This is a genomic window from Ideonella sp., from assembly GCF_041287625.1.
Lineage (GTDB): Bacteria > Pseudomonadota > Gammaproteobacteria > Burkholderiales > Burkholderiaceae_C > Ideonella.
Genome location: NZ_JBGGNH010000015.1, coordinates 56763 through 169482 on the forward strand (window position 1 = coordinate 56763; position 112720 = coordinate 169482).

Below are 112720 nucleotides of genomic sequence, written 5' to 3' on the forward strand. Positions count from 1 at the left end.
AGCCTGGCGCAGCTACCTGGCCGCGCTGCGCGGCCTGGGCTTCACGGTGGTGGAAAACGCCGGGCTGCTGAAGGTGGTGCCGGAGGCCGAAGCCAAGCTGCAGGCCGGCACCGTCTCGGTGGGCGCGCCCACGGTGCGTGGCGACCAGATCCTGACGCAGATCTTCCGCCTCAACCACGAGAACCCGAACAACCTGGTGGCCGTGCTGCGGCCCTTGATCAGTGCCAACAACACGATCAACGCGAACCCCGGCAATGGCTCGCTGATCATCACCGACTACGCCGACAACCTGCAGCGCCTGGCCAAGATCATTGCCGCGCTGGACCAGCCGGCCGCCTCCGAGATCGAGGTGATCCCGGTCAAGTACGCGCTGGCCGCGGACCTGGCGCCGCTGGTGCAGAAGCTGAGCGAAACCGCGACGGCCGGCGTGCCCGGCGCCGCCGCGGTGTCCGGCTCGGCGACCTCGGTGATGGTCGAGCCGCGCAGCAACTCGCTGATCGTGCGCGCCGCCAACCCGACGCGGATGAACAACGCGCGCTCGCTGATCGAGAAGCTGGACCGGCCCATTCCCGGCGGTGGCCCGGCCGGCAACATCTGGGTCGTCTACCTGAAGAACGCCGACGCGGTGAAGCTGGCCGAAGTGCTGCGCGCGGCGATGGCCAGCGGCGCGGCCTCGGCCAGCAGTTCGGGCAGCACCAGCAGCAGCGGCCTCACCGGCCTGTCCGGCGCCAGCCGCCCCACGCCGGCCCAGAACCAGCCCACCGGCATCCAGACCAGCGGCGCCAGCAGCGGCCAGAGCAGCGTGGCGACCACGCCGGTCTCGGCCTCGGCCGGCCCGTCCACCGGTGGCCAGATCCAGGCCGACCCGTCGACCAACTCGCTGATCATCTCGGCCCCGGAGGCCGTCTACCGGCAGATGCGCCAGGTGATCGACCAGCTCGACACGCGCCGCGCGCAGATCTACGTCGAGACCATGATCGTCAAGGTCGATGCCAACAAGGCGGCCGAGTTCGGCATCCAGTGGCAAGGCATCATCGGCAGCACCAAGAACAACACCATCGGCTACGCCGGCACCAACTACGGCAGCGGCAACAACAACATTGCCAACCTGACCCTGTCCCAGTTCGCTGGCACCTCCACCAGCACCGACGCCAGCTCCGCCTCGATCGGCCAGGGGCTGAACATCGGCATCCTGAACAGGATCAACGGTGCCTTCACGCTGGGCGCGCTGGCGCGTTTTCTCGAAACCAACACCGGCGCCAACGTGCTGTCCACGCCCAACCTGGTGGCGCTGGACAACGAGGAAGCCAAGATCGTGATCGGCTCGAACGTGCCGTTCACCACCGGCAGCTTCACCAACACCGGCACCGGCAACGGCGCGGTCAACCCGTTCCAGACCATCGAGCGCAAGGACGTCGGCATCACGCTGAAGATCAAGAGCCAGATCGGTGAGAACGGCACGGTGCGCATGACGATCTACCAGGAGAGCAGCTCGCTGCGCCAGGACAACTCGCAGATCACCGACAAGAGCTCGATCGAGAGCACCGTGGTGGTGGACGACGGCCAGACCATGGTGCTGGGCGGCCTGCTGAAGGACGAGTACGGCGACTCCGAAGGCCGTGTGCCCGGCCTGGCCAGCCTGCCCATCGTCGGCAACCTGTTCCGCAACGAGACGCGCAACCGCACCAAGAGCAACCTGATGCTGTTCCTGCGCCCTGTCGTGCTGCGCACGCCGGGCGCTGCCGACGCCGTCACCGTGGACCGCTACGACGCGATCCGCGCACTGCAGCAGAACAGCCAGCCCAGCCCGGACTTCATCGCGCCGATCACCGACTCGCCCATCATCCCGCAGCGCATGCCGGGCAGCGGCGCGCCGGCTTCGCCGATCACCACGCCGCCGAATCCGCCCGAAGGCCCGAACGCGCCCGCCGCGCCGGCCCCTTCCAGCAACTGAGCGCAGACCAGGCACCCGACATGGCCCAACGCCACCCCCTGCCCTACGGCTTTGCCAAGGCCAACACGCTGCTGCTGGAAGACGATGGCGGCCAGTTGCTGCTGCGTTTTGCCGACAGCACGCCGCGCAGCGCCTTGACCGAGGTGCTGCGCCTGTATTCGGTCGATCAGCTCGAACATGAAGACAGCGCCGCCCTGGCCCAGCGCCTGGCCGAGGCCTACTCGGGCGGCGAAGGCAGCGCCGCTTCCGTGATCGGCGAAGTCGAAAGCGCCGTGGACCTCTCGCGCATGATGCAGGAGCTGCCGGCGGTCGAGGACTTGCTGGAGGCCGCCAACGACGCGCCCATCATCCGCATGCTCAACGCGCTGCTGACGCAGGCCGCGAAGGACGGCGCCAGCGACATCCACATCGAGCCCTACGAGCGCAGCAGCTCGGTGCGCTTCCGCGTGGACGGCACGCTGCGCGAAGTGGTGCAGCCCAACAAGGCGCTGCACGCCGCGCTGATCTCGCGCCTGAAGATCATGGCCGAGCTGGACATTGCCGAGAAGCGCCTGCCGCAGGACGGCCGCATCTCGCTGCGCATCGGCGGCCGGGCGATCGACGTGCGGGTTTCAACCCTGCCTTCGGCCCACGGCGAACGTGCGGTGCTGCGCCTGTTGGACAAGAGCGAATCCAAGTTCACGCTGGAAGGCCTGGGCATGGACGGTGACGTGCTCGCCGCCTTCGACCGCCAGGTGCACCAGCCGCACGGCATCGTGCTGGTCACCGGCCCGACCGGCTCGGGCAAGACGACCACGCTGTACGCCTCGCTCGGCCGGCTCGAAACTGCCACCACCAACATCCTGACGGTGGAAGACCCGGTCGAATACGAGCTGGCCGGCATCGGCCAGACGCAGGTCAACGCCAAGATCGACCTGACCTTCGCCAAGGCCTTGCGCGCCATCCTGCGGCAGGACCCGGACGTCATCATGATCGGTGAAATCCGCGATTTCGAAACGGCGCAGATCGCCATCCAGGCCTCGCTGACCGGCCACTTGGTGCTGGCCACGCTGCACACCAACGACGCGCCTTCAGCCGTCACCCGCCTGATCGACATGGGTGTCGAGCCCTTCCTGCTCAGCTCCTCGCTGCTGGCGGTGCAGGCCCAGCGCCTGGTGCGCAAGCTCTGCCCCGTCTGCCGCAAGCAGGACGGCGAGGGCCATTGGCACCCTGTGGGCTGCCCGGCCTGCAGCATGAGCGGCTACAAGGGCCGCACCGGCGTCTACGAGCTGATGGTGGTGGACGAAAAGGTGCAGGCGCTGATCCACAACCAGGCGGCCGAAAGCGAGATCATCGCCGCAGCCCGCCTCAACGGCCTGCGCTCGATGCGCGAGGACGGCGAGCGGCTTGTGTCCCAGGGCATCACCTCGCTGGAAGAAGTGCTTCGCGTCACCAGGGAATGAGCTAAGCGATGCCCGCCTTCAAGTACGAAGCCCTCAACGCCGCCGGCAAGCAGGTCAACGGCCTGGTCGAGGCCGACCATGCCAAGTCCGCGCGGGCGGCCGTGCGCGGCCAGGGCCTGGTGCCGTTGTCTGTCACGCTGGTGGCCATGGTCGAGGCCTCGACCGGCAACAGCGTCAAGTTCAACCGCCGGGCTTTCAGCAAGAGCGGGCTGACGGTCTGGACCCGGCAGCTGGCCGGCCTGGTGTCGTCCGGCCTGCCGCTGGAACGCGCGCTGACCGCGCTGGCCGACGAATCCGAAGAGCCGCGCCAGCGCGAACTGATCGCCCACCTGAAGAGCGAAGTCAACGGTGGCAGCCCGTTCGCCCGCGCACTGGCTTCGGCACCGCGCGAGTTCGACGACGTGTACCGCGCGGTGGTCGCCGCCGGCGAGCAAAGCGGTGCGCTGGGTGGCGTGCTGGAGCGCCTGGCAGACGACCTGGAAGAGCGCCAGGCGCTGCGCAGCAAGCTGATCGGCGCGATGCTGTACCCGGCCATCGTCTCGCTGATCGCGGTCGTCATCGTCACCTTCCTGGTCACCTACGTGGTGCCGCAGGTGGCCTCGGTGTTTGTCAACGGCAAGCACGCGCTGCCCATCCTGACGGTGGTAATGCTGGCCGTCAGCGCCTTCGTGCGCAACTACGGGCTGTACTTCGTCGCGGTGATGACGGTGGCCGTGGTGCTGCTGCTGCGCGCGCTGCGCAACGAAGCCTTCCGCCAGCGCTTTGACGCCGGCATGCTGAACGTGCCCTTGATCGGCCGGCTCACGCGCGGCTACAACGCCGCCCGCTTCGCCGGCACGCTGGCGATGCTGGCAGGCGCTGGCGTGCCCATCCTGAAGGCCCTGCAGGCGGCCGCCGAAACCCTGGGCAACCGCGCGATGCGGGCCGACGCGATGGATGCGTTGGTTCAAGTGCGCGAAGGCGCGCCGCTGGCCTCGGCCATGGCCGCCAAAAAGCGCTTTCCCGGCTTGCTGGCGATGTTTGCCCGCCTCGGCGAGCAGACCGGCCAGCTGCCGCGCATGCTGGACCGCGCCGCCAAGCAGCTCGGCGGGGAAGTGCAGCGCCGCGCCCTGGCCGTGGCCACCATCCTGGAGCCGCTGCTGATCGTGGCAATGGGCGGCGTCGTCATGCTGATCGTCTTGGCCGTGATGCTCCCCATCATCCAATTGAACGACTGGGTCAAGTAGGTCCCGCGCCGGGCTTCAACGCCCGGCCGCATGCCGCGTGGCGGCCACCTTCAGCTCGCGCTGCAGCCAGCGCCCGAATGCCAGCGTGACCGACTCTGGCGGTGCCGACTGGCACAGCCGCTCGGCCAGCAGGTCGGCGCGCAGCTGGACCTGGCCCAGGTGCATGCGCAGCGCTTCCGGTGGCAGCAGCGCTGGGGCCGGCAGCTTCACGCCGAACTTGCGCACTGCCTCGGCCTCGAACCACAGCTGGTCCTCGCCGTCCCGGTCCAGGCACAGCTCGTGGCCGCGGAAGGCGCAGAGCCGGCGCCCCGGTCGTTCCAGGTCACGCATGGCCATGCGTTGGGTGCCGCGGAAAGCGGCCGAGATGCCGTCGATCAGCGGCACGGTCCACAGGGCACCAAACAGCGGCGAGACGATCAGCAGCGTGATCGGATTGCCCGTGTACCACCAGAGCGACAGCGCGCCCAGCGTGAGCAGGATGCGGCTGGTGAGGTAGGTGGGCATGGCAGCCGCGATCTGACCACAGGCGCGGCGCAAAAGAAAAGGCGCCCGAAGGCGCCTGGGTGCGGGGCGAAAACGACGCTCAGGCGGCCGTCAGCCGGAAGGTGCCGACCACGCTGCTCAGGCGGCCGGCCTGGTCCTTCAGGCTTTCGGCGGCGGCCGTGGACTCTTCGACCAGCGCGGCATTCTGCTGCGTCATCTGGTCCAGCTCGGTGACCGCCAGGTTGACCTGGCCGATGCCCTGGCTTTGCTCGGTGGCGGCGGTGCTGATCTCGCCAATGATGTCGGTGACGCGCTGCACGCTGGCGACGATCTCGTTCATCGTGTTGCCGGCATCGCCGACCAGGCGGGCGCCGGATTCGACCCGGTCCACGCTGGCGCCGATCAGGCTCTTGATCTCGCGCGCGGCTTCGGCGCTGCGCTGGGCCAGGCTGCGCACCTCGCCGGCCACGACCGCAAAGCCGCGGCCCTGCTCGCCCGCCCGCGCCGCTTCCACGGCGGCGTTCAGCGCCAGGATGTTGGTCTGGAAGGCAATGCCGTCGATCACGCCGATGATGTCGGCGATCTTCTTGCTGGATTGGTGGATCTCGCCCATCGTGCTGACGACTTCGGCCACCGCCGCACCGCCACGCTGGGCCACCTGGGCGGCCGAGCTGGCGAGCTGGTTGGCCTGGGAGGCGGCGTCGGCGCTGCTGCGCACGGTGCTGGTCAGCTGCTCCATCGCGCTGGCGGTTTCCTGCAGATTGGAGGCGGTCTGCTCGGTGCGGGCGCTCAGGTCGTGGTTGCCGGTGGCGATCTGGGTGCTGGCGGTGGAGATGCTGTCGACCACGCCGCGCACTTCGTGCAGCGCCGTGCGCAACGCATCGCGCATCTTGTCGATGGCGTGCAGCAGCTGGCCGGTTTCATCGCTGCGGTAGCTGGACTGGGCGGCACCGCTGAGGTCCATGTTGGCAATCGCGCGGGCCGCGCGCTCGGCGTCGCGCAGCGGCACGGTGATGCTGCGGATCAGCATCCAGCCCAGCGCCGAGCCGGCCAGCAGCGCCAGCGCGGTGCAGGCCAGCAGCAGCGAGACGGTGCGCGAGCGCAGCGCCTCGACCCGCTGGGCCGAGGCATCCAGCTGCTCGCGCTGGCTCTTCACCAGGTCGCCCACGGCTGTCAGGTACAGCTTGGAGGACGGCTCGAAGCGCTCGTTGAAGATGCGCGAGGCAGCATCCGCGTCACCAGCCTTCTTGGCCTTGCTGACTTCCTCGCGGGCAGCCAGGTAGTTCTTGCGGATTTCACCGATTTTCGCGAACGCGGCCTTTTCATCGGGAGAGTCCAGCGCACCTTCGATGAGCTTCTGCACATCGTTTGTGGCACTGACGGCTGCCGCCGTGGCAGGCGCAAAGTACTCCACCAGCGAGGTGTCGCTGCTCTTGGCAATGGCCGAGGCGCGCTGGATGCCGGCAGTGGTGTAGCGCAGCCAGTCGGAGCCGGCGCGCTCGACCTTGAGGTTGCTGCCGAGCATCAGCTCGACTTCCTGGCCCAGCTGGCGCAACTGCACCACGGCGATCACGCTGCTCAGCAGCGAGAGGCCCAGGATGGCACACAGTACCAGCACCAGCCGGCGGCCGATGGAGCCCTTGCGGGCAAAGGAAGGTTGCGGCATGAAAATTCTTCTCCGGCGAAAAGGAGCGTGATGGAGGGAGACGCAAAGACTTGTCCACATGTGAGGCGACCGAACCGCGGCCGAAACCGTGGCGCCCGTGTGCCAGGCTGTGGGATCACGTGAATTCTTCGGGGTTTGGGCTCGTCACAAGCGCCGATAAGCTGCCTGGAACCTGCCAATTCGGGGAACTGTCACAAGACCTTTCAGGCGCTTTTCGGCCAGGCTCGCGATTTGCTTGAGCGAAATCAACCCTGGTTTTGCGCCGCTGATCCGGCGCTGGCCCGGGCAGGTCATTTGCTGCAATGCAGTTGCCGGCCGACATGTTTCAAGCCGGTGATTGCCTGGATGGAGGTCTGATGTCCACATCGCACGAGCTCATGTCTGTCAGCAACGGCGCAATTCCGATTGCCCGCATGCGCAGTCTTTACCGGGTGGCCGAAGTGCAGCAGCGGCTGCACAAGCTGCCCGACCGGGAGCACGAGACGCTGCGCTCCACCTACGAGCGCATGCTCGAAAAAGGGCCCGAGCGTTTCCAGGTCAAGCCTTCCGGCCTGCCGGCCATGGGCCACCTCTACGACGAACTGCCGAACTTCCACGAAGTGCTGGACGCCGTGCGCCGCCAGCTGGCGCTGTGCGAAGACAGCCGCGACGCGCTGGAGATCACCCCCATGCTGCTGCTGGGCCCGCCCGGCGTCGGCAAGACCCATTTCGCCCGCGAGATCGCCCAGCTGCTGGGCACTGGCATGGGCTTCCTGTCGATGAGCTCGCTGACCGCCGGCTGGGTGCTCTCGGGCGCCTCCAGCCAGTGGAAAGGCGCGCGGCCCGGCAAGGTCTTCGAGACGCTGGTGGATGGCAACTATGCCAACCCGGTGATGGTGGTCGACGAGATCGACAAGGCCCGCGGCGAACACGCCTACGATCCGCTGGGCGCGCTCTACGGCCTGCTGGAGCACGACACCGCGCACAGCTTCACCGACGAATTCGCCGAGGTGCCCATCGATGCCAGCCAGGTCATCTGGGTCGCCACCGCCAACGACGAACGCTGCATCCCCGAGCCCATCCTGAACCGCATGAACGTGTTCGAGGTGCAGACGCCGGACCCGGCCGCTGCGCGGGCCATCGCCAGCCGGCTGTATGCGTCCATCCGCGGCGCCCATGCCTGGGGCCAGCGCTTTGACGAGACACCGTCCACCGCGGTGCTGGACTGCCTGGCCGAGATGGCGCCACGCGAGATGCGCCGCGCCTGGATGACCGCTTTCGGCAATGCCCGACTGGACGGCCGCGGCACGCTGCTGGAAAAAGACCTGCCTAGCGCTTCAGGCAACAAGAACCGCATGGGCTTCGTGCACTGAGAAGCAGGACCGCGCGACCACCAAAGCCGCACCGCCCACCCACATAATGCGGGCCTCATGGCCTGCTGCCTGCGCTCGCATCGCCTCCACCGTGCCACCTGGTGCTGGTGGCTGGCGGCGCTGTGCCTGCTGAAGCTGGCGGTGCCGCTGATCGCCGTTGCCGCGGCCCACCACCGCGGCGTCGAGTTGGTCGAGGTCTGCTCGGTGTACGGCATGCGCACCATCGCATTGACACCGCCAGGCGCTGACAGTCCGGCCGACCTGGTGGGTCTGGCGGACGGTGACCTCGGCTCCGGCCCGGCGCAGCACACCAGCGACACCGCGCACGATCACTGTGCACTCGGCGGCATGCTGGGCAGCGCCGTGGTGCTGCTGGCCGTGCTGGGCTGGCTGCTGCCAGGCCGTGCGCGGCCTGACCCCGCCCCGCCCGCCCCCCGGCCCACGCGCCGGCCGGACCCGCTGCTGCGCTGGCTGAGCGCACGCCTGCACGCCCCGCCGCTGCCGGCCTGACGCGCCCCGGCGCGTCCTCCCCATCTTCTTGCTGACCCGGGTCAGGCCGCCGCGCCGCGACCCGGCGGCGTCCTGCCATCCGCAGCCTCACCCGCGCAGACGCTGTGCCCGTGCTGGCATGCCCGATCCGATTTCAACCATGCCACTCCTCCCCTTGCCGGCCCAACTGCCGGTCCAGCTGCAGGCCACGCCCGGCGTCGCCCTGCACCTGCTGGCCTGGGCCGCCGCGTGCGCGGCCCTCTCGCCCCCAGCCCTGGCCCAGGGTGTTGCCAGCGATGCCGAGCTCACGCCGGTGATCGTGGTCACCGGCACTGCCACGCGCACCGGCCTGCCCAGCGCCACCGCCAGCAAGACGGCCGAACAACTGCGCGAACAGAACCTGTTCAACCCCGAAGACGCGCTGCAGTACATGCCCAACACGACGGTGCGCAAGCGCTACCTGGGCGACCGCAACGCGCTGCTCGCCGGCCGCAGCTTCGGCACACTGCAGCCGTCCCGCGCGCTGGTCTACCTGGACGGCTACCTCATCAGCAACTTCCTCGGCCGCTTCGATGCGCCGCGCTGGAACATGGTCTCGCCCGAGGCCATCGAGCGGGTGGACATGCTCTACGGCCCCTACTCGGCGCTGCTGCCGGGCAACTCGATCGGCAGCACCGTCAGCGTCACCCAGCGGGTGCCCAGGGGCTTCGAGGCTTCGGGCCGGCTGATCGGCAGCCAGCAGCGCTTCAGCCAGTATGGCCACGCGGACAACTTCGGCAGCGGCCAGCTCTCGCTGCACCTGGGCCAGGCGCTGGGCAACGGCCTGTGGCTCAGCGCCCACCTGAACCACCAGGACGCCACCTCGCAACCGATGCAATACGCCACAGTGACCGCCGCCGCCAACGGCAGCTTCCCGGCCACCAGCGGCACGGCCACGCCGGTCACCGGCATCGTCTACGACACGGACCCCAAAGGCTTGCGGCGCGCGGTGTTCGGCGCCAACGCTGGCGCCATCGACCACACCGTGCAGGACACGCTGAACCTGCGCGCCGGCCAGAAGCTGAGCGCCACGCTGGAGGCCAGCGCCATGGCCAGTTGGTGGCACAACGACACCCACACCCGCAACCAGAGCTTTCTGCGCGACGCCAGCGGCGCCAGCGTCTGGTCCGGCGTCGTGAGCGACAGTGGCGACGGCAGCAACAGCTTCACCATCCCGCTCGCCAGCTTCGCCCCCGCCAACCGTACCGAGCTGCACCAGCAACTGGGCGCGAGCCTGAAAACCCGGCGCGGGCCGGGCTGGAATGCTTCGCTGGTGCTGTCCAGCTACCGCATCCTGGACGACGCTGCGCGCCAGGCCAACAATCCCGACCCGGTCGCTGCGCAAGGCGGCGCCGGCAGCGTCACCCGGCGCGACGGCACCGGCTGGCACACGGCCGAAGCCCAGGCCACCTGGACCCCCAGCGCCGACGACTGGGCCGGTGGCCGCCACAACCTCGCCTTCGGCCTGCACCGCAACGGCTACCAGCTGGACAACACCGTCGCCAACGTCGCGGCGGACGGCGACTGGCGCGGCGACGAAGGCCTGCTGGCCCAGTACTACCGCGGCCGCACTGCCGTCACCGCGCTGTATGCGCAGGACGGCTGGCGCCTGGCCGACGACTGGAAGCTCACGCTGGGCTGGCGCGAGGAGTGGTTCAAGGCCTTCGACGGCAGCCAGCTCGCCAGCGGCGTGAGCGTGCCCTATGACGACCGCCGCCTGCGCGGCCATTCGCCCAAGGCGGCCCTGGCCTTCCAGGCCAGCGACAGCCTGCTGCTCAAGCTCAGCCTGGGCCGGGGCGTGCGCTTCCCGAACGTGGAGGAGCTCTACAACGGCACCGTCACCGCCACCAGCCAGACCCTGTCGGACCCGAACCTGCAGGCCGAGACCTCGGACGCAGCGGAACTCAGCGCCGAGCAGGAATGGGATCACCAGCGCCTGCGCATCTCGCTGTTCCGCGACGATGTGAAAAATGCCATCCTGCGCCAGAGCACCAGCGACGCGGCCGTCTGCAAGACCACCGCCACCGGCGCCAGCAGCTACACCTGCGTGCAGAACGTTGACCGGGTGAAGACCCAGGGCGTGGAGCTGGCCTGGTCAGCCCAGGACCTCTGGCTCAGCGGCCTGGGGCTGGACGCCAGCTTCGCCCACAACTTCCAGAGCAAGGTGACCGCCAACCGCAACGACCCGGCCATGGTCGGCAAGAGCTGGCTGCGCGTGCCGCGCCAGCGCGCCACGCTGCAGGCCAGCTGGCGGCCCGAGGCGCATTGGCTGTTCGCGGCCAGCTGGCGCTACGAAGGCCGGGCTTACAACGACGCCTACAACCTGGATGTGAACCCCAACGTGTACGGCGGCGTGTCGCGGGTCCGCCAGCTGGACCTGCGCAGCGCCTACCGCTTCAGCCCGCAGCTGGAACTGGCGCTTGGTGTCAACAACGTCGCCGACCAGCCGGCCTACCAATCCCACCCCTACCCCGGCCGCACGCTCTTTGCCGAGCTGCGCTTCAGCTTATGAGCGCCCCCACCATGAACAACGCCGCGCTGCAGCGCATCTTCTGGCGGCTGCACTTCTGGGCCGGCCTGCTGTGCGCACCCATCGTGCTGTTCGCCGCGCTCACCGGGCTGCTCTACGTGCTGTCGCCGCAGATCGAAGCCTGGCGCTACGCCGCGCTGGACCATGTGGCCCCGGCTGCGCAGCCACTGCCGCTGGACGCCCAGGTGCAGGCCGCGCTCGCCAGCCAGCCCGGCAGCACGCTGCGCCAGGTGGTGCCGCCGCACGCGGCGGACGACAGCACCCAGGTCGTGCTGAACTCGCCCCGCCAGCCGCACGACCATCGCGCCATGGCGCACGGCCCAGACCATCACGGACTGCCGGATGGCGTGCTGGTCTATGTGAACCCCGCCACCGGCCAGGTGCTGGGCAGCCTGCCCGAACTGGCCCGCTTCAAGACCTGGAGCAAGAAGCTGCATTCGAGCGCGTTGCAGGGCGAGGGCTGGCGCTGGGCGATGGAGTTGGGCGCCAGCTGGATGCTGGTGCTGATGGCGACCGGCACCGTCATGTGGTGGCCGCGTTCGCAGGCCCGCGGTGGCCCGGGCTGGCGCGCGCTCAGGCCGCGCTGGGGCCGGGGCCGCGCGACCTGGCGCGACCTGCATGCCGTGGTGGCGTTGGCCATGGGCGGCGTGCTGGCCGTGGTGCTGGTGACGGGCCTGACCTGGTCTCGCCACAGCGGCGCGAGGTTCAGTGCCTTGCAGCAGCAGCTGGGACAAGAAAGCCCGCGCCCGCCCAAGGCCCTGCAGTCCGCCCCTGGCAACGGGCCACCGCTGAGCTGGCAGGCCGCCTGGGACTTGGCCCGCGCGCTGGCGCCGGACGTTCGGTTGCAGATCAGCCCGCCGCTGGGCGACACCGGCACCTGGCGCATCGAGAACCAGGACCGCAGCCAGCCCACCGCACGTTTCAACCTGGTGCTGGACGCACGCAGCGGCGCGCCGCTGTTCCAGAGCGGCTGGGACCAGCTGCCGCTGCTCTCGCGCGCCACCGCGGTGGGCATTCCGTTCCACCGCGGCGAGTTCGGCCTGTGGAACCAGGCCTTGCTGGTGCTGACGGCGCTGGCCGCCGTGTTCTCGGTGGTCTCCGGCCTGGCCATGTGGTGGCTGCGCCGCCCGCGCGGCCAGCTGGCCGCGCCCACGCTGCAGCGCCAGCAGGTGCGCCAGGCGCCGCTGTGGCTGTGGCCACTGATGGCGGCGCTGGCCTGGGCCCTGCCGGTGTTCGGCTGGAGCCTGCTGGTCATGCTGCTGGTCGAGGGCTTGCGGCTTTCATGGGGCCCTGGCCGCGCTGCCCGCGGGCACCCGCCACCGCCCTAGCAGCACGGCCTTGGCGCAGGCCTACACTGGGCTTCGCCGGCCAAGCGCCGGCAGAGGACGCATGACATGGATCTCTCTGTTTCGACCTGGTGGTGGGTGGCCGCCGGGGCCCTGGTGGCCCTGGAACTGGCCACCGGCACCTTCTACCTGCTGATGCTGGCGCTGGGCGCGGCGGGCGGCGCGCTGGCGGCGTTGGCCGGGCTGGCCGTCGGCCTGCAGTGGCTGGCCGCGACCCTGCTTGGGCTGGGCGCCACCGGCCTGTGGCATCGCCACCGCGGCCGCCAGCGCCAGGCCCCGGCACCGTCCCAGAACCCCGACGTGAACCTCGACATCGGCAACCCGGTGCAGGTCGACGCCTGGGGCCCCGACCGCAGTGCCCGCGTGAACTACCGCGGCACCCAGTGGCAGGCCCGGCTGGCCGAAGGGGCGCATGCGGCCCCCGGCCCGCACCGCATCAGCGCCGTCGAAGCCAACTGGCTGGTGCTCAGCCCGCTGCCCGCAGCGGCAACCCAAACCCTCTGAAAGCGCCCATGGAAATCGCCCTCGTGCTGGCCGTCGTGGCCATCATCTTCATCATCAAGACCATCAAGATCGTGCCGCAGCAGAACGCCTGGGTGGTCGAGAAACTCGGCAAGTACGACCGCACACTGACGCCCGGCCTGGCCTTCGTCACGCCCTTCATCGAAAAGGTCGCCTACAAGCATTCTCTCAAAGAGGTGCCTCTTGACGTGCCCAGCCAAGTCTGCATCACCAAGGACAACACCCAGCTGCAGGTCGACGGCATCATCTACTTCCAGGTGACCGACCCAATGCGCGCCAGCTACGGTTCCAGCAACTACATCTTCGCCATCACCCAGCTGGCGCAAACGCTGCTGCGCTCGGTGATCGGCAAGATGGAGCTGGACAAGACCTTCGAGGAACGCGACCACATCAACCTCGCGGTCGTCGCGTCGCTGGACGAGGCCGCCGCCAACTGGGGCGTGAAGGTGCTGCGCTACGAGATCAAGGACCTGACGCCGCCGGCCGCGATCCTGCATTCGATGCAGGCGCAGATCACCGCCGAGCGCGAGAAGCGCGCGCTGATCGCCGCCTCCGAAGGCCGCAAGCAGGAGCAGATCAACATCGCCACCGGCGAGCGCGAAGCCTTCATCGCGCGCTCCGAAGGCCAGCGCCAGGCCGAGATCAACAAGGCCCAGGGCGAGGCCGCCGCCATCGTCGCGGTGGCCGAGGCCACCGCCAAGGCGATCCGCCAGGTGGCAGACGCCATCCAGTCGCCCGGCGGCGACCAGGCGGTGCAGCTCAAGGTCGCCGAAAAGGCCGTCGAAGCCTTTGCCCAGCTGGCGCAGAAGAACAACACCATGATCGTGCCCGGCAACATGAGCGAAGTGGCCGGCCTGATCGGCACCGCGATGGCGCTGATGAAGCAGCCGCCAAAAGACACGACACCCCGCCCGCCGTCCACCGTGACCGGGTTGCGCTGAGCCGATGCCAGCCTCCCTCGACAACCGCCTCGTCGTCGCGATCTCGTCGCGTGCGCTGTTCGACTTCGAGCAGGAAAACCAGGTCTTTGAGGACAGCGACGACCGCGCCTACATGGCCCTGCAAATGAAGCTGCTGGACCAGCCGGCCGCACATGGCGTGGCCTTTTCGCTGGTGCGAAAGCTGCTGGACTTCAACCGCGGCGCGTTGCCGCTGGTCGAGGTGGTGATCCTCTCGCGCAACGACCCGGCCTCCGGCCTGCGCGTGTTCCGCTCGGCGCAGCACTACGGCCTGGGCATCGAGCGCGGCGCGTTCACCCGCGGCGCCAGCCCCTGGCGCTACCTGCGCCCGCTCGGCGCCCACCTGTTCCTGTCCGCCAACGAGGCCGACGTGCGCCAGGCCCTGGCCGCGGGCGTGCCGGCCGCCCGTGTACTGCCGCAGGCCGCACGGGCCTCGGCCGCACATCCCACCGAACTGCGCATCGCGTTCGACGGCGACGCCGTGCTGTTCTCCGACGAATCCGAACAGGTCTTCCAGCGCGGCGGACTGCAGGCTTTCCAGGACCACGAGGTGCTGCAAGCCCAAACCCCGCTGGCCGCCGGCCCGTTCAAGCCGCTGCTGGACGCCCTGCACCGCCTGCGCGCCAGCGCCGAAGACACCGGCATGACGCTGCGCACCGCACTCGTCACCGCCCGCGGCTCCCCGGCCCACGAACGCGCCATCCGCACGCTGATGGCCTGGGGCGTCGAGATCGACGAAGCCTTTTTCCTCGGCGGCCTCACCAAAGGTCCGTTCCTGCGCGAATTCGAGCCCGACTTCTTCTTCGACGACCAGACCGGCCACGTGGAAGGCGCCGCGCCGCACGTGCCGTCCGGCCACGTGGCGGCAGGCATTGCCAACCCCGCAGTGCGTCAGGCCGCGGGGACGACAGCCGCCTGATACGCCGCGACGAACTCCGGCGGCATGCGCCTCGGTTTGCCGCTGCTGATCTCGATGCAGATCAAATCCCAGCGACCGCGCATCAGCGTTTGCCCGTCGCGGGCGCGGCGCAGCTGGAAGCGGCGTTCCATCGCCAGCTTGCCGTCGCTGGCGGTCAGCCAGGTGGCGATCTGCAGCGCTTCGCCCTCCGAAGACGGCAGCAGGTAGTCGTAGTGGCCGTGGCGGATGGCCATCGCGCGGTCCAGCCGACGGTAGTCGGCCAGGCTCAGGCCCAAGTGCTCGGAATGCGCCCAGCCGACACGCTCGCACCACTGTTGGTGTGGTCCAGGCCGTCGATGTCCTGCGGCTGCGGGACGACTTCCAGGGTGAACGGATGGTGCAGGTCCCAGCTCATCGGCGCGGCGTTTCGTGCAAAAAAATGACAGGCGATGATAAGGATGCCACCGCGCAGCGGCACGCCTGGGGCGCTCAAGAAACGGCAATGGGGTCGTGATCCGCGCCTGCTGAAACAGGTTCCTTCATATGAACCCCTTCAGCCGGCCTCTTTCGCCGGAGCGCCGGGCAGTCTGACACTCCCGGCCGATGTCTGTGGGTTGGCCCCAGCTACCGGATGCAGATGCCGGGGCACCTGGCCCAGGTGATAGCCCTGCAACTCCCGCTCAAAGCCCGCGCGTGCCGCCACCGCCCGCGCATACGCCTCTGCTTCGCCGAATTTCAGTATCGAAAACGAAGCCGAACGCGCCGGCTTCACCCCATCGGGCGTGCGCGCCAGCCAGAAGCTGTAGGTCGCCACCCGGCCGTCTTCCCGCACCCTGCGTTGGTGCATCAGGTACACCCCGGCGCGACCCGAGGTGTTGTGCGCCCGCTTGAGCTGGCTGATCTCGGCCTTGGTGTAGGCCTGCGACTGCAGCGCCTGCTCATCGCGCCAGGCCTGAGCCGCCGCCAGCGCCGCATCGCCGCTGCCGTAGCGGAACAGCGTGAAGCAGCGCTGCAACAGCTTGCCCCGGCGCACCAGGCTCACACTCCAGCCAGCATCCCGGTCCATGGAATTGATGGCATACATGGCGTCGGTCGGCACCCTTCGCGGCATGGTTCATTTCCTCCTTGAGAATGCTTGCTTTGTGCCTGATGGCTGTTACACGCCGGTCAATGAGACACCTCAATCCTGACAGTCATCCCACTGCCAGATGGTGGTGCCGTAGTCAGTCCCGGCCTCCGGCATCACCTGCCCCTGCTCGAACCGCTGGCGGCTGCTCTCGCGGGCGGGGGTGAACCAGAAGCCCGTGCGTGGGCAGGACTGGCCGGCTTCGCAGCGCAGGCCTGCCGCGGCGGTGGCAGACGATGCACCAAGTCTCACCTTGTCCGCGACCTGATTCGCACGCGCCCAGTCGGCCAGATCCTTGGGATACACCAGATGATCGCGGAAGCTGCTGTCGTCTATGCCATGCAGCACACAGACGGCCGCCGCCTCGAAGGCCCAGTAGCCCTCGTAGTTCGAGTATTCGTCGGTGACTTGAAGGTGGCCGTTGTGCCAGGGCACGCCCTCGAACGCTTTGTACCAATTGTCGAGATAGGCCTTCATGAAGGCAACGGTCTCGTCGGGTGTGTTGGCGGTGTAAATGGCGTCGAGCAGCAAGCCGTAAGGGCGCTCGTGGAAGAACTCCTCGACGTCGCGAGGATCGGGCACCACCCGTTCGACCAAGGCTTCGAACATCATGTCGGTGCCGCGATAGCGTGTGAGCCAACTGGCGGCCTGTCGCACCGCATCGCCCTCGCCCAGCAGGATGCCAAGGCTTACGACATCAAGCACCAACTGGAAGTGAAACAAGTCTTCGAAGTAGGCGGGTGACCCATCGGTTCGAAGCTCTTCAGCCGAAGACTCGGCTAAGCACTTGATGTGCTGGCGATAAGCAATGTGCCATTGCTCGAACCATCTCACGACCTCAGAGAACAGCGGCAGGAGCGAGCTGATCGGATCACCTGCGGTGTAGTGCAGGCGTAGCAGTTTGAGCGTGTTCTTAAATGTCGAGCCTTGGCTTGACGCCTCGCGCCCGCCGATAGCTCGTTGCTCTTCAATCGCCTGCAGGTTGTTGCGTACTGAATGCGCCAAATCGATAGCATTCAAACTGAAGTATTTCTCCGTCAAAAACCTTTGCCGGCGTTTGACGCGGAACTCTGCTTCGCTCATGGTGCCTTCTTCTTAGTGCGAGTGGGCTTGGCAACAGTCTCTTCGGGCTTGGGCTGCTTCTTCTGCTCGTGCGCATTGAGTCGCGCAGCATCCACCGCGTCAATTGCCACCGCTTCCCACTCACGAGTCGCGCCATGCTCCATGTGAGGATGAATTTCGCTGCCAGTCTTGGCCAAATGCACGTCGGCTAAAGCTGTTACGTGATCGAGAGATCCTGAGGACTCAAGGGTAACAAGAACAGTACGGCGATGGCAGCGCTTCAATTCAATTGCATCTCGAGCCACCCGAGGAATGTTTTCACGCTTAGCCCTATCCTCAACCCAAGCAAGCCCCATCTGCATCAACGGCGTCTGCGTCCCCCGCTTGTCCGAACTGTCGCTCAGCAGGTAGTGCAGAAGTTGCTGGTCGGGGTTGAGCCCTGAAACCACTGGGATGAGACCCTTCTTCTCTTTGTATTTGCCAAGCCCGTAGACCGCGCCGATGCTCTCGCTGGCCTTGGCCTCCGTCACGGTGTACTGGCCGGCATGCTCCCAGACAGCGTCGATGCCGGGATGGTTGACCTTGGGCAGGTCCTCCAGGCTCAGGTTCACGGGTCGCTTGTCCACGTTGAGCTTGCTCACGGTCGCCGGCGACCACGCGGCCTTGCGTTCATCGTGCGGCCAGCTGCCGCCCAGGCGCTTGAGTTCGTAATAGTCGACCACGTGCTCGCCGATCAGCCCCTTTTCCTGCGCTGCCAGGTCCTTCAGCGCCTTGCGCGTGACCTGAACCGCGGTGCTCACTGGCCCGCCGGACTTGAGTGCGACAGCCTCGTCCTTTTCCTGAACCTTGCGCTGGGACTGCCGGGCCGGCACGCTGCCGTGGGGATGCACCTCGGCAGCATTGTGTCCCGCGCGCGTTCGCGTGCCCGGCACCGCGCTGGCGGCCACGGCCTTGCTGCCAACAGCCATCACCACCGCCGCCGCCTGCTCGCCCAACAGGTCTTCCAGAAACTCCCGGATCTCATTGCTGGCTCGCTGCAGGGCCGCATTGACCTTGCCTTGCAAGGCCTTGATCTGAGGCAGCAGTTCCTTGGCCAGTGCCTGTATGGAACTGGGAATCAACCAGCTTTTCCAGCCGCCGGCAGTGGACAGGAACTCGGTCAAGTCCACGCAGGCAGCCAACCCGGCATTGACCGCGTCAATGGCTTGCTGGGTGCGCGGCGCCCATTTGCCCAGCAACTCTTTGCGGATCCAGCCAATCGCGCCGCCCTTGGTCATGCCCAGCAGTTGCTCGACCGCGTCCAGCCCGCTGTGCAAGGCGCCCTTGGCGGCCCGGCGCTCCTTCCACAATGGTTTGAAGACAGTCTTGAAGGCGCTCCCTACTTCAGGGATGGCGCCGAAGCCGGCGAAGCCCAGGTTGACAAGTTGATCGGCCGTGGCGTTCTGGAAGCCGCCCTTGGTGCTGATGTTGAACACCGAGCCGGTGATGTCTCGCGCGTCCATGACCTGGTCGAGCACCGGCACCATGGAGATAAGCCCGCCCACCAGTTGGGCCGCGGTGTTCTGGTTCTCCTCGAAGTCCCCCAGCAGGAGCGTTTTGAAAAAGCTTTCGATGTCGGTGCGGTTCATTCTGCTGCCTCCGCCGCTGGCTCGCTGGTGTCGCCGATGGGCGGCTCCTTGGCGAGCAACGCCTCGATGGCGGCCTGCCCCTGCGACTGCACTTCGGGCTTGGCGAATTCAGCTTCGTCCGGCGCTGGCGGGGGCGCCACCCAATCGCGGCTGTCCTCGCCAAATTCCACGGTATAGGCGCCCGCTGGCACACCACTCAGAAGCTTGTAGCCCGCATCGTCGAGCGCACCTTGCAGCACCGTGCCATCTCCGAAAGTCACTTTGTAAGGCGCACCTGGCACCGGGGACAGGTCGTCATAGTGGAAATGCAACTCGATTTCCAGCGGCGCTGTACCGATCTTGCCCACAGGCAAGGCCGGCAACTCTGCCGCCTGGCTGCCGCGCCCCAACATCGCATGCGTCGCACTCTTCACCGTGAACGCCCCCGGCGTGGTGAACGTGATGTCGCCGCCTTCGAGCGTGATGCCGCTCTGCCCGGCGATCAGCTCGATCTTGCTGTTGGCGCTGATGCGGATCTCGTCGTTGACGCTGACGATGGTCACGCTCTGGTCGGCCAGCAGCTTGAGCTCGTCGGTGTGGGCCCTGAGTGACACCGGGCCGTTGGCAGCCTTGAGCTGCAGCCCGCCCTGGTGGGCGTAGAGGCTGCCGGTCTGGCCGCTGACCTGGGCCCAGGTGTGGGCCGCGCTGGCTTGCAGGTCGCCTTGGGCAACCATGGCCAGGCGTTGGCCGGCGAAGTGCTGGATGCTGGCCGGTGTGGCCTGCAGGTGGGCGCTGGGGGTGTCGAGCAGCATGGCCGGCTGGGCGAAGGCGGGCACCGGTTCGCCCTCACCGCTGCGGCCGTCTGACGGGACGCTGGCGGGCTGGCCGTTGACGCTCTCCGGGTGCTTGCCGTCTTGCTGCGGGTCCAGCGCCTGGATGAGTTTGGCCAGGTCCTGGCCTTCGTCGTGCGCCTGCAGGCCCTGGGCGCCGATGGCCTGCGCGGCCTGGCCCAGGCGCTGGCCGAGGTCTTGTGCGGCCTTGAGTTGGGCCAGGGCCTCCTGGTTGTCCATCTGGCTGCCTTGGGCGCTGCCGTAGGTGCCGGCGCGGGCGCTGGTGCTGATGAGCAGCCCTTGGGCGGCGCGCACGCTGGCCCAGCCTTGCGTGTTGGCTTCGAAGCCGCTGCCACGCCAGGCGCCGCGCTGGGCACTGCTGGCGCTCTGGCCGATCAGGTGGCCCAGGCCGAGTTCGCTGCCCGCGTAGCTGGTGGTCAGCCGAGTGCGCAGCTGGCCGGGTGCGTCGTCCACGACCCATTGGTTGTGACCGCCGCCGTCCAGGCCCTGGCTGTGCAGGCCGGAGAGCACGCCGGGGTGGTTCACGCCCGAGTCCTGGCCGGCGGAGAACGGCGGCGTCTGCGGGCCGTTGTAGACGCCGCCGGTGATCAGGGGCCGGTCGATGTCGCCTTCGATGAACTGCACGGCCACTTCGGCGCCGATGCGCGGGGTGAACACGCTGCCCCAGTTGGCGCCGGCTGCGGGCGTGGCCACGCGCACCCAGGTGCCGCTTTGTTCGTTGCCGGGCGCGTTGCCTTCGGTGTCTGCGCTGCAGGCATGCGCGAGGCCGCCGGCATTGGGCTGCTGGCCTCGCTGGAAGTGGAACTGGACTTTCACGCGGTGGTCGCGCTCGGTGGTGATGGCTTCGTCCGCCAGTCCGACGACTCGGGCGGTGAGCACGCTGGGGGCCGTGGGGCCCGCACGCCAGCGCGGCAGCAGCGGGGCCGCTGCCGGCACGGCGTGGAAGTGGTTGCGGTAGCTGCCGCGGGCGATTGCCGTGCTGCCCAGCAGCTCGGCGGCTTCGCTGCCCAGGTTGTTGGCGATGTGGTGCTCCACCGCCAGCACGGTGAAGGCGTTGTCCGGGCGCTGGCGGCTGGCGAGCTCGGCGCCGGCATAACTGAGGCTGCTGGTGTTGGCGCCGTACAGCGAATGGTCGATCAGGCTGAAGTTCGCCCCTGCACGCAAGGCCCGTGCGCCGCCCTGGCCTTCGAAGCGCTTGGCCTGCAGTTCCAGCGCGCCCAGGGCCAGCCGGGCGGCGCGCTCGGCGCCGTCGCTGTCCTGGTAGCGGTACGCACCCGCGCCGTCATAGACCTCCAGCGTGGGCACGTCGCCCAGTTCGAGCTGGCTGGGCTGGCTGGCGCTGCTGCCGGCCAGGCTCTTGTGGTTCCAGCTGCCCAGCGTGACGGCGTTGGCGGTGAGCTGGCGCTGGGCCATGAAGGCGGTGATGGGGTCTTCCAGGCCGGCCAGCACGGCGGTGGGATGCAGCTGGGCAAAGCGGATGTCGCCCAGGTCGTCGCGCTCGCTGCCGGCGTCGGTGATGACCAGGCAGTGGCGGGCCTGGCCGGCAGTGTCGGCCGCCGCGGCGGCGTCACCGCCCAGGTGCTCGAAGTGGTAGCTCAGGCCGTCTTGCGTGAGCAACCGCTGGACAAAGGCGAGGTCACTCTCGCGGTACTGGGTGCACAGGGAGCGTTTGCGCAAAGAGGCGCTTTGCACTGCGGCAATGCGCCAGTTCGCTGCCGGGTAGTCGGCGAAGATGTCTTCGACGATCTCCAGGCTGGTCTTGTCCTGATAAACGTAGCTGTCCAGGCGCAAGGCCAGAACGCTCAGCCAGGGTTGCATGACCAGGCGGTAGCGGGCCAGGCCGCCGTCCGAGCCAAGTTGGGCAGCCTCGACGACGAAGCCGTGCCAGGGGCGGTAGCCGCTATCCGCCTGCCTGAGGCTGAGCGTCATTTGCTCACCAATGAGCGTCTTGAGCTCGAAGTGGGCGGAGGTGGACAGGCAGTCGACGACCAGCTCGAACGGTTGATTCACCGCTTCGCGCATCACCGCGCGCTCGGCTACCAGCGACAAGGCCGGCAGCGCAGTTTGCAGCTTCAGCAGGCGCTCGGTTTCTTCCAGCCAGGCAGAGAAGTCCAGGCGCGAGGACAGGCCGGCGCTGAGCTGGCCCAGGGTGGCGTTGGTCGCCATTGTTTTGTTCTCCCTCTTGTGCGCCGCCGGGGGACTGACGGGCCGGTGGGGAGTATCCAAAACGGCTGGGGTCACGGGCAAGACGGCTTACAAAGCGATACCGCCACCGGCTCGTTTACGGCGCCACCCCCTTGAGCTCGAGCCGCACCAAGCCGATGCGCGTGCCCTTGCCGTCCGGCCCGGGTTCCAGGCTGACCTGGAACTGGTGGCTAGACAGGCCGGCCTTCAGCAGGCGGCCGCCGGGCTTGGGCTTGTCGGTCTTGCAGCGCAGCACGTCGTCGCTGCCGCTGGCCTTGGGCAGGGGCGTGTCGACCTGGCCGGGCTGGCCGCAGTCCAGCACCGTGCCCTTCTTTGCCAGGGCTTCGCGGTAGAAGGCGGCCACGCGATCCAGCGGGTCGCTGCTGAGGAACTGGCCGGCGGCAAGCGTGAAGCCGAAGCTGCCGCCCCACAGGCGGATCTGCGCCGAGTCCTTTTCGTCGTTTTTCTCGGTCCAGGGCTTGGCGCCGGGGTAGAGCGGCAGGCCGATGTCGGCCGGCGTGGCCGCTTCGTCGAACGACAGCCCGGCCTTGAAGCCTTCGGCCCAGGCCAGCGTGGTGCCCACCAGGGCCAAGCTCAAGATCGATGCGCCCACGACGGCCAGCAGGCGCAACGGGCGAAATGCAGAAATGCGGGAGGAGCGGAACGGGTTGGAGCGGGTCATGGCGGTGGCACCTGCAACTGGATTCGATGGCTGCATGTTCGGCCGCCAGCCCCTGGCACTACAGCTGCTTGCGACGAACCGCCGCCTGCGCGGCACAGGCCGCGCAGTGGCCGGCCAGGGCGACAATGCGCCCGCGCCAAAACCGCACGTCCCATCCTCGTTCAGCCCACCCGCACCTTGAACACCACCTTGCCCGCCAGCGCCGAACCCGTGCGCCACCCTTCCGGTTTGAAGGTCATCTTCCTGACCGAGATGTGGGAGCGCTACAGCTACTACGGCATGCGGCTGCTGCTGGTGCTCTACCTCACCAAGGCACTGGGCTATCCGCGCGCCGAGGCGCTGAGCCTGTACGGGCTCTACACCGGGCTGGTCTACCTGACGCCGCTGCTGGGTGGCTACATCGCCGACCGCTGGCTGGGCGCACGGCTGACCGCGGTGATCGGCGCCGTGGTGATGATGCTGGGCCATTTCGCGATGGCTTTCGAGCCGTTGCTGTTCATCGCGCTGGGGCTGCTGGTGGTGGGCAACGGCCTGTTCAAGGCCAATAATTCGTCGATGGTCGGCCTGCTGTACGACAGCCCGGACGATCCGCGCCGCGCCGGCGGCTACACGATTTTCTACATGTCGGTGAACATCGGCTCGCTGCTGGCACCGCTGGGCGCCGGCACGCTGGGCGAGGTCTACGGCTGGCACTGGGGCTTTGCCAGCGCCGGCGTGGGCATGGCGCTGGGCCTGGGCGCCATGCTGTGGCTGCAGCCGCTGCTGGGCCGCGCGGGACTGCGGGACGACCAGACCGGCGTGACGCGCCAGCACCTGCCGCTGGTGCTGGCCTTCTGCGTCGGCAGCCTGCTGCTGGTGCTGGCGGTGATGCAGGTGTCAAGGCTTCTGAGCGGCGTGCCGATGGGGCTGCAGCTGACGCTGGGCGTGGCCGCCGTGGTGCTGGTGCTGGGGTTCAGCGGCCGGCGCCAGCGTGGCGCTGCTACGGCCCGGCCAGCCCTGAGCCCGGTCGAACGCCAGCGCGTGCTGGCCATCGCGGTCATCGTCTTTTTCGTGATTTTCTTCTGGCTGGGCTACGAGCAGACCGGCGGCACGATGACGCTGTTTGCCGACGAGCAGACCGACCGTCACCTGTTCGGCTGGGAGATTCCGGCAACCTGGTTCCAGCTGGTCAACCCGCTGACCATCATCCTGCTGGCGCCCGCCTTTGCCGCGCTGTGGACCCGCCTGGACCGCTCACGCTACGCGCTGCCCGACCCGGCCAAGATGGCGCTGGGCATGATCACGCTGGGCCTGGGTTTCGTGGTGATGGCCGTCGCCCAGCAGCGCGCGGAGGCCTTCGGCCATGTCGGCCCGCTGTGGCTGGTCGTCGTTTATGTGCTGCACACGCTGGGCGAGCTGATGCTGTCGCCGGTCGGCCTGTCGCTCACCTCGCGCCTGGCGCCGCGCCACCTGGCTGGCCTGCTGATGGGCTGCTGGATGGCCGCGACCGGCGTGGCCAACTACCTCGCCGGCTCGCTGGAAGGCCTGCTGGCCGGCAGCAACATTCCGCCTTTCGTATTCCTCTACGGCAGCTCGATCGGTGCCGGCGTGCTGCTGCTGTGCCTCACGCCCTGGCTGAACCGGCTGACCCGGCGCACGCCCGGCGAAGGCTGATCACCGCCGCCATCCCTTGAAAGACGCGATGAAAAAGCTCGACAAGTTCTCGTCCAATTGGGCTGCCATCAGCGGCCTGCTTGATGAAGCGCTGTCGCTGCCACCGGCGCAGCGCGAGGCGTGGCTGGCCGGCCTCTCGGGCGCGGACGCGGACCACCGCGAAGCGCTGCACGCGCTGCTCGCCGGGCAGTCGAAGATCGAGTCGGGCGACTTCCTGGCCAAGCCGCCGGCCTTGCACGCCATGCCCGCCGATGCTGGCGAAGGCCTGGCGCCGGGCGGCAGCGTTGGGCCGTACCGGTTGGTGGAACGGCTTGCTGCCGGCGGCATGGGCACGGTCTGGATCGCCGAACGCGCCGACGGCTTGATGAAGCGGCAGGTTGCGCTGAAGCTGCCGCGGGCCGTCTGGGGCGATGCCTTTGCCGAGCGCCTGGCGCGCGAGCGCGAGATCCTGGCCTCGCTCGAACACCCGCACATCGCCCGGCTCTATGACGCCGGCACGGACGAGCAGGGACGGCCTTACCTGGCGATGGAGCTGGTCGACGGCGAACCGATCGATGCCTGGTGCCGCGAGCGCGCGCTGCCGCTGCGCGAGCGCATCGGGCTGCTGCTGCAGGTGATGGCGGCCGTCACGCACGCCCACGCCAAGCTGGTCGTGCACCGCGACCTGAAGCCCAGCAACATCCTCGTCACCCAGGATGGCCAGGTGAAGCTGCTGGACTTCGGCATCGCCAAGCTGCTGCAGGCCGGTGAAGCGACGCAGGAAACCGGGCTCACCGCCGCCCACGGCCGCGCGATGACACCGGACTATGCGAGCCCCGAGCAGATCGCCGGCGAGCCGCTGGGCACGGCCAGCGACATCTACAGCGCAGCAGTGGTCGCCTTCGAACTGCTGGCCGGCAGCCGGCCGTACCGCCTCAAGCGCGCGAGCGCGGCGCAACTGGAAGAGGCCATCGCCTCCGTCGAGCCCGCGCTGGCCAGCCAGGTGGCCGACACGCCGGCGCAGGCCCGGCAGCTCAAGGGCGACCTGGACGCTATCCTGCACAAGGCGCTGAAGAAGCAGACCGCGCAGCGCTACGCGACGATGGACGCGTTCGCGCAGGACCTGCGGCGGCACCTGGCGGGCGAACCGGTCGAGGCCCGGCCGGACCGGCTGTCGTACCGATTCGCCAAGTTCGTCGGCCGCTACCGACTGCAGGTCGCCGCTGGCGGCCTGGTCGCGGTGGCGCTGGTGGCGGGTGCTTCGGTCGCCGTCTGGCAGGCGCGGCTCGCGCGCAACGAGGCCGATGCGGCACGCGCGGTGCAGCAATTCCTGGAAAGCGTGTTCAGCGCCAACAGCGCGGACCAGGCCGACCCCATCAAGGCCCGCGACACCACTGCGCGCGAACTGCTGGACCGCGGTGCCCAACGCATCGACACCGAGCTGCGCGACGCGCCGTTTGCGCGGCTGCGGCTGCTGAAGATCCTGGCGTCCATGTACGAGGACATGGAGTTGGAACAGCAGCAGCTCGCGCTGTGCCGCAAGCGGCTGGCGCTGGCGCGCGAACTCACCGGCCCCGACAGCGACGACACCGTGCTGGCGATGGCCGACACGGCTTCTGCCCTCACGCAGCAGGAGCATCGCGAAGAGGCTCAGCAGTTGCTGAAGGACGGCGCCGCCATCCTCGACGCGCGCCATGACGACAGCTCGCAGGCGCGGCTGCGCATCGAGCTGCGGCAAGCGGCGCTGGACGCCCGCCTGGACCCTGCGCATGGCGAGGGCGCCGCGGCCCGGGCGGTGGCCATCGCGCGGCGCGGCGCGCCCACCGCCGACCTGGGCCTGGCCCTGAAGTGGCTTGGCCAGAATGCCTATTACGCCGGCCACCTCGACAAGGCGCGCGACGCGCTGACCGAAGCGATTGCGCTGGGCGAATCCCATCCCGAGTTGGGTGCCAGCCACCTGTTCACAGCCTACGTCACGCTCGGCGACGTGCAAGGCGCGCTTGGGGCCTACGAGGCCGCCCGGGCAAGCTACATGCGCAGCCTGGAGATCGCGCGCCGGACCGCCGCCGAGCCAGGGGCGGTGCACTTCACGGAATCGAACTTCGCCAACTTCCTGTTCGACACTGGCAGGTTCCACGAGAGCCTCGCAGTCGTCGCGCCGGCCTACCGTTTCGGGCTGACCGGTGACCTGCGCATGGGCATCGCCGCGCCGATGATGGTGGCTGCGCACGGCCGCGCGCTGATCGCCCTTGGCCGAACCGAAGAGGGCCTCGCCGACGTGGCCAAGGCACAGCAGCTCGGCGAGCGCTTCAAGGATGCGCCGGACTTCGCGGTGCCGCTGTGGAGCTTCCGCGCGGACGGCCTGACCGACCTCGGTCGCTTCGACGAAGCGCGCGCGGCGATCCAGCAGATGCAGGACATTGCCGACAAGGCCAAGTACCCGGCGGGAAATTTCATCCGTCCGGCGCAGCGGCGCCTGCTGGTCGCGCAAGGGCAAGGCGCGCAGGCGCTGGCTGCCTATCAGCAGGCGCGCGCCGAAAGGAAGATGCCCAAGGACCCCACCGCTTCGGAACCCATCCGAGGCTTGGCCGATGCGGCATGGCTTCAGATGGCCGCAGGCCATGCGGCCGACGCCGAGCGGCTGGCCCGCCAGGTGCTGGACAGGATCGCGCAAGGCCAGTCCGCCGACTACCAGCGTGAGCACGAAGCGCTGGCCACGCTGGTGCTCGGCCAGGCGCTGCTGGCCCAGCAGCACCCAGCCGAAGCGAGGCCCGTGCTGGAACAGGCCGTCAAGCTGCACCGCGCCGAGTACGACGCCGAGCACAGCCTGGCGCTGGCGGATGCCCTGCACACGTTGGCCGACTGCCAGCGCGCGCTGGGCGAATCGGCCGACGAGGCGCTGGCCGATGAGAAGCGGATCCGGGCGACACACGTGCGGGCTGCGGTCGCGCCGTCGCGCTGAAGAGGCGCCGCGAAGGCTCAGAACGGGTAGTGCCGCTCGGTGGTCTGCAGGGTGATCCAGCGCAGCTCGGTGAACGCGTCGATGCCCGCCTGGCCGCCAAAGCGCCCCCAACCCGAGGCTTTCACACCGCCAAACGGCATCTGCGCCTCGTCGTGCACCGTGGGGCCGTTGATGTGGCAGATGCCGGACTCGATGCGGCTGGCCACGCGCCAGGCGCGTGCCGTGTCGCGGCTAAACACCGCCGCCGACAGGCCGAACTCGTTGTCGTTGGCACAGGCAATGGCGGCCTCCTCGCCCTGCACGCGCACCACGGCCTTGACCGGGCCGAAAGTCTCCTCGTGGTAGATGCGCATCGCTGGCGTGACATGGTCGAGCAGCGTCGCGGGCATCAGCGTGCTGTCGGCCCGGCCGCCACAGACCAGCGTGGCCCCATGGGCGAGCGCATCGTCGATCATGGCGTTGCAGCGCTGCACCGTGCTCATGTCCACCACCGAGCCCAACACCACCGGGCCCAGGCGCGGATCCCCCAGCGGCAGGCTGCGCGCCTTGGCCGCGAGCTGGGCCACGAAGGCGTCGGCCACCGCCTCGTCCACCACCAGGCGCTCGGTGGACATGCAGATCTGCCCCGAGTTGGCGAAGGCACCGAAGGCGGCCGCAGCCACCGCGGCTTCCAGGTCGGCGTCATCCAGCACCAGCAGCGGCGCCTTGCCGCCCAGCTCCAGCACGCTGGGCTTGAGGTGCTTGGCGCAGGTCTGCGCAATGATGCGGCCCACGCGGGTGGAGCCGGTGAAGTTGACCCGCTTGACCGCCGGGTGCGCCACCATGGCCTCCACCACCGCGCCGGCATCCTGCGGCGCGTTGGTGACAAAGTTCACCACGCCCTTGGGCAGCCCGGCGTCCTGCAGCGCCTGGACGATCAGGCCGTGCGTGGCCGGGCAGAGTTCGCTGCCCTTGAGGACCACGGTGTTGCCGCAGGCCAGCGGCGTGGCAATGGCACGCACCCCGAGGATCACCGGGGCATTCCAGGGTGCAATGCCCAGCACCACACCGGCAGGCTGGCGCACTGCCATCGCCAGGCTGCCAGGCACGTCGGAGGGAATCAGCTGGCCCTGGACCTGCGTGGTCAGCGCCGCCGCCTCTGCCAGCATGCCCGCAGCGAGGTGCACGTTGAAACCCGCCCACAGCCCCGAGGCACCGGTTTCGGCGGCCATCGCGGTGGCGAATTCCCCCATCCTGGACTCCAGCGCGGAGGCCGCCTTGAGCAGCAGGGCGCGGCGTCCGCCTGGCCCGAGTGCCGCCCAGGCAGGCAGCGCGCCGGCGGCGGCCTGCACGGCAGCCACCGCGTCTTCAGGACCGGCGGCAGGGGCCACGGTGGCCACGCTGCCATCCAGCGGGTTGAGGCGCTCGAACGTGGCGCCGGAGCGGGCCAGCGTGGCCTCGCCGTTGACGAGCATGTGCTGTTGGGCCATGGGGCAACTCCAGGGAAAACGGTCCCGCACTTTAGAAATGCTGCACCGACGCGGCTTTACCCACAGCGCAGGCTGCGCTTGACTGTGCGCGCACAGCGCCCCGGGTAGACACCGGCCGGCACTGCGCGCCTGTCGCCGGACAATGCCGGTATGGACACGACGCTGCTGCTGAGCACCGACGATCTGCCCCCTTCCGAGCGCACGCCGGCCTGGCAGGGCTGGATGCATCAGCTCTTTGGCGGCCTGCAGTCGGACGTGTATGGCGCCAGCAGCTTCGAGGGCCACGTGCATGTGGCCCGGGCCGGCGAGGTGGTGCTGACCCGGCTGGAGGCCCAGCGCCACCGTGTGCTGCGCAGCCCGCAACTGGCGCGTGCCAGCGACAGCGCCTGCCTGAAGATCGTCGCGCCGTGGCTGGGCACCGCCGTGGTGGAGCAGATGGGCCGCCAGGCCTGGGTGCGGCCCGGCGCCTGGGCGATTTACGACACCACCGGCAGCTACGAGATCACCAACCCCGAGCAGGCCCTGCACCTGATCGTCATGCTGCCCAAGCAGCGCCTGCAAGAGCGCGGCCTGCACCTGTCGCCGCTGATGGGCCGGCAGGTGGGCGGCAGCCACGGCATCTCGCGCGTCGCCCTGGAAGCCATGCGCAACACCTTCCAGGAACTGCCCACCATGTCGGCCGAAGCGGCCTGCGGTGCTGGCGAGATGCTGCTGGAGCTGGTGCGCCTGTCGCTGCAGGAACTCGCCGGCCAGCACACGGCCACCAGCCAGCAGCAGGCACTGAAGGACCGCATCCGTGCCCATGTCGAACAGCACCTGCGCGACCCGGCGCTCAGCATCGAGCAGATCGCCCAGGCGCTCAACTGCAGCAAGCGGCACCTGCACAACGCCTTTGCCGACGAAGCGGACACGCTGGCCCACCACATCCTGCGCCGTCGCCTGCAGGCCTGCATGCGCGAGCTGCGCCAGCCCGCGCTCGACCAGCGCACCATCACCGAAATCGCCTTCTCCTGGGGCTTCAGCAACGGCGCCTATTTCAGCCGCGTGTTCCGCGACCACACCGGCCTGTCGCCGTCTGACTACCGCCACGCAAGCCGCTGAGCGGACAGCTCAGGCGCCACTGGTCGCCGATGCATCCAGCAACACATGATCCGCCTCGCGCTGGTGGGCGACCTGCGCTGGCGCGACAGCGCGCTGCTGTTCCTGCTCAGCGGCCTGGTGCCCTTCCAGATCGAATACTTCAAGCCCGATCAGATCACGCTGGCGCAGGCCTGGCTGAACGGCTGAACGGCGACGCGACAAGCGCGCCGCATGGCGGATATAGAAAGATTAGCGAAATTATGAGGTTTTCATAATTTACCTAATTTCAATCTATTTTCTGCAAGAGTGGAGACAGCGCGACTGGCAGGCGGCCGACGCATCTCCAATCGAGTTGGCCGAGGTCGAAGGGGCGAGCGCACCCGCGGTCGCCGCGCTGGACGAGTCCTTCTTCCGTGTCCGCTTTGATCGACTGACTCCCGCTGAAAAGCGCTATCTGCGCGCCATGGCGGAGTTGGGATCAGGACCACATCGCTCGGGTGCCATTGCTGACTGCTTGAAACGAGAGGTCAGCGCTTTGGGCCCGGTACGCAGTTCCCTGATCGCCAAGGGCATGATCTGGAGCCCGGCACATGGCGACACCGCCTTCACCGTGCCACTGTTCGACGAGTTCATGAAACGCATCATGCCGGGCAGCGACTGGTAACCCCCGAGTCAATCCGCGGCCGGCCGCGCCGGATAGCGCCGCAGCCCCTCCAGGTTCAGCACCCTCAGGCCGCCGTATTCGATCTGGATCAGCTGCGCGGCCTGCAGCGAACGCAGCGCCTCGTTGACCCGCTGGCGCGACAGGCCCACCAGGTAGGCCAGCTCCTGCTGCGTGATGCGCAGCAACTGGCCCACACCCGGGTACAGCACCGGGTGGAACAGCGCGGCGAGGTTGCGCGCCACGCGCGAGTCGGGGTCGTTCAGGCGGTCCGTCTCACGGGCCAGGATGAACTGGCCCAGGCGCTCGTTGAGCTGGTTCAGCACAAAGCGGTTGAAGGCGATGCTGCGGCCCAGCAAGTCGTGGAAGGCCTCGATCGGCAGGCCGGCCACCGCGCTCTGGCGCAGGGCCTCCACGTTGTAGCGGTAGGGCTCGCGCTTGAGCAGCGTGCCCTCGCCGAACCACGCGCCTGGCGGCAGACCGGCGAAGGTCACCATCGTGCCGTGGCTGGCGTCGTTGCTCATCTTCAGCAGCCCCTCGACCAGCCCGAACCAATAGGTCGGGGCCTTGCCGAGGCGGCAGATCAGATCGCCCGGCTCGGCGGTCACCAGGCGGATCTCGGGCCTGACCAGCGCCTGGTCCTCATCGCTCAGCAGTGCCAGCCAGGCAATGGTGGCGAGCTCGGCATCGTGCGCGGGGCGCGAGCGCTGGTAGAGGGAAGACGGGAGCGTCAAGGCGGCGTTCATGTGCCCGAACCTTGCCATCAAGCCACGGGAAAGTCCGCCCCGGACAGACCCGTAGATTGTCGTTGGACCGACAACACGGCGTCAAAGCCCGCCCTAGCATGCAGCGCATTCACCCACCGGAGACGCGCTCTTGGACACGACGTTTGTGCGCCTGCTGCTGCAGCACGCCGCCAGTCGGCCGCAGGCCCCGGCGCTGCGCGAAAAGGAATACGGCATCTGGCAAACCACCTCGTGGGGCGCACTGGCCGAGCGTGTGCGCCTGCTGGCCGCGGGCCTCGCCGCAGCCGGCCTGCAGCGCGGCCAGCACCTGGCCGTCATCGGCGACAACCGGCCGCGGCTTTACGCCACGATGCTGGCCGTGCAGGCGCTGGGTGCAGTGCCGGTGCCGCTGTACCAGGACGCGGCGGCGGCCGAGTTCGTGTTCCCGCTGGTGAATGCCGAGATCGCGTTTGCGGTGGTGGAAGACCAGGAGCAGGTCGACAAGCTGCTGGAGGTCCGCGCGCAGTGCCCGCAGCTGGCGCGCATCTGGTTCGACGACCCGCGTGGCCTGCGCCGCTACGACGCGCCGGGCCTCGCGTCTCTTGACCAGTTGCTGGCCGAAGGCGAGGCCTTCCACACGGCCCAGCCGGCCTTCGTGGACACGCAGATCGCGCTGGGCCAGCCCGACGACGTGGCCGCGATGTTCTTCACCTCCGGCACCACCGGCCAGCCCAAGGGCGTGGTGCACAGCCACCGCACGCTGCTGGACCGCGCAGCCGCAGGCCAGGCCTTCGACCACCTGACCGAGCGCGAGGAAGTGCTGGCCTACCTGCCGCCGGCCTGGATCGGCCAGAACATCTTCAGCTATGCGCAGTGGCTGGCCTGCGGCTACGTGGTGAACTGCCCGGAGTCGGCCGCGACCGTCGGCATCGACCTGAAGGAGATCGGCCCGACCTACTACTTCGCGCCGCCACGCATCTTCGAGGCGATGCTGACCACCGTCACCATCCGCATGGAAGATGCCGGCGCGATGAAGCGCGGCCTGTACCAGCACTTCATGGCGCTGGCCCGCCGAGTGGGCACCGCGCTGATGGACGGCCAGCCGGTGGGCACACTGGACCGCCTGCGCTACGCGCTGGGCAATGCGCTGGTCTACGGCCCGCTGCGCAACACGCTGGGCCTGTCGCGCGTGCGTGTGGCCTACACCGCGGGCGAGGCCATCGGGCCGGACCTGTTCGCGTTCTACCGCGCCATCGGCATCAACCTGAAGCAGCTCTACGGCTCGACCGAAACCGCCGTTTTCGTCTGCCTGCAGCCGGACCATGAAGCGCGGTCGGACACGGTGGGCGTGCCCATTGCCGGCGTGGAGCTGAAGGTTTCGGAACAAGGCGAAGTGCTGATCAAGTCGCCCGGCCTCTTGCGCGGCTACTACAAGAACCCTGCCGCCACCGCCGAGGTCATGACGGCCGACGGCTGGTACCGCAGCGGCGACGCCGGCTTCCTCGATGCCAGCGGCCATTTGAAGATCATCGACCGCGCGAAGGACGTGGGCCGCCTCGCGGGCGGCGCGTTCGGCGGCGCGATGTTCGCGCCCAAGTACGTCGAGAACAAGCTGAAGTTCTTCCCGCAGATCAAGGAGGCTGTCGCCTTCGGTGATGGCCGCGACCGCGTCTGCGCCTTCATCAACATCGACTTCGAGGCCGTGGGCAACTGGGCCGAGCGGCGCAACCTGGCCTATGCCGGCTACACCGACCTGGCGCAAAAGCCCGAGGTCTACGCATTGATCCAGGACTGCGTGCAGCAGGTCAATGCCGACCTGGCACGAGACGAGTTGCTGGCCGGCTCGCAGATCCACCGCTTCCTGATCCTGCACAAGGAACTGGACGCAGACGACGGCGAGATGACCCGTACCCGCAAGGTCAAACGGAGCTTCATCGCCGACAAGTACGCACTGCTGGTTCACGCGCTCTACGGCGGCCTGAAAGCACAGTACATCGAGACGGCGGTGACCTTCGAGGACGGCCGCAGCGGCAGCGTGGCCGCCACGCTGCAGATCGCCGACACCCAGACCTACCCCGCCGCTCCACGGAAGGCGGCATGACATGAGCATCAACACTTCAACCGCCCCCGGCGAGGTCATCCTCGACGTCCAGCACATCAGCCTGCGCTTTGGCGGCGTCAAGGCGCTGAGCGACATCAGCTTCAATGTGCGCGAGCACGAGATCCGCGCCATCATCGGCCCGAACGGTGCCGGCAAGAGTTCGATGCTGAACTGCATCAACGGCGTCTACACGCCGCAGGAAGGCCAGATCACTTTCCGCGGCCAGACCTTCAGCCACATGAACTCGCGCCAGGTGGCGGAAATGGGCGTGGCCCGCACCTTCCAGAACCTGGCCTTGTTCAAGGGCATGAGCGTGCTGGACAACCTGATGACCGGCCGCAACCTGCGCATGAAAAGCCCGCTGCTGCTGCAGGCGCTGCGCTGGGGGCCGGCGCTGAAGGAAGAGATCGCGCAACGCGAAGCGGTCGAACGCATCATCGATTTCCTGGAGATCCAGGCCTTCCGCAAGACGCCCGTCGGCCAACTGCCTTACGGCCTGCAAAAGCGCGTGGACCTGGGCCGCGCGCTGGCGATGGAGCCCAGCGTGCTGCTGCTGGACGAGCCGATGGCCGGCATGAACGTCGAGGAGAAACAGGACATGTGCCGCTTCATCCTCGACGTGAACGACGAGTTCGGCACCACCATCGTGCTGATCGAGCACGACATCGGCGTGGTGATGGACCTCTGCGACCGCGTGGTGGTGCTGGACTACGGCAAGAAGATCGGCGACGGCACGCCAGCCGAGGTGCGCGCCAACCCCGAAGTCATCCGTGCCTACCTGGGCACAGACGCATCGCCACCCGCCGCAGCGCCGCGGGCCGCAACCTCTGTCACTCCGCCGTTGGCCGATCAACGCGCCGCAGCCTGAAAGGAATCAAGCAATGGGGTTCCTCATCGAAACGGTGTTTGGCGGGCTGATGGCCGGCATGCTGTACGCGCTGGTCGCGCTCGGCTTCGTGCTGATCTTCAAGGCCTCGGGTGTCTTCAACTTCGCGCAGGGCGCGATGGTGCTGTTCGCCGCACTCGCCATGGCGCGCTTCTCCGAATGGTTCCCGCAGTGGTTCGGCTTCGAGAGCCTGATCCTGGCCAATGTGCTCGCGCTCATTGCCAGCGTCGCCTGCATGATCGTGGTTGCCTGGCTGGTGGAACGGCTGGCGCTGCGCGGGCTGGTGAACCAGCCGGCCATCACGCTGTTGATGGCCACGCTGGGCATCAGCTATTTCCTGGACGGTGCCGGCCAGCTGCTGTTTGGCAGCGCCACCTACAAGATCGACGTGGGCCTGCCCAAGGATCCCATGTTCGTGCTCGAGAACACCTTCCCCGGCGGCCTGCTGCTGAACAAGGAGGACCTGTATTCGGCGCTGATCGCCGCGCTGCTGGTGGCCACCCTCACGCTGTTTTTCCAGAAGACCCGCACCGGCCGCGCGCTGCGTGCGGTGGCCGACGATCACCAGGCCGCGCAGTCCATCGGCATTCCACTGGCGCGCATCTGGGTCATCGTCTGGGCCGTGGGTGGCGTGGTGGCGCTGGTGGCCGGCATCATCTGGGGCAGCAAGCTGGGCGTGCAGTTCTCCATCTCCATGGTCGCGCTGAAGGCCTTCCCGGTCGTGATCCTCGGCGGCCTCACTTCGGTGCCCGGGGCCATCGTCGGCGGGCTGATCATCGGCGTCGGCGAGAAGCTGTCGGAGATCTACCTCGGGCCGACGGTGGGCGGAGGGATTGAGAACTGGTTTGCGTATGTGCTGGCCTTGGGTTTTCTCCTCGTCAGGCCACAAGGCTTGTTCGGCGACAAGATCATTGACCGCGTCTGAGGAGGCCATCACATGCTCTATCGTGAAAACGGCCAGTTCAAGACTTCGTACGCGGCGGACCTGGCGCTGTTCCCCATCGCGCAGGACCGCTGGGCGATGGGGGCGCTGGTGGCGCTGGCCTTTGTCGCCGTGCCCTGGCTGGCCAGCGACTACACCTTTCGTGCGGTGCTGATCCCGTTCCTGATCCTGTCGCTGGCCGCCATCGGGCTGAACGTGCTGGTCGGCTACTGCGGCCAGATCTCGCTGGGCACCGGCGCCTTCATGGCGGTGGGCGCGTATGCGGCGTTCAATCTGCAGGTGCGTTTCGAAGGCATGCCGCTGATCCTGTCGCTGATCGGCGGCGGGCTGGCGGCCACCGTCTGCGGCGTGCTGTTTGGCCTGCCCAGCTTGCGCATCCGCGGGCTGTACCTGGCGGTGGCCACGCTGGCGGCGCAGTTCTTCATCGACTGGTTCACCAACCGGGTCAAGTGGGTCACGAACGACTCACCGTCGGGCTCGGTCAGCGTCGGCCCGCTGCGGGTCTTCGGCTTCGACGTCAGCAGCCCGGTGCAGAAGTACCTCTTGTGCCTGACGCTGGCCGCCGTGCTGGCGCTGGCGGCCAAGAACCTGGTGCGCGGCGCCATCGGCCGCGAATGGATGGCCATGCGCGACATGGACGTGGCGGCGGCCGTGATCGGCATCCGCCCGGTCTACGCCAAGCTCAGCGCGTTTGCGGTCAGCAGCTTCATCGTTGGCGTGGCCGGTGCGCTGTGGGCCTTCGTGCACCTGGGCGCCTGGGAGCCGGCCGCGTTTGGCATCGACAAGTCCTTCCAGCTGCTGTTCATGATCATCATCGGCGGGCTGGGCTCGATCGCCGGCAGCTTCCTCGGCGCGGCCTTCATCGTGCTGTTGCCGCTGCTGCTGAACCACCTGCCGCACTGGCTGGGCCTGCCGATCTCCACCGGCACGGCCTCGCAGCTGGAGCACATGATCTTCGGCGCGCTGATCGTGTTTTTCCTGATCGTCGAGCCACACGGTCTGGCCAAGCTGTGGTCCACCGGTCGCCAAAAACTCAGGCTCTGGCCCTTCCCGCATTGATTTCACCCGCACCAAAGAGTGCCCACACACGGAGACAAACACATGCGCTTCACTTCCCTGGTTCGCACCACGCTGTTGGCCGCGGCCACGCTGGCTTCGGCCACCGTTCCGCTGGCCGTGCAGGCCCAGGCTGCCAACGAACAGTTCATCCCGCTGCTGGTCTACCGCACCGGCCAGTTCGCGCCGCTGGGCATTCCCTGGGGCGACGGCAAGCAGGACTACCTGAAGCTGGTGAATGCGCGCGACGGCGGCGTCAACGGCGTGAAGCTGGCCTTCGAGGAATGCGAGACGGCCTATGACGCGGCCAAGGGCGTGGAGTGCTACGAGCGCCTGAAGACCAAGGGCGGTGGTGCCAGCGGCTTTGACACGCAGTCCACCGGCATCACCTTCGCGGTGACGGACAAGGCCTTCGTCGACAAGGTCGTGGTCGAGACGCCCGGCTACGGCCTCTCGGCCTCGGCAGACGGCAGCGTCTTCGAGTGGAACTTCCCGCTGCTGGGCACCTACTGGACTGCGGCCGATGTGATGCTGCAGGACATTGCCAAGAAGGAAGGCGGCAGCCTCAAGGGCAAGAAGATCGCGCTGGTGTACCACGACAGCCCGTATGGCAAGGAGCCCATCGCGCTGCTGCAGCGGCGCTCGGCCGCCGAAGGCTTCGAGGTGCAGCTGTACCCGGTCACGCCGCCCGGCGTGGAGCAGAAATCCGTCTGGCTGCAGATCCGCCAGGCCCGGCCGGACTATGTGCTGTTCTGGTCCGCCGGCGTGATGACCCCTGCCGGCATCCGCGAGGCCCAGGCCAGCGGCTTTCCACGCGAGAAGATGTACGCGATCTGGTGGGCCGGCTCGGACCATGACGTGAAGGACATCGGCGCCGGCGCCAAGGGCTACAACGCCATCACGCTGCACAACAGCTCGGCCCGCGACCGCGTGCACGAGGACCTGAAGAAGTTCGTCTACGACAAGGGCCAGGGTACCGGTGCGGCGACCGAGATCGGCGCGCTGGCCCACACCCGCGGCATGATGATCGCGATGCTGCAGGTCGAGGCGATCCGCGCGGCGCAGGAGAAATACGGCAAGGGCAAGGTCATGACGCCGGAGCAGGTGCGCTGGGGCTTCGAGAACCTGAACCTCACGGCCGACAAGCTGAAGGCCCTGGGCTTTGGTGAAGTGATGCGGCCGGTGCAGACCAGCTGCAGCAACCACATGGGCACCGACTGGGCCCGCATCGTCCAGTGGGACGGCGCGAAGTGGAACCTGGCCTCCGACTGGTACCAGTCCGACAAGACGCACATCGACCCAATGGTGAAGGAGGCCGCGGCCAAGTACGCCAAGGACAAGAACCTCAAGCCACGCAGCTGCGGCTGATCTTCCCCCGTTCGCACTGAGCTTGTCGAAGTGCCAGGTTCGAGCCCCGCCCTCACCCGTTCGCACTGAGCCTGTCGAAGTGCAGGCCCCAGCACCACGCCGGCTCCCTTCGACAGGCTCAGGACGATCGGAAATACAGACTCGGCCCGAACGGGGTTCTGTGTCACGCGCCTGGACAGCCACCATTCCGTCATGACCATTGCCACGCAATCTCAACCTGCCGCAATACCCGCCACGGCCGCGATTCCGATCACCTCCGCGCTGCTGGACGTCAACGGCATCGAGGTCATCTACCACCACGTGATCCTGGTGCTGAAGGGCGTGTCACTTCAGGTGCCTGAAGGATCGGTGGTGGCCTTGCTGGGCGGCAACGGCGCCGGCAAGACGACCACGCTGCGCGCCGTCTCCAACCTGCTCGCCGGCGAGCGCGGCGAGGTCACCAAGGGCCGCATCGAGCTGCGCGGCGAGCGCATCGAAAAGCTCAGCCCGGCCCAGCTGGTGCAACGTGGCGTGGTGCAGGTCATGGAAGGCCGGCACTGCTTTGCGCACCTCACGATCGAGGACAACCTGCTCACCGGCGCCTATGCACGCAAGGACGGCAAGGCGGCAGTCGCCGAGACGCTGGAGAAGGTCTACACCTACTTCCCGCGCCTGAAGACGCGCCGCGGCAGCCAGGCCGCCTACACCTCGGGCGGCGAGCAGCAGATGTGCGCCATCGGCCGCGCGCTGATGGCCAATCCGAGGATGGTGCTGCTGGACGAACCTTCGATGGGCCTGGCGCCGCAGATCGTCGAGGAGGTCTTCCAGATCGTGCAGGACCTGAACCGCAAGGAGCGCGTGACCTTCCTGCTCGCCGAGCAGAACACCCACATCGCGCTGCGCTACGCGGACCACGGCTACATCCTGGAAAACGGCCGCGTGGTGATGGACGGCGCCGCGGCCGAGCTGCGCGAGAACGAGGATGTGCAGGAGTTCTACCTGGGCATGGGCCGCGAGGAAGGTGGCGAGCGCAAGAACTTCCGTGATGCCAAGTCCTACAAGCGCCGTAAAAGGTGGCTGGCATGAGGAGCCGTGATGAGTGACGACGATCTGTCCGGCTGGGCCCTGCCCGCCGTCAAGCCCGACGAAGCGCTGCAGACGCTGCGCCGCAGCCTGCGCGACCTGAAGCTGCAGGAGCAGGCCGGCAGCGCGCCGCTGCGCTACCAGTTCAAGGGCAAGCCGGTGGCCGAGCTGAGCCTGGCCGAAGGCGGTTTGCAGGTGCGATGGGTGAAGCGCCCGTCGCACAGCCCGGAATGGCAAAGCCGCACACTGGCCAACGCGGCCGCGGTGCGCGACTGGCTGGCCTCGCTGAAGCGCCAGGTGGCCGGCTGGGACGGCGAGGAGTGACGCGGTGAGCCTGACTTCTTTCTACGACCTGCTCGAAGCCCGCGACCCCGCGCAGCGCGAAGCCAGGCTGATGGCAGCGCTGCCGGGTGCGGTGGAAAGTGCACAGCGGCGCAGCCGGGCAATGGGCGAAACGCTGAAAGGCGTGGACGCCGCCGCGGTGTGTTCACGCGCCGTGCTGGCCACGCTGCCAGTCACGCGCAAGCACGAGCTGCTGGCGCGCCAGCAGGCCAGCCGCGCGGCCGGTGGCGAGCCGTTTGGCGGCTTCTCGGCGGTGGGCTGGACGGGGCAGCCGGTGGCGCACGGCGCGCGGCGCGTGTTCCAGTCACCCGGCCCGATCTACGAACCTGAAGGCACCGCGCCGGACTACTGGCGCATGGCCCGCGCGATCTGGGCCGCCGGCTTTCGCGCAGGCGACCTGGCGCACTGCAGCTTCAGCTACCACCTCACGCCTGCCGGTTCGATGATGGAAACCGGCGCACACGCCATCGGCTGCGCCACCTTTGCCGGTGGCGTGGGCAACACCGAGCTGCAGCTGCAGGCCGCGGCCGAGTTGCAGCCGCAGGGCTACATCGGCACGCCCAGCTTCCTGAAGATCCTGCTGGACAAGGCGGCCGAGACCGGCGTGTCGCTCGCCTCGCTGCGCAAGGCCCTGGTCTCCGGCGAAGCCTGCCCGCCCTCGCTGCGCGACTGGCTGGCCGAGCGCGGCGTGGCCGCCTACCAGTGCTACGCCACCGCCGACCTGGGCCTGATCGCCTTCGAAACTCCCGCCCGCGAAGGCCTGGTGCTGGACGAAGCGGTGATCGTCGAGATCGTGCGGCCCGGCACCGGCGACCCGGTGCCCGAAGGCGAGGTCGGCGAGGTCGTCGTCACCACGCTGAACCCGGACTACCCGCTGATCCGCTTCGGCACCGGCGACCTCTCCGCCGTGCTGCCCGGCCGCTGCCCCACCGGCCGCAGCAACACCCGAATCCGCGGCTGGCTGGGCCGCGCCGACCAGACCGCCAAAGTCCGCGGCATGTTCGTGCACCCCAGCCAGGTCGCAGAAGTCGGCCGCCGCCATCCGTCACTGGGCCGCCTGCGCCTGGTCGTCAGCGGCGAAATGGCGCAAGACCTGATGACGCTGCAAGCCGAATGCGCCGAGCCCGCCACCGAAGGCCTCGCGCAGCGCGTGGCCGACACGGTGCGCGAAGTCACCCGGCTGCGCTGCGAGGTGCAGTTGCTGCCAGTGGGCAGTTTGGCGAATGATGGGAAGGTGATCGAGGACGCACGCAGCTACGCGTGAGCGATCACGGTTTGGGCAGCCCTTGGGCCCAGGCGCCGTCCATCACTTCCTTCGGAACACCACTGAACGCACCCCAGTTTCCCAGGTGCGGAAGCCGCTCGCTGATGAGCTTGACCACCGCACGCGCTTGCGCGATGTCTCGCGGTCGCTTCGCGGGCTCACGGTCAGGCACCTTCGACAGCCAGACCTTGTAGGCGGCAAAAGCCCGTGGGTCTGGCACGACCAGGTTGAAGACGCGCCCGTTGACAGCGACCACCGGCTGCTCGATGCGCGGTGCGCTCAGCAGCCACTTCATGTTCGGGATGTCCGTGGCCACCAGATCCCCCTCGAAAAACCGGTCGGCCTCTTGCGCCCACGGCGGCACCGGTGTCTGGCGGATCAGGTCGACCATGAACCCGGAAGTTGCACGCGCCCTGAATCGCTGCATCTGATCAATTTCATAGCTCTTGTCCGCTCGCTTGAGGATACCCAGGAGGCCTGCTTCCGAGAGCTCGCCGGTTGCCGCCAGGCTGAGCTTGGCTTTGTGGTTCCACAGCAGGTCGACATCCGTGGTGGCCATGAATTCGGGGTCAAAACGCACGGCGCCCAGGAAGCTGTAGGCGTGCATCGCGTTGGTGCCGATCACCATGATCGCCTTGCCAAGCAGGCCGGCCTGCTCCAAGGCCACGCAGACCTGCATCACTTCATTGGGCACGCTGCCCACACGCAGCGCAGCATTCACGCGGACCTGCATCTCCAGCGTCTGGCGCAGCCCCGCTTCGCGCGCCTGAAGCTCGGACTTGCGGCGGCTGAACTCGGCCAGGATGTGCTCGTTGGCCTCGTCGCGAGGCCCCATGGATTTGGCATTGCCCCGGCGGTCGGTCGTCTTGTAGAGGTACTCCCGGCCGTTCACGGTCTTCCAGTGCATGCCGCCGCGGTAGTCTGCAAGCTGAAGCGACACCTGGCGCCAGCCTTCATAGGCGGCCACGGCATCCAGGTATTGCTTGGCAGCCGCATTCGGCAGGTCAACGTACACTTTTATCCTTCAATTTGCGAATCGGATAATTTGAAGGATAAATCGTTTTATGTCAATGACTTACATGCGCTGAATGCCATCTATTTTGCATCGGCAGCCGCTGCAGCGACAAGCGCAGGCGCCAATGCCAAATCACGGCGCCGCTTGACAGCCCGAGTCCACTGCGTAGCATGTAGACACACAGAAGGATATACATCATGGACCTGCAAGTCGCGAAGTGGGGCAACAGCCTGGCCCTGCGAATTCCGTCTGAGGTCGTGCGCCGGCTCGGCCTGCGCGAAGGTGCGACTGTCGAGGCGCAGTTCACCGTGGATGGCACCCTGTCCATTCGGCCTGCGCAATGGGACCGCAAGGCGTTCGCCCGCGAGCTCGCCGAAGCGCGCAACGAAATGCAGGCGAGCGAATCCGTGATGGAGGAAGTGCGCAGCGGCGCCCGGTACTGAGGTGGTCTACGTCGACACCAGCGTGCTCGTGCCGCTGTTCCTGAACGAGCCGCACGGCGCCGCTGCCGCTGCCTGGTATTCCGGCGAGAAAGCTGAACTTGTGGCGGCTGCCTGGTGCATTCCGGAATTCGCCAGCGCCCTCGGCATCAAGCAGCGCACTGGCGCCATCAACGCGCAACAGGCCAAGGATGCCTGGGCTCGTTTCGAGCGGATGGTGGCGGCTGACCTTCAGTTGTTACCAGTCGAGCCGGTGCACTTCCATCGCGCTGCGGAACTGGTACTGGATGCCACGAGCGCGCTGCGCGCCGGCGACGCACTCCACCTGGCCTGCGCCGAAGCTGCAGGCGCGAAGCACATCGCGACGCTCGATGAAGTCCTGGCGCGCAATGCCCAGCGCCTCAAGATCAAACCGGTGGTACGGCGCAGCGCGACCTGACTGGCAGCCGCAGGCTCATCGGCAATCCCGGGACGCAGGCTTGGCAGCAGCAACGCCGGTCAGACGAACTTCAGCCACTGCTGCAAGATCGCCTGAAACGCCGGCTTCGCCTCGTCGAAGGCTTGCGCATCCGCAAACTCGACCATCGCGCGATCCTTGCCGAGCCATTTCAACAAGCCCGCCGGATCGGCGATCTGCACGCCACCGGGCGGCAGATCACGCAGCTTCGCACCCAGGTGAAGGATCACGCCGATGCCGGCCTTCGCCCGCAGGTTCGTGGTGGCGAAGTATTCGGTGGTGCGAAAGCTAGGAGCATTCCACTTGACGCCTTCCTGCACCGACGGGTCCAGCCCCAGCATCAGCGCCCGCAAGGCTTCGATTTCCGCTTTGTGCGAGTGAACAAGCGTCACCATGAAGGCATCCACAGCGGCAGTGGGCTCTGCGGGCAAGGACTTCATGTGTTTGATGGCTCAGTCGAAGGCTGGAGGGGAAACGCCTTGATCCATCTGCGGTTCGACGCCGGAGACGCCAACGCGGCCGGCCTCTTGCACCTGGGCCCAGTTGATCAGATGAACCACCAAAGTACCCAGTGGCGGCAACAGCCACGCCAACAGGCACTGGGCCAGTTTCTGCCGTCGCTCAAGCGCTGGATTGCCAAGCACGATGCGCGTGACCCATGCCGCATAGCCGACCAGCATGCCCAGCAGCACCACAACGAACCAGGTGTTCATGGGAGCCTGTTCCTACAAGGTCTTCAAATACGCGACGAGTTGCTTGCGCTCCGCATCCGTCAACGGCGCCGCCGCCTGCCCGTGCGCGTCGTTCGGATTCATCGTCAGCACATCCATCAGCGTCTTGGCCTGCCCCTGGCTCAAATACGGCGCCGTGGCCCAGGCGCCGCGCAGGCTGGGGACGTTGGCGGGGACGAGGGTGGTGCCAATGCCGTCGGTGATGGTGAGCGGGCTGCCTGCTGGTGGGATGAAGGTGCTGCCGGCGTGGCATTGGGTGCAGCGGGCGCTGCCTTCGAAGAGGGTTTTGCCGGCTTGCTGGTCGGCGGTCATGCTGCCGTCCTGGTTCAGGTAGATGCTGGCGGGTGGCAGGTGGCCGGTGAGGAAGTTCAGCAGGGCCGTGGTGGCGCCTGAAGGCGGCGGCTGGCCGGTGTGGTTGTGCAAGGCCTGGGCGCCAGCGACGAGGCGCTGGATGGTGGGTACCGAGCCGTCCCAGAAGAAGGGCGCGGTTTCGACCGCGCCCCAGGGCGCCGGCACCTGGATGGGCACGCCGACGGGCACATCCGCCGAGGGGTTCACGGCCTTCGCCATCGTGCCGTGGCCGGACGGCTTGCGCCCGGCCTGCAGCGACTGCAAGCCCGGCGCCTCGACCACGTGCAGGCTGGAGTTGTCGGACGCGCCGTCCATGTGGCAGCTGTTGCAGGTGACGGAGTTAGGCGCAGTGGCGGTGCCGCCCAGGGCGACCACGTTGCGGAACATCCATTCGCCTTCGTCTGCCGCCGACAGCACGCCAGTGCCGGGCACCCGCACCTGGCCGGACCAGGCGAGCGGAATCTCGGGCCGCAGCTTGTAGAGCGGACTGCCGGTGAGCAGGATGGGCCGCACGGTTTCGCGGAACAGGTCCACCACGTAGAGCTTGGACGGCAGCCGGGTGCCAGGGTTGTTGACGATGCCCAGGTCCTGCGGCGTGGCGTCGGGGTAGCTGGTGCTGAGCACCAGGTTGGCAAGCGTGGTGCCGGTATTGCCGTCGACGATCAGCGTGGTGCCGGTGCCGCTGCCGTTCACGGCGATGAGCGGCTGGCCGGGCAAGGTGGTGGGCCGCACGGCGATGCTGCGGTAGTCGGTGCCGATGTTGTCCAGCAGGTAGCCGGTGACCTGGTAGGTGGCCGGGTCCATGCGCAGCACGCGGTTGAAGCCGGGCACACGGGCCTGGCTGAAGACGACGAAGGTGGGAATCAGGATGTCGCTGCCGCTCCAGGCCAGCTCGTGCGGCGCACCGGAAATGGCGGTGACGGCGACCGTGGTGGCGCCGGCGGGCGCGGCCGGGTCGAGGATCTCGACCACGTTGTCGGTGCGTGCGCCGACGGCCAGCTTGCCGTCCGGCAGCACCAGCAGCGGGCCCGGCGCGGCACTGCGCAGCGGGATGGCCGGCTGCGCCGTGAACACGCCCAGCGGCGCTTCCTTGAACACCAGCACCGCGCCCTGCGTTTCGTTGGCCACGTAGATGCGCCGCACGCCGTTGCGGAAGTCGAAGCCGATGCCACGGCTGCCGCGCGGCACCGGGATCTGCGCGGCGACCGACCCGGTGGCCGTGTGGATGACCGACAGCGTGGACGCGGTGGTGTTGGCGATGAACGCGTGCCGTCCTTCCGGGTCCACCGCAATGCGGATGGGCCGGTGCGGCGTGGTGCCCACGGCGGCGGTGATCGGCAGGTCTGCGAGCTTGGTGTCGTTGACCGCGTTCAGCACGGTGATGACACCGCTGAGCTTGTCTGCCACGTAGGCACGCGTGCCGTCAGGTGTGACGGCGATGGCGGAGGTTTTGCGCGCGCCACTGGGCGGCGCGGCCTGCACGCGGTAGGCCAAGCCATTGCTCAGCAGGCTTTGCCCACCCAGCTGCGACAGCGCCTGCGCATAGACGATGCCGCCCAGCGCGGCATTGGCCGGGATGCTCAGCGTGGCGCTGAAGCTGCCGCTGGCAGGGATGCTGCCGTTGGCCACGGTCGTCTGCGTGCCGACCTTGTAGAACTGGATCCCGGCCGCGCCGAGGTTCTGCTCGGCCGCCTGTGGCGAGGTCACGATGCGCACCAGCGCACCGGGTGAGCCTGTGACCAGCAGCACCAGCGTGCCGCCGGGCGCCGCGAACGGCGAGGCGGCCGACAGCCGCGGCACCGCGTGCTGCTGCGCCATGGCCGCGCCTGCTGATAACGCCAAACCTGCCCACAACACCAGGCCGCGCGCGCCAACGGCCCGCGCCCATCGTCCTTGCCACTGCGATCCCATGCGTTTTCCTGCAATTCGTTGGCCGACGGCGCGCGCCGCACAGCCTTCCGAACCTACCAGCAGCATGCGAAGCGGACAACATCAAAGCAGGTGATGCCCCTAAGAGCGATCCGCCACGATGGGGGGACAGCAGGGCTTGGGAGAGGCACGGCGGCTCAAACCGCCATCACCGCATCCTCATCCGTCTCCCCCAGGAACCCGCCACTCTGGTGCGCCCACAGCCGCGCATACAGCCCGCCCTTGAGCAGCAGCGCCTGGTGACTGCCTTCTTCGACGATGCGGCCGGCGTCCATCACGATCAGCCGGTCCATCGCGGCGATGGTGGACAGGCGGTGGGCGATGGCGACGACCGTCTTGCCTTCCATCAGCTTGTAGAGGCTTTGCTGGATCGCGACTTCGACCTCGCTGTCCAGCGCGCTGGTGGCTTCGTCGAGCAGCAGCACCGGCGCGTCCTTCAGCATCACGCGGGCAATGGCGATGCGCTGGCGCTGGCCGCCGGAGAGTTTCACGCCGCGCTCGCCCACTTGCGCGTCGAAGCCGTGGCGGCCCTTGGGGTCGGTCAGCGTGCCGATGAAGGCCGTGGCTTCGGCGCGTTCGGCGGCGGCGCGCATCGCGTCGTCACCGGCATCGGGCCGGCCGTAGAGGATGTTCTCGCGCACCGAGCGGTGCAGCAGCGAGGTGTCCTGCGTGACCATGCCGACCTGCGCGCGCAGGCTGTCCTGCGTGACGTGCGCGATGTCCTGGCCGTCGATCAGCACGCGGCCCTGCTGCAGGTCATGGAAGCGCAGCAGCAGGCTCAGCACCGTGCTCTTGCCCGCGCCGGATCGGCCGACCAGGCCGATCTTCTCGCCTGGGCGGATCGTCAGGTTCAGCTTGTCCACCACCGGCTTGCCGGCACTCACCTCGCCGTAGTGGAAGCTGACGTCCTCGAAGCGCACTTCGCCGGCACGCACCTGCAGCGGCTTGGCGTCGGAAGCGTCCACCACGCGCCGCGTGCGCGCCAGCGTGGCCATGCCGTCCTGCACCGTGCCCACGTGTTCGAACAGTGCGGCCATCTCCCACATGATCCAGTGCGAAATGCCATTGAGCCGCAGCGCCATCGCGGTGGCCGCGGCGACCGCGCCGACGCCAACCGCGCTGTCCGTCCAGCGCCACAGCGCGACACCGGCCACGCCGAGGATCAGCAACACGCTGAGCATGTGGATGACGATCTCGAACCAGCTGACCAGGCGCATCTGCGCATGCACCGTGACCAGGAACTCCTGCATCGCGCCGCGGGCGTGCGCGGCCTCGCGCTTGTCGTGCGCAAAGAGCTTGACGGTGGCGATGTTGGTGTAGGCATCGGTGATGCGGCCGGTCATCAGCGAGCGCGCGTCGGCCTGGCTTTGGCCCACCTTCGCGAGCCGCGGCACGAAAAAGCGCATCGCGATCAGGTACAGCCCCAGCCACACGCCCAGCGGCACCAGCATCCAGTGGTCGAAGCCACCGACCACGGCCATCAGCGTGACGAAGTAGATGATGATGAAGACCAGGATGTCGCACAGTGTCATCCACACGTCGCGCGCGGCAAGTGCGGTCTGCATCACCTTCGCCGCAATGCGGCCGGCAAACTCGTCCTGGTAGAAGGCCATGCTCTGGCCGAGCATCAGGCGGTGGAAGTTCCAGCGCAGGCGCATCGGGAAATTGCCGGCCAGCGCCTGGTGCTTGAACATGGTCTGCAAGGCGACCGCCAGGCCGCTGCCGGCCAGCACTGCGGCCACCGCCAGCAGATGCCCGCCCTCGCGCGCCCACAACTGCGACGGCGGAATGCCGGTCAGCCAGTCCACCAGCCGGCCCAGCATCGCGAACAGCCAGGCCTCGAACACACCGATCAACGCGGTGAACAGCGTCATGCCCGCGATGTAGGGGCGCGTGCCTTCGGTGGCGGCCCACAGGAAGGGCCAGAAACCCGCAGGCGGGCGCTGGGGCTCGGCGGCGGGAAAGGGGTCGACAAGGGCTTCGAAGCGATCAAACAAGGACAAGAATGGATTCCCTTCAGCACATTCGGTCAGACATGATGGCAGGCAGCTGCCAGACCCGGCGCTCAAGCAGAGCGGTATGCAACTTGCTGATGTCACTGACAGCGAGCGATTGCACCGCTGAATCCACACCCAGACTCGCCAACTGGCACCGTTGTACGCCTTGCGCCCCGTTGTTCATGACGATCTACAAGAATTTCCACCGGATCCCATCCACCTTGGTGCTGCTGGCAGCCCTGCCGCTGGGCATGGCCTGGGCCGGCAGCCCCGCCCCGAACGACCCGCACCGCGGCGGCAAGCTGCGGCTGATGTCCACCGCGGGCGCCGGCACCATCGATCCGCACATCAACTACACGCTGCAGTTCGCGCAGATTTTCCAGGGTGTGTATGACGGCCTGGTGGCCTTCAAGAAGGCCCCCAACGCCGAGGCCTTCACCATCGTGCCGGATCTGGCCGAGGCCCTGCCCGCACCTGAGAACGGCGGCAAGCGCTACGTCTTCAAGCTGCGCCGAGGCATCAAGTTCTCGGATGGGCGCGAGCTGACGGTCAACGACGTGGCCGCCTCGTTTCGCCGCATCTTCAAGGTCTCCGGGCCCACGGCGGGCAGCTTCTACAACGGCATCGTCGGCGCCGATGCCTGCCTGAAGACCCCTGCCAGCTGCACGCTGGCCGGCGGCGTGGTGGCCGATGCCAAGGCCGGCACCGTCACGCTCAACCTGGTGGCACCGGACGCCGAGATCTTCTACAAGCTGGCCGTGCCGCACGCCCTCATCGTGCCGGCCGATGCACCCACCAAGGACGTGGGCGTGAACCCGCTGCCCGGCACCGGGGCCTACAAGATCGTCAGCTACGACCCGAAGAAGCAGCTCAAGCTGGTGCGCAACCCGCAGTTCAAGCCCTGGAGCGACGAGGCCCAGCCCGACGGCTATGTGGACGAGGTGGACTACGACTTCGGCCTCAACGATGAAGACCAGGTCACCGCCATTGCCAACGGCCAGGGTGACTGGATGTTCAACCCGCTGCCGGCCGACCGCCTGGGCGAGCTGAGCAGCAAGTACGCCAGGCAGCTGCACGTGTCGCCGCTGACGGCCATGTTCTACCTGCCGATGAACACCCGCATCGCGCCCTTCAACAACCTCCAGGCCCGCCAGGCGGTGAACCTGGCCATCGACCGCAACGCGCTGGTCAAGATCTACGGCGGCAACAACCTGGCCACCGCCAGCTGCCAGGTGCTGCCCCCGCAGTTCGCCGGCTACGAAGCCTACTGTCCTTACACGAAGAACCCCGGCAGCAAGTGGACCGCACCCGACCTGGCGCGCGCCAAGGACCTGGTCAAAGCCTCCGGCACCGCCGGCCAGAAGGTGACCTTGCTGACCGAGGACACCGCCGTCGGCAAGCAGATTGGCACCTATGTGCTCAGCGTGCTCAACGACCTGGGCTACCAGGCCTCGCTGAAGGTGCTGGCGCAAGGCGTGGAGTTCACCTACATCCAGAACACCCAGAACAAGGTGCAGATCTCGTACAGCAACTGGTACCAGGACTATCCGGCTCCCTCGAACTTCCTCAACGTGCTGTTCTCCTGCGGCAGCTTCCATGAGGGCAGCGACGCGTCCGTCAACATCTCCGGTGTGTGCGACAAAGGCCTGGACGCCGACTTGAACAAGGCCATGAGCGTGGGCGTGACCGACCCGGCTGCGGCCGCCAAGCTGTGGGCCGCCATCGACCACAAGGTGACCGACCTGGCCCCGGTGGCGGTGATGTTCAACCCCAAGCAGCTGGACTTCGTCTCCAAGCGCGTGGGCGGCTACCAGTTCAGCGGGCAGTTCTACTTCCTCTGGAACCAGGCCTGGGTGCGCTGAAGGCGGTGCGGCGAATGCAAGCGGACGTGCCCACCGGCGGGATGACGCCGGGCTTGTGGCGGGTGGCGCTCGCGCGGCTGTTGGCCGACCGCAGCGCGCTGGTGGCCGGGGCCTTGCTGCTGCTGGTGCTGCTGGCCTGCGCCGCTGCGCCGCTCTATGCCGAGCGCGTGGCGCATGCCGATCCCTTTCGCTCCAACATCAGCGGCCAGGTGATGGTCGATGGCCAGCTGCGCGACGTTATCGAGGCCTCCACCGAGGGCCTGGGGCTCGGCCAGACCCCCATCGGCCCGACCTGGCAGCCTAGCGCCTATCTGCTGGGGGCGGACAACCAGGGCCGCGATGTGGCCGCCCGCCTGCTCTACGGCGGCCGTGCGTCGCTGCTGATCGCCAGCGGCGCCACGCTGCTGAGCCTGCTGATGGGCGCGCTGCTGGGCATCGTGGCAGGGTATTTCGGTGGTGCCGTGGACTGGCTGCTGTCGCGGGTGCTGGATGTGCTGTGGGCCTTCCCGGTCTACCTGCTGGCGATCTCGCTGTCCATCGTCACCATCGGCAGCGGGCTGCACCTGGGGCCGCTGCGCATCGAGGCCGACAGCCTGTGGCTGCCGGCATTGATCATCGGCCTGGTCTACCTGCCTTATGTGGCCCGCCCGGTGCGGGCGCAGGCGCTGGCGCTGCGTCGCAGCGATTTCGTTCACGCCGCCATCGGCCTGGGCGTGCCCACGCACCGCATCCTGCGGGTGGACATCCTGCCCAATGTGGCCACCACGCTGATCGTCTTCGTGCCGCTGATGATGGCGCTCAACATGCTGACCGAATCCGCGCTGTCCTTCCTGTCCATCGGCGTGCAGGCGCCCAACGCCAGCTGGGGCACCATCATCCAGGACGGGCTCTCGCTGCTCTACACCCGACCCATGGTGGCGCTGGCGCCGGGCGCGGCCATCGTGCTGACCGTCGTGGCCCTGAACCTGCTGGGCGACGCGCTGCGCGACGCCCTGGACCCGCGCGCCACCTTCCGGGTCAAGGAGACCGGGACATGACGCTGGCCATCCTGCGGCGCCTGGGCCAGATGCTGTTCGTGATGGCGGGCATCAGCATCCTGACCTTCGCGATCTTCTTTGCCACCCCGGGGGCGGACCCCTCGGCGCGCATTGCCGGGCGCAATGCCTCGCCCGAGACGCTGGCCGCCGTGCGGCACGACTTCGGCCTGGACCAGCCCATGGCCGTGCAGTACGGCTTGCTGATGAAGCGCCTGTTCATCACTGGCGAGCTGACCTCCTTCGTCAACCGAGGTGAGCAAGTGCTGCCCGAGATCGCGGCCGCCATGCCGGTCACCTTGTCGCTGGTGGGCGGTGCGGCCCTGCTCTGGCTTTTGGGCAGCCTGCTGATGGGCCTGATCGCTGCGGCCTACCGCGGCCGCTGGCCCGACAAGCTGCTGATGGTGCTGGGCCTGATCGGCATTTCCATGCCGGTCTACTGGCTGGGCTCGGTGGTCAACCTGCTCACTCAGAGCCGCTGGCATGACACCTGGCTGTTCAGCTGGGTGCCGCCGCTGGGCTATGTGCCCTTCAGCCAAAGCCCGCTGGGCTGGCTGCTGTGCCTGATCTTTCCCTGCCTGACCCTCTCGGTGCTCTACATGGGCTTGTACGGCCGGGTGCTGCGCGCGGCGTTGATCGAGGCCGGGCAGGAGGACTACATCCGCACCGCCCGCGCCAAGGGCCTGAGCCCGCGCCGGGTGCTGCTGGCGCATGCGCTGCGGACCTCGCTGATCAGCGTGGTCACGCTGTTCGGGCTGGACTTCGGCGCGCTGGTGGGCGGCGGGGCGCTGCTGACCGAGGTGGTGTTCGGCCTGCCCGGCATCGGCAAGCTGACCTACGACTCGCTGCAGACGCTGGACCTGCCGGTGATCATGGCCACGGTGATGTACGCCTCCTTCTTCGTCGTCGCGGCCAATGCACTGGTGGACGTGGCCTATGCCTTCATCGACCCGCGGGTGCGCGATGCCTGAACCCAGCCCCGAACCCCTGCTGTCCGTGCGCGACCTGCGCGTGAGCTTCCGCTCCGCGCAAGGGCGGGTGCGAGCGGTGGACGGCGTCTCCTTCGAGCTCTCGGCCGGCGAGATCCTGGGCGTGGTGGGCGAGTCCGGCTCGGGCAAGTCGGTCACGCTGATGAGCCTGCTGGGACTGATCGACAACCCGAACGTGGAGATCGAAGGCTCGGTGCGCTTTCGCGGGCGCGAGCTGCTGGGCCTCCCTGCGGGCGAGCTGCAGTCGGTGCGGGGCCGCGAGATCGCCTATGTGTTCCAGGACCCGATGACGGCGCTGACGCCGGTCTGGCGCGTGGGCTGGCAAATCGTCGAGCAGCTGCGTGCGCACACCGATCTTTCGCACGCCGCGGCGCGCGCCCGCGCCATCGAGCTGCTGGCCGCGGTGGGCATGCCCAGCCCGGCCCAGCAATTCGAGCGCTACCCGCACGAGCTTTCCGGCGGCATGCGCCAGCGCGCGGTGATCGCCATGGCCTTGAGCTGCAACCCTGCCGTGCTGATCGCCGACGAGCCCACCACCGCGCTGGACGTTACGGTGCAGGCGCAGATCCTGGGCCTGATCCACCGGCTGCGCGAGCAGTTCGGCTCGGCCGTGCTGCTGGTCACGCACGACATGGGCGTGGTGGCCGAAACGGCCGACCGGGTGATGGTGATGTATGCCGGCCGGGTGGTGGAGCAAGGCAGCGCCACCGACCTGTTCGACAGACCCTGGCACCCCTACACCTGGGGCCTGCTGGGCTCGATCCCGCCCATCGACGGCCCGCGCCCGCGCCGCCTGCCGGCCATCGCCGGCCTGCCGCCGGCCTTGTCGGCCCTGCCGCCGGGCTGTGCTTTTGCGCCCCGCTGCGCCGCCGCCCATGCCGCCTGCACCCAGCAGCGGCCCCTGCTGCAGGCCGGCGCACCGGGCCCGGTGGCGCCGCGCGCGCACGCCGCCGCGTGCCTGCTCCCGGCCGACGAACGTGCCCTCGCACGCGAGCGCTGCACTTCTTCGCTGGACGCCTGATGCCCGACGCCCCCTCCACAGCCGCAGTGCCCCTCCTGGAGGCCCTGCACCTGCGCAAGCAGTTCAGCGTAGGCTCGGCGCTCTCCCGCGCCGGGCGTCAGACGGTGCAGGCTGTGGATGACGTGTCGTTCCAGGTCTGGCCGGGCGAGACCCTGGGCCTGGTCGGCGAATCGGGCTGTGGCAAATCCACGCTGGCGCGCTGCCTGGTGCGGCTGCATGACATCACGGCGGGCGCGCTGCGCTTCGAGGGCCGGGACATCACCCACCTGGGCAGCGCCGCCCTGCGCCCGCTGCGGCCCCGGCTGCAGATGGTGTTCCAGGACCCCAGCACCTCGCTCAACCCGCGCCGCCGTGTGGGTGACCTGATCGCCGAGCCGCTGCGGGTGCACCCCGGGCCGCAGGGCCGCCGCAGCGCGGGCGAGGTGCAGGCGCGGGTACAGGAACTGGCCGAGCTGGTGGGCCTGCGGTCCGAGCAGCTGCAGCGCTTCCCGCACGAGTTCTCCGGCGGGCAGCGCCAGCGCATCGGCATTGCGCGCGCGCTCGCGCTGAACCCGCGGCTGGTGGTGGCAGACGAACCCGTCTCCGCGCTGGACGTGTCCGTCCAGGCCCAGGTCATCAACCTGCTGGCCGACCTGCAGGAACGCCTGGGCCTGACCTATCTCTTCATCGCCCACGACCTCAGCGTGGTGCGCCAGGTCTCCACCCGCACCGCAGTGATGTACCTGGGCAGCATGGTGGAGATCGGCCCCACCGACGCGCTGTACGCCCAGCCGGCCCACCCCTACACGGCAGCGCTGATCTCGTCGGTGCCGGTGCCCCGGGTCTCAGGCGCGGCGCGGCGCCCGCGCATCCTGCTGCAGGGCGACCCACCCAGCCCGCTGAACCCGCCACCCGGCTGCCGCTTCCACCCGCGCTGCCCGGCAGCCACCGAGCGCTGCCGCACCGAGCGCCCCACCCTGCAAGGCCTCAGCGGCGGCCGCCAGGTGGCCTGCCACTTTCCATTGAACTAGGGCCTGGCCCAAGCGCGCAGGCTGGCGACAAAGTCAGTCCACCTGCGCGCCACCGCTGACAAGGATGGTCACCCCGGTGGCGACGGACGCACGTGGCTGGCCCCGGCCCGCAAAGTTACAAGTCGGCGAGCCGGCCGCTGCGCCGAATGCAGTTCTCCTGGGCACGCCATGCAAAGGAGGTTCCGCATGGATGTTACGGCGCGGCAAACCAGGCTCGCCAACCGGTTCCACTGGCGTTTTTCTTGCGGTGCAAGGCCCCATCGAGGCCGCAACGCGCCGCAAGCCCTTTTGAACCTGGGCATGTGACGCATCGCGTCCCTTCCACAAGACCCCCGTCAGAGCGAACGCCATGAGAAGTTTCCGTTCACCCATGCCTGCACCCGCGCCCTGCCCCATCCCTCAAACGCCGTCACCGTCCGGGCTTTGGCCCTCGCTCACGCTGGGCCTGATGTTCGGCGCGGCTGTGGCGCTTGCCGCCTGCGGTGGTGGTGGCGGTGGATCCGACACCGCAGGCGGCCCCCCAACCGCCAACGAGCCTGCGCCTGCGCCGCCCTCACCCGCGCCAGCGCCCACGCCAGAAGACCCGGTGCTGGAGCCCGCGCCCAGCCCGGCGGCCGCGCCGATGCCCATTGGCGACCAGCCCGGCGTGCCGGCGCCGCCGCCGTCGCAGCAATTGCCTGCCGGCGTCGACCTGAGCCAACCCGGCGTCGCGGTGAAGCCGGTCACTGCCACGTCTTCGGCGGTCGAAGGTGGCAACAGCGCGGCACTGGCGATTGACGGCAGCATGACGACACGCTGGTCCAGCGCGCAGGACGATGCGGCCTGGATCCAGTTCGACTTCGGCGCCAAGACGCCTCTGGGTTACCTGAAACTGTCCTGGGAAAACGCCTACGGCAAGGAGTATGCGATCCAGGGTTCCGACGACGGGGTGACCTGGTACCAGATCCGCTACGTGATCGGCGGCAAGGGCGGCACCGAGGAGTTCTTCAACCTCAACGCCAATGTGCGCTACCTGCGCCTGCAAGGCGTGGCCCGCGGCACGCAGTACGGCTATTCGCTGTACGAGGTGAGCTTCATGTCCCCGGGCAGCGACAACTCGCTGCCGGTGCTGGCCACCTCGGCCGTGCTGTTCCCGGCCAATGGCGCGGCACTCGCTGCACCGCCCGCCGCGCAGGCGCCGCTGGAAACCGTGCAGTTCACGTTGGCAGACGGCACGCTGGTCACGCGCTTCGGCATGGTCGGCCGTTCGCGCCATGCGCGCGAGCGCGGCGAGGACTGGAACGAGATCGGCTACGGCGTCAACGACACGGTGGACGCCGCAGGCAAGCCGCAGGACAAGGGCCCCGGCGCCCACCTGAACTTCGTTGCCAACTACTTCAAGAACCGCACCTGGGGCGTGGAGTTCATCGACAACAGCAAGGTGGCTGGCGTCACCAAGCCGACCATCGTCGTCAACCAGTACTACCTGGAAGCCCAGCGCGGCGGCGGCCATTCCTTCTTCCGCCGCTTCGACGATCCGGGCGTCACCGGCTATGGCTGGATGTCTCCTGGTGACCTGCTGGACGACACGACCTACACGGACGGTTTCAAGGACCTGACCTCCTGCCCGGTGATCGCCAAGCCGCCGCAGAACGCGCTGGCCAAACCGACCAGCGGCTACAACGGCGTGATCGGTGCCAATGACGGCTGCAGCGTGGTGCTGGACAACGTGCCCGGCCACAGCGACATCGCCGCCAATGCCAACGGCGTGATGGTGCCCAACGGCGTGAACGTGCCTTCGCGCGCGCTGAAGGTGGGCGACGCGATCGAGTTCACAGGCTCGTTCTTCTCGAGCCGCGCGGCGATGGACGCCGTGGGCGACAGCGGCGCCTACCGCTACTACACCAACGAAGTGACCTATGTGGTGGGCGCCGGCCTGCGCCCTTGGTACGGCATCCAGCCACGGCTGATGAACGCGCCACTGCCTGCGGAGGCGCTGCAAGGCGGCATCGGCTCGATCTCTTACGACTACGCCGACAACGCGACCTTCATGTTCCAGCAGCCGAACAACCAGATCGGCATGCAGAACATGCAGCGCTTTGTCGAAGGGCGGCGCTGGATCCACACCAACATGTGGACCGGCGACCACACCGAAGCCGGCAACGACCGCAACGAAGCGGCCGTGCGCCTGCAGGGCCCACGCTTCAACCAGTCGACCTGCTTCGGCTGCCACATCAACAACGGCCGCAGCCTCGCACCCAGCGCGCTGAACCAGCGGCTGGACACGATGGCCGTGCGCACCGCGACGCTGGACGGCAACGGCAACCAGCTGCCGCACCCGACCTATGGCCTGAACGTGCAGATGAACGGCCGCTCGCTGAGCACCGGCCTGCCGCAGGACTGGGGCACCAGCGTGCGCGTGGCCGGCTTCGACACCAAAACCGTGACGCTGGCCGACGGCACCGCCGTGGAACTGAGCAAGCCCAGGGTCGCCTTCGACGGCCCGACGCCCAGCGTGTATTCGCTGCGCAGCGCACAGCCGATGATCGGCATGGGCCTGCTGGAAGCCATCACCGATGCCGAGATCCTTTCGCGCGTGCGCAGCACGCCGGACGAAGACGGCGTGAAGGGCGTGGCCAACTTCGTCTACGACCCCGAGACCAAGGCCGTGCGCGTGGGCCGCTACGGCTGGAAGGCCGCCAAGGTCAGCCTGCGCCACCAGGCCGCAGCCGCGGCACTGCAGGACATGTCAGTCACCTCGCCGGTCTACCCGAACCGCGACTGCCTGGCGGGCCCGGCGAACTGCACCACCGCCAAGGTCGAACCCGGCATCAGCGAAGACGCGCTGCAACTGCTCACCCGCTACCTCGGCCTGCTGGGCGTACCCGCGCAGCGCAGCCAGGCCAGCGGCTTCCCCAAGGGCGTCATGCCGCTGTCCTACCTGGACGTGAACCCGACGCAGGTGGCCGCCGGCGCCCAGCTGTTTGCCAGCACCCGCTGCGTGGCCTGCCACACCGCCGAGATCAAGACCGGTGGCCTGACGGAGCTGGCCGAGAACCGCAACCAGACCATCAAGCCTTACACCGACATGCTGCTGCACGACATGGGCAGTGACCTGGCCGACACCCTGGTCGAAGGCCAGGCAACCGGCAGCATGTGGCGCACCTCGGCGCTGTGGGGCGTGGGCTACACCGAGAAAGTGGCGGGCACCGCAGGCAAGGTCGGCTACCTGCACGACAGCCGCGCCCGCACGCTGACCGAGGCCATCCTGTGGCACGGCGGCGAAGCCACCAAGAGCCGCCAGCGCTTCGAGGCGCTGAGCAAGGACGACAGAGAGGCGATGCTGGCGTTCCTGAACTCGCTGTGATGGAACAGCCTCATTGAGGCACCTCAGTTGCAACGGTCTTCGGGCCGCCTGCAACATTGCCCCGCCAGTGGCGGCGGTCCCGGATCACACCGGAGCCGCTGCAACTGGCGGGGCGATTGCTTCGGAGGCTCAGCGTTGGATGTTGGGCTTGCCGCGGCGCCGAGGTTGAGCGCGAATAAATGGGGTCAGAGTCAATTTATCCGGACAGGACCGTGCCCTTGCTTTGAGGTATCTCAAGATAAATTGACTCTGACCCCATTTATTCGTGGCACCGCCGTGACTGGGCAAACCATGAACAGCCATCACGTCAGGCAAGTCCGAGCTGACATTCCGCGAGCGTTACCGCCCCTCGCCCTCAGTCCTGATCCGCCCCATGGCCCTGCAGCGTCACCGGCATCGCGGCCCCTTGCTGCCCGGCGAAGAACAGCGGGGCGCGGGCCTTCTGGCGCGGGGCGACTTCGTTCAGCGTGGCTGCGTCATAGAGCCGGCCGTTCTGCATCACCTGCAAGACGCGGTCGCTTTGCCGGATGTCGGCCACCGGGTTGCCGTCGATGATCACCAGGTCGGCCAGCTTGCCGGTGTCCAGCGAGCCGATGTCGTGGTCCATGCCGAGGTAGCGCGCGGGCGTCAGCGTGGCGGCGCGAATGGCCTCCAGCGGCTGCATGCCGCCCAGCGCGAACATCCACATTTCCCAGTGCGCGCCCAGGCCCTCGCGCTGGCCGTGCGCACCGATCTGCACGCCCACGCCGGCACGTGACAGCTCGGTGGCGGTGCGCGCAGCCCGGATCACGTTGTAGTCTTCGTCAGGTGCGGTCGGCCGGCGCACGCTGCGCGGTACCAGCACCGAGGGCGGCACGTAGCGCGTCAGCAGCGGGTGCTTCCAGACTTCCGTGCGGTCGTACCAGTAGTGCTCGCCGTCCAGCCCGCCGTAGGCCACGTTCAGCGTGGGCGTGTAGCCCACCGCCGTCTGCGACCAGAGCTGCTTGACGTCGTCGTAGACCCTGTCCACCGGCACCGCGTGCTCGATGCCGGTGTGGCCATCGATCACCATGCTCATGTTCATCTCGAACAGCGAGCCGCCTTCGGGCACCACCATCATGCCGGTCTGCCGCGCGGCTTCGATCACCTGCTGGCGCTGCTCGCGGCGTGGCTGCTGATAACTCTTGACGCTGATCGCGCCTTCGGCCTGCTGGCGCTTGAGGTGCGTCAGCGCATCGTCCAGGCTGTCGACCACCGCCGTCTGGTCGGCCTTGGCGCCGTAGAGGATGGTGCCGGTGGAGAAGATGCGCGGGCCGACGACCAGGCCGGCGCGCTGCAGCTCGGACTGGGTGAAGATCTCGCCGTTGTCGTTCGATGGGTCGTGGATGGTCGTCACGCCAAAGGCCAGCGAAGCGAAGTTGACCCAGCTCTGCTGCGGGATCACGCCGCTTTCGCCCATGCCGCCATGCCAGTGCACGTCGACGAGGCCGGGGATCACGGTCTTGCCGCGTGCGTCGATTTGTTTCGCGTCCGCCGGAATGGTGACCGCAGCGCGCGGGCCGACCGCGACGATGCGGTTGCCTTCGACCAGCACCGTGCCGTCCTCGATCACCTCGTCACCACGCATCGTGACGATGCGTGCGCCGGTGATGGCAATGCGGCCGGCAGGCTTTTCGGCCGCCTGCATGAAGCCGATCTTCTGGCCATGCTCGGGCGGCTTGTAGCCTGGCTTTTCTTCGGTGCCGGGCGCAAACGCGGCGCTCAGCGCGGTGGTGAACAGCTCGCCGCCAATGGCCACGTGCAGGCGCTGGCTGTCTCCGCTCCAGTGCATGTATTCACCGGCGTTCACGTCCAGTTGGCGCACCGGCAGGCCGTCCATCTTCGGGCCGACGGCAATCGGCTTGCCGGTCAGCGGCAGCGGTGCCACGTAGGCGTGGAAGCGCTCGACAAAACCCAGCCACTGGCCGTCGGGCGAGACGGCAAATTCGGAGGCGAACTCACTGTGCGCGACTTCCGTTTCCACCCGATCCGCCAGGTTGAGGCGCATCAGCTTGTGCTGCGTGTCGACCTCGCTGGTGCTGACATCGCGTGTGAAAAACAGCGCGTCGCTGCTGGCGCCGAACTGCGGCGCTTCGCCGTCTTTCACCACGCGCTGCGGCGTGCCGCGGCCATCGGCGTCGGCCAGGTAGATGCCGGTGTCCAGCGCATGCCAGGGCGAGCTGAGGTAGCCGCCGCGCACCTTGCTGTAGGCCACGCGTTTGCCGTCCGGCGAGAAGCGCGGCGCGAGGTAGTGGCCGGGTTCGGGTGTGAGCACGGTTTCCTGGCCGCTGGCCAGGTCCAGCGTGCGGACCTGAGCCAGCTGCGCGTCGGTCCAGCTGGTGAAGACCAGCTGCTTGCCGTCGCGCGAGAAGCTGGGGAAAAACTCGAAGCGCTCGTCCTGCTTCGTCAGCCGGCGCGGCGTGCCGTCCGGCAGGCGCCTTTCATAGAGGTGCCCCAAAGCGGAATAGACGACGCGGCTGCCGTCCGGCGACACGTTGACCCAGCGCAGCTGGTGCACCGGGAAGCTGTCCGGCGCGACGACCTGCGGCTCGCGCCGCGCCTCGCGCACCTCGCGCGTGTCCTGCACATGGAACGGGATTTCGGTGGCGCTGCCCTTGAACGGGTCCACGCGCCACAGCTTGCCCTGAGCCCAGACGACGATCTGCTTGGCATCATGCGTCCACGCGAATGCCGGATACACGCCGTAGACCGACCAGGCTTCCTGCAGGTCGCGGTCCAGGTGGCTCCATGCGGCACGTTCCTCCCCGGTGCGCAGGTTCTTCAGGAACAGCGTGCTCTGGTTGCGCACGCGGCGCACGAAGGCCAGCCACTGGCCGTCCGGTGACGGCGTGGGGCGCACCGCGCCGCCGGGGCCGCGCACCAGCGTCTCGGTGCTGCCATCGCGCAGGTCCTGGCGGTAGATGCGGAAGATGTCGCCGTTGGCGTCCTTGTTGTATTCGAAGCTGGTGCCGGGCGTGCTGTCCTGCGAGTAGTAGAGGAAGTTGCCGTCGGGCGACAGAGCCGGTTCGCCGCGGTCCTTCTGCCAGTTCGGCTTCTCGTTGAGCTGCAGGCCCTTGCCACCGTTCACGTGGTACAGCCAGATCTCGCCCGAGCCCAGCGAGCGGGTGCCGGTGAAGTGCTTGCGCGCGGCGATGTACTGGCCGTTCGGGTGCCAGACCGGGTTGTTCAGCAGCCGGTAGTCTTCCTTGGTGATGGCGCGGGCGCCGCTGCCGTCCACGTTCATGACCCAGATGTTGTCGCCGCCGCCAGCGTCGCTGACGTAGGCGATCTGCTTGCCGTCCGGTGAGAAACGGGCCTGCTGCTCCCAGGCCATGGAATGCGTGAGCGGCCTGGCCTCGCCGCCGGCCACCGGCAGCAGGTAGAGGTCGCCCAGCAGGTCGAAGACCAGGGTCTGGCCGTCCGGGCTGATGTCCACGCTCATCCAGGTGCCGGTGCGCGTGTCCAGCTTCACCGTCTTGGCCGGGCCGGGCGGCTGGTTGACATTCCAGGCGGGCGGCTTGTCGGCCGCAGGCGGCGCGTCTGCGGCCCAGGTCGAAAAGGCCAAGGCCAGCGAAACAAGCAGCGCCGGGGTGCGGGCGCGCGCAAAACCTTGAAACGGTGGCATGGGGCTCAGTCGATCAGGCGCCAGGCCACGGTTTCGCCACCACGCAAGGGCTTGAGCTGGGCGTCGCCGAAGGGAATGGCTTCGGGCAGGGTCCATGTCTCGCGCACCAGCGTCACGGTGCCGCGGTTGGGCGGCAGGCCGTAGAAGGCCGGGCCGTGCAGGCTGGCAAAGCCTTCGAGCTTGTCCAGCGCACCGGCGTTGTCGAAGGCTTCGGCGTACAGCTCCAGCGCGCTCAGCGCGGTGAAGCAGCCGGCGCCGCAGACCGAGGCTTCCTTCATCACAGAAGCGTGCGGCGCGCTGTCGGTGCCGAGGAAAAAGCGGTCCGAGCCGGAGGTCGCCGCTGCGACCAATGCCTGACGGTGCACTTCGCGTTTGAGCACCGGCAGGCAGTAGTAGTGCGGGCGCAGGCCGCCGAGGAAGATGGCGTTGCGGTTGTAGAGCAGGTGGTGCGCGGTGAACGTTCCGGCGGTGTATTTGCCGGCCTGGGCCACGTACTCGGCACCTTCCTTGGTCGTCAGGTGTTCCATGACGATCTTCAGCTCGGGAAAGTCCTGGCGCAGCGGCTTCATCACGCGCTCGACAAACACCGCCTCGCGGTCGAACAGGTCCACCTCCGGGTCCGTCACCTCGCCGTGCACCAGCAGCAGCAGGCCTTGACGCTGCATCGCTTCCAGCGTCTTGTAGGACTTGCGCAGGTCGGTCACGCCGGCATCACTGTTGGTCGTGGCGCCAGCCGGGTAGAGCTTCAGCGCGACCACGCCGGCGGCCTTGGCCTTGGCGATCTCTTCGGGCGGCGTGTTGTCGGTCAGGTAGAGCGACATCAGCGGCTGGAAATCCAGCCCGGCGGGCACGGCGCCAAGGATGCGCTCGCGGTAGGCAGCGGCTTGCTCGGCGGTGGTCACCGGCGGGCGCAGGTTGGGCATGATCAGCGCGCGGCCCATCTGGCGCGCGCTGGCCGGCACCACGCCATGCATGGGCGCGCCATCGCGCAGGTGCAGGTGCCAGTCGTCCGGGCGGATCAGGGTCACGCGGTCCACGGCGGCGGGCGTGGGGGAAACAGGGGAAATCGCGGCAGCAGTCATGCGGCGGATTCTCCCACCGGGGCCACAGCGGCTCCGTCGCGAAGCCAATCCCCAAGCGTAGGACAAACCGCACGAGCGCGTGCGCTGCACGCTGGCATCAAGGGCATCTGTTGCGCCGCATGATCAACCCCATTGCGACCCCTCCCAAGAATGTTCACGATGCCCTCGTGGACCGCCTGCGGTCGCGGCGGTCACGGGGTTTGTCTTCAGGAGCGCGCCATGTCCGAAATTGCAGTCCAGAAACAGATCTTCCCCAGCCCGCTGGCGGCCGAACGCCGCGACGGCGCCCGACAACACATCCGAGCGCCGCAACTGCCGTCTGCCACCGCGCCGGGCATCAGCGAAGCCTCGTGCTGCGTGCCCGAGCAGGCCACGCCGGGCCTGGTGGCTTTGCCTACCGGCCGCCTGGTCTGGTGGACCGGCCGCGTGGCCATCGGACTGCGCTACCAGCCGCTGGCACGCTCGGTGGACACCGACCTCAGCCAGTCCGCGGAGTGGATCCAGTCCCTGCTGCTGCACTGAACTTGCGCGATGCGGAAAGCAAAAGGCCGGTGCTCCGTTGACGGAGGCACCGGCCCTGTGCTGCCCGTGAAACACCGGGCTGGAAGTGGGTGCGGGTCAGTGCTGCAGGATCTTCGACAGGAAGTCCTTGGCGCGCGGTGAGCGCTGCTCGGCATTGCCGAAGAAGTCATCCTTCTTGCAGTCCTCGATGATCTTGCCGGCGTCCATGAAGATCACGCGGTTGCTGACCTTCTTGGCGAAACCCATTTCGTGCGTGACGCACATCATCGTCATGCCTTCTTCGGCCAGCTTGACCATCACGTCCAGCACTTCGCCGACCATTTCCGGGTCCAGCGCCGAGGTGGGTTCGTCGAACAGCATCACCATCGGGTCCATCGACAGCGCTCGGGCAATCGCCACGCGCTGCTGCTGACCGCCGGAGAGCTGGCCGGGGAACTTGTCCTTGTGGGCGCTCAGGCCCACGCGCTCCAGCATCTTCAGGCCGCGGACAATGGCGTCGTCCTTGCTGCGGCCCAGCACCTTGATCTGCGCCAGCGTCAGGTTCTCGGTCACCGACAGGTGCGGGAACAGCTCGAAATGCTGGAACACCATGCCCACACGGCTGCGCAGCTTGGGCAGGTTGGTCTTGGGGTCCGACAGGCTGATGCCGTCGACCACGATGTCGCCCTTCTGGAACGGCTCCAGCGCGTTCACCGTCTTGATCAGCGTGGACTTGCCCGAGCCGGACGGCCCGCAGACGACCACCACTTCGCCCTTCTTGATCGTCGTCGTGCAGTCGGTCAGCACCTGGAAGCTGCCGTACCACTTGGAGATGTTCTTGATGTCGATCACAGCATGTCCTTATCTGATGATGGCAATTTTCTTCTGCAGGCGACGAACAAGCATCGACAGGCTGAAGCAGATGACGAAGTAGACAACCGCGGCGACCAGGTAGGTCTCGACCGGGCGGTTGTAGTTCTTGCCGGCGACCTCGAAGCCCTTGAGCAGGTCATAGGCGCCGATCGCATAGACCAGCGAAGTGTCCTGGAACAGCACGATGGTCTGCGTCAGCAGCACCGGCAGCATGTTGCGGAAGGCCTGCGGCAGCACCACCAGCTTCATGGTCTGCGCGTAGGTCATGCCCACCGCGTAGCCGGCGTGCTGCTGGCCACGCGGCACGCTCTGGATGCCGGCCCGCATGATCTCCGAGTAGTACGCTGCCTCGAACACCGAGAAGGTGATGATGGCTGACAGCTCGGCGCCCATCGGGCGGCCGATCAGCAGCGGGATCAGCAGGAAGAACCACAGGATCACCATCACCAGCGGCACCGAGCGCAGCGTGTCCACGTAGATCGTCGCCGGCCACACCAGCCAGGGCTTGCCGGACAGGCGCATCAACGCCAGCAGCGTGCCCAGTGCAATGCCGCAGATCATCGCCACCAGCGTCAGCTGGATCGAGAAGAAGAAGCCCTTGGCAATGAAGCTGGAGACGATCTGCCAGCTGAGGAAGGAAAAATCGAGATTCATCGCCCACCTCCCGCGACGCCCGGCACGCGGATCCAGCCTTCAATCAGCTTGGCAATCCGGTTGATGGCAAAGGCAGACACGAAGTACAACCCGGTCACCGCGAGGTAGACCTCGATGCCGCGCGAGGTTTCCTCCTGCGCCTGCATCGCGAACTGGGTCAGCTCGGCCACGCTCACCGCAAAGGCCACCGACGAGTTCTTCACGATGTTCATGCTCTCGCTGGTGAGCGGCGGAATGACGATGCGGAAGGCCATCGGCAGGATCACGTAGCGGTAGGTCTGCGGCAGCGTCAGGCCCATCGCCAGGCCGGCGTAGCGCTGGCCTTTCGGCAGGCTCTGGATGCCGGCGCGAACCTGCTCGGCCACGCGCGCGGAGGTGAAGAAGCCCAGGCCCACGACCACCAGCAGGAAGCTGGGCACCGCGCGCAGCGGCGGGATCAGCGATGGCAGCACGTGGTACCAGAGGAAGATCTGCACCAGCAGCGGAATGTTGCGGAACAGCTCGGTCCAGGCATTGCCGAAAGCCACCAGCGCCTTGCTCGGCGTGGTGCGCAGGATGCCCATCAGCGAGCCGACCAGCAGCGCCACGATCAGCGCCAGGACCGAAACGCTCAGCGTCCAGCCCCAGGCCGACAGCAGCCAGTCCAGGTAGGTGACGTCGCCCTTGGCGCCGAAGCACCGCGGGGCCACCTGTTGTTCAATGGTGTCCTTGCAGAACACCTCCCAATCCCAAGTCGCCATTGCGAACTTCCCTCCTGGCTGGCCTTGATGAGTCATGAGGGGCGCCGCCGCTCAGCGACGGCGCCTCAGCATGAAGCGCAGATCACTTCTTCGCGTAGTCTTCCATCGGCTTGTCGTTCGGGTTCGCCCAGGCCGCCTTGGTCGCTTCGGACAGGGGCAGGCCGACCTTGGTGTTGGCCGGCGGAATGGGCTGCAGGAACCACTTGTCGTAGAGCTTGGCGATGTCGCCGGACTTCATCATCGCCTTGATGCTGTCGTCCACGGCCTTCTTGAAGGCCGGGTCGTCCTTGCGCATCATGATGGCGATGGGCTCGACCGACAGCACTTCGCCGACGATCTTGTAGTCGGCCGGGTTCTTGGCCTTGGAGATGTTGCCGGCCAGGATCTGGCCGTCCATCACGAAGGCGTCGGCGCGGCCCGACTCGAGCAGCAGGAAGCTGTCGGCGTGGTCCTTGCCGAACAGTTCCTTGAAGTCCACGCCGGTGGCACGCTCGTGCTTGCGCAGCGTCTGCACCGAGGTGGTGCCGGTGGTGGTGGCAATCGTCTTGCCGGCCAGTTGGGCGATGCTGGTGATGCCGGAGCTGGCCTTCACCGCGATGCGCACTTCTTCCACGTAGGTCGTGACGGCAAAGGCCACGTCCTTCTGGCGCGTGGCGTTGTTGGTGGTGGAGCCGCACTCGATGTCCACCGTGCCGTTCTGGACCAGCGGGATGCGGTTCTGCGAGGTGACAGGCTGGTACTTCACAGCCAGCGAGCTCAGGCCCAGCTGCTTGCGCACATCGCTCAGCACCTTCTCGCAAATATCGATGTGGTAGCCGACGTACTTGCCATCACCCAGCGTGAACGACAGCGCGCCGGAGGACTCGCGCACACCCATCGTGACGCTGCCGCTGTCCTTGATCTTCTTCAGCGTGTCGGTGGCCTGGGCATGCACGCTGCCGACCACGGCGGACAGGGCGGCCGCAGCCAACAGCGCGCGGCGGGTCGAGGGGGAAACGAGTTTGTTGAGCATCACGAGAACTCCATCATGGTCAGGAAACGGAAAAGGAAACACGGGCCGGCCGCCTTCAGGGAAGGGGCTGGTCGCCGGGTTGGCGGTAAAGCTTGAGCAGGGGCTCGGACGGCGGCCAGTTGAGGTTCTGGCCGCGCGGCGGAATGGGACGCTGGAACCAGCGGGTGTAGATCTTCAGTGCCTCGCCGCTGGTCAACAAGCGGGTCAACGCGCGGTCCACCACGGCCTTCAGCGCCGGGTCCTCGCGCCGCATCATGCAGCCATAGACCTCGGAGGACATCGGCGTGCCGGTGACGACCCAATCCTCCGGCAGGCGGGCCTTGGCGCGTTCGCCGTAGAGCAGCGCGTCGTCCAGCATCAGCGCCTCGACCTGGCCTTGCTCCAGGGCCTGGAAAGCGTCGTCATGGTCGCGCGCGGTGACGATCTGGATGCGGCTGCCGCGGGACTCGTTGTAGGTGCGCAGCAAGCGGTCCGAGGTGGTGCCGGAGGTGACGACAACCTTGCGGCCGGCCAAGTCGGCGAAATCCTTGATGGCGGCGCCACGCTTGACCAGCAGCCGGGTGCTGATGACGAAGATGGAGGTGGAAAACGCGACCAGCCGGCCGCGCTCGGCCGTGTTCGAGGTCGAGCCGCATTCCAGGTCCACGGTGCCGTTCTGGACCAGCGCGAGGCGGTTCTGCGAGGTCACGGGCACCAGCTTCAGCGTCAGTGCCGGCAGCTTCAGCTCGGCCTTGATCGCATCGGCCACCTTCAGCATCAGGTCCTGCGAGTAACCGACCACCTGGCGCTTGCCGTCGTAATACGAAAACGGCACCGACGATTCGCGGTGGCCCAGGTTGATGGTGCCGGTTTCGGCAATGCGCGACAGCGTGGGCGAGGCAGGCGCGGCGCTGGCCGCTGGTGCGGCAGCATTGCTTGCCAGCGCCAGCCCGCAAAGGGCGACGGCGGCGCACAAGCTGACGGCTGCCTGCCTGGTCCTCCCTGCTGCGTCCTGACTGCCCATCTGCTGCTGGCCTGCTTGTACGGAATTGGCGGCGCCATTGCGCCATCCATCCCTAATGCAGACACCGTGCCAGCCCGGCGCAGCGGGGCACAAAGCCGCTTCCCCCCGCTGGCGAGACCGGCCGGCAGCCGCGGCGAACGGAAATCCGTCCGGGCCCGCCCTCAGCGAGAACGGATTCCCGTCCCCTGGTTTGAGCCGCACAGGCGCCCTGCGCTTGACACTGGGCGCAGCCGCGAGCCACCCTTGCCAGGTCCGACCGGCGCCGATGGTATTACCGCGTAATACTTGGAGGCGCAATGGACGTCACGTCGGTCACCAGCAAAGGGCGGGTGACCCGAGGTGGCCTCCGTCATGCGGCACCTGCTTGCGCAGGCAGATCTGACGCTCGCTGGCTCATCCAGCTGGCCGGGCTGAAGCCGACGCGAGACAAGTAGAAGATGCCTCCCTCATCACAATTCCGGTAGAGCTGCCGTCGGAGAGAAGCTATATCGGGCGATCCGCCACTCTGCGTCACTGGTCTTCCGAAGGAGAAACACCTCGTGGAATGTGGCTGGAGATGCCTGGCCCGTCTTCACCGGTGTCAACGAGCCAGCGGACTCGGTACGCACGAAAGCCCATTGCGGTGACATCTGCACCGTTTCCGCAATCTTGGTGCGCATCTGGAAGCAGACGAGTCCAAAAAGGTCCTGGTAACCCTTTCGAACAGCCTCTGTGCCAACAACAGTGGGCTGCATGAACGGCAGTTGCACAGGATCGTCGGTATACAGACCCATCGCGGCGTTGACATCGCCATGATTCAAAGCTTCGAAATAGGCGAAGATGGTTGCCTCGATTGCCGTCTTCTCTGGGCTGGTAGAAGATGTCATTTGGTGCCTTTCATGTAAATCGCGTACGCCGCGGAAAATGCCATCCGAGCACGCTCGACCTGACTAATTGGGAAAAGTGATCACTATCTTCCCGACGTGCTCGGCTGCCTGTTGATAGGCAAACGCTTCGCGCGTATCCGAAAATGGAAACGTTCTTGCAATCTTTGGATTGAATCGACCGTCCTCCAGACGTTCGTAAATATATCTTTTAGCCTCGTCCATGCGTTGCGCTGACGTCCACATCTCCATCATGACGTAGGCGCGCAGTGCCAAACCCTTTCCGAATCCCGCGGCAGGATAGGTCGTAGGCTGACCAGAGAGGGTTCCATAAAGAAAGATCGTTGCTTCAGACGCAGCGGCTTGGGCCAATTTGTCGATGTCCGGCCCGCCAACCGGATCGAGAATAAGGCGTGCCCCTTTGCCGCCAGTGATCTCAGCGACCCGTGCAGGCAAATCCTCCTCATCGGTGGCAATCACAAAATCGGCCCCGAGTGCCAGCAATTGCGCACGCTTGGCGGAAGTCCGTGTGGTCGCAATCGACATTCCACCTTCCGCCTTGACCATCTCTATCGCGGCGGTCCCCACACTGCTCGAGGCCGCCCGAATGATGACGAAGTCGTCCCGCCGGACTTTACCGAACAGCACGAGCGCCCCGTAGGCGGTCAGATATCGCGTCCATATGGCGGCGCCTTGGGTCGGTGTGAGTTTGGCGGGAGATTCCGTCAATGCATGCACTGGCAATATCGCCTGCTCGGCCAAGACCCCATAGTCATTCATCGAAAATCCAGGAATAGACGCCAGACGCTTGCCGATCAGGCCCGCATCGACGCCATGCCCTACCGCTTCGACAATTCCCACTGCCTCGTATCCCAACTTTGATGGAAGCTTTGGCTGCTCCACATAAGTGCCGTTGAAATAGGCGCCTTCTGAGTGATTCAGCCCCACAGCTTCCACTCGCAGGCGCACTTCGCCGTTGCCCGGAACGGGAGTCTCTCTCTCCTCAAACTGCAATACCTCGGGTCCACCCAACTTGTGAAAACGAATGATTTTCGACATAAAGCCTTGCGAGAAGCGATCAGAATGAACGCAGCATAGGCGCTTGATTACCGCTTGATAAGTGGCTACCATCGCGTTTGTGTTTCAAGTGATCGTTGAAGATCGAAGGGTGCATGGAGTCGTTGGCCAATCTCGAGTCCTTCGTGCGCGCGGCCGAAAGCCGCAGCTTCTCGGAGGCAGGCCGCAGGCTCGGCCTGACAGCAGCCGCGATCAGCCGAAACGTGGCAATGTTGGAACGCAACCTGGGCGTCCGGCTGTTTCACCGAACCACACGCAAACTCGCACTGACGGAGGTCGGCGAGCGGTTCCTCGATTCAATCCATGGCAACCTCGAGGGACTTCAGGTTGCCATTGCCCAGGCATCGGCCCAAAGCAACGAGCCGGCAGGCGTGTTGAAAGTCAGCATGAGTCCAACCGTTGGTCTCAAGCACATACTGCCCTTGCTGCCACCTTTCCTGGCGGAGTACCCGCGCATTCGGCCTGAGTGGCATTTCGAGAACCGTCCCGTCGATCTGATCGCCGAGAATTACGATGCTGCCATTGGCGGAGGCTTCGACCTCGCCCCCGGTTTCGTCTCGCGAACCCTGGCCCCGGTCCACATTGTCGCAGTGGCCTCGCCGGTTTATATGGCAGGCCGCACGCCACCGGCCGACCCGTCAGAACTCGCGGCATACAGCGGCATCGTCATGCGGGCACAGGGCACTGGACGAGTTCGCCAGTGGATGTTTCGCAATGTGGACGGAGTCGAGATGGCGGGAACGCTCGATGAAAACGTTGTCATGGACGATCCCGCCGCGATGCGCGAAGCCGCACGTCTTGGTTTGGGCATTTCTTTGATCGCCTTGTTCGACGTACTGCCGGAATTGGAGCGCGGAGAACTGATTCGACTGCTCCCTGACTGGTATGCGGAGGCCGGCGCAATCTCCATCTACTACGCATCGCGGAGGCTCGTTTCTGCCAAGACACGAGTCTTCGTTGATTGTGTCGTCAACGGCTTCAAGAGCAAGCAGCTGGACGTCGCGTTCTCCGCCAAACATTCATGACGGTGTGCCAGCAAGCATCACACCTCTGGGGCTCAGATGTCCCGCTGCCCGACCCGATGCAGCGCCACGGCCTTTCGGAGACCGTCGAGGTAGCCTGGCTGCAGGCTGGCCTTGGCTGCGAAGGCCGTGTCAAGCGCATCCATGAAGATCCGCGTCCGCTTGGCGAGGAGTCTGCGCTCCGGGTACACCAGATGGATTTCGGCGGCGGAGAGTGGATGTTCGGGCAGCAATGCCTTGACGCGTCCGGCGCGAAGATCCTCTTCGAAGACCCAGACCGGGGCGAGGCCGATACCGAGGCCCTGACGCACCGCGCCCACGATCGCCTCATGATTGTTGAGGCGGTAGCGGCCCTGCACCGTGATGCTGCCCCCGATGAAGGGCCAGAGACCGCCACTGGGCAATCGGGTGTTGAGTATGCAATCGTGCCGCAACAAGTCTCGCGGCAGGGTTGGCTCGCCATGGCGGCCGAGATATTCAGTGCTGGCGAAAACGGCGCGCTCAGAAATGCCGATCTGTCTTCCCACCAGCAAGCTGCTCTTCAAGCTGCCCACGCGCACAGCCAAGTCGAAGCGTTCCGCGACGAGGTCGACGAATTCATCGGACAGGTGCAATTCGACTTCCAGGTGGGGGTACCGCGCGAGCAGCGGCGCGATCAGGGGCTGCACATGCAGCAGACCGACCACCATCGAGCAACTGATGCGCAGCAGGCCACGCGGCTCGTCTTCGCCCCGCGCCACCGATTCGGCTTCGTCGATGGTGTCTAGCGCACGCCGGGCTTCGATGTAGTAGCGCTCGCCTTCGATCGTCAGCGACAGCTTGCGGGTCGTCCTGTGCAGGAGGCGCAGGGCCAGGTGGGATTCGAGTGAACCGATGTGTCGACCGACATTGGGCTGCCCGATGCCGAGTTCGCGTGCGGTCGCGGAAAAGCTGCCAGTCTCGACCGCGCGAACGAAGCACTGCATCCACAGGAGCTTGCCCGTCTGCCGAGCCACATCGCCTTTTTGATCGAGGCCGTCAGTCCGCTGGATGACGTGCTTGGGTGCCATGCCGTTAGAGCTCGGGTCATCGTGGCTCGGAACTCGAACCACATGCGAACTTAGCATAGGCGATATGCCCTTGGCCTACTTTCCAGAGGGGTTTGGTGCGGCAGACACCAAAGCCGAGTGTTCAGCGTTTGCCTAGCCATTTACTTGGCTTCAGATTTTATTTTGAGATAGTTAAGCCAATTGTCTGTCGATTTATCGAGGCCTGACTGAAATTTGTTTTTGAACATTTCAACCAACCAGCCCTCCATGCTCTCCTCTACTCGAATAATTGTTTGCCCGTCTCGTTCAGTAAAATACCAAGTGTGTATGGCAAAAGCCCCGAACGCAGGCCCATACCAACCGACCATCTTATTCACATCGACGGTCTGCAATGTAGAAGTGATAGTTAAGCCATTGGTTTTCCAATTGAACGTTGCACCCACTTTAAATTTGCCATTGAGTTTTGGCTCGATAATTTCCTTTTGCCATGTATCCCAATGATCAACGTCAGCAAAAATCTTCCAGACTTTATCAACCGACGCATTGACCACAATGCTTTTCTTTATGATCACAGGCGCATCGACGTGAATTGTTTTTGAAATTTCGAATTTCCAAAAGGTTTCAAGCAATACAACGCCCATCGTTAATATGATTAACAAATACAAGAAGACTCGAGAAATAACTCTCAATTTTATGTTTTTCATAAGACTTTGACGATGGTGGCTGTCGGTACGGCACGCGCGATTTCTTCGGCAGCACTGGTGTTGTGACCGATCGTCAGGCCCATGCAGTCCAGCGTCAGCGGGTTCGCAATGTCGAGGACGACCTTGCCCTCGAGGTCGCCCGCCATGCGCAACGCATCGGCCGCGTCGCCGCAGGGCGTCGCCACGATGATGACCTCCTGACCCTCGGCCGCCCCTTGTGGCAGGACCTCGCTGACACCGGGGTACAAAGCCGCGAGCGCACGGGCTTTCTCCGCCGTTTTGGAAGCAATCGAGACCTGGTGGCCGGCCGCGTGTAGTTGCTTGACAAAAGCCGAGCCCATGTTGCCCGCGCCGATGACGAGGATCTTCATTTGTTTGCCCCAGGTGAGGTTGCGTGCGACGCGTTGGCTTGGAGAGCGCAAGCGGCACGGTCCAACTCTACGGCTCGGTGCACCCGAAGATAAATGCCATACAGTGCGACGCACTGTCCGCGACGGAGAGACAAATGGATAAGTATCAAGAGATGCGCGTCTTCGCCGCCGTGGTCGATGCGTCCAGTTTCGTCAATGCGGCGGAGGCGCTCGGCCTCTCCAAGCAAGCGGTCTCGCGCTACGTGGGGGATCTCGAAACCCGCCTGGGCGTACGCTTGCTTCGCAGGACCACGCGCAAGCTGTCGTTGACCGACGAGGGCGAAATCTTTTATATCCGATGCGCAGAGTTGCTGGGCAACATCGACGATGCGGAAACCGAGATCACGTCGCGAACCGGCGCTGCCAGCGGGCCGCTTAAGGTCAATGCACCGCTTAGTTTCGGGCTGATTTACCTGGCGCCGTTGTGGCCCCAATTCATGAAGCTGCACCCCAAAGTTACTTTGGACGTGACACTCGTGGACAGGGTTGTGGACTTGGTCGAGGAGGGATTCGATCTCGCGGTACGCATCGCCCGACTACCCAATTCTTCCCTCATCAGCCGCAAGCTCACCTCCACGCGCGTGATCCTTTGCGCCTCACCCGAATACCTCCAGCAGCGCGGCGCCCCGGCACATCCTTCGGAGCTGGCCCAGCACAGCGTCGTTTCGTACAGCCTGCTATCGACCGGAGAGAGCTGGGAGTTCACAGGCCCAGACGGACCCGTATCGGTCAAGGTGTCGCCGCGCATGCGCACCAACAGCGGCGATACCTGCCGTGCGGCGGCGCTGCAGCATCAGGGCATCATTCTCCAGCCTTCCTTCATGGTAGGCCCCGATTTGGCTGCGGGAACCCTGGTGGAAGTCCTGCCCGGATACCGCGCGCTCGAACTCGGCGTCTATGCGGTCTACCCCTCACGCAAGTTCCTGGCGCCGAAGGTGCGCTTGTTGGTCGATTTCCTGGTCGAGGGCTTCCGCGTCAAACAATGGCCCGATTGAACGGCTGGTCTCATGGCTTGGAACTCGAACCCCATGCGAACTAAGCATAGGTGATATGCCCCTGGCCTATCTTCCAGAGGGGTGTGCCGCGACAGGACACTGGATGCTCGTTACCACAGCGTTCAGGAGAACCCCATGAAGATCGAACTCAACTCGCGCAAGGCACTCGTCACCGGATCCACCGCCGGCATCGGCCGAGCCATTGCCGAAGGGCTTGCCCGCGCCGGCGCTTCCGTCGTCATCAACGGTCGCAGCAAGGAGCGCGTGGAAACCGCTGTGAATGAGCTGCGTGCACTGCTGCCGAACGCCGAGTTCACCGGCGTCGTGGCCGACGTCTCCACGGCGGCGGGCTCGGCTTCTTTGGCGGCGCAGGTCAAGGAGGTCGACATCCTCGTGAACAACGCGGGCACGGCATACCCAAAGGGGTTCTTCGAGCAGAACGACGCTGAATGGCTCCAGATCTACCAGCTCAATGTCATGAGCGGTGTTCGTGCGGCGCGGGACTACATGCCCGGAATGATCCGGCGAGGCTGGGGGCGGGTGGTGTTCATCAGCAGCGAATCCGCGATTGCCGTCCCCAAGGAGATGATCGACTACGCCGTCACCAAGACAGCTCAGCTCGCCGTGTCGCGAGGGTTGGCCGAACTGGCCAAGGGTACGGGCGTTACCGTCAACTCCGTCCTGCCCGGACCCACGCGCTCCGAAATCATGAGCAACTGGATGGAGGCGGCCGCGAAGGAGCAGGGCATCAGCCCGAACGAAGCTGAGCAGAACTTCCTGAACACGACGCGACCGTCGACGCTGATCAACCGGTTCACAACGACCGAAGAGGTGGCCAACCTGGTGGTCTACGTCAGCTCGGAGCAGTCTTCCGGCACCACGGGTTCTGCGCTGAGAGTCGACGGCGGCGTGGTCCGCTCGATCATTTGAAGCATTCGAACTGCGCGCGGGTCGCGGCTGCGCGCTGCGCCCCAGCGGAACGGCATCTTCGATCCGCCGCAAATCGGCACACGCTCCACTGGCGATTCCTACCCATGAACAACCAAGATCTCCTGATCAAGCGACGGACCTTGCTTGCGGCCGGCATGGCGGCGGCCGCGTCGTCTTCGAGTCCGGCTTCGACGCTGGTCGCCGCCGCCAACCCGTCGGTCAACGAAGCGAATGAAAACAACATGTCCTTGAACCGCCAGTTCTGGCCCAACAATGCGCGCCTGGCCATCAGCTTCTCGCTCATGTTCGAAGCCGGAGGTCAGCCAATCTCAGGCGCGCCAGGCTTCTTCGACGAGCCGATGCAAAAAGGTCTGCCCGACCTCGCCACCAATGGAGCGTTCCAGTACGGCGTCTACGAAGGCATTCCACGGATCCTCGACCTGATGGACAAGCATCAGGTGAAGGTTTCGTCCTTCATGATCGGACAAGCCGTCGACAAGGCGCCTGACCTCGCGCGCGAGATCGTGAAGCGCGGGCACGAGGCAGCGGGACATGGGCGAACCTGGCAAAACAGCTATTTCCTCGACGCTGACGCCGAGCGACGCTTCATCATGGACGGCGTCGAAAGCATCCACAAGGCCACTGGCCAGACGCCGGTCGGCTGGAACGCCTACTACCTCCGCAATTCACCTCACACCTTCGACATTCTTCAAAGTCTGGGTTTCAAGTACCACATCGATGAGCCCAGCGCCGATCAGCCCTTCATCATCAAGCTCAAGGGTGGCGACTTCGTCACCGTGCCCTACACCCTGCACATGAACGACATGTTGTTCCCGTTCACGGGGTGGAACCCCGCGGCTTACGAGCAGGCGCTCAAGGATGAATTCGATCAACTCTACGAGGAGGGCGCGCACCGCCGACGGATGATGGTCATCGGACTCCACGACCGAGTTTCGGGCCACGCCAATCGGGTTCGTGTGCTCGACCGCTTTCTGACTTATGCGCGCTCGAAGCCTGGCGTCTGGTTCGCCCGCAAGGACGAGATTGCCGCCTGGGCGCTTGCGCATCGTGACGTCACGCCCGTGTACGAACGCGGCTCGCCCACGGTCACCGGCCTGCCAGGGTCTGCGTCATAGGCACACGGCCTTCTGAAGCCGAATGCAGCAACAGGAGGACCGTCCCCAACTGAACCGCAGCCAGCCGGGCATGCACGAACCGATGCTTGGGGGATGTTGCGAAGATGAGTGTGAGCTTCAGAACAGCTGCGTGAACAGCCAGTACAGCGAGCCGGACAGCACGATGGCGGCCGGCATCGTCAGCACCCAGGCCATCAGCAGGTTGCGGATGGTGGACCACTGCAGGCCGGAGCGGTTGGCCGCCATCGTGCCGGCCACGCCGGACGACAGCACGTGCGTGGTCGAGACCGGCAGGCCGTAGATGTCGGCCGCGCCGATGGTCAGCATCGCCACCAGCTCGGCCGACGCGCCCTGCGCATAGGTCAGGTGCGTCTTGCCGATCTTCTCGCCCACCGTCACGACGATGCGCTTCCAGCCCACCATCGTGCCCAGGCCCAACGCGATGGCCACTGCCACCTTGACCCACAGCGGGATGAACTTGGTCGCGTCGTCAATGCCGCTCTTGAAGGCCTTCAGGTTGGCCTTGGACTGCGCGTCCAGCTTGCCCTCGCCGGACTTGTCCAGCAGGCGGATGGCCTCCGAAGTGAGGTACATGTCATTGCGCACATTGGCCACCGCGGCGGCCGGCACCTTGGCCAGCGAGCCGTGGGCCTGGACCTGCGCGCCGATGTTGCCGGCCATCTCGGCCAGTGCCGGCACGACTTCGGGCGTGTAGGCCTTGGTGCGCACGTAGTCACTGAGCACCTTGCGCGCATCGGCTGGCACCACCAGCACTGCGTTGCCGGACAGCGAATGCTGCGTGACCTGGGCCATCGCAGTGAACTGCACCGTTTGCTCGACCGGCATCGCGCGGTTCAGCGCATAGGCCATCGGTACCGTGCCAACCAGGATCAGCATGATCAGGCCCATGCCCTTCTGGCCATCGTTCGAGCCGTGCGCAAACGACACGCCGGTGCAGGTCAGCACCAGCAGGCCGCGGATCCACCACGGCGGCGGCGTCTGGCCCTTGGGCTCTTCGTACAGCTCGCGCTTCTTGACCAGCGCCCGCAGCACCACCAGCAGCAGCGCCGCGCAACCGAAACCGACCAGCGGCGACAGCAGCAGCGAATAGCCGACCTTGGTGGCCTGCGCCCAGTCCACGCCGCTGGTGCCGTCCCGGCCATGCATCAGCGCATTGGCCACGCCCACGCCGATGATGGAGCCGATCAGCGTGTGCGACGACGAGGCCGGCAGCCCCAGCCACCAGGTGCCCAGGTTCCACAGGATGGCCGCGATCAGCAGCGCAAAGACCATCGCGAAGCCCGCCCCCGAACCGACCTGCAGGATCAGCTCCACCGGCAGCAGCGAAATGATGCCGAACGCCACCGCGCCGCTGGAGACCAGCACGCCCAGGAAGTTGAAGAAGCCCGACCAGACCACCGCCACGTTGGGCGGCAGTGAGTGGGTGTAGATGACCGTGGCGACCGCGTTGGCGGTGTCGTGGAAGCCGTTGACGAACTCGAAGCCCAGCGCGATCAGCAGCGCCACGCCCAGCAGCAGGTAGGGCACCCAGGTCGTCGCCACCGCGCCGGCTTCGGTCACGTCGCGCGTCAGGCTGTAGCCGGTGAACAGCAGCCCGGCGGCCAGCAGGCCGATGAAGACGATGGCCGTCACCGGGCCGGGTTTGTGGTCCAGTTTCGGTTTGGCGCTGGGCGCTGCAGGCAGGCCGGCGGCGTGCGTGGCGGAAGTGGTCATGGGGGTTGGGCTCCAGGCGGCCGTGCAACAGAACCTGGCGAGGCTAGCGAGGCAATGTGGCAGCGGTGTGACGGCGCAGCGGGCTCAAGCCGGCAAAGCAGCCAGTGCGGCGTCCACCTGCTGCAGGCGCTGCGCGACGCTGCCGCTGGCGCGCAGCCACGGCCCCGCCTGTTCGGCCAGGCGCGCCTCGTACCAGGCCTGCTGCTGCAGCCGGAAACCGGCGGGCTGGCGGGTGCCGTCCTGCACGAAGGCAATGTCGGGCTCGCACAGCACCGTCAGCGCGTAGCGGCGCCCGGCCAGCGCCTGCAATGCCGGCGGTTGGGCGCCGAACATCCAGCCTGCGTAGCCCAGCGTGGTCAGCGGCGAGGTGTCGCAGAACAGCAGGCGGTTGGCTTGGCCGGCAGCCTCGTCTTCGCGCTCGGCCTGGATGCGGCCAATGTCCAGCAGGTCCTGCAGCGCCAGTTCGCCACCGCAGGCCAGCCAGCGCTCCCGGCCGTATTCGGGCACCCAGCGAGTCTCATGCCGCTCGGCCAGCGCCTGCGCCAGCGTGGTCTTGCCGGTGGACTCTCCGCCGAGCAGCACCACGCGCTGCACGAAGTCCCGGTAGACCTGCGGGTGCAGCCAATGGCGGTGGGCATGCACGTCGGCACGGATCTGCGTGGCGCTGACCGGCCGCTGCCTGCGCGCCAAGTCCACCAGCACCGGCGCCACGACGTGACCGAGCGCCTGGCTCAGCAGTGCGGCGCAAGGCCGCAGGTAGGCCTCGCTGGCGAACATCGCGTCTGGCCGCAGGTCCAGCGGGCCAGCCAGCAGCCAGGCCAGGTAGGCCTGCTGCACGGCGTCGGCCGCATCGTTGCGCGGCATGGGCTGGAACGGCAGGCCGCGGGCCTGGCAGCGGCGCTGCACCTCCTCGTCGTCCAGCTGCACATTGCGCACCTGCGGAAAGCGCTGCTGCACCCAACGCTCGCGCCGCGCGCGGTCGCTGCCGGCCAGCACCGGCTGGCTGTAACCCAGCACCAGCACCTGTTCGCAGCGGGCCAGCGCCTGGGCGATCACCAGCTCGTGCCCCAGGTGCAGCGGCGAGAACTTGCCGACCACCAGGCCGAGCCGGAACCTCGTCATGCCAAGGCTTGGGTGCGGGCCTGCAGCCGGTGCCAGCGCCACCAGCCGTACCAGGCATTGAGCCAGAACAGCGTGTAGAGCCCGGCGGTCAGGGACAGCCCACGGCTCAGGTACAGCGGCACCGACAGCGTGTTCACCACCAGCCAGGCCGGCCAGGTCTGGTGGTGGCCGCGCATCAGCAGCACCTGCGCGATGACGCTGGTCACCAGCACCGCGGAGTCCCAGAACGGCGCGTAGGCCTGCGTGAAGCGCTGCAGCAGCGTGCCATAGGCCAGCGCCACCACGAGGCCGGCGAGCGCCATGCCCAGCAAGCTGCGGCCGGCCAGCGCCTGCCGCTGCTGGGTGGCGGCAGGCCCGCCGGCGCGCTGCCATTGCCACCAGCCCGAAGCGCTGGTGGCGATGAAGAACAGCTGCAGCGTGAAGTCCGCATACAGCTGGTTCTGCCAGAACAGCCAGCCGAACAGCGCACAACCGACGATGCCGGTCGGCCAGGTTGCGACACAGGCCTGCGCAGCCAGCAGCACCGACAACGCGGTGACGAGATTGGCCGCCCATTCCAGCGGCGACAGGTCGGCAAAGTTCATTGGGCAGGCGGCGACAGCTCGCTGGTGTATTGGCGCACCTTGTCGTCGGCCTGCAGCGGCTGCACGGCCAAGGGCCAGTCGCCCAGCAGGTGCGCGACGGTGGGCGCCAGCCCGGGGTCGACCCGGCCCGACACGCGCAGGCACAGCGCGCCATCGGCCGCCTGGTGCAGCGCGTAGCGTGGCAAATCGAAGCGGCGCAGCGCCTGCGTCAGCTCGACGTTGTTGACCCACGCGCCGCTGCGGGCGAGAAAGCGCACCGGCGGCCGGCCCTGCAGGTCGCGCAGCGTCGGCCCCCAGCGGGTCATGACCAGCCGCGCATGGTCGCCGGTGCGGTAGCGCAGCAGAGGCAGGCACGGGTTGAAGCCGCCGCTGAGCGTGACCTCGCCATGTTCGCCTGGCGGCACGGCGCGGCCGGCTTCGTCCAGGACCTCGACGAACAGCCGCGGCTGCAGCAGCACAAAGCCTTGCGCGGCTTCGACAAATGCGGCAATCGGCCCGGCCTCGTTCATCGAATAGACGTCCACCACCGGGCAGCCGAAGCGCGAGGCCAGGCGGTTTCGCTGCCCGTCGGACATGGCCATCGACGTGGACAGCAAGCCGCGCGGGCGGTGTTGCATCGCCAGCGTCGCGAGTTCGTCCAGCGAGACCGGATCGCCCGAGATCAACTCGGGCGCCATCGCATCCAGGTAGGCCGCACGGTCCGCCGGCTGGCGCCATTCGGCAGGGTGCAGGTTGAGCTTGGCCAACCCGCATTCGCCGCGCAGCGGGTTCACCGAGACATAGGTGAAGCAGCGCTGCTGGAAGCCGGCCAGCACCACGCCCACGTCGCCCCGCCCAGCCAGCAGCCGCACGCCATGCAGCGCCAGCGCGCGCTCGTGCAGCGCGGCGTAGCTGGCCGCGGTGGCGGGCGTGGACGGCACGCGGATCGGGTGGCCCGTCGTGCCGCTGGTGGTGAAGCAGATCAGCTTCGGCGTCTGCAGATGGCGCGGGATGTGGCGCGGCAGGTCGGCCTGCAGGTCCGCCCGCGAGGTGGTGGGCAGCGCCTGCCAGCCGCCGCGCAGCGCCGCGAATGCCGGCCAGGCTGCCACCGATGCCTGCTGCCGAAGCCACCAGGGCCACAGCCAGGCGGGCGGCACACCGTGCACACGCGGCTGCACACCCGCATGGCGCAGGAAGGCATGGCGCGCGCGCTGCGCCCATTGCGCGGCGGGGGTGAGCCGGTGGCCGCTGAAGTCCCGGAAGACCGGCGCGGCCGGGTGCATGCGCAGGCGGCGCAGCATGGCCTCGCCGGCCGGCGTGAGCCCGGGCAGGCGCGCGGGCGAGGTCAGCTCGCGCCAGACCTGCTCGGGCAATGCGGCGGCATCCGAACTCATTCGCGGCTGTACTTGTCCGCGCCTTCCTGGGCATGGTCGCTGTCCAGGTGGGCGTCCAGGTCAAAGGCCGCCGGCGGCCCGGCCGGGTCGGGCGCCGATGGCTCCGCGGCGGCAGCTTCTGCCTGCCTTCGCTCAGCCTCGCGCCGTATGCGCGGCAGGCAGGCCAGCCAAAAAAGCCAGTCCACTGAGGTGATCGCCAGCGCGAGTGCGGTGACCAGGCTCAGCAGCGGGCCGCCGAGATGCCAAGGCGCGATGCTGCGGCCCAGCAATCCGGCGGCACAGGCCAGCATGAGCGGCAGGGCGACGTAGGCGCCGTCACCCCGAAGGCGCAGCGGCGCGGCCAGCAGAAGCACCACCAGCACCCAGGTTGGCACGGCTCGCCATGCGGTGGCGAACTGGTGCCCGAGCTTCAGCACCAGGGCCAGGAAGCACAGCGCAGCGCCCGCATGCGCCAGTCGACGGGCCCATGGCCGCAAGGCCGGCTGCGCCGAGTGCGCGATCAGCGTCAGGGCCATGAAGGGCAGGCCGAGGCACCAGAAAGGCCATGGCCAGAAGGCCATGCCACCCATGGCGCTCAACAGCATGGGCAGGCCCCTGGCCAGGCAACGGCGGACATGCTCATTCGCCGGCTGTCCCGACGCCAACGCCCTGCCCGTCGTTCAGCCCGTACTTGCGGATCTTGTCGTTCAGCGTGGTCTTGGGCACGCGCAGGGCCTGCGCGGTGCGGGCGACGTTGCCGCCGTGCCGGCCCATGGCTTCACGGATCAGGCTGCGCTCGAAGTCCTCCACCGTCTCGGCCAGCGAGAGGTTCTGCGGGGCTGGCGCCTGGTCGGCGGCCGCAGCACCCAGCACCTCGCTGTGCACGCCCAGCACCAGGCAGTCGGCCACATTGCGCAGCTCGCGCACGTTGCCGGGCCAGTCGTGGGCCATCAGCGCGCGCAATTGCGTGGGGCTGACGGCGGGCTGCGGCAGGCCGTAGCGGCTGGCGGCCAGCAGCAGGAAGTGTTCGAGCAGCAGCGGGATGTCTTCGCGCCGCTCGCGCAGCGGTGGCAGCTCGATGGTGACGACGTTGAGCCGGTAGTACAGGTCGCTGCGGAAGGCGTTCTGTTTCGCGCGCGCCAGCAGGTCGTCCTTGGTCGCGGCGACGACGCGGCAGTCCACCGAGATGCGCTCGTTGGAACCCAGGCGCTCGACGACTCTGTCCTGCAGCACGCGCAGCAGCTTGACCTGCACGTTCAGCGGCATGCTCTCCACCTCGTCCAGGAACAGCGTGCCGCCGTGGGCATGCTCGATCTTGCCGATGCGGCGCTTGGCCGCGCCGGTGAAGGCGCCGGCCTCGTGGCCGAAGAGTTCGCTGTCGATGATGGTGTCGGGCAGGCCGCCGCAGTTCAGCGCCACCAGCGGCGCCTTCTGCCGGCCCGAGAGTTCGTGCAGCGCCTGGGCCACCAGCTCCTTGCCGGTGCCGGTTTCGCCCTTGACCAGCACGTCCACCGCCGAACCGGCCACGCGGGTGACGAGCTGCCGCACCGCGGCCATCTGCGGCGAGCGGCCGACCAGCTTGGCCACGCCGCCTTCCTTGCGCGCCAGCGCCTGGCGCAGCGACTGCACCTCCAGCGTCAGCGCACGTTTTTCCAGCGCCCGCCGCACCACTTCGACCAGCACCTCGGGCGAAAACGGCTTCGGGATGAAGTCGTAGGCGCCGCTGCGCATGGCTTCGACGGCCAGCGTCACGTCGCCGTGGCCGGTGATCATGATGACCGGCAGGTCGGCGTCCAGTTCGTGGCAGCGGCGCACCAGCGCCAGCCCGTCGGCGCCGGGCAGCCGCATGTCGGTGACGACCACGCCTTCGAAGCCCTGCCGCAGCCGCGGCAGCGCCGCTTCGACCGCCTCGACCGCCTCGACGCGCAAGCCCGCGAGTTGCAGGGCCTGCTGGCAGCCCAGCTGCATCGGCAGGTCGTCTTCAACCAGCAAAACGGTGAGGGGCGCGGTCATGAGGCGTCGGTTAGCGGCAGGGACAGGCGGAAGCAGGCGCCGCCGTCGGCATGATTGTCCGCTTCCAGCTCGCCGCCGGCCTCGCGGGCGATGTCGCGCGAAATGGCCAGTCCCAGGCCCAGGCCGACGCCGGCTTCCTTGGTGCTGAAAAATGGCTCGAACAGCCGCGCCTTGACCGCCTCGGCCAGCCCGCTGCCGCTGTCGTGCACGGTGATCCAGGCCTGCCCCTGGGCCTCGCCAGCTGCCAGGCGCAAGTGGCGGTCCGGCGCGTCGCGCATCGCGTCCAGCGCATTGCCGATCAGGTTGATCAGCACCTGCTCCAGCCGGTTCGGGTCGCACCAGGCGAAGACCTGGCCGGCGCGGGTGGTGTTGAGGACTTGCACGCCATCCTTGCGCAGCCGCTGGTCGTAGAGGAACAGCGCGTTGCCGAGCGCCACGGCCAGGTCCGTGCGGGCCGGCCGGGCCTGGGACTTGCGCGCAAAGCCCTTCAGCGGCTCGATGATCGCGCCCATCTGGTCGGCCAGCCGGGCCAGGATGCCGAGGTTGCTGCCCACGGTTTCGAGCTCGCCACGGCGCATGAACTCCACCGCGTTGGCTGACAGCGTGCGGATCGCGCCCAAGGGCTGCGTCAACTCGTGCGTGATGCCGGTGGCCAGCTGCCCCAGCGCGGCCATCTTGCCGGCATGCACCAGTTCGTCCTGCGCGTTGCGCAACGTGCGTTCGGCCTGCTCGCGGTCGCGCACTTCCTTGCGCAGCTGGCGGTTGGCGTCGCTCAGCGCCTGGGTGCGCAGCATCACCTTTTCCTCCAGCTCGCGGTTGGCCATCAGCTTCTGCCGCACGATGCGCCGGCGCTGGTTGACCAGCACGCCCAGCAGCAGCAGGAAACCGGTGCTGACGGCCGCCAGGAAGCTGGCGCGCACGGCGTCCTGCCGCACGCCCTGCAGGTCGGAGAACATCAACAGCCGCCAGTCCATGCCGTCCAGCGTGCGGCCCAGCACCAGCACGCCCCGCGTGGCGCCCGGCCGGCTGCGCGCGCCGGGCTGGCCCAGGCCCTCGGGCAGCACGCCTTCGACGATCTGGTTGTCCTCATCCACGCGCAGGTCCACCTGCAGCGGGAAGCGGGCAATGCGCTGCTCGCCGTACAGGCGCGTGAGCTGCAGGTCCACGCGGCGCTCCAGCGCCAGGTCGGTCAGCGCGGTGTAGCGCCATTCCGGGCGGGACGAGAGCACGACGACCTGGTTGGAATCCGCCAGCAGTGCCGGTGCGCCGAGCAGCGACCAGGCCTGGTTGACCGGCTCCAGGCTGATCTGGATCACCGCGACGCCGAGCACGCGCGCACCGTCGTGCACCGGGTGCGAGACGAAATAACCGGGCCTGCCATCGCGCACGCCAATGGCGAAATGCCGGCCCACGCGGCCGGCCAGCGCTTCGAGGAAATACGGCCTGAACGACAGGTCTTCGTCGAGCATCGCCGGCTCGCTGGCGGCCAGCACCTGGCCACGCTCGCCGAGCACGAAGACCGCCGCGCTGCCCAGGTGGGCATTGAGGCGGCGCAGGTAGCTGCTGGCCTGCGCGGCGCGGGTGCTGTCGCCAGGCTGGCGCAGCAGCGCCAGCACCTCGGGGTGCAGCTGCAGCGTGGCGGGCACGTATTCGAGCTGCCGCACCATGCCTTGCACCACCGAGGCAAACAGGTCCAGCTGATGGTTGGACTCGGCCCGCAGCGCCTCGGTGCCCTGGCGCACGCTGGTGCTGAAGCCTGCCCAGCCGGCCAGCACCACGATGGCCAGCGACAACAGCGTGAGCAGCACCGGCCGCGCGGCGGCGCGGCGCTGCGCGGCGTTCAACGGCGGGGCAGGCTTGCTCACGGCCACTGGCTCAGCTGCTGCGCACGGCACGTTCTTTCAGGAAGGACCACAGCTCCTCGGCCGCTGGCTTGACGTGCCGGGCCGAGGCCGGGCGCTCGCGGTAGATGCGCACTTCCATCGTCAGCTCGAAGTCGCTGCTGCCCGCAGCCACCAGCCGGCGCGAGCGCATTTCCTTGCGCACCGAGCTGGCCGGCAGGAAGGCCAGGCCGTGGCCTTCGGCGGCCATGGCCTTCAGGCCCTCGGCCATGTCGGTCTCGTAGATCGGGTCCAGGTGCAGCGGCTGCGGCGCGTGCTTGATGATCTGCTCGACCAAGCGCGCCAGGTAGGCACCGGAGGCGTAGCTGAGGAAGGGCACCGGTTCGCGCGGCGTGCCGGGCAGGCGGAACAGCGGCTGGCCGTCCGGCCCGGCCTTGGCATAGGCGGCCACCGTCTCATGGCCCAGGCTCAGCATGTCGTAGCGCTCGGAGCTGAGCTGCAGCGGCTGGGTGGCGTGGTGGTAGGCGATCAGCAGGTCGCAGCTGCCTTCGGTCAGGCGCATCACCGCGTCGTGCACGTTCATCGCGATCAGCCGGCTCTTCAGTCCCTTGAAGTGCTGCTTCAGCTCCATCAGCCAGTGCGGGAAAAACGTGAAGGCCATCGTGTGCGGCACGGCGAACTCGATCATGTCCTGCCCTGCCACCTGGTGGCTGCGCATCATGTTGCGCGTGGCCTGCAGCGAGCCCAGCACTTCCAGCGCCTGCGCATGGAAGGTCTCGCCGGCGGGGGTGAGCCGGGTCGGGTAGGCCGAGCGGTCGACCAGGTCGATGCCGGCCCAGGCCTCCAGCGCCTGGATGCGGCGCGAAAACGCCGGCTGGGTCACATGCCTCAGCTGGGCCGAACGCGAGAAGCTGCGGGTCTCGGCCAGGCTGACAAAGTCTTCAAGCCACTTGGTGTCCATGGCCGATTATGGGATGGGCGTGAGCACGCCTTGCCCGCTGAAGTGGCCGTTCAGGTTGGCGATGAACCGGTCCACCATCGCCTGCACCGATTCGGGCGACTGCCCGGCAACATGCGGCGTGATGACCAGGTTCTGCTGCAGGTCCAGCAGCGGCTGCGGCGGTTCGGGTTCGCTCTCGTACACGTCCAGCCCGGCGCCGGCAATGCCGCCGCTGCGCAGCGCGGCGGCCAGTGCCTCGGTGTCCACCAGGCTGCCGCGGCTGATGTTGACCAGGTAGCCGCGCGGGCCGAGCGCCGCCAGCACTTCGGCGTCGACCATGTGTCGCGTGTCAGGGCCGCCGGGTGCGGCCAGCACCAGCACGTCACACCATTCGGCAAGCGCCAGCGGTGTGTCGAAGAAGCGGTGCGCCAGGCCTTCGCGCCGGCTGCGTGCGTGGTAGCCAACTTGCATGTCGAAGCCGCTGACGCGCTTGGCAATGGCGCTGCCGATGGCGCCCAGCCCCACCAGGCCGAGCTTCTTGCCGGTGAGCTGCGGCAGCATCGGCAGGCTCTCACGGCGCACGCCGGTGCGGGCGGCGCGGTCGTTGTAGGGCAGCTGGCGCATGCAGGCGAGCAGCAGGGCCATGGCCTGGTCGGCCACCGAGTCGGCATTGGTGTTGGCGCCATGGGCCAGCGCAATGCCGCGCGCGCGGGCGGCCGCCACGTCGATGCGCTCGTAGCCCACGCCCAACGCGCAGACCAGCGACAGGCGCGGCATGGCCGCCATCTCTTCTGCCGTCAGCCCGATGGTGCCGATGGTCAGCACCGCCTCGATGCGGGCGCCGTGTTCGGCAATGGCCGAGGTGCGCTCTGCGCCTGGCGCGTAGATCAGCTCGCAGTGCGCCGCGATCATCGCGCGATGCGCATCGGACAAGGCATTCAGCATCAGCACAACGGCTTGCATCGCTCCGCTCACTCCATTGAAACAGGTACAGGAAAAGGATGATTTACAGGACGATGGGCGAGGGTTCGCTGCGGTGCTGCAGCGCCCACATGCGCGCGTAGCGCCCACCCTGGGCCAGCAGCGCTTCGTGGTGGCCACGCTCGACCACGCGGCCGGCTTCCATCACCAGGATCTCGTGTGCGTCGACCACGGTGGACAGCCGGTGCGCGATGACCAGCGTGGTGCGGCCCTCGGCAGCGCTTTTCAGTTCGGCCTGGATGGCGCGTTCGTTGGCCGAGTCCAGCGCCGAGGTGGCCTCGTCGAAGATCAGGATGGGCGGGTTCTTCAGCAGCGTGCGGGCAATGGCGATGCGCTGCTTCTCGCCGCCGGAAAGCTTCAGACCACGCTCACCCACCGTCGTTTCGTAGCCCTTGGGCTGGGCCACGATGAAGCTGTGGATGTGGGCCGCGCGCGCCGCGGCTTCGATTTCTTCCTGCGTCGCACCGGTGCGGCCGTAGCCGATGTTGTAGCCCACGGTGTCGTTGAACAGCACGGTGTCCTGCGGCACGATGCCGATGGCCCGGCGCAGGCTGTCCTGCGTGACGGCGCGGATGTCCTGCCCGTCGATGGTGATGCGGCCACCGCCAACGTCATAGAAGCGGTACAGCAGCCGGGCCAGCGTGCTCTTGCCGGCGCCGCTGGCGCCGACCACGGCGACTGTCTTGCCAGCCGGGATCTCGAAGCTCAGCTCGTGCAGGATCGGCCGCGCCGGGTCGTAGGCAAAGCGCACGCCCTCGAAGCGCACGGTGGCGCCGCGCACCTGCAGGTCCGGCGCGCCAGGCGGGTCCTGCACCTCGCGTTCTCGCTCCAGCAGCTTGAACATCTTGTCCAGGTCGGTGATGCTTTGCTTGACCTCGCGGTACAGCACACCCAGGAAGTTCAGCGGGATGTAGAGCTGGATCAGCAGCGCGTTGACCATCACCAGGTCCCCGAGCGAGCGGTGGCCGTCAACCACGCCGGCGGTGGCCCGCCACAGCATGGCCAGCAGCGAGGTGGCAATGATGAGCTGCTGGCCGGTATTGAGCAGGGACAGCGTGGTCTGAGACTTGATCTGCGCACGGCGGTAGGCGTCCAGCCCGCGGTCGTAGCGCTCGGCCTCGAAGGCTTCGTTGTTGAAGTATTTGACCGTCTCGTAGTTCAGCAGTGCGTCCACCGCCCGGCTCTGGGCCTTGGAGTCCAGCTCGTTCATCGTGCGCCGGTACTGGGTGCGCCATTCGGTGACGCTGACGGTGAAGACGATGTAGCTGGCCAGCGCGGCCAGCGTGATCCACACGAAACCGGCGTCGAACTGGGTGCCCAGCAGCACCATCGCCAATGACAGCTCCACCAGCGTGGGCAGGATGGTGTAGAGCGAATACGAGATCAGCGACTGCAGCGCCCGTGTGCCACGTTCGATGTCGCGGGTCATGCCGCCGGTCTGCCGCTCCAGGTGGAAACGCAGGCTGAGCGCATTCAGGTGCCGGAAGGTCTGCAGCGCGATCTGGCGGGAGATGCCGTGCGTGGCCTTGGCGAACACCAGTTCGCGCAGCTCGCCGAACACCGAGGTCGCCAGCCGCAGCCCGGCATAGGCCAGCAGCAGCGCGACCGGCACGACCAGCAGCGCGCGCCGGTCGCCGGCAGGAATGGACAGGCTGTCGACCATGTGCTTGAGCAACAGCGGCACGCCCAGGTTGGCCACCTTGGCAGAGATCAGGCAGCCCAGCGCCAGCACCACCCGCAGCTTGTACTGCCACAGGTAGGGCAGCAGGCGCTTCAGCGTGGCCCAGTCGGAACGGGGCGCTGCGGCATCCGCGGCAGGCGCATGGGGGTCCGACATGGCAGAAGAAGCGCGGCGCATCGTGAAACAATCCAGCGAGTTGTATGTCCAGTCAAAGGAACCCCGAATGAGCGCAGCTCCCACGCCTTCCAGTGTGCCCCAGGCCGGCACACCGGGTTTGCCGACCGATCAAACCCTGGTCATGCGTGTGATGCCGATGCCGGCCGATGCCAATGGCAACGGCGACATCTTCGGCGGCTGGATCATGGCGCAGGTGGACCTGGCCGGTTCGGTGCTGCCGGCCCGCATTGCCAAGGGCCGCATCACCACGGTGGCGGTCAACGAATTCATCTTCAAGCAGCCCGTCTCGATGGGTGACCTGCTGAGCTTCTATGCCACCGTGACCCGCATCGGCCGCACCTCGGTGACGGTGCGCGTGGAGGTCTACGCCGAACGCAATCCCAGTGATCTGCAAGTCGTGAAGGTCACCCAGGCCAACCTGACCTATGTGGCCATCGACCTGAACGGCCAGCCGCGCGAGATCCCGAAGCCCTTGGCCGAATGATTCCGCACTGAAGCCGCACAACCGACACGAGACACCCCATGTTCAAGAGCCTCAGAGTTCCGGAGCGCGCGTTTGCGCTGTTGATGTGGATCGTGTCGCTGGTGTTCGCCGGCTTCCTGGTCGGCCTGGGCGGCAAGCTGATTGGCGACCTGCCAGAGGTCGAGCCCAGCCTCAGCGTCGAGCAGTTTGCCGATGCCAATGCGCTGGCTGCCGAGCGCGAGCAGATCAGCGACCTGGACGAGCGCGAGCGCACGCTGGGCGAAGAGGCCGAGCAGGTGCAGTTGCAGGTGAGCGCCGCCAACAGCGCCTACCAGTCGGCCCGCAATGCCCAGCAGAACTGGCTGGCCAGCCGCCAGGTGACGGGTGACGCGGGCCAGGACCCGGAGGTCAAGCGCCGCGTGGCCGAGCTGGACCGGCTGAAGGACGCCGAGCGCACTGCGCAGCAAAAGCAGGAAAAGCTGAACCAGGAAACCCTGGACCTGCAGCAGGCCCGCGCCGCGCACCAACGCCGGCTCGACACGCTGCTGCAGGACGCCAGCGGCGCCTACGAACAAGCCATGTTCCGCCAGGAACTGCGTGTGTTCGGCCTGCGCCTGGCGCTGACGCTGCCGCTGCTCGTCATCGCCGCCTGGCTGGTGCTGAAAAAGCGCCGCAGCGACCACTGGCCGCTGATGCGCGGCTTCGTGCTGTTCGCCGCCTTCGCGTTTTTCTTCGAACTGGTGCCTTACCTGCCCAGCTACGGCGGCTATGTGCGCTACGGCGTGGGCATCCTCTTGACCGGTCTGGGCGGCCACTACGCGATCCGTGCGATGCGCCGCTACCTGGCCCGCCGCGCCGCTGCCGAGCAGCAGACCGAAGTGCAGCGCCGCCAGACGCTGGCGCCCGAAGAAGCGCTGAAGAAGATGGCCGCCAACGTCTGCCCCGCGTGCGAACGGGCCATCCTCAGCACCGGCGACGTGAAGCCCGACTTCTGCGTGCACTGCGGCCTCACGCTGTTCAACCGCTGCGGCGGCTGCGGCACCCGCAAGAACGTGTTCTTCCGCTATTGCCCGAGTTGTGGGCTGGGGGCGCAGCCGGAAGCCACTGCCGCGGAACCGCTGCCAGGCAATCCCTCGGCGAACATCTGAGCCGTCTCCCCGCTTCGAGGCCGCACCCAGCGCAGCCGGCGCCGGGCCGCCCCAAGGCGGCTGCGCCAACCCGCTCGGCGGGTGGTCTCATGTACCCATGAGGCCGGGTGCCCCATTTCAAGAAAACTTCGAGAAGTCCGGCTTGCGCTTCTGGAAGAAGGCCTGGAAGGCTTCGGCGGCTTCGGGGCTGCGCAGGCGCTGGCCGAAGACTTCGCCTTCGGTGGCCATGGTCTGCTTGACCAGCGCGCGCTGACCGGCCTTCATCAGGCGCTTGCTGTCGCGCACGGCGCCCGGCGGCAGCGCGTTGAAACGCTCGGCCATGCGGCGGGCATGGGCCAGCACTTCGCTGGCCGGCAGCACCGCGTTGGCAATGCCCATCTCGACGGCTTCGGCGCCGTTGAACGGGTCGCCCAGCAGCAGCTTCTCGGCCGCCTTCACATGGCCCAGCAGCTGAGGCACCAGCAGGCTGGACGCGTATTCCGGCACCAGGCCCAGGCTGACAAACGGCATGGCCAGGCGGGCTTCGTCGCTGACGTAGACCAGGTCACAGTGCAGCAGCAGCGTGGTGCCGATGCCCACGGCTGCGCCGGTCACTGCGGCGATGACCGGCTTCTCGCAGGCTTCGAGCGACTTCATGAACTGGAACACCGGCGAGTCCAGGCCCTGTGGCGGGCGCTGCATGAAGTCCTCGATGTCGTTGCCCGAGGTGAAGATGCCGGGCTGGCCGGTGATCAGGATGGCGCGCACCTTGCTGTCGAGCTGCGCATCGTTGATCGCGTCGGCCATGGCCTGGTACATGGCCTGGGTCAGCGCGTTCTTCTTCTCGGGGCGGGCAATCTCGATGGTGGCCACGCCGTCCACGATGGCGGTCTTGATGCTCATGGAGAGTCTCCTGCGATTCCTGAATGAAAAAGGGCGACCCTGGTAGGTCGCCCGCGCGAGTATGGGGTCGATCAGACCGCCTCGAAGATGCCGGCGGCGCCTTGGCCCGTGCCGATGCACATCGTCACCATGCCGTACTTCAGCTTGTGGCGACGCAATGCATGCACCACGGTGGCGGCGCGGATCGCGCCCGTGGCGCCCAGCGGATGGCCCAGCGCGATTGCGCCGCCCATCGGGTTGACGACTTCGGGGTTCAACCCGAGGTCGCGAATGACAGCCAGCGATTGCGCGGCGAAGGCTTCGTTCAGCTCGATCCAGCCGATGTCCGACAGGCTCAGGCCGCCGTTCTTCAGCGCGGCCGGGATCGCGGCGATCGGGCCGATGCCCATGATCTCCGGCGGCACGCCGCGGCTGGCGAAGCTGACGAACCGCGCCAGCGGCTTCAGGTCGAACTGCTTGACGATCTTTTCCGAAACCAGGATCAGCGCGCCGGCACCGTCGGAGGTCTGCGAGCTGTTGCCCGCCGTGACGCTGCCCTTGGCGGCGAACACCGGGCGCAGCTTAGCCAGGCCTTCGAGCGAGGTGTCCGGGCGGGCGCCTTCGTCCAGGCTGACGGTGCGCACGTTTTTCGTGATCTCGCCGGTGACCAGGTTGGGCACGCGCTCGATCACGTCGACCGGGCAAATCTCGTCGGTGAACTCGCCGGCGGCCTGGGCCTTCAGCGCCTTCTGGTGCGAGGCCAGCGCAAACGCGTCCTGGTCTTCACGGCTGACCTTCCACTGGTCCGCGACCTTCTCGGCGGTCAGGCCCATGCCGTAGGCAATGCCGATGTTCTCGTCCCTGGTGAAGATCTCGGGGTTGAACGAGGGCTTGTTGCCGCCCATGGGCACCATGCTCATCGACTCGGCACCGCCGGCGATCATCACGTCGGCCTCGCCGACGCGGATGCGGTCGGCGGCCATCTGCACGGCGCTGATGCCCGAGGCGCAGAAGCGGTTGACGGTGATGCCACCCACGGTGTGCGGCAGGCCGGCCAGGGCCACGGCGATGCGGGCCATGTTCATGCCCTGCTCACCCTCGGGGAAGGAGCAGCCGATGACCGCATCTTCGATCAGCGCCGGGTCCAGGTTCGGCACCTGGGCCAGGGCCGACTGGATGGCGCGCACCAGCAGGTCGTCGGAGCGCGTGTTCTTGAAGTAGCCGCGGCCGGACTTGCCGATGGGGGTGCGGCTGGCGGCGACGATGTAGGCGTCTTGCACTTGTTTCATGTCAATTCCTTCTGATCAGTTGAGGACAGAGCTGTCGCTTCGCGCCAGGTCTGTCCCGCAAGGCCATTAGTTCCGAACCGGCTTGCCAGTCTGCAGCATGCCCATGATGCGTTCCTGGGTCTTGGGATGTTCCAGCAGCGCGCAGAAGTGCTTGCGCTCGAGCGCCATCAGGTATTCCTCGGTCACCAGCGTGCCGGCATCGACCTCGCCGCCGCAGACCACGTCGGCGATCAGGCTGGCGATGTGGAAGTCGTGCTTGCTGATGAAGCCGCCGTCGCGCATGCCGACCAGCTGGGCCTTGATGGTGGCGATGCCCATGCGGCCTGCGACCGGGATCGGCTTGGCGACCGGCGCGCGGTAACCGGCGTTGGCCATGGCCTTGGCCTGGTTGATCGCGATGTAGAGCAGCTCATCCTTGTGCGGCACGACGATGTCGCTGTCCAGCAGGTAGCCCAGCTTCTTGGACTCCAGCGCGCTGGTGCCGACCTTGGCCATGGCCGCGGCCTGGAAGCCTTCCTTGAGGAAGTTCAGCAGGTCCGCACCGGCGCCGGCGACGGCGTTTTCAGCGGCGCGGCGCGCGATGTAGGTCAGGCCACCGCCACCGGGGATCAGGCCCACGCCGACTTCGACCAGGCCCATGTAGCTTTCCATCGCCGCCACGCGCTGGCTGCAATGCACGGCCAGCTCGCAGCCGCCGCCCAGCGCGATGCCGCGCACAGCCGCAACCGTCGGCACGCTGGCATAGCGCACGCGCAGCATCAGGTCCTGCAGCTTCTTTTCTTCCGGCGCAATGCCCTTGGCACCCTTGGCCATGAAGACCGGCATCAGGGCTTCGAGGTTGGCGCCCGCGGAGAACACGTCGTCCGGCGACCAGATCACCAGGCCCTGGTAGCTGGCTTCGGCCAGCTCGACAGCCTTCAGCAGGCCTTCGGTGACGGTGGGGCTGATCAAGTGCAGCTTGGCGGTGATGCTGGCGATGACGACTTCGCCGTCCAGCGTCCAGACGCGCACTTCGTCGTTCTTGAACAGCTCGGTGCCGCTCTTGAGCGGGTCCACCGCGCCGCTGCCCAGCACGGCTTCGGGAAAATGCTGGCGGCCATAAACCGCCAGCTTGGACACCGGCAGGTAGGCCGATTGCGCGGCCGACCAGGAGCCTTCCGGCGTGTGCACACCGGTGCGTCCGTCAAACACCCACGCCGGCAACGGCTCCTTGCTCAGGGCCTTGCCGGCTTCGATGTCGTCCTTGATCCAGCCGGCCACCTGTTGCCAGCCGGCTTCCTGCCACAGCTCGAACGGGCCTTGCTTGGCGCCGAAGCCCCAGCGCATCGCGAAGTCAATCTCGCGGGCCGAGTCGGCGATGTCCTTCAGGTGCACCGCGGCGTAGTGGAAGCCGTCGCGCAGGATGGCCCACAGGAACTGGGCCTGCGGGTTGCTCGATTCGCGCAGCAGCTTCAGGCGCTCGGCGGCCGGCTTCTTCAGGATGCGGTCGACGATGGCGTCGGCCTTGCCACCGCCAGGCACGTACTCGCCCTTGGCAGGGTCCAGGCGCAGGATGTCCTTGCCGACCTTCTTGTAGAAGCCCGCGCCAGACTTCTGGCCCAGCGCGCCCTGCTCGATCAGCTTGGCCAGCACCGGCGGCGTGGCGTAGCTGGCGTAAAACGGGTCGTCCTTCAGGTTGTCCTGCAGGGTCTTGATGACGTGGGCCATCGTGTCCAGGCCGACCACGTCCGCGGTGCGGAAAGTGCCGGAGCTGGCGCGGCCGAACTTCTTGCCCGTCAGGTCGTCGACCACGTCGTACGACAGGCCGAACTGAGCGGCTTCATGGATGGTCGCCAGCATGCCGGCGATGCCCACCCGGTTGGCGATGAAGTTGGGCGTGTCCTTGGCGCGCACGATGCCCTTGCCCAGCGTGCTGGTGACGAAGGTCTCGAGCTGGTCCAGGTAGCTGGCCACGGTGGTCGGCGTGGGGATCAGCTCGACCAGGCTCATGTAGCGCGGCGGGTTGAAGAAATGGATGCCGCAGAAGCGCGGCTTGATCTCTTCGGGCAGCGCTTCGCTGAGCTTGGTGATCGACAGGCCGGAGGTGTTGGACGCGACGATGGCATGCGGCGCAATGAACGGCGCGACCTTGGTGTACAGGTCCAGCTTCCAGTCCATGCGCTCGGCAATCGCTTCGATCACCAGGTCGCATTCCTTGAGCAGGTCCAGGTGCTCTTCGTAGTTGGCCGGCGTGATGCGGGCCGCGTCTTCCGGCACGCCCAGCGGCGCCGGCTTCAGCTTGGCCAGATTGGCGATCGCCTTGATGGCAATGCCGCTCTTCGGGCCTTCCCTGGCGGGCAGGTCGAACAGCACGACCGGCACCTTGACGTTGACCAGATGGGCGGCGATCTGCGCGCCCATCACGCCGGCGCCGAGCACGGCGACCTTGCGAACCTGGAACCTGCTCATTGTTTCTCCTTGAGTGTCTTATTCGACACGAATCCATGTTTGGGTGCGGCCGAACAGCGGCGCACCGATGTAGCCCCGGACTTCGAGTTTCTTGCCGCCTTCGATGGGCTTGAGACGGACCTTGTAGACCTTGCCGTTGTTCGGGTCGAGGATGTCGCCACCGTCCCAGAGATCGGCGTCATCCGGGTTGTGCTTGACGGCGCGGATGATGGTCATGCCCATGATGGCCTGGTCCTTGCGCTCGTCGCTGCACTTCTCGCAAACGGCGTTGGCCTTGGCCGGATCCATCAGCTTCTCGATCTTGCCGCTGAAGATGCCCCCGTTGTCCGTCACGCGCACCAGCGACTTCTCGGTCTTGGTCTCATCGTCGATGGTCTTCCAGAGGCCGGCCGGCGTGGCCTGTGCGGATGCGGCCGCCGCAAAGGCGACCAGTGACAGGGCAATCAAGGTGTTTTTCATCGGTTTGTCTCCAGGCAATGGCACGGTGGCCGGGGTGATGCGGCGCCGCTCTGCGGCGGCGCTCGGCGACATCAGAAAAGCGCTTCGTCCATCTCCAGTGGGGCCAGCCCGGCGCGGCAGGTGCGAATCAGGCTGGCCGTCTCGGGCAGCAACTTGGCAAAGTAAAAGCGCGCGGTGATCAGCTTGGCCTTGTAGAACGGGTCGCCCGAGTTCTGCTTTTCCAGCGCGATCTTGGCCATGCGTGCCCACATGTAGGCGAACACCAGGTGACCGACCACGCGCAGGTAGTCCACCGCAGCGGCGCCGACCTCGTCGGCATTGCCCATGGCCTTCATGCCGACTTCCATCGTCAGCTTGGTGACCTTCTCGCCCAGGTCGGCCAGCGGATTGACGAATTCCTGCATCTCTTCCGAGATGCCTTCGTCTTCCACGAACTGGGCGACCATCTTGCCCAGCTTCTTCATCTTCTTGCCGTTGTCACCCAGGATCTTGCGGCCCAGCAGGTCCAGCGACTGCACGGTGTTCGTGCCTTCGTAGATCATGTTGATGCGGGCGTCGCGCACGTACTGCTCCATGCCCCATTCGTGGATGAAGCCATGGCCCCCGTAGACCTGCATGCAGTGCGAGGTGGCGATCCAGGCGTTGTCGGTGATGAAGGCCTTGATGATGGGCGTCAGCAACGCGACGGCATCGGCTGCTTCGGCACGCACCGCTTCGTCCGGATGGTGCAGTTCTTTGTCCAGCTGCACGACCGTGTAGGTGGCCAGCGCGCGGGCGCCTTCGGCGTAGGCGCGTGCGGTCAGCAGCATCTTGCGCACGTCCGGGTGCACGATGATGGGGTCGGCCGGCTTGTCCGGTGCCTTCGGGCCGGACAGCGCGCGCATCTGCAGGCGGTCCTTGGCATAGGCCACGGCGTTCTGGTAGGCCACTTCGGTCAGGCCCAGCGACTGGTTGCCAACGCCCAGGCGGGCGGCGTTCATCATCACGAACATGGCCTGCAGGCCCTTGTTCGGCTGGCCGACCAGGGTACCGACAGCGTTCTCCAGCACCAGCTGCGCGGTGGCGTTGCCGTGGATGCCCATCTTGTGTTCGAGACCGGCGCAATAGATGCCGTTGCGCTCGCCCAGCGAGCCGTCGGCGTTCACCATGAACTTCGGCACCACGAACAGCGAGATGCCCTTGGAGCCGACGGGCGCGTCCGGCAGGCGGGCCAGCACCAGGTGGATGATGTTGTCCACCATGTCGTGTTCGCCGGCCGAGATGAAGATCTTCGCGCCGGTGATCTTGTAGCTGCCGTCGGCCTGCGGTTCGGCCTTGGTGCGCAGCAGGCCCAGATCGGTGCCGCAATGCGGTTCGGTCAGGCACATGGTGCCGGTCCATTCGCCGCTGGTCAGCTTGGGCAGGTAGGTCTTCTTCTGCTCGTCGGTGCCATGCGCGTGCAGCGCTTCATAGGCGCCATGCGACAGGCCTGGGTACATGGTCCAGGCCTGGTTGCCGCTGTTCAGCATTTCGTACAGGCACTGGTTCACCGTGTGCGGCAGGCCCTGGCCGCCATAGGCCGGGTCGCACGACAGGGCCGGCCAGCCGCCTTCGACGTACTGCTTGTAGGCCTCCTTGAAGCCCTTGGGCGCGCTCACCTCGTGCGTGGTCTTGTCCAGCGTGCAGCCTTCGGCGTCGCCGCTCAGGTTGATCGGGAAGATCACCTGCGAGGCGAACTTGCCGCCCTCTTCCAGCACCGCATTGATGGTGTCGACGTCGACCTCGGCAAAGGCCGGGATCTGCTTGAATTCGCTGGCGACATCAAACAGCTCGTGCAGCACAAACTGCATGTCGCGCACGGGAGGGTTGTACTGGGGCATGGAGGTCTCCTGATGGACGTCGATTAACGATGGGCCGCGCGCGGCGCCAGAGGGGAAAGCGTGGCCTCGGCCAGTTCGGGCGAGGCGGCGTAATCGCGAACGATGCGGGCGAAGCCGGCGCGCGCACGCTCCACGGCACCGGGGTGGCGAAGAAAACGGGCGTCGTGATGCAGCGCCAGGATCAGGCCGTGCACCTCGAACAGCATTTGGCTCGGGTCGGTGTCAGGCCGCAAGTGACCGCTCTCGACGGCCAAGCGGATGGCCCGCTCCATGGCCGCCTGCCAGGCCTTGACCATGCCGGCCAGCGCGTCACGCACCGGGCCGGGCCGATCGTCGAACTCGACCGCACCGGAGATGTAGATGCAGCCGGAGTCGATTTCGACCGCCACCCGCTTGACCCAGTTCTCGAACAGCGCGCGCACACGCGGCAGGCCACGCGCCTCGCGGATGGCCGGGAAGAACACCTCTTCCTCGAACTTCGCGTGGTATTCCTTGATCACCGAGATCTGCAACTCTTCGCGGGAGCCGAAGTGGGCGAACACGCCCGACTTGCTCATGCCAGTGACCTCGGCCAGCGCGCCGATGGACAGGCCTTCCAGCCCCATGTTCGAAGCCAGGCCCAGCGCTGCATCGAGGATCGCGGCGCGGGTCTGCTGACCTTTCTGCATGGTGCGGGCGCTGGCGCGGCGAGGAGCTGGCTGACTGAGCACGGTGGGACTGCCGATGGATGTCGGTTCGGAATGAAACGAACGATCGTGCTATTTTGCAGAAATCAGTCCCGGCACGCGAGTCCTTGCCCGTGTTTTTTTTGGGGAGATGCATTGCCGCCCGCCCGGCGCGTTGCGTTTTGCCCGGTAACGGAGGCGAATCGAGGGTTTACCCGCGATCATCGTGGCGACGGCGACGTCACGACTCGACGCTAGCAGGCCTTCACCGGGCAAGTTATGCTTGACGGTTAAGGAGTGCGCCACATCATGGAGGTGCTACAGCTGGACATCTCGGGTCGCCCGCAGGCATGGATGACGGTCAAGGAAGCCGCCGTCCTCTATGCCAGCAACGCCATTGCCTGGACGCTGGGGGATGCCTTCCATGTGATGCGCGGCGGCATGCAGCGCACCACCGGCCTGCAGTCCCGCATCGAGTTGCACCCCATCATTGCCGTGCGCGGCGCCATTCCTTCCCGTGCCTGGCGCCAGGCGCCGGCGCTGGCCAACCCCAAGCTGTTCACCCGCGACCGCCATGTGTGCGCCTACTGCGGCCACCACTTTGCGTTCGACGAACTGACCCGCGAGCACATCATCCCGGTCTCGCGCGGCGGACAGGACAGCTGGATGAACTGCATCACCGCCTGCCGCGGCTGCAACGGTCACAAGGGCAACCGGCTGCCCGAAGAAGCCCGCATGAGCCTGCTCTACCTGCCCTACGTGCCCAGCCTGCACGAGGACATGATCCTGCGCGGCCGCCGCATCGTCGCGGACCAGATGGAGTTTCTGCTGGCCAGCGTGCCCCGCAGCAGCCGCCTGCACGGCTAGATGTGAGCACCCGGCCTCGCGAGTACGCACGTCCACCCGCCGAGCGGGTTGCGCTGCCGCCTTGTATGCTTTAACCCGCATCGTGAGAACGGAGCGCCCAGCAAAAAGCCGCTCGAAAGCGGCTTTTGTTTGGGAGCAACGCTCGCTCAGACGGAGAAACTGGAGCCGCAGCCGCAGGTGGTCGTGGCGTTCGGGTTCTTGATCACGAACTGGGCGCCCTGCAGGTCTTCCTTGTAGTCGATCTCGGCACCGCTGAGGTACTGCAGGCTCATCGCGTCGATCAGCAGCGTCACGCCGTTCTTGCTCATCTGCGTGTCGTCGTCATTGACGATTTCATCGAAGGTGAAGCCGTACTGGAAGCCCGAGCAGCCGCCGCCTTGCACAAAGACCCGCAGCTTCAGGTCCGGATTGCCTTCTTCGGCCACCAGGTCGGCGACCTTGGACGCCGCGCTGTCGGTGAAGACGATGGGGGCCGGCATGTCGCTGGTGGCATCAGCAGCAGGGGCGAAGGTTTCGGCGACGGCGTTCATGGCAAATCCTTGGAAAAAATCTAAGCGAGGCGGCTGGGCGGGAACAGGCTGAACAGGTTTCAGACCTCGTTCGAGGCCGCCAGCTTCAGTGTCGGCTTGTCTTCGATGGCAGACCGAGGCCTCAATTCTCCATCGATGGTGGCACCCTGGTGCATTTCAAGGGCTTCATAGCGCACATCCCCAACGATTCTGGCCTTCGGTTGCAGTTCCAGCAGTTCGCTGGAGTGCACGGGACCGTGCACCTGCCCGTTGATGATGACGTGTCCGGCGTTGACCCTGCCCGTCACCCGGGCATTTTCGCTGATCACCAGCAGGCTGGGGCCTTCGCCATCGGCGACCACGTCGCCGTGGACTTCGCCGTCGATGCGCAAGCCCTCCTTGAAGCGCAATTCGCCTGAAACCAGGTTGCCCTCGCCGATCAGGCTGCGGATCGGGGGCTGCTTCTTCTTGCCGAACAACATGAACTGAAACTCCTCAACGGTCTTTGGTCTTCAGTCCCGGCCGGCGGATGTGGGTCGCCTGTCCCGTGAACTGCCCAACGCATGGCGCCAACGGATGCACGAAGCGTGCTCAGAATTTCAGCGTTTGCGTGGCACACACGATCCCAGCACTGTCCATCACCCGCAGGAGGACGGATTTGACCACGGCATGCGCCAGGCCGTCGACCCGCCCTTCCACCCGTGCGTACTGCTTGACCTGAAGCGGCTGCGCGCCGCCAGGCAGCGTCAGGGTCCAGGGTTTGCCGTCCTCGGTGCCGGAAAAAGTCAGCTCGTAGCGGCCGGTGAAAGCCTGCGCCTGGCGGCCGCTCTGCATCACCAGCAGCTGGTAGCGCCAATGGCCGGGCGATTCCTGGTCGACCTGCAGGCCGCGCACCTGCAGCGGTTCCGCACCGGCGCTGGCCGTCGTCGGCAGCAGCCGCTCGAAGAAGCCCAGGTCGGCCTTGAGGCTCATCTTCTCGGCTTCGGACTGCTTCAGCTGCTCGACCAGCCGCTCCTCGGCAGCGCGCTCGGTCTTCAGCAGGCTCTCTGCCGTGTTGGCAATGGACTGCGCATGCTCGCGCTCCTCGCGCAGCTGGCTCAACTCGTTGCGCAGCCGGATCAGCTCGGCCTGGGCGCCGCGGTCCAGTCCGGCAATCTCCTTGCCAAACTCGAAGGCCCACAGCGCAATGGCCGCCGAGAAGCCCAGCACCACCGCCGCCGCGACCCAGCGCAGCGGCCAGGCCATCTGGCTGCGCACGGTCATGCGGGGCGAAGAAATCGACAGACGGCGGCGAATCAGTTTCCAGCGCATCGTATTGGGCGTAAGCGAACTTCAGAAACGCCAAAGGCCGCAAATGCGACCTTTGACATGTGCCGGGCTCACCGGCCAACCCCAGCAGCCTCCGCGGATCCGGCTCTGCCGGGCCGCTGGAGGCGCCCCCTTAAGGGGGAGGCGCCGCAGGCACCTCGGGGGTGGGCTGTTTAGCGCTTGCTGAACTGCTTCCTGCGACGCGCGCCGTGCAGACCGACCTTCTTACGCTCGACTTCACGCGCATCACGCGTCACGAAGCCGGCGTGGCTCAGGTCAGGCTTGAGCGTTGCATCGTAATCGATCAGCGCACGGGTGATGCCGTGACGCACCGCGCCGGCCTGGCCGGACTCGCCGCCACCGTGCACGTTGACCTGGATGTCGAAGGTCTCGTTGTTGCCAGTGAGCAGCAGCGGCTGGCGCACGATCATGATCGAGGTCTGCCGGCCGAAATATTCGCCGACGGCCTTGCCGTTGACGACGATCTGGCCAGTGCCCTTCTTGATGAAGACGCGAGCAACCGACGACTTGCGACGGCCGGTGCCATAGTTCCAATTACCGATCATTCAGCGCTCCTCAGATTGCCAGCGGCTTGGGCTGCTGAGCGGCGTGCGGGTGCGTGTCACCAGCGTAAACCTTCAGCTTCTTGATCATCGCGTAGCCGAGCGGACCCTTGGGCAGCATGCCCTTGACGGCCTTTTCCAGGGCGCGACCCGGATGCTTGGCTTGCATGTCCTTGAACTTGGTGCCGTAGATGCCGCCCGGGAAACCGGAGTGACGGTAGTACACCTTGTCGTTGGCCTTGTTGCCGGTGACACGGATCTTGTCGGCGTTCAGGATGATGATGAAATCACCGGTGTCGACGTGAGGCGTGTAGATGGCTTTGTGCTTGCCGCGCAGTCGGAGTGCCACTTCGCTGGCAACACGTCCGAGCACCAGATCGGTGGCGTCAAGCACAAGCCACTCGTGCGTCACTTCGGCCGGCTTGGCGCTGAAGGTCTTCATGAGAGGTTCTCTTTGAAAGAGAGGAAACGGCTGTTCGAACGGCTGGCCATTCACCATCGGAACCACTTGGAGACTGCCTTCACCGCAGCGCGCACGTGAAGCACACGTGGCAGACTGGGATATTTGCAGCCGGCGGCCTCTCAGGCTTCCGGTTGCCCTGCTTCACTGGTGTTCAGTCATCGCTGGCTGAACATTGCAAAATCCTTGCAGAACTTTGCAGAAGCATGACCCGTTCTCCCCGCCGATTGCGGGAAAGCCGACGAGTATAGCCCAAGTCGCAGACGCTGCAAACCGGTCACCGGCCGCAATCCCCCTTCTGCTCGGGGCTTCGATGCTGGCTGCCGAGGTTATACTAGGGTTTTCCCTTGGTTCATGTCGATCACCTCTCGAATGGGAACGCACATGGCTGACCCGGTCCAGGCGCAAACGCCTCAGCCTCCCGCCCAGTACCGCTGGATTCCGATTCGCTCGCTGGTTTCGCGCCACCGCGGGCGGGTGCTGTCGCATCTGCTCGCGCTGAGCGCGGAAGACCGCTACCTGCGTTTTGGCTACATGGCCAGCGACGAGCAGATCAAGCGCTACGTCGAGCGGCTGGATTTCCATCGCGACGAGATCTTCGGCATCTTCAACCGCCGGCTACAGCTCATTGCGATGGCCCACCTGGCCTACCTCAGCGACGGCATGCTGGGCACGAGCGGCCAGCAGAACGTGGCCGAATTCGGCGTTTCTGTGACCTCCGCCGCGCGTGGCCGCGGCTATGGCGCACGGCTGTTCGACCACGCGGTGCTGCACGCCCGCAACCGCGGCGTGACCCAGCTGATCATCCACGCGCTGAGCGAAAACACCGCGATGCTGCGCATTGCCCGCAACGCCGGCGCGAGCGTGGTGCGAGACGGCGGCGAAGCCGAGGCGCGCCTGCAATTGCCAGGCGACTCGCTGGCCTCGCGCATGGAAGCCTTGGTCGAAAGCCAGGCCGCCGAGCTGGACTACCGCTTCAAAAGTAATGCCCAGCACATGGACCGGCTGGTCAACTTCTTCAGCTTCGGCTTGCTGCGCAGCCGCAAGCAGGCGGCCGCCGCGAACAGCGAGCTGGACGCGACCCAGGACCCGCCAGAGCCCCGCGCCTGAGCGGCAGACAGCACGGGCGTACCATGCCCCGATGCCTGTTTTGCCCTCGGACTCCCCTTCTGCCGCCGCTTGCGCTTCCCCGTTTGCCGCGCTCGACCCACAGGCCGTGCTGCAGGCACTGACGCTGGCCGGCCTGCCAGCCGATGGCCGGCTGCTGCAGCTGAACTCCTACGAAAACCGCGTCTGGCAGGCGCATCTGGACGATGGCCGCGTGGTCGTCGCGAAGTTCTACCGGCCCGAGCGCTGGACGGACGCACAGCTGGCCGAGGAACACGCTTTTTCCGCCGAACTGGCCGAGGCTGACCTGCCGGTGGTGCCGCCGCTGGTGCTGGCGCCGCAGTGGGAAGACCCGGCCTTTCGGCTGGTGCACGGGGTGCCGACGCTGGGCATTGCCGATGTGAATGGCGCGACCTTCCGCATCGCCGTCAGCGAGCGCCGAGTCGGCCGCGCGCCTGAGCTGGAACAGCCCGAAACGCTCAGCTGGCTGGGCCGCTTGCTGGGCCGGCTGCATGCGGTCGGCAAGCGCAGCGCCTTCGCACACCGCCGCACGCTGAACGCCCAGACCTACGGCCACGCCGCGCGCACGCGGCTGCAGGCCTTGGGGCTGGTGCACCCGGACACCGAAGGCGTGTGGCTGCGCGCCAGCGAACGCGCGCTGGCGCTGGTCGACCAGGCTTTCGCGCGGCACGAAAACCTGCGCCTCATCCGCCTGCATGGCGACTGCCACACCGGCAACGTGCTGTGGCGCGAGGAAGGCCAGTACGCCGGGCCGAATTTCGTCGACTTCGACGACTGCTGCATGGGCCCCGCGGTGCAGGACCTGTGGATGATGCTGCCTGGCGAACGTGGCGCGACCGAAACCGCGCTGTACCACCTGCTGGACGGCTACCGGGACTTCGCCGATTTCGACGACCGCGAGCTGCTGCTGATCGAGCCGCTGCGCACGCTGCGCATGATCCACCACAGCGCCTGGCTGGCCGAACGCTGGTCCGACCCGGCTTTCCCCATCGCCTTCCCGTGGTTCGCCAGCCCGTCCTACTGGAACCAGCAGGCGACCGAGCTGCAGGAGCAGGTCGAGCGCATGAGCGACCTCTGATTCAAGCACCCCAACCGGAACAGGAGCGCGGCCGGCGCCGGGCCGCCCCAAGGCGGGCGCGCCAACCCGCCCGGCGGGTGGTCTCGCGTAACCGCGAGACCGGGTGCCCCACTTCGGGTCAGGCCGACAGCAGCTTGGTGACGCGCTGCACGTAAGCCGCAGCGTCTTCCAGCTGTCCACCTTCGGCCAGCACCGCCTGGTCGAACAGGATCTGCGCCAGGTCGTCGAAACGTGGGTCGTCCAGCATGCGCTTGACCAGCGCGTGCTCCGGGTTCACCTCCAGGATGGGCCGGGTCTCCGGCGCTTCCTGGCCGGACTGCTTCAAGAGCCGCGCCAGGTGGCCGCTCATGTCGCCTTCCTCGACCACCACGCAGGCGGGTGAATCGACCAGGCGGTTGGACACGCGCACGTCCTTGGCACGACTGGCCAGCGCAGTCTTCAGCTTCTCGACCAGCGGCTTGAAGGCCTCGGCGGTTTCTTCGGCCTTCTTCTTTTCTTCCTCGTCCTGCAGCTTGCCCAGGTCCACCGAGCCCTTGGCCACACTTTGCAGCTGCTTGCCTTCGAACTCGTGCAGGTGCGAGAGCATCCACTCGTCCACACGCTCGGCCAGCAGCAGCACCTCGATGCCCTTCTTGCGGAAGATCTCCAGCTGCGGGCTGCTCTTGGCGGCGGCCAGCGAATCGGCCGTGATCACGTAGATCACGTCCTGGCCTTCCTTCATGCGCGAGACATAGTCCGCCAGGCTCACGCCTTCGTCGGCATGGGTGGACGAGAAGCGCAGCAGCTTGGCCAGGCGCTCCTGGTTCTGGAAGTCCTCGCCAATGCCTTCCTTGATCACGTTGCCGAACTCGCCCCAGAACTTCTGGTACTTGGCCTTGTCGTCCGCGCTGTCGCTGTCGGCCAGGCTTTCCAGCATCGACAGGATGCGCTTGGTCGAGCCTTCGCGGATTGCCTTCACATCCCGGCTTTCCTGCAGCAGCTCGCGGCTCACGTTCAGCGGCAGGTCGGCCGAGTCGATCACGCCCTTGACGAAGCGCAGGTAGACCGGCAGCAGCGTCTCGGCGTCGTCCATGATGAAGACACGCTTGACGTACAGCTTCACGCCGCCGCGCTTGTCCCTGTTCCACAAGTCAAACGGCGCCTTGGCGGGGATGTACAGCAGCTGGGTGTATTCGCTGCGGCCTTCGACGCGGTTGTGCGTGTAGGCCAACGGCGGCTCGCTGTCGTAGCTCAGCTGCTTGTAGAAGTCCTGGTACTCGGCATCGGTCACCTCGCTCTTGCTGCGGCTCCACAGCGCGGCGGCCTTGTTGACGGTTTCCCATTCGTCGGTGACGACCTGCTTGGAAGCTTCCGCGTCCCAGGTCTCCTTCTTCATCAGGATGGGCAGCGAGATGTGGTCGCTGTACTTGCTGATGATGGACTTCAGGCGCCAGGTCGACAGGAACTCGGTTTCCTCGTCGCGCAGGTGCAGGATGACGTCGGTGCCGCGGCCTTCCTTGGTGATGGTTTCCAGCTCGAACTCGCCGGTGCCTTCGGAGCTCCAGCGCACGCCTTGGTCCGCCGGCAGGCCGGCGCGGCGGCTTTCAACCGTGATGCGGTCGGCCACGATGAAGCCGGAGTAGAAGCCCACGCCGAACTGGCCGATCAGCTGCGCGTCCTTCTTCTGGTCGCCGTCCAGCTTGGCCATGAACTCGCGTGTGCCGCTCTTGGCGATGGTGCCCAGGTGGGCTGCGGCTTCTTCGGCACTCATGCCGATGCCGTTGTCGCGGATGGTCAGCGTCTTGGCCTCGGCGTCGAACAGCACGCGCACCTTGAGGTTGGGCTGGTCTTCGAACAGCTGCGGATGGTCCAGCGCTTCGTAGCGCAGCTTGTCGCAGGCGTCGGACGCGTTCGACACCAGCTCGCGCAGGAAGATTTCCTTGTTCGAGTACAGCGAGTGGGTGACGAGGTGCAGGATCTGCTTGACTTCGGCCTGGAAGGAATGGGTCTGCTTGCTCATGGGTCGCGAACGGGAAAAGGGGTTGGCAAAACGCCCCCGCGAGCCAAAGCTCAACGGGGGTTTGGCGGCCATCTGGGGCCGCGCTGTCGCTTTTCAAGCCCGCCAGTGTCGCCCCAGTTCAGCCAGACCCGAGCAGCTTCAGGTCAAAAACCCGCTCCACCAGCCAGATCCCGGCCACGATGGCGATCAGCACCGAGCCCACCGGCAGCACGCCGCGGCGGTAGAAGCGCGTGGCCCGCAGCCACCAGGCCAGCGGCAGCACACAGGCCACCACCGCCGCCTGCCCCAGCTCCACGCCCAGGTTGAAACCCAGCAGCGAGCTGACCAGCGCGCCATTGCCCAGCCCCATGTCCTTCAGCACGCTGGCAAAGCCGAAGCCGTGCACCAGGCCGAAGACAAAGGTCATCTTCCAGCGATCTTGACCGAGCAGCGGCCAGAGGTTGTTCAGCGCGGCGGCAATGACGCTGGCGGCGATCAGGGACTCGACCCAGCGTGTCGGCGGGTTGAACACATCCAGCACCGCCAGCGCCAGCGTGATCGAGTGCGCCACGGTGAAGGCGGTCACCACCTTGGCCACGCCCAGCAGGACCACGCGGCCGTTGGGCGCCGGCTGCCATTCGCTGCGCAGCACCATGGGCGGATTGCGGCGCAGACGCAGCAGCACCGAGGGCAGCAGCAACGAGAGCAGGAACAGCACGTGGTCGGTGCCGATCAGGATGTGGTGCACGCCTTCGATGACAAAGCCGAAGAAGCCGGACGGCGTCTCGCTGGCCGACTCCGCCGCCACACCCGAAGCCGCAGTGGCAACTGAGGCTGCGCCCGGCACCAGCACCTGCAGCCGCTCGCCGGTGGGCGTGATCAGCCGCAAGACGCCACGGTGCGTCGGGTCGCTGTCGGCAAACAGCTGGTAGCCGACCTGCAGCGAGCTGGCGTCGCGTGGGCATCGCCACTGGCGCGTGAGCACCGCGTAGACGCCGTCGCTGTGACGGTCCAGCTGCGGCGGTCCGGCCGGACCGGCCACACAGGCTTCGCCGCCCACGCCGAGCTGCAGGCGGGACTGCACCAGAGAGTCGATCTGCGCCCAGCGCGGCCGCACCTCGCCCCAGGTCAGCTCGCCGTTGTCGTTCTGGTCCAGCACCAGCTCGCGGTCCAGGTCGCGCAGCGCCACGTCTACGCGGGCTTGCACCAGGGTGCCGTTCACCGTCATCTGCAGGTAGGCGTCGCTCGGCTTGTGCGCCTGGGCCAGGCCGCTGCCGAGCAGTAGCAGCCAGGCAAGCAACGCGCGGTTCATGCGCCGGCTCCCACGGTGCGCGACAGCCGGACCAGCGTCGCGTCCTGCCAGCCCTGCGCCTTCGCGAAGGCCAGCACCGGCGCCATCGCCTGCGGCTGGCCAGCGGCCTGCGCGGTGCGCACCAGCAGCCAGGCATCGGCCGGCTCCTTCTGGTGCGACCAGTTCAGCTGCGCCTGCGCCAGGGCCTCTGCCGGCTGGCGCATCAGGTCCAGCGCCCAGCGCGCCTGCTCGCGCGCATGGCTCGGGTCGCCGCGCAACGCAGCAGCGGCATAGCGCTCGCCGAGGTCGCTCACCGCGGCGTCGGCCTGCGGATCGTTCAGTGCACGCCAGGCCAGCGCCAGGCGCAGCAGCAAGGTGTCGGACGCTTGCTGGCCGGCCAGCAGCCTGGCGACCTGCGCCGCCTGGCCATGGTCCAGCAGCCAGTCGGCATAGGCGGCGCGGGTGTAGACGTCGTCGTTCAGCGCCAGCGCCTGCTTGAAATGCCGGCCGGCGCTGGCGTCGCCCTGGCGCTGGGCCATCTCGGCGCGCAGCAGCCACAGCCAGGCATCGTCCGGCCCGGCTTGCAGCAATTTGCCGAGGGCAGCGGAGGCTCGCCGCTGCTGGCCTTGCAGGCTGTCCAGCTCGGCGAGTGCCGCCAGGGCCGGTTCGCCGACGGTCCGGCCCAGCGCGGCATAACGCGAGCCGGCGAGTTGTTCGTAGCCTTTGCGGGCACCGGCCCAGTCGCCGGTGACTTGCAACACCGCGGCGCGCGTCAGCTCGGCCTGGGCGCGCAAGGGCAGCGGGGTGTCGCGGTCGGCCAGCAGGGCAGACAGGTCTTGCAGCGCCGGGGCGAACTGGTGGTTGCGCTGCAGGATGGTGGCGCGCAGCAGGCGCACCGGCGCCGGCGGCGCGGGCAAGGCCCACCACGGTGCCAAGGCGGCCTCGGCCTGGCCCAGTTCGCGCGGGTCGCCACTGCGGCGGCTGCGTTCGATCGCCTGGCGCGCGATGGCCAATGCCAGCGGCAACGACGCCGGCGCTTCACGCAACGCGGCGCGCTGCGCCCTTTCGGCGCGGCGCTCGGCCTGGCCGCCCACGCGCGTCGGCAAGGCCTCGACCACTTCGGCATCGCTGGCCGGCACAAACGGTGCGGCGGGCGACGCGAGCGGGCAACCGAGCAGCAGCAACACCGCGAGAAAGCGGCCAAAAGTACAGGCGGGCATGGTCAGCACAACATGAGAAAAACAAGGGGGCGGCGACCTGCACCGCCCCGGGGGATCACGGCCGCTCGGCCGCGATCAGTCCAGCGCCACCGGCTCGGCGGTCTCGCTGGCGGGCGGCTGGGCCACCGCGTCGAGGTTCACCGGCTCGGCCGTTTCGCTGGCGGGCAGCTTGGCGGCGTAGTCGGTGTAAGCCTCGGGCGAGGCCAGCGCAGTGGACGGCACCGTGTCGGCCGGCGGCTGGCTGGACGTGTCGTCGTCGCTGCCGCCATTGCAGGCGCCGAGCAGCGCCAGCGCAGCGGCTGCCAGCAACAGTTGATGAACGCGCTTCATGGCCGCCCCTTTACTTGGTGCCGCCAACAGGCGTGTTCAGGTACGGGAAGCCCGCCATCAGCGGCACGACGGCCTGGTCAACCGCATCGTGCAGCTTCAGCGAGGTCTCGCCCAGCGGTACGGCCGAAGGCTTGCACGCGGCGCCGAACTTCAGCGCGTCGGTGTCGCCGTTGGCCATGCACAGGCCGCCCATCACCGCGACCAGCGACACATCGACCACGTCGTCCTTCGGCCGGCGGCCGTTCGGGAAGCCGGCGAAGTCATTGCCGCCGGCCAGGATGTTGCCGACCACGCCCAGGCGGTTCTGCTGCGCAAACGGCACCGGCGCAATCGCGGTGTTCAGCCGCAGCTCTTCGGAAGCCACCACGTTCTTCGGCTGGTTCAGGCCGCTGATGCCGGTCAGGAAGGTCGTGACCAGGTCGTTGCGCGGGTAGTTGGTCGGCGCGGTATTGGGCAGCGCCAGCGCGATTTCGATCAGCTTGGGCAGCGTCGGGTTGGTCACATACTTGGCGAACTGCGCGTCGTCCTTGGGCTTGGAGCTGTTGAAGCGGTCCTTGTCCTTCAGGCCGATGACCACCTCGTTGACCAGCGGCATGCCCAGGCGCGAGACCTGGGTCCAGGCGCCGCCGTTCTTGTCGGTGGTCTGGTGGCCGGGCTTGGGGTTCGGGTCCAGCAGGCGGGCCTGGCGCATGCTGGCGGTGGTCCAGCCGCCGATCACGGTTTCCGTGCCATTCGTCAGGCAGCTGATCGGCACTTCCAACGCCAGCGTGGTCACGTTCTTTTCCGCCAGCTGGTTCGGCACGGCGCCGATCAGCGTCGGGTCGGTGATGACCGAAACGGGCGCGTTGACCAGGTCGAAGATGGTGCCCAGGTTGACCGCAAACGGGTCCTGCCGCTGGCCGACGAACATCTTGGCCGCGGTGCTGCAGCCGGGGATGTTGACGCTGTAGATGTGTTTGGCAGCGTAGGCTGCGTAATCGGGAATCGTCTTCACGCCGATGTTGTCCACCGGCTTGGCAAAGGTGCTCGCGCCGCCGCTGGCATTGGTCACCACCTGGGTGGTGCCGGTGCGGCGGTCGCCGCGCACCAACGTCACGCTGTAGCTCTCGGCGACGTTCAGGTTGGTGTCGTTGACGTTGGCCACCTGGCCAGCCTGGATCAGCGGAATGCCCACGCTCTGGTCGCCCACCGTCAGCGCGATGCCGGCGGCGGTGTTCTTGAAGCGGAACTGGAAGCTCAGGTCCTCGACCGCGTCGCCGTTGTTGTCGATGTGGATCTCGTACAGCGCGTTGGGGTCCATCGCGAAGTAGTTCGGGCCGCCGTAGGCGTCCTGCAGCGGCTGGTAGTTCGCGATCAGCGTGACGTAGCCGTCGCGGCCCGCCTCGTAGCTGCGGAACATGTAGAAGTCCGAAGCATCAACCTTGGGCGAGGTCGTGATGAACGGCGCCTCGCGGTGGCTGGATGCCTGGACGTTGCCGGACAAGGCCAGCAGGGCGGCAGCGGCCAGGGGCAGCAGGCGCAAAGCAGAACGCAACATGGATGTCTCCTCGAATGTCGACGGGCCAGCGGGTTGCCGGCCACACCGCCCTTTACGCAGCCGAAACAAGGCCGGATGCGACTTTCTTCAAGGAACTTGTTAATCGATGTTGCAGGCGCTGTGTCAGACCGCGGTCCAGCAATCCTGGGCGTCCACCGTGGCCTGGCCTTGCGCGGCCAGCTTCAAGAGGTTTGCGCTCAGCGAGCGGGCCGCAATGCCGTGCCGCGAGGCCGGCACGTCGCCATAGACCTCCGGCACCAGGTCCTGCACCGTGACCGGCGAGGCCTGCGCGCGCAAGGCGGCCAGCACCTTGTCTTCGCGGGCCTGGCGATGCGCCAGCAGGCGACGGATCTCGGCCTGCGGTTCGGCGATCAGGAAGCCGTGGCCGGGTGCCAACCATTGCAGGTCCAGCGACAGCAGGTCTTGCAGCGAAGCGCAGTAGGCCGCCATGTCGCCATCCGGCGGATTGATGACCACGGTCGAACCCTGCATCACATGGTCACCGGTGAACAGCAGCCGCTCCTCCTCCAGCAGCCAGCAGACATGATTCGATGCATGGCCAGGCGTGGGCACCGCGCGCAGCGTGCAGCCTTCGCCGAGCGACAGGCGCTCACCGTCGGCCGGCACATGGTCCGGCACGAAAGTGGTGTCCTGCCACATCGGGTGCGCGGCGACACGACCGATCAAGGTCGCACCGGTCAGCGCCTGCAGCCGGCGCGCGGCGGGCGAATGGTCGGTGTGCGTGTGCGTGACCAGGATGCGCGTGATGCGGCCCGGCGCTGCCGCCGCCAGCACCGCCTGCAGGTGGGCTTCGGTGTCGGCATCGTCGGGGCCGGGGTCCAGTACCGCCACTTCATCGCCGCCCGGCGCGCGCAGCAGGTAGGTGTTGGTGCCGGGGCCGGTCATCACGCTGCCGTTGTTGCAGGTGACGCGTGAAACGCGCTCGGACAAGGCCACCGCGCGCAGCGGCAACAGGTCCGTGAACACGTCGCCGCGGCCTGCCGGGTCCAGCCGGCCAATTTCGGCCCAGGCCCAGTGGTCCGGCAGGAAGGGGCGCGTGCCTTTGGCATCGCGGCCCAGGCGCGGCATGGTGCGGCGCACGGGCGCTTGCGCATCGGTGGCGGCCAGCGCGGCGGCCACGCTGTCGTGCTTCGTGAGCTGCTGCAAGGTGCGCTCAGTCACCGGCAGCAGCTTCAGGCCGGCAGCGAGCGCGTCAGCCGGCCGCAGCCAGGCGACTTCGAGGGCTTCCGCGGCATCGGCCACGGCTGTCTGGCCTTCGGGCATGCGGGCGATGAAAAACCGGGTGTCGAAGCGCTGCTTCAGGCCGGGCGGCGTCAGCCAGTGGCTGAAGTAGCGCAGCTGGTCGGTCGCCAGGCGCAGACCGGCATTGCGGCAGGCTTCGGCAAACGCAGCGCCGGTCAACAGCTGCGAGCGCTGCATCAGCACCGTGGCCAGCGCCTCGGCGGTGCCATGTGCCAGCAGCAGGCCGACCTCCTCGAAACTCTCGCGCAGCGCGGCCACGGCGTAGTCCAGCCCGCCGTATGGCAAGTCCAGCCGCTGGTTCCACACCGCTTCATCGGCGGCCTCGCAGAGCGCCTGCATGCCAGCGTCGGCCGGGTCCAGTGCGCCGCCGGGGAAGACCCACACGCCGCTGCGGGTGTCGCCGCTGCGCTCGGCCCGGCGCATCAGCAGCACCTCGGGGCCGGCCGCGCTGTCGCGCAGCAGGATGAGGGTCGCGGCGCGGCGGGCGCCCTGCAGGTCGGGGTCGATGGCCAGCGGGCCTCCGGCCGGGTGAGGGAGGACGGCGGTCGAAGCGGGGTCGGCAAGCATGCCGGCAGTCTACGGAAGCCACGCCCCCAAGCAGGGCCCGGGGTCAGCCACGGCCCTGGGGTTTGCCCTTGGATGCGGCGTGCCGGGCCAGAATCGTGCATGCCCAGCGACGCATTGCCCCCTGCCTCCGATGCGCCCACCGAGCGCTGGCTGGAGATCCAGCCGCAAGGCTGGCGGCTGCCGCTGCCGCCCGGCCTGAGCCTGCTGGAGGCCGCACAACAGGCCGGCGTGCGGCTGGCGCGCTCGTGCCGCAACGGCACCTGCCGCGCCTGCCGCTGCCAGTTGCTGGCCGGCGAAGTGCGCTACCGCGTCGAATGGCCTGGCATCAGCGCCGAAGAGCGGGCAGAAGGGCTGATCCTGCCGTGCGTGGCCGAAGCGCTGGGCGACGTGTGCATCGACGCACCGGCGGCGCAGCGGCCGTGATTTGCGGCGCGCTCCAACCGCCTGCTGGCCGTCCATCCCCTGATCCGAGGTGTAAGGTGGACTGACAAAACGGAACCATTCTTTCATTTGGCAGCTCGCTCCATCCAAGTGCGAGCGCCCTCCCAAGCTGCGGGCCCAATATTTGCAAAACGGTGACTGCCGACGTGCCGCACAGCGCGTTGCCCGCCATCGCTGAGAAAGGATTGCCAATGCCTGGATCGCCGAGCCCCACGCCACACCGGCCCTTGCGCCGGCGCCTGGCCCCGTGGGCAGCGTCGTGGGTCACGGCAAGCTTGCTGGCCAGCCTTGCCGGCCCGGCCTTGGCCACCGCGGCCTCGGTCAGCATCAGCCGGCTCGGCTTCACCGATGACGTGCAGCCCCGGCTGCAGGGCCCTGCTTTCTACCTGAAGGGCGACGGCGCGCCCGAGGCCCGCTCCTTCGAGGCCTTTGTGGACCAGCTCTCGGATCAGCCGGTCGACGTGGTGGTGATGGGCGCGAGCTACCGCGATTGGGAAGGCGAATGCCGCACGCTCAACGCGCTGCTCAAGGTCAACTCCTGCACCACGATCGTGATCCGCGACGCACGCGACGCGGCCGACCCCGACGTGCTGGCCGCGTTGAAGCAGGCCGAGGTGGTCTATTTCCGCGGCGGCGACCAGTGCAACTTCGTGCAGTGGCGCAACAGCCCGATCCCGGCCGCCGTGCAGGCCGTCGTGGAGCGTGGCGGCGGCACCGGTGGCGGCAGCGCCGGGCTGGCCATCCAGGGCTCGCTGGCGGTCTATGACGGCTGCCGCGGCAGCGTCAATTCCTCGCTGGCTTTGGCCGACCCGTACCGCAACAGCGTCAGCTTCACCGAGAACCTGTTCAACTGGCCAGGTCTCGAAAGCACGCTGACCGACAGCCACTTCGTCAAGCGCGACCGCATGGGCCGGCTGCTGGCCTTCCTGTGCCGCCAGCTGGGCAGCCGCGAGGTGGACGAGGCCTGGGGCCTGGGCATCAACGAAGGCACGGCCGTGCTGATCGACCGCGACGGCAAGGGCACGGTCTACGGCGACACGGCCTTCGTGGTGCTGGCCGATCGGCCCGGCTACGGCTGCCGCCAGGAAAACGACCCGGTGACCTACACCGGCTACAAGGTCTGGCGCCTGGAGCCGGGCAGCCTGTACGACTTTTCAGAGCGCCCGCAGACCGGCTTCTACCGGCTGGACGTGGACCAGGGCGTGGTGCTGAGCCGCAACCCTTACATCGCCCCGGCCTTGAGTGAAGCCCATGCGACGGCCGGGCGCACGCCCGACCGCTTTGGTGGACTCTGAACTTGCTTCAGTCCTGGTGGCGATGCGCCCAGAGAACACCCACCATGTCCGCCACCTGGCGGCTCAGTTCATCGACGACCTCGATGTCCTGCAGCCGCTTCGCGTCGGCTTCGCCCAGCTGATCGGCGTCGCCGCCCAGCAGCGCCACCGGCACCAGCAGCGGGCCCAGCGCGGGGTCGTCGAACAGCGGTGACCAGGCCTCCTGGTCCAGGTCGACGGCGCTGAGGAAGCCGGCGCACCAGTCCTGCGCGCTGACGTATTCCTTTTCACCCTGCTCGGCCACGCTGAAGATGGGCTGCCAGTCGTCGGGCTTGTCGCGCAGCAGGCAGGCCAGGTTCTGCAGGTGGCGCAGCACCCAGACGGTCGCCTGCTTGCGCTTGCGGCCGCTGGGAAAAGGCGCGTGGCTGTCGCCTTCGGCGTCCCCGCCCCAGACCAGCGGCAGCCAGTCGGCGGTGGCCAGCGTGCCCAGCAGCGGCGGGCCGACCAGCAGCGCGGTCAGGTAGCCATCCAGGCCTTCGATGTTCATCGCGCCGTCCAGCGGCAGCGCGTGCAGCAGGTCGTCCAGCGATTGCAGCTCTTCGTCGCTCAGCGGCGTGTTGGCCGATTGCGGGTCGTATTGGGGATAGTCCACAGCCTTGGCTCCGTTCACCAGCTGCCGGTGTTGGGCATGCTGGCCCAGGGCTCGGCCGGAGGCAGCCGGCCGCCGGCCTGCAGCAGTTCGATCGAGATCTGGTCCGGCGAGCGCACGAAGGCCATGTGGCCGTCGCGCGGCGGGCGCAGGATGGTCACGCCATGCTGTTGCAGCCGCTCGCAGGTGGCATAGATGTCGTCGACCGCGAAAGCCACGTGGCCGAAGTTGCGGCCGCCGGTGTAGACCTCCGGGTCCCAGTTGTGGGTCAGCTCGATCTGGGCGTCGTGGTCGCCGGGGGCGGCCAGGTAGACCAGCGTGAAGCGGCCCTGGGCGTGCTCGGTGCGGCGCACCTCTTCCAGCCCCAGCGCGTCGCGGAAAAATCGCATCGACGCGTCCAGGTCCGTGACGCGCACCATGGTGTGCAGGTATTTCATGCCCGCACTGTAATCCGCCCGCCGGCGCCGCTCCAGTTGCCGGGACCGCGGCCGATATGCCCGGTTGGAGACCCCTCCTGGAAAACCGCCCTCGTGGGCGGAACCGCCGTCAGCCGTCCTCATGCCCGCTTCGCGCCTCCGCCCCTGGCGATCCTTCTCACTGTCCGCTGCCGGCGGCCTGGCCCTGGCCACGCTGCTGGCCGGGCTGTTGGTGACGGCCGCCTCGCTGTGGCAGCGCCACGATCAACTGGGGGCCGAGGCCGAGGCGGGCTACCAGCACCGGGTGGACCGCCTGGCCGGCGACATCGAGCACCGACTGGCCGGCATCGCCGCCGGTCTGCAGAGCCTGCAGGCACTGCACGGCGCCAGCCACCAAGTG

Annotated in this window: 100 protein-coding genes and 1 pseudogene (2 of these 101 only partly in view); 44 read left to right on the forward strand and 57 right to left on the reverse strand. The window is 67.3% G+C overall.

The genetic code is table 11. The features are described from left to right. The 3 genes in view from gspD to gspF are tightly spaced (at most 20 nt apart) and all read left to right on the forward strand, a layout consistent with a single transcriptional unit that may run on beyond the window. Positions 1-1954, forward strand: the 3' portion of a protein-coding gene (gene gspD / locus ACAH41_RS04535) for a type II secretion system secretin GspD (protein WP_325652792.1). The gene continues 314 nt to the left of window position 1, outside the view; 1954 of the gene's 2268 nt are visible here — the last part of the coding sequence; its start codon lies off the left edge, out of view; the stop codon is at positions 1952-1954. A 20-nt stretch (positions 1955-1974) separates the two neighbouring features. Then, complete coding sequence (gspE, locus tag ACAH41_RS04540; RefSeq protein ID WP_325652788.1) at positions 1975-3396, forward strand: type II secretion system ATPase GspE; 1422 nt, start codon at positions 1975-1977, stop codon at positions 3394-3396. A gap of 8 nt (positions 3397-3404) precedes the next feature. After that, positions 3405-4622, forward strand: coding sequence for a type II secretion system inner membrane protein GspF (gspF, locus tag ACAH41_RS04545; protein WP_325652787.1), 1218 nt, complete (start codon positions 3405-3407; stop codon positions 4620-4622). 15 nt (positions 4623-4637) lie between these two features. Here gspF and ACAH41_RS04550 read toward each other — a convergent pair whose 3' ends face one another. Continuing rightward, positions 4638-5126 carry a hypothetical protein gene (locus ACAH41_RS04550; RefSeq protein ID WP_325652785.1) on the reverse strand — a complete coding sequence of 163 codons (489 nt, stop codon included), beginning with the start codon at positions 5124-5126 and terminating at the stop codon, positions 4638-4640. Positions 5127-5205: 79 nt separating this feature from the next. Further along, positions 5206-6771 carry a methyl-accepting chemotaxis protein gene (locus tag ACAH41_RS04555; RefSeq protein WP_325652783.1) on the reverse strand — a complete coding sequence of 522 codons (1566 nt, stop codon included), beginning with the start codon at positions 6769-6771 and terminating at the stop codon, positions 5206-5208. Positions 6772-7127: 356 nt separating this feature from the next. Between ACAH41_RS04555 and ACAH41_RS04560 the strand changes: the two genes are divergently transcribed. The 7 genes from ACAH41_RS04560 (at position 7128) to ACAH41_RS04590 (ending at position 14927) form a co-directional block, all read left to right on the forward strand. Next, on the forward strand, positions 7128-8123 hold the full coding sequence (locus ACAH41_RS04560) for an AAA family ATPase (protein ID WP_325652781.1): 996 nt from the start codon (positions 7128-7130) through the stop codon (positions 8121-8123). A 57-nt stretch (positions 8124-8180) separates the two neighbouring features. Beyond that, entirely contained in the window at positions 8181-8633 is a 453-nt protein-coding gene (locus ACAH41_RS04565) for a DUF2946 family protein (protein WP_325652779.1), read from the forward strand. A 139-nt stretch (positions 8634-8772) separates the two neighbouring features. Beyond that, on the forward strand, positions 8773-11163 hold the full coding sequence (locus ACAH41_RS04570) for a TonB-dependent receptor domain-containing protein (RefSeq protein WP_325652777.1): 2391 nt from the start codon (positions 8773-8775) through the stop codon (positions 11161-11163). Continuing rightward, a complete protein-coding gene (locus ACAH41_RS04575; protein WP_325652775.1) occupies positions 11160-12509 on the forward strand; it encodes a PepSY domain-containing protein in 1350 nt (449 codons plus the stop codon). Before ACAH41_RS04570 ends, ACAH41_RS04575 begins: the two co-directional genes overlap by 4 nt. A 66-nt stretch (positions 12510-12575) precedes the next feature. Next, positions 12576-13031, forward strand: a complete 456-nt coding sequence (locus tag ACAH41_RS04580; protein ID WP_325652773.1) for an NfeD family protein — start codon at positions 12576-12578, stop codon at positions 13029-13031. Positions 13032-13039: 8 nt separating this feature from the next. After that, complete coding sequence (locus tag ACAH41_RS04585; protein ID WP_370538201.1) at positions 13040-13990, forward strand: SPFH domain-containing protein; 951 nt, start codon at positions 13040-13042, stop codon at positions 13988-13990. Positions 13991-13994: 4 nt separating this feature from the next. Further along, positions 13995-14927, forward strand: a complete 933-nt coding sequence (locus ACAH41_RS04590; protein ID WP_325655782.1) for a 5'-nucleotidase — start codon at positions 13995-13997, stop codon at positions 14925-14927. Here the strand turns inward: ACAH41_RS04590 and ACAH41_RS04595 are convergent. From ACAH41_RS04595 to ACAH41_RS04625, 7 genes are all read right to left on the reverse strand, one after another. Further along, positions 14900-15202 (reverse strand): hypothetical protein, encoded by a 303-nt coding sequence (locus tag ACAH41_RS04595; RefSeq protein WP_325655781.1) that lies wholly within the window; start codon positions 15200-15202, stop codon positions 14900-14902. The genes ACAH41_RS04590 and ACAH41_RS04595 overlap by 28 nt on opposite strands. Further along, positions 15193-15321: a hypothetical protein gene (locus ACAH41_RS04600; RefSeq protein WP_325655780.1), complete on the reverse strand. Its 129-nt coding sequence runs from the start codon at positions 15319-15321 to the stop codon at positions 15193-15195. Before ACAH41_RS04600 ends, ACAH41_RS04595 begins: the two co-directional genes overlap by 10 nt. 138 nt (positions 15322-15459) lie before the next feature. Further along, positions 15460-16017 carry a hypothetical protein gene (locus ACAH41_RS04605; protein WP_370538202.1) on the reverse strand — a complete coding sequence of 186 codons (558 nt, stop codon included), beginning with the start codon at positions 16015-16017 and terminating at the stop codon, positions 15460-15462. 69 nt (positions 16018-16086) lie between these two features. Further along, entirely contained in the window at positions 16087-17115 is a 1029-nt protein-coding gene (locus ACAH41_RS04610) for a PoNe immunity protein domain-containing protein (protein ID WP_325655778.1), read from the reverse strand. After that, the gene (locus ACAH41_RS04615; RefSeq protein WP_325655777.1) at positions 17112-18722 is read right to left on the reverse strand and encodes a hypothetical protein; all 1611 of its coding nucleotides are present in this window, start codon (positions 18720-18722) and stop codon (positions 17112-17114) included. The genes ACAH41_RS04610 and ACAH41_RS04615 overlap by 4 nt, the downstream gene beginning before the upstream one ends. Next, a complete protein-coding gene (locus ACAH41_RS04620; protein ID WP_325655776.1) occupies positions 18719-21718 on the reverse strand; it encodes a type VI secretion system Vgr family protein in 3000 nt (999 codons plus the stop codon). The genes ACAH41_RS04615 and ACAH41_RS04620 overlap by 4 nt, the downstream gene beginning before the upstream one ends. A gap of 115 nt (positions 21719-21833) precedes the next feature. Continuing rightward, positions 21834-22418 (reverse strand): hypothetical protein, encoded by a 585-nt coding sequence (locus tag ACAH41_RS04625; RefSeq protein WP_325655775.1) that lies wholly within the window; start codon positions 22416-22418, stop codon positions 21834-21836. A gap of 177 nt (positions 22419-22595) precedes the next feature. Between ACAH41_RS04625 and ACAH41_RS04630 the strand changes: the two genes are divergently transcribed. Both ACAH41_RS04630 and ACAH41_RS04635 read left to right on the forward strand, forming a co-directional pair. Continuing rightward, positions 22596-24071 (forward strand): peptide MFS transporter, encoded by a 1476-nt coding sequence (locus ACAH41_RS04630; protein ID WP_325655774.1) that lies wholly within the window; start codon positions 22596-22598, stop codon positions 24069-24071. Positions 24072-24099: 28 nt separating this feature from the next. Further along, positions 24100-27012, forward strand: coding sequence for a protein kinase (locus ACAH41_RS04635; protein ID WP_325655773.1), 2913 nt, complete (start codon positions 24100-24102; stop codon positions 27010-27012). A 17-nt stretch (positions 27013-27029) separates the two neighbouring features. On the opposite strand, the gene ACAH41_RS04640 is transcribed toward ACAH41_RS04635, so the two are convergent. Then, positions 27030-28481 (reverse strand): aldehyde dehydrogenase, encoded by a 1452-nt coding sequence (locus tag ACAH41_RS04640; RefSeq protein ID WP_325655772.1) that lies wholly within the window; start codon positions 28479-28481, stop codon positions 27030-27032. Positions 28482-28631: 150 nt separating this feature from the next. Here ACAH41_RS04640 and ACAH41_RS04645 point away from each other — a divergent pair, with 150 nt between their 5' ends. The 3 genes from ACAH41_RS04645 to ACAH41_RS04655 all read left to right on the forward strand — a co-directional run bounded on the left by ACAH41_RS04645 (position 28632) and on the right by ACAH41_RS04655 (position 30225). Next, positions 28632-29582: a helix-turn-helix domain-containing protein gene (locus ACAH41_RS04645; protein WP_325655771.1), complete on the forward strand. Its 951-nt coding sequence runs from the start codon at positions 28632-28634 to the stop codon at positions 29580-29582. A gap of 45 nt (positions 29583-29627) precedes the next feature. Continuing rightward, on the forward strand, positions 29628-29768 hold the full coding sequence (locus ACAH41_RS04650; protein ID WP_325655770.1) for an STAS/SEC14 domain-containing protein: 141 nt from the start codon (positions 29628-29630) through the stop codon (positions 29766-29768). A 145-nt stretch (positions 29769-29913) separates the two neighbouring features. Further along, positions 29914-30225: a hypothetical protein gene (locus tag ACAH41_RS04655; protein ID WP_325655769.1), complete on the forward strand. Its 312-nt coding sequence runs from the start codon at positions 29914-29916 to the stop codon at positions 30223-30225. 8 nt (positions 30226-30233) lie between these two features. Here the strand turns inward: ACAH41_RS04655 and ACAH41_RS04660 are convergent, their stop codons facing one another. Beyond that, positions 30234-30968 (reverse strand): Crp/Fnr family transcriptional regulator, encoded by a 735-nt coding sequence (locus ACAH41_RS04660; protein WP_325655768.1) that lies wholly within the window; start codon positions 30966-30968, stop codon positions 30234-30236. Positions 30969-31098: 130 nt separating this feature from the next. Here ACAH41_RS04660 and ACAH41_RS04665 point away from each other — a divergent pair, with 130 nt between their 5' ends. The 8 genes and pseudogenes from ACAH41_RS04665 (at position 31099) to ACAH41_RS04700 (ending at position 39969) form a co-directional block, all read left to right on the forward strand. Beyond that, the gene (locus ACAH41_RS04665) at positions 31099-33048 is read left to right on the forward strand and encodes an AMP-binding protein (protein WP_325655767.1); all 1950 of its coding nucleotides are present in this window, start codon (positions 31099-31101) and stop codon (positions 33046-33048) included. Between the two features lies 1 nt (position 33049). Beyond that, a pseudogene (locus ACAH41_RS04670) lies at positions 33050-33835 on the forward strand (ABC transporter ATP-binding protein); the annotation flags it as partial. A gap of 94 nt (positions 33836-33929) precedes the next feature. Then, complete coding sequence (locus tag ACAH41_RS04675) at positions 33930-34859, forward strand: branched-chain amino acid ABC transporter permease (protein ID WP_325655766.1); 930 nt, start codon at positions 33930-33932, stop codon at positions 34857-34859. A 12-nt stretch (positions 34860-34871) separates the two neighbouring features. Beyond that, positions 34872-35936, forward strand: coding sequence for a branched-chain amino acid ABC transporter permease (locus ACAH41_RS04680; protein WP_325655765.1), 1065 nt, complete (start codon positions 34872-34874; stop codon positions 35934-35936). Positions 35937-35978: 42 nt separating this feature from the next. Beyond that, positions 35979-37301 (forward strand): ABC transporter substrate-binding protein, encoded by a 1323-nt coding sequence (locus ACAH41_RS04685; RefSeq protein ID WP_325655764.1) that lies wholly within the window; start codon positions 35979-35981, stop codon positions 37299-37301. 192 nt (positions 37302-37493) lie between these two features. Further along, positions 37494-38366 carry an ABC transporter ATP-binding protein gene (locus ACAH41_RS04690; protein WP_325655763.1) on the forward strand — a complete coding sequence of 291 codons (873 nt, stop codon included), beginning with the start codon at positions 37494-37496 and terminating at the stop codon, positions 38364-38366. A gap of 9 nt (positions 38367-38375) precedes the next feature. After that, a complete protein-coding gene (locus ACAH41_RS04695) occupies positions 38376-38687 on the forward strand; it encodes a hypothetical protein (RefSeq protein WP_325655762.1) in 312 nt (103 codons plus the stop codon). Positions 38688-38697: 10 nt separating this feature from the next. Further along, the gene (locus ACAH41_RS04700; RefSeq protein ID WP_325655791.1) at positions 38698-39969 is read left to right on the forward strand and encodes an AMP-binding protein; all 1272 of its coding nucleotides are present in this window, start codon (positions 38698-38700) and stop codon (positions 39967-39969) included. Between the two features lie 4 nt (positions 39970-39973). On the opposite strand, the gene ACAH41_RS04705 is transcribed toward ACAH41_RS04700, so the two are convergent. Then, positions 39974-40936 carry a nucleotidyltransferase domain-containing protein gene (locus ACAH41_RS04705; protein WP_325655761.1) on the reverse strand — a complete coding sequence of 321 codons (963 nt, stop codon included), beginning with the start codon at positions 40934-40936 and terminating at the stop codon, positions 39974-39976. Positions 40937-41181: 245 nt separating this feature from the next. Between ACAH41_RS04705 and ACAH41_RS04710 the strand changes: the two genes are divergently transcribed. Beyond that, a complete protein-coding gene (locus ACAH41_RS04710) occupies positions 41182-41427 on the forward strand; it encodes an AbrB/MazE/SpoVT family DNA-binding domain-containing protein (protein WP_325655760.1) in 246 nt (81 codons plus the stop codon). A 1-nt stretch (position 41428) separates the two neighbouring features. Further along, positions 41429-41863: a type II toxin-antitoxin system VapC family toxin gene (locus ACAH41_RS04715; protein WP_325655759.1), complete on the forward strand. Its 435-nt coding sequence runs from the start codon at positions 41429-41431 to the stop codon at positions 41861-41863. 59 nt (positions 41864-41922) lie between these two features. Here ACAH41_RS04715 and ACAH41_RS04720 read toward each other — a convergent pair whose 3' ends face one another. From ACAH41_RS04720 to ACAH41_RS04735, 4 genes are all read right to left on the reverse strand, one after another. Continuing rightward, entirely contained in the window at positions 41923-42321 is a 399-nt protein-coding gene (locus ACAH41_RS04720) for a DUF1801 domain-containing protein (RefSeq protein ID WP_325655758.1), read from the reverse strand. Positions 42322-42333: 12 nt separating this feature from the next. Beyond that, a complete protein-coding gene (locus ACAH41_RS04725) occupies positions 42334-42594 on the reverse strand; it encodes a hypothetical protein (RefSeq protein ID WP_325655757.1) in 261 nt (86 codons plus the stop codon). 12 nt (positions 42595-42606) lie between these two features. Next, complete coding sequence (locus tag ACAH41_RS04730; RefSeq protein ID WP_325655756.1) at positions 42607-44781, reverse strand: beta-propeller fold lactonase family protein; 2175 nt, start codon at positions 44779-44781, stop codon at positions 42607-42609. Positions 44782-45029: 248 nt separating this feature from the next. After that, the gene (locus ACAH41_RS04735) at positions 45030-46889 is read right to left on the reverse strand and encodes an ABC transporter ATP-binding protein (protein ID WP_325655790.1); all 1860 of its coding nucleotides are present in this window, start codon (positions 46887-46889) and stop codon (positions 45030-45032) included. A 182-nt stretch (positions 46890-47071) separates the two neighbouring features. Between ACAH41_RS04735 and ACAH41_RS04740 the strand changes: the two genes are divergently transcribed. The 6 genes from ACAH41_RS04740 to ACAH41_RS04765 all read left to right on the forward strand — a co-directional run bounded on the left by ACAH41_RS04740 (position 47072) and on the right by ACAH41_RS04765 (position 56151). Then, positions 47072-48751, forward strand: a complete 1680-nt coding sequence (locus tag ACAH41_RS04740; protein WP_325655755.1) for an ABC transporter substrate-binding protein — start codon at positions 47072-47074, stop codon at positions 48749-48751. Positions 48752-48765: 14 nt separating this feature from the next. After that, complete coding sequence (locus ACAH41_RS04745; RefSeq protein ID WP_325655754.1) at positions 48766-49788, forward strand: ABC transporter permease; 1023 nt, start codon at positions 48766-48768, stop codon at positions 49786-49788. Then, positions 49785-50756, forward strand: a complete 972-nt coding sequence (locus tag ACAH41_RS04750) for an ABC transporter permease (RefSeq protein ID WP_325655753.1) — start codon at positions 49785-49787, stop codon at positions 50754-50756. Before ACAH41_RS04745 ends, ACAH41_RS04750 begins: the two co-directional genes overlap by 4 nt. Continuing rightward, positions 50749-51795, forward strand: a complete 1047-nt coding sequence (locus tag ACAH41_RS04755; protein ID WP_325655752.1) for an ABC transporter ATP-binding protein — start codon at positions 50749-50751, stop codon at positions 51793-51795. The genes ACAH41_RS04750 and ACAH41_RS04755 overlap by 8 nt, the downstream gene beginning before the upstream one ends. Next, a complete protein-coding gene (locus ACAH41_RS04760) occupies positions 51795-52805 on the forward strand; it encodes an oligopeptide/dipeptide ABC transporter ATP-binding protein (protein ID WP_325655751.1) in 1011 nt (336 codons plus the stop codon). The genes ACAH41_RS04755 and ACAH41_RS04760 overlap by 1 nt, the downstream gene beginning before the upstream one ends. A gap of 370 nt (positions 52806-53175) precedes the next feature. Next, on the forward strand, positions 53176-56151 hold the full coding sequence (locus ACAH41_RS04765; protein ID WP_325655750.1) for a di-heme oxidoredictase family protein: 2976 nt from the start codon (positions 53176-53178) through the stop codon (positions 56149-56151). A 355-nt stretch (positions 56152-56506) separates the two neighbouring features. Here ACAH41_RS04765 and ACAH41_RS04770 read toward each other — a convergent pair whose 3' ends face one another. Together ACAH41_RS04770 and pyrC are read right to left on the reverse strand one after the other, a co-directional pair. After that, a complete protein-coding gene (locus ACAH41_RS04770; protein WP_325655749.1) occupies positions 56507-59794 on the reverse strand; it encodes an amidohydrolase family protein in 3288 nt (1095 codons plus the stop codon). Positions 59795-59799: 5 nt separating this feature from the next. Beyond that, positions 59800-60876, reverse strand: coding sequence for a dihydroorotase (pyrC, locus tag ACAH41_RS04775; RefSeq protein ID WP_325655748.1), 1077 nt, complete (start codon positions 60874-60876; stop codon positions 59800-59802). Between the two features lie 219 nt (positions 60877-61095). Here pyrC and ACAH41_RS04780 point away from each other — a divergent pair, with 219 nt between their 5' ends. After that, positions 61096-61398, forward strand: a complete 303-nt coding sequence (locus ACAH41_RS04780; RefSeq protein WP_325655747.1) for a hypothetical protein — start codon at positions 61096-61098, stop codon at positions 61396-61398. A 96-nt stretch (positions 61399-61494) separates the two neighbouring features. Here ACAH41_RS04780 and ACAH41_RS04785 read toward each other — a convergent pair whose 3' ends face one another. The 7 genes from ACAH41_RS04785 to ACAH41_RS04815 form a co-directional block, all read right to left on the reverse strand. Then, positions 61495-62229: an amino acid ABC transporter ATP-binding protein gene (locus ACAH41_RS04785; RefSeq protein ID WP_325655746.1), complete on the reverse strand. Its 735-nt coding sequence runs from the start codon at positions 62227-62229 to the stop codon at positions 61495-61497. A gap of 9 nt (positions 62230-62238) precedes the next feature. Further along, the gene (locus ACAH41_RS04790) at positions 62239-62904 is read right to left on the reverse strand and encodes an amino acid ABC transporter permease (RefSeq protein ID WP_325655745.1); all 666 of its coding nucleotides are present in this window, start codon (positions 62902-62904) and stop codon (positions 62239-62241) included. Beyond that, positions 62901-63644, reverse strand: a complete 744-nt coding sequence (locus tag ACAH41_RS04795) for an amino acid ABC transporter permease (protein ID WP_325655744.1) — start codon at positions 63642-63644, stop codon at positions 62901-62903. The genes ACAH41_RS04790 and ACAH41_RS04795 overlap by 4 nt, the downstream gene beginning before the upstream one ends. An 82-nt stretch (positions 63645-63726) precedes the next feature. Beyond that, positions 63727-64656 (reverse strand): amino acid ABC transporter substrate-binding protein, encoded by a 930-nt coding sequence (locus tag ACAH41_RS04800; protein WP_325655743.1) that lies wholly within the window; start codon positions 64654-64656, stop codon positions 63727-63729. Positions 64657-64711: 55 nt separating this feature from the next. Further along, on the reverse strand, positions 64712-65611 hold the full coding sequence (locus ACAH41_RS04805; protein WP_325655742.1) for a transporter substrate-binding domain-containing protein: 900 nt from the start codon (positions 65609-65611) through the stop codon (positions 64712-64714). A gap of 497 nt (positions 65612-66108) precedes the next feature. Beyond that, positions 66109-66525: a nuclear transport factor 2 family protein gene (locus tag ACAH41_RS04810; protein WP_325655741.1), complete on the reverse strand. Its 417-nt coding sequence runs from the start codon at positions 66523-66525 to the stop codon at positions 66109-66111. Between the two features lie 63 nt (positions 66526-66588). Next, a complete protein-coding gene (locus ACAH41_RS04815) occupies positions 66589-67653 on the reverse strand; it encodes a zinc-dependent alcohol dehydrogenase family protein (protein ID WP_325655740.1) in 1065 nt (354 codons plus the stop codon). Positions 67654-67694: 41 nt separating this feature from the next. Here ACAH41_RS04815 and ACAH41_RS04820 point away from each other — a divergent pair, with 41 nt between their 5' ends. After that, positions 67695-68624, forward strand: coding sequence for a LysR substrate-binding domain-containing protein (locus ACAH41_RS04820; protein ID WP_325655739.1), 930 nt, complete (start codon positions 67695-67697; stop codon positions 68622-68624). Positions 68625-68656: 32 nt separating this feature from the next. On the opposite strand, the gene ACAH41_RS04825 is transcribed toward ACAH41_RS04820, so the two are convergent. The 3 genes from ACAH41_RS04825 to ACAH41_RS04835 all read right to left on the reverse strand — a co-directional run bounded on the left by ACAH41_RS04825 (position 68657) and on the right by ACAH41_RS04835 (position 70724). Continuing rightward, positions 68657-69670, reverse strand: a complete 1014-nt coding sequence (locus ACAH41_RS04825) for a LysR family transcriptional regulator (protein WP_325655738.1) — start codon at positions 69668-69670, stop codon at positions 68657-68659. Positions 69671-69810: 140 nt separating this feature from the next. Next, complete coding sequence (locus ACAH41_RS04830) at positions 69811-70290, reverse strand: SRPBCC family protein (RefSeq protein ID WP_325655737.1); 480 nt, start codon at positions 70288-70290, stop codon at positions 69811-69813. Positions 70291-70349: 59 nt separating this feature from the next. After that, a complete protein-coding gene (locus tag ACAH41_RS04835) occupies positions 70350-70724 on the reverse strand; it encodes an NAD(P)-binding domain-containing protein (RefSeq protein ID WP_325655736.1) in 375 nt (124 codons plus the stop codon). Positions 70725-70858: 134 nt separating this feature from the next. Between ACAH41_RS04835 and ACAH41_RS04840 the strand changes: the two genes are divergently transcribed. The 3 genes from ACAH41_RS04840 (at position 70859) to ACAH41_RS04850 (ending at position 73824) form a co-directional block, all read left to right on the forward strand. Further along, positions 70859-71758, forward strand: a complete 900-nt coding sequence (locus tag ACAH41_RS04840) for a LysR family transcriptional regulator (RefSeq protein ID WP_325655735.1) — start codon at positions 70859-70861, stop codon at positions 71756-71758. 135 nt (positions 71759-71893) lie between these two features. Next, positions 71894-72688: an SDR family NAD(P)-dependent oxidoreductase gene (locus ACAH41_RS04845; RefSeq protein ID WP_325655734.1), complete on the forward strand. Its 795-nt coding sequence runs from the start codon at positions 71894-71896 to the stop codon at positions 72686-72688. 104 nt (positions 72689-72792) lie between these two features. Further along, a complete protein-coding gene (locus tag ACAH41_RS04850; RefSeq protein WP_325655733.1) occupies positions 72793-73824 on the forward strand; it encodes a polysaccharide deacetylase family protein in 1032 nt (343 codons plus the stop codon). Positions 73825-73941: 117 nt separating this feature from the next. Here ACAH41_RS04850 and ACAH41_RS04855 read toward each other — a convergent pair whose 3' ends face one another. The 10 genes from ACAH41_RS04855 to ACAH41_RS04900 all read right to left on the reverse strand — a co-directional run bounded on the left by ACAH41_RS04855 (position 73942) and on the right by ACAH41_RS04900 (position 86249). Beyond that, positions 73942-75558 carry an inorganic phosphate transporter gene (locus ACAH41_RS04855; RefSeq protein ID WP_325655732.1) on the reverse strand — a complete coding sequence of 539 codons (1617 nt, stop codon included), beginning with the start codon at positions 75556-75558 and terminating at the stop codon, positions 73942-73944. An 84-nt stretch (positions 75559-75642) separates the two neighbouring features. Next, the gene (locus tag ACAH41_RS04860) at positions 75643-76680 is read right to left on the reverse strand and encodes an AAA family ATPase (RefSeq protein ID WP_325655731.1); all 1038 of its coding nucleotides are present in this window, start codon (positions 76678-76680) and stop codon (positions 75643-75645) included. After that, on the reverse strand, positions 76677-77264 hold the full coding sequence (gene pnuC, locus ACAH41_RS04865) for a nicotinamide riboside transporter PnuC (RefSeq protein ID WP_325655730.1): 588 nt from the start codon (positions 77262-77264) through the stop codon (positions 76677-76679). The genes ACAH41_RS04860 and pnuC overlap by 4 nt, the downstream gene beginning before the upstream one ends. Continuing rightward, a complete protein-coding gene (locus ACAH41_RS04870) occupies positions 77261-78637 on the reverse strand; it encodes an AMP-binding protein (RefSeq protein ID WP_325655729.1) in 1377 nt (458 codons plus the stop codon). Before ACAH41_RS04870 ends, pnuC begins: the two co-directional genes overlap by 4 nt. Beyond that, positions 78634-79221: a hypothetical protein gene (locus tag ACAH41_RS04875; RefSeq protein ID WP_325655728.1), complete on the reverse strand. Its 588-nt coding sequence runs from the start codon at positions 79219-79221 to the stop codon at positions 78634-78636. Before ACAH41_RS04875 ends, ACAH41_RS04870 begins: the two co-directional genes overlap by 4 nt. A gap of 34 nt (positions 79222-79255) precedes the next feature. Then, positions 79256-80629: a sigma-54 dependent transcriptional regulator gene (locus ACAH41_RS04880; protein ID WP_325655727.1), complete on the reverse strand. Its 1374-nt coding sequence runs from the start codon at positions 80627-80629 to the stop codon at positions 79256-79258. Continuing rightward, positions 80626-82494 (reverse strand): ATP-binding protein, encoded by a 1869-nt coding sequence (locus ACAH41_RS04885; RefSeq protein WP_325655726.1) that lies wholly within the window; start codon positions 82492-82494, stop codon positions 80626-80628. Before ACAH41_RS04885 ends, ACAH41_RS04880 begins: the two co-directional genes overlap by 4 nt. A 10-nt stretch (positions 82495-82504) precedes the next feature. Further along, on the reverse strand, positions 82505-83431 hold the full coding sequence (locus tag ACAH41_RS04890; protein ID WP_325655725.1) for a LysR substrate-binding domain-containing protein: 927 nt from the start codon (positions 83429-83431) through the stop codon (positions 82505-82507). A 6-nt stretch (positions 83432-83437) separates the two neighbouring features. Next, complete coding sequence (locus ACAH41_RS04895; protein WP_325655724.1) at positions 83438-84373, reverse strand: 2-hydroxyacid dehydrogenase; 936 nt, start codon at positions 84371-84373, stop codon at positions 83438-83440. A gap of 43 nt (positions 84374-84416) precedes the next feature. Then, complete coding sequence (locus ACAH41_RS04900) at positions 84417-86249, reverse strand: ABC transporter ATP-binding protein/permease (protein ID WP_325655723.1); 1833 nt, start codon at positions 86247-86249, stop codon at positions 84417-84419. A gap of 46 nt (positions 86250-86295) precedes the next feature. Here ACAH41_RS04900 and ACAH41_RS04905 point away from each other — a divergent pair, with 46 nt between their 5' ends. Both ACAH41_RS04905 and ACAH41_RS04910 read left to right on the forward strand, forming a co-directional pair. Then, positions 86296-86733 carry an acyl-CoA thioesterase gene (locus ACAH41_RS04905; RefSeq protein ID WP_325655722.1) on the forward strand — a complete coding sequence of 146 codons (438 nt, stop codon included), beginning with the start codon at positions 86296-86298 and terminating at the stop codon, positions 86731-86733. 38 nt (positions 86734-86771) lie between these two features. Beyond that, positions 86772-87860: a zinc ribbon domain-containing protein gene (locus ACAH41_RS04910; protein WP_325655721.1), complete on the forward strand. Its 1089-nt coding sequence runs from the start codon at positions 86772-86774 to the stop codon at positions 87858-87860. Positions 87861-87977: 117 nt separating this feature from the next. Here the strand turns inward: ACAH41_RS04910 and ACAH41_RS04915 are convergent, their stop codons facing one another. From ACAH41_RS04915 to ACAH41_RS04940, 6 genes are all read right to left on the reverse strand, one after another. Further along, entirely contained in the window at positions 87978-88742 is a 765-nt protein-coding gene (locus ACAH41_RS04915) for an enoyl-CoA hydratase (protein ID WP_325655720.1), read from the reverse strand. A 71-nt stretch (positions 88743-88813) separates the two neighbouring features. Next, a complete protein-coding gene (locus tag ACAH41_RS04920; RefSeq protein ID WP_325655719.1) occupies positions 88814-90010 on the reverse strand; it encodes an acetyl-CoA C-acyltransferase in 1197 nt (398 codons plus the stop codon). Positions 90011-90076: 66 nt separating this feature from the next. After that, on the reverse strand, positions 90077-92458 hold the full coding sequence (locus ACAH41_RS04925) for a 3-hydroxyacyl-CoA dehydrogenase/enoyl-CoA hydratase family protein (protein WP_370538203.1): 2382 nt from the start codon (positions 92456-92458) through the stop codon (positions 90077-90079). Between the two features lie 18 nt (positions 92459-92476). Next, positions 92477-92917 carry a DUF2147 domain-containing protein gene (locus tag ACAH41_RS04930; RefSeq protein WP_325653072.1) on the reverse strand — a complete coding sequence of 147 codons (441 nt, stop codon included), beginning with the start codon at positions 92915-92917 and terminating at the stop codon, positions 92477-92479. Positions 92918-92988: 71 nt separating this feature from the next. Further along, positions 92989-94776 (reverse strand): acyl-CoA dehydrogenase C-terminal domain-containing protein, encoded by a 1788-nt coding sequence (locus tag ACAH41_RS04935; protein ID WP_325653071.1) that lies wholly within the window; start codon positions 94774-94776, stop codon positions 92989-92991. 23 nt (positions 94777-94799) lie between these two features. Next, a complete protein-coding gene (locus ACAH41_RS04940) occupies positions 94800-95444 on the reverse strand; it encodes a TetR/AcrR family transcriptional regulator (RefSeq protein ID WP_325653069.1) in 645 nt (214 codons plus the stop codon). A gap of 306 nt (positions 95445-95750) precedes the next feature. Between ACAH41_RS04940 and ACAH41_RS04945 the strand changes: the two genes are divergently transcribed. Further along, positions 95751-96308, forward strand: coding sequence for an HNH endonuclease (locus ACAH41_RS04945; protein ID WP_325653067.1), 558 nt, complete (start codon positions 95751-95753; stop codon positions 96306-96308). A 146-nt stretch (positions 96309-96454) separates the two neighbouring features. On the opposite strand, the gene erpA is transcribed toward ACAH41_RS04945, so the two are convergent. The 5 genes from erpA to rplM form a co-directional block, all read right to left on the reverse strand. After that, positions 96455-96838: an iron-sulfur cluster insertion protein ErpA gene (gene erpA, locus ACAH41_RS04950; RefSeq protein WP_325653066.1), complete on the reverse strand. Its 384-nt coding sequence runs from the start codon at positions 96836-96838 to the stop codon at positions 96455-96457. Positions 96839-96897: 59 nt separating this feature from the next. Beyond that, a complete protein-coding gene (locus ACAH41_RS04955; protein WP_325653091.1) occupies positions 96898-97296 on the reverse strand; it encodes a polymer-forming cytoskeletal protein in 399 nt (132 codons plus the stop codon). A gap of 112 nt (positions 97297-97408) precedes the next feature. Further along, positions 97409-98080, reverse strand: a complete 672-nt coding sequence (locus tag ACAH41_RS04960) for a DUF6776 family protein (protein WP_325653064.1) — start codon at positions 98078-98080, stop codon at positions 97409-97411. Positions 98081-98298: 218 nt separating this feature from the next. Then, entirely contained in the window at positions 98299-98691 is a 393-nt protein-coding gene (rpsI, locus tag ACAH41_RS04965; RefSeq protein WP_325653063.1) for a 30S ribosomal protein S9, read from the reverse strand. Between the two features lie 10 nt (positions 98692-98701). Continuing rightward, a complete protein-coding gene (rplM, locus tag ACAH41_RS04970) occupies positions 98702-99130 on the reverse strand; it encodes a 50S ribosomal protein L13 (RefSeq protein ID WP_325653089.1) in 429 nt (142 codons plus the stop codon). 402 nt (positions 99131-99532) lie between these two features. On the opposite strand from rplM, the gene ACAH41_RS04975 reads away from it, so the two are divergent. Both ACAH41_RS04975 and ACAH41_RS04980 read left to right on the forward strand, forming a co-directional pair. Beyond that, entirely contained in the window at positions 99533-100258 is a 726-nt protein-coding gene (locus ACAH41_RS04975) for a GNAT family N-acetyltransferase (protein ID WP_325653061.1), read from the forward strand. A 31-nt stretch (positions 100259-100289) separates the two neighbouring features. Further along, complete coding sequence (locus ACAH41_RS04980; RefSeq protein WP_325653059.1) at positions 100290-101354, forward strand: serine/threonine protein kinase; 1065 nt, start codon at positions 100290-100292, stop codon at positions 101352-101354. Between the two features lie 118 nt (positions 101355-101472). Here the strand turns inward: ACAH41_RS04980 and htpG are convergent, their stop codons facing one another. The 6 genes from htpG to ACAH41_RS05010 form a co-directional block, all read right to left on the reverse strand. Beyond that, positions 101473-103353 carry a molecular chaperone HtpG gene (gene htpG / locus ACAH41_RS04985; RefSeq protein ID WP_325653057.1) on the reverse strand — a complete coding sequence of 627 codons (1881 nt, stop codon included), beginning with the start codon at positions 103351-103353 and terminating at the stop codon, positions 101473-101475. 118 nt (positions 103354-103471) lie between these two features. Then, positions 103472-104644: a HupE/UreJ family protein gene (locus ACAH41_RS04990; protein WP_325653055.1), complete on the reverse strand. Its 1173-nt coding sequence runs from the start codon at positions 104642-104644 to the stop codon at positions 103472-103474. After that, positions 104641-105843 (reverse strand): hypothetical protein, encoded by a 1203-nt coding sequence (locus ACAH41_RS04995; RefSeq protein ID WP_325653053.1) that lies wholly within the window; start codon positions 105841-105843, stop codon positions 104641-104643. Before ACAH41_RS04995 ends, ACAH41_RS04990 begins: the two co-directional genes overlap by 4 nt. A gap of 75 nt (positions 105844-105918) precedes the next feature. Continuing rightward, positions 105919-106173, reverse strand: coding sequence for a hypothetical protein (locus ACAH41_RS05000; RefSeq protein WP_325653051.1), 255 nt, complete (start codon positions 106171-106173; stop codon positions 105919-105921). A 10-nt stretch (positions 106174-106183) separates the two neighbouring features. Further along, on the reverse strand, positions 106184-107710 hold the full coding sequence (locus ACAH41_RS05005) for a DUF4331 domain-containing protein (protein WP_325653049.1): 1527 nt from the start codon (positions 107708-107710) through the stop codon (positions 106184-106186). Between the two features lie 123 nt (positions 107711-107833). Beyond that, entirely contained in the window at positions 107834-109540 is a 1707-nt protein-coding gene (locus ACAH41_RS05010; RefSeq protein ID WP_325653047.1) for an MBL fold metallo-hydrolase, read from the reverse strand. 99 nt (positions 109541-109639) lie between these two features. Here ACAH41_RS05010 and ACAH41_RS05015 point away from each other — a divergent pair, with 99 nt between their 5' ends. Both ACAH41_RS05015 and ACAH41_RS05020 read left to right on the forward strand, forming a co-directional pair. Further along, positions 109640-109963 carry a 2Fe-2S iron-sulfur cluster-binding protein gene (locus ACAH41_RS05015; RefSeq protein ID WP_325653045.1) on the forward strand — a complete coding sequence of 108 codons (324 nt, stop codon included), beginning with the start codon at positions 109640-109642 and terminating at the stop codon, positions 109961-109963. 209 nt (positions 109964-110172) lie between these two features. Beyond that, a complete protein-coding gene (locus tag ACAH41_RS05020) occupies positions 110173-111276 on the forward strand; it encodes a hypothetical protein (RefSeq protein WP_325653043.1) in 1104 nt (367 codons plus the stop codon). A gap of 7 nt (positions 111277-111283) precedes the next feature. Here the strand turns inward: ACAH41_RS05020 and ACAH41_RS05025 are convergent, their stop codons facing one another. Together ACAH41_RS05025 and ACAH41_RS05030 are read right to left on the reverse strand one after the other, a co-directional pair. After that, complete coding sequence (locus tag ACAH41_RS05025; protein WP_325653041.1) at positions 111284-111907, reverse strand: UPF0149 family protein; 624 nt, start codon at positions 111905-111907, stop codon at positions 111284-111286. A gap of 14 nt (positions 111908-111921) precedes the next feature. Next, positions 111922-112341: a VOC family protein gene (locus tag ACAH41_RS05030; RefSeq protein ID WP_325653039.1), complete on the reverse strand. Its 420-nt coding sequence runs from the start codon at positions 112339-112341 to the stop codon at positions 111922-111924. Between the two features lie 121 nt (positions 112342-112462). Between ACAH41_RS05030 and ACAH41_RS05035 the strand changes: the two genes are divergently transcribed. After that, a protein-coding gene (locus ACAH41_RS05035; protein ID WP_325653037.1) for a PAS domain-containing protein crosses the window boundary here: on the forward strand, positions 112463-112720 show its beginning. The gene runs 4065 nt beyond the window's last position; the window shows 258 of its 4323 coding nt (coding positions 1-258); it begins with the start codon at positions 112463-112465; the stop codon falls past the right edge of the window.

Excerpts from the sequence above, each read along its gene's own strand:
- gspE (WP_325652788.1), top strand. The coding sequence starts at position 1,975 with ATGGCCCAACGCCACCCCCTGCCCTACGGCTTTGCCAAGGCCAACACG.
- gspF (WP_325652787.1), top strand. The coding sequence starts at position 3,405 with ATGCCCGCCTTCAAGTACGAAGCCCTCAACGCCGCCGGCAAGCAGGTC.
- ACAH41_RS04550 (WP_325652785.1), bottom strand. The coding sequence starts at position 5,126 with ATGCCCACCTACCTCACCAGCCGCATCCTGCTCACGCTGGGCGCGCTG.
- ACAH41_RS04555 (WP_325652783.1), bottom strand. The coding sequence starts at position 6,771 with ATGCCGCAACCTTCCTTTGCCCGCAAGGGCTCCATCGGCCGCCGGCTG.
- ACAH41_RS04560 (WP_325652781.1), top strand. The coding sequence starts at position 7,128 with ATGTCCACATCGCACGAGCTCATGTCTGTCAGCAACGGCGCAATTCCG.
- ACAH41_RS04565 (WP_325652779.1), top strand. The coding sequence starts at position 8,181 with ATGGCCTGCTGCCTGCGCTCGCATCGCCTCCACCGTGCCACCTGGTGC.
- ACAH41_RS04570 (WP_325652777.1), top strand. The coding sequence starts at position 8,773 with ATGCCACTCCTCCCCTTGCCGGCCCAACTGCCGGTCCAGCTGCAGGCC.
- ACAH41_RS04575 (WP_325652775.1), top strand. The coding sequence starts at position 11,160 with ATGAGCGCCCCCACCATGAACAACGCCGCGCTGCAGCGCATCTTCTGG.
- ACAH41_RS04580 (WP_325652773.1), top strand. The coding sequence starts at position 12,576 with ATGGATCTCTCTGTTTCGACCTGGTGGTGGGTGGCCGCCGGGGCCCTG.
- ACAH41_RS04585 (WP_370538201.1), top strand. The coding sequence starts at position 13,040 with ATGGAAATCGCCCTCGTGCTGGCCGTCGTGGCCATCATCTTCATCATC.
- ACAH41_RS04590 (WP_325655782.1), top strand. The coding sequence starts at position 13,995 with ATGCCAGCCTCCCTCGACAACCGCCTCGTCGTCGCGATCTCGTCGCGT.
- ACAH41_RS04600 (WP_325655780.1), bottom strand. The coding sequence starts at position 15,321 with ATGAGCTGGGACCTGCACCATCCGTTCACCCTGGAAGTCGTCCCGCAG.
- ACAH41_RS04605 (WP_370538202.1), bottom strand. The coding sequence starts at position 16,017 with ATGCCGCGAAGGGTGCCGACCGACGCCATGTATGCCATCAATTCCATG.
- ACAH41_RS04610 (WP_325655778.1), bottom strand. The coding sequence starts at position 17,115 with ATGAGCGAAGCAGAGTTCCGCGTCAAACGCCGGCAAAGGTTTTTGACG.
- ACAH41_RS04615 (WP_325655777.1), bottom strand. The coding sequence starts at position 18,722 with ATGAACCGCACCGACATCGAAAGCTTTTTCAAAACGCTCCTGCTGGGG.
- ACAH41_RS04620 (WP_325655776.1), bottom strand. The coding sequence starts at position 21,718 with ATGGCGACCAACGCCACCCTGGGCCAGCTCAGCGCCGGCCTGTCCTCG.
- ACAH41_RS04625 (WP_325655775.1), bottom strand. The coding sequence starts at position 22,418 with ATGACCCGCTCCAACCCGTTCCGCTCCTCCCGCATTTCTGCATTTCGC.
- ACAH41_RS04635 (WP_325655773.1), top strand. The coding sequence starts at position 24,100 with ATGAAAAAGCTCGACAAGTTCTCGTCCAATTGGGCTGCCATCAGCGGC.
- ACAH41_RS04640 (WP_325655772.1), bottom strand. The coding sequence starts at position 28,481 with ATGGCCCAACAGCACATGCTCGTCAACGGCGAGGCCACGCTGGCCCGC.
- ACAH41_RS04645 (WP_325655771.1), top strand. The coding sequence starts at position 28,632 with ATGGACACGACGCTGCTGCTGAGCACCGACGATCTGCCCCCTTCCGAG.
- ACAH41_RS04650 (WP_325655770.1), top strand. The coding sequence starts at position 29,628 with ATGATCCGCCTCGCGCTGGTGGGCGACCTGCGCTGGCGCGACAGCGCG.
- ACAH41_RS04660 (WP_325655768.1), bottom strand. The coding sequence starts at position 30,968 with ATGAACGCCGCCTTGACGCTCCCGTCTTCCCTCTACCAGCGCTCGCGC.
- ACAH41_RS04675 (WP_325655766.1), top strand. The coding sequence starts at position 33,930 with ATGGGGTTCCTCATCGAAACGGTGTTTGGCGGGCTGATGGCCGGCATG.
- ACAH41_RS04680 (WP_325655765.1), top strand. The coding sequence starts at position 34,872 with ATGCTCTATCGTGAAAACGGCCAGTTCAAGACTTCGTACGCGGCGGAC.
- ACAH41_RS04685 (WP_325655764.1), top strand. The coding sequence starts at position 35,979 with ATGCGCTTCACTTCCCTGGTTCGCACCACGCTGTTGGCCGCGGCCACG.
- ACAH41_RS04690 (WP_325655763.1), top strand. The coding sequence starts at position 37,494 with ATGACCATTGCCACGCAATCTCAACCTGCCGCAATACCCGCCACGGCC.
- ACAH41_RS04695 (WP_325655762.1), top strand. The coding sequence starts at position 38,376 with ATGAGTGACGACGATCTGTCCGGCTGGGCCCTGCCCGCCGTCAAGCCC.
- ACAH41_RS04710 (WP_325655760.1), top strand. The coding sequence starts at position 41,182 with ATGGACCTGCAAGTCGCGAAGTGGGGCAACAGCCTGGCCCTGCGAATT.
- ACAH41_RS04720 (WP_325655758.1), bottom strand. The coding sequence starts at position 42,321 with ATGAAGTCCTTGCCCGCAGAGCCCACTGCCGCTGTGGATGCCTTCATG.
- ACAH41_RS04725 (WP_325655757.1), bottom strand. The coding sequence starts at position 42,594 with ATGAACACCTGGTTCGTTGTGGTGCTGCTGGGCATGCTGGTCGGCTAT.
- ACAH41_RS04730 (WP_325655756.1), bottom strand. The coding sequence starts at position 44,781 with ATGGCGCAGCAGCACGCGGTGCCGCGGCTGTCGGCCGCCTCGCCGTTC.
- ACAH41_RS04740 (WP_325655755.1), top strand. The coding sequence starts at position 47,072 with ATGACGATCTACAAGAATTTCCACCGGATCCCATCCACCTTGGTGCTG.
- ACAH41_RS04745 (WP_325655754.1), top strand. The coding sequence starts at position 48,766 with ATGCAAGCGGACGTGCCCACCGGCGGGATGACGCCGGGCTTGTGGCGG.
- ACAH41_RS04750 (WP_325655753.1), top strand. The coding sequence starts at position 49,785 with ATGACGCTGGCCATCCTGCGGCGCCTGGGCCAGATGCTGTTCGTGATG.
- ACAH41_RS04755 (WP_325655752.1), top strand. The coding sequence starts at position 50,749 with ATGCCTGAACCCAGCCCCGAACCCCTGCTGTCCGTGCGCGACCTGCGC.
- ACAH41_RS04760 (WP_325655751.1), top strand. The coding sequence starts at position 51,795 with ATGCCCGACGCCCCCTCCACAGCCGCAGTGCCCCTCCTGGAGGCCCTG.
- ACAH41_RS04765 (WP_325655750.1), top strand. The coding sequence starts at position 53,176 with ATGCCTGCACCCGCGCCCTGCCCCATCCCTCAAACGCCGTCACCGTCC.
- ACAH41_RS04770 (WP_325655749.1), bottom strand. The coding sequence starts at position 59,794 with ATGCCACCGTTTCAAGGTTTTGCGCGCGCCCGCACCCCGGCGCTGCTT.
- pyrC (WP_325655748.1), bottom strand. The coding sequence starts at position 60,876 with ATGACTGCTGCCGCGATTTCCCCTGTTTCCCCCACGCCCGCCGCCGTG.
- ACAH41_RS04780 (WP_325655747.1), top strand. The coding sequence starts at position 61,096 with ATGTCCGAAATTGCAGTCCAGAAACAGATCTTCCCCAGCCCGCTGGCG.
- ACAH41_RS04790 (WP_325655745.1), bottom strand. The coding sequence starts at position 62,904 with ATGAATCTCGATTTTTCCTTCCTCAGCTGGCAGATCGTCTCCAGCTTC.
- ACAH41_RS04795 (WP_325655744.1), bottom strand. The coding sequence starts at position 63,644 with ATGGCGACTTGGGATTGGGAGGTGTTCTGCAAGGACACCATTGAACAA.
- ACAH41_RS04800 (WP_325655743.1), bottom strand. The coding sequence starts at position 64,656 with ATGCTCAACAAACTCGTTTCCCCCTCGACCCGCCGCGCGCTGTTGGCT.
- ACAH41_RS04810 (WP_325655741.1), bottom strand. The coding sequence starts at position 66,525 with ATGACATCTTCTACCAGCCCAGAGAAGACGGCAATCGAGGCAACCATC.
- ACAH41_RS04815 (WP_325655740.1), bottom strand. The coding sequence starts at position 67,653 with ATGGTAGCCACTTATCAAGCGGTAATCAAGCGCCTATGCTGCGTTCAT.
- ACAH41_RS04820 (WP_325655739.1), top strand. The coding sequence starts at position 67,695 with ATGGAGTCGTTGGCCAATCTCGAGTCCTTCGTGCGCGCGGCCGAAAGC.
- ACAH41_RS04825 (WP_325655738.1), bottom strand. The coding sequence starts at position 69,670 with ATGGCACCCAAGCACGTCATCCAGCGGACTGACGGCCTCGATCAAAAA.
- ACAH41_RS04830 (WP_325655737.1), bottom strand. The coding sequence starts at position 70,290 with ATGGGCGTTGTATTGCTTGAAACCTTTTGGAAATTCGAAATTTCAAAA.
- ACAH41_RS04835 (WP_325655736.1), bottom strand. The coding sequence starts at position 70,724 with ATGAAGATCCTCGTCATCGGCGCGGGCAACATGGGCTCGGCTTTTGTC.
- ACAH41_RS04840 (WP_325655735.1), top strand. The coding sequence starts at position 70,859 with ATGGATAAGTATCAAGAGATGCGCGTCTTCGCCGCCGTGGTCGATGCG.
- ACAH41_RS04845 (WP_325655734.1), top strand. The coding sequence starts at position 71,894 with ATGAAGATCGAACTCAACTCGCGCAAGGCACTCGTCACCGGATCCACC.
- ACAH41_RS04850 (WP_325655733.1), top strand. The coding sequence starts at position 72,793 with ATGAACAACCAAGATCTCCTGATCAAGCGACGGACCTTGCTTGCGGCC.
- ACAH41_RS04855 (WP_325655732.1), bottom strand. The coding sequence starts at position 75,558 with ATGACCACTTCCGCCACGCACGCCGCCGGCCTGCCTGCAGCGCCCAGC.
- ACAH41_RS04860 (WP_325655731.1), bottom strand. The coding sequence starts at position 76,680 with ATGACGAGGTTCCGGCTCGGCCTGGTGGTCGGCAAGTTCTCGCCGCTG.
- pnuC (WP_325655730.1), bottom strand. The coding sequence starts at position 77,264 with ATGAACTTTGCCGACCTGTCGCCGCTGGAATGGGCGGCCAATCTCGTC.
- ACAH41_RS04870 (WP_325655729.1), bottom strand. The coding sequence starts at position 78,637 with ATGAGTTCGGATGCCGCCGCATTGCCCGAGCAGGTCTGGCGCGAGCTG.
- ACAH41_RS04875 (WP_325655728.1), bottom strand. The coding sequence starts at position 79,221 with ATGCTGTTGAGCGCCATGGGTGGCATGGCCTTCTGGCCATGGCCTTTC.
- ACAH41_RS04880 (WP_325655727.1), bottom strand. The coding sequence starts at position 80,629 with ATGACCGCGCCCCTCACCGTTTTGCTGGTTGAAGACGACCTGCCGATG.
- ACAH41_RS04890 (WP_325655725.1), bottom strand. The coding sequence starts at position 83,431 with ATGGACACCAAGTGGCTTGAAGACTTTGTCAGCCTGGCCGAGACCCGC.
- ACAH41_RS04895 (WP_325655724.1), bottom strand. The coding sequence starts at position 84,373 with ATGCAAGCCGTTGTGCTGATGCTGAATGCCTTGTCCGATGCGCATCGC.
- ACAH41_RS04900 (WP_325655723.1), bottom strand. The coding sequence starts at position 86,249 with ATGCGCCGCGCTTCTTCTGCCATGTCGGACCCCCATGCGCCTGCCGCG.
- ACAH41_RS04905 (WP_325655722.1), top strand. The coding sequence starts at position 86,296 with ATGAGCGCAGCTCCCACGCCTTCCAGTGTGCCCCAGGCCGGCACACCG.
- ACAH41_RS04910 (WP_325655721.1), top strand. The coding sequence starts at position 86,772 with ATGTTCAAGAGCCTCAGAGTTCCGGAGCGCGCGTTTGCGCTGTTGATG.
- ACAH41_RS04915 (WP_325655720.1), bottom strand. The coding sequence starts at position 88,742 with ATGAGCATCAAGACCGCCATCGTGGACGGCGTGGCCACCATCGAGATT.
- ACAH41_RS04920 (WP_325655719.1), bottom strand. The coding sequence starts at position 90,010 with ATGAAACAAGTGCAAGACGCCTACATCGTCGCCGCCAGCCGCACCCCC.
- ACAH41_RS04925 (WP_370538203.1), bottom strand. The coding sequence starts at position 92,458 with ATGAGCAGGTTCCAGGTTCGCAAGGTCGCCGTGCTCGGCGCCGGCGTG.
- ACAH41_RS04930 (WP_325653072.1), bottom strand. The coding sequence starts at position 92,917 with ATGAAAAACACCTTGATTGCCCTGTCACTGGTCGCCTTTGCGGCGGCC.
- ACAH41_RS04935 (WP_325653071.1), bottom strand. The coding sequence starts at position 94,776 with ATGCCCCAGTACAACCCTCCCGTGCGCGACATGCAGTTTGTGCTGCAC.
- ACAH41_RS04940 (WP_325653069.1), bottom strand. The coding sequence starts at position 95,444 with ATGCAGAAAGGTCAGCAGACCCGCGCCGCGATCCTCGATGCAGCGCTG.
- ACAH41_RS04945 (WP_325653067.1), top strand. The coding sequence starts at position 95,751 with ATGGAGGTGCTACAGCTGGACATCTCGGGTCGCCCGCAGGCATGGATG.
- erpA (WP_325653066.1), bottom strand. The coding sequence starts at position 96,838 with ATGAACGCCGTCGCCGAAACCTTCGCCCCTGCTGCTGATGCCACCAGC.
- ACAH41_RS04960 (WP_325653064.1), bottom strand. The coding sequence starts at position 98,080 with ATGACCGTGCGCAGCCAGATGGCCTGGCCGCTGCGCTGGGTCGCGGCG.
- rpsI (WP_325653063.1), bottom strand. The coding sequence starts at position 98,691 with ATGATCGGTAATTGGAACTATGGCACCGGCCGTCGCAAGTCGTCGGTT.
- rplM (WP_325653089.1), bottom strand. The coding sequence starts at position 99,130 with ATGAAGACCTTCAGCGCCAAGCCGGCCGAAGTGACGCACGAGTGGCTT.
- ACAH41_RS04975 (WP_325653061.1), top strand. The coding sequence starts at position 99,533 with ATGGCTGACCCGGTCCAGGCGCAAACGCCTCAGCCTCCCGCCCAGTAC.
- ACAH41_RS04980 (WP_325653059.1), top strand. The coding sequence starts at position 100,290 with ATGCCTGTTTTGCCCTCGGACTCCCCTTCTGCCGCCGCTTGCGCTTCC.
- htpG (WP_325653057.1), bottom strand. The coding sequence starts at position 103,353 with ATGAGCAAGCAGACCCATTCCTTCCAGGCCGAAGTCAAGCAGATCCTG.
- ACAH41_RS04990 (WP_325653055.1), bottom strand. The coding sequence starts at position 104,644 with ATGAACCGCGCGTTGCTTGCCTGGCTGCTACTGCTCGGCAGCGGCCTG.
- ACAH41_RS04995 (WP_325653053.1), bottom strand. The coding sequence starts at position 105,843 with ATGCCCGCCTGTACTTTTGGCCGCTTTCTCGCGGTGTTGCTGCTGCTC.
- ACAH41_RS05000 (WP_325653051.1), bottom strand. The coding sequence starts at position 106,173 with ATGAAGCGCGTTCATCAACTGTTGCTGGCAGCCGCTGCGCTGGCGCTG.
- ACAH41_RS05005 (WP_325653049.1), bottom strand. The coding sequence starts at position 107,710 with ATGTTGCGTTCTGCTTTGCGCCTGCTGCCCCTGGCCGCTGCCGCCCTG.
- ACAH41_RS05010 (WP_325653047.1), bottom strand. The coding sequence starts at position 109,540 with ATGCTTGCCGACCCCGCTTCGACCGCCGTCCTCCCTCACCCGGCCGGA.
- ACAH41_RS05015 (WP_325653045.1), top strand. The coding sequence starts at position 109,640 with ATGCCCAGCGACGCATTGCCCCCTGCCTCCGATGCGCCCACCGAGCGC.
- ACAH41_RS05020 (WP_325653043.1), top strand. The coding sequence starts at position 110,173 with ATGCCTGGATCGCCGAGCCCCACGCCACACCGGCCCTTGCGCCGGCGC.
- ACAH41_RS05030 (WP_325653039.1), bottom strand. The coding sequence starts at position 112,341 with ATGAAATACCTGCACACCATGGTGCGCGTCACGGACCTGGACGCGTCG.